Consider the following 115343-nt stretch of genomic DNA (forward strand, 5'->3'; position numbering starts at 1 on the left):
CTGCAGCCAAACCAACGTATTCGTCAAGGTTAATGCTTGTTATTTCTGAAAAATCAAGATTACTATTTGCAATTTCTTTATAGAAACTAAGTGGTGTACTACCTGTTGCAAGCCCTAAAGTTTTAGCACCATTTTCCAAAGCTCCTTTTAACAAAGCAAATGCTGTTTTACCACCTTCAATTTGATTATTAACACGAATTACTTTCATGACACTTCCCCATTCTTGTTTTTTGGTATATACTATTTATCTAAAATTATTATATGGTATATACCAATTATTGTCAAGAAAAATATTTTGAGAAATAAAAAAAGCCTGAGAATTAATCTCAGACCTTTATGTCTATCTTGTTCCTGCAATCTGTCCTAGGAAATTTCCAACATAGTAAGCAAATAGCGCAGCGATTAAACCAATCAAGACGGTTCTAAAAATTTCTTTGAGTTTACTTTTCTTGGTTATCAAAGCTTTGACAAAGCCTAAAAGGCTTAGGGCAAGTGACACCAAAATACAAGCCATCATGAAAGTGTGAACTCTAAAAATACTAAAAACATTAATCAAAAGGTAAGACAAAAGAGGAATCAAGCCAAAAAAGATGAATGAAAGGAAAGTTGCTCCAGCATTCTTAACTGCCTTACCTTTAACTACCGATTTTTCAGTTGTTGAACTCAAATAATCTCCAACCGCCATTGAAAAGCCATCAGCCAGAAGATTTGAAAAGCCAAGAATGACAATCGGCGTAATTCCTAAGTTACCGCCGACTGCTCCTGCAACAACCGCAAATGTCGTCACAATCCCGTCCATGCCACCATAGACGATTGATTTTGCGTAGTCTCCAATTTTTTCTTTCATCTTTTTTCATCACTTTCCATTAATTTTTAAGCATTTCCTTTATTGTTTTTATTATACCATCTCTTTAGAATTGTTACAATTAAAACAAGACCAAATGACGGAAAATGTTTATTGTGTTATAATGATTAGTTGAGAATATAATATTAAGGAAACATGTTAGATTATGCATACCGACGATTTTGATTTTAATTTACCAGAGGAGTTAATTGCCCAAACACCTCTTGAAAAACGAGATAGTTCTAAACTTTTAGTCATTGACCACAAAACACACGAGATGGTTGATGCACACTTCGACCACATTCTTGATGAGCTAAATTCTGGTGACGCTCTTGTCATGAACAATACACGCGTTCTCCCAGCTCGTCTTTACGGTGAAAAACCAGACACACACGGTCACGTTGAATTACTTCTTTTGAAAAATACTGAAGGCGACCAATGGGAAGTTTTGGCAAAACCAGCTAAACGCTTGCACGTGGGAGTAAAAGTATCATTTGGTGATGGTCGCTTGACTGCCACAGTTGTAGAAGAATTGGACAACGGTGGACGTATTGTTGAATTCGACTACGATGGTATCTTCCTTGAAGTTTTGGAAAGCCTTGGTGAAATGCCATTGCCACCATACATTCACGAAAAATTGGATGACCCAAACCGTTACCAAACAGTCTATGCCAAAGAAAATGGTTCTGCTGCCGCTCCAACTGCTGGACTTCACTTCACCAAAGAATTGCTTGAAAAAATCGAAGCCAAAGGCGTGAAACTTGTCTACGTGACACTTCACGTTGGACTTGGAACATTCCGTCCAGTTTCTGTTGACAATGTCGAAGAACACGAAATGCACTCTGAATTCTACCGCTTATCTGAAGAAGCTGCCCAAACCCTTCGCGACGTAAAAGCTACTGGTGGACGTGTTGTTGCAGTTGGAACAACATCAATTCGTACCCTTGAAACCATCGGTTCAAAATTCAACGGCGAAATCAAAGCTGACAGTGGTTGGACAAACATCTTCATCAAACCAGGTTACGACTTTAAAGTGGTTGATGCCTTTTCAACAAACTTCCACTTGCCAAAATCAACGCTTGTGATGTTGGTTTCAGCTTTTGCCGGACGTGAATTCGTCCTAGAAGCTTATCAACACGCCATCGATGAACGTTACCGCTTCTTTAGCTTTGGCGATGCCATGTTTGTTAAATAACAAAATTACTTAAAAAGAACTTCGAAAAAATTCGAAGTTTCTTTTTTCATTATTAATCAGCCATGTTGGTGTAAACATCTTGAACGTCATCGTCGTCTTCGAGTTTATCAACCAATGTTTCCAAAATGTCTGCTTGTTCTGCATCAAGGCTAATGTAGTTTTGTGGAATCATGCTAAGTTGAGCTTGCGCGAATTCAATATTTTGTGCTTGCAAAGCTTCTTTAACAGCTGGAAATTCTTTTGATTCAGTTAAGATTTCAAAGGCATCATCTGATGTTTTCAAATCTTCTGCCTCAGCATCCAAAATCAACTCAAGTATGCTGTCTTCGTCCAAGTCCAAATTTTCACGATCAATGACAATGTAACCTTTACGTTCAAACATGTAGGCAACAGAACCTGTTGAGCCCATATTACCACCATTACGAGTGAAAATGGTATGCATGTTAGCATCTGTACGCTTTTTGTTGTCAGTTAGCGTGTGAACTAGGATGGCTACCCCACCAGGTCCATAACCTTCATAAGTAATTTCATCGTAGTTAGTTGTATCACCAACATCTGTCGCTTTCTTAATGGCGCGATTGATATTATCTTTTGGCATATTAGCCGCACGCGCTTTATCCAAAACCATACGAAGACTGGCGTTCATTGATGGATCACCACCACCAGCTTTAGCAGCTACAAAAATTTCACGTGACAATTTATTAAAAATCGCACCGCGTTTAGCGTCTGCTTCACCTTTTTTATTTTTAATTTTGCTCCATTTATTATGTCCTGACATGCAAAATTCCTCCCTATTCCCTGATATTATATCATATTTAAACATAAAAAGAGGATAGACATCCGCCTATCCTCTTAGATTAGAGAGTGCTATGATAATAAAAATTAATCAGCAAGTGCTGCTTGGTATAATTCAGCAACTTTCGCCCAATTGATAATATCAAAGAATGCTTTGATGTAATTTGGACGAACGTTACGATATTTGAGATAGTAAGCATGTTCCCAAACATCAAGAGCAAGAATTGGTTTCTTACCTTCTGAAAGTGGAGTATCTTGGTTAGCAGTTGAGGTTACTTCAAGTTTGCCATCTTTGTTAACGACAAGCCAAGCCCAACCTGAACCAAAGCGAGTTGTCGCTGCTTGCGTGAAAGCTGTTTTGAAATCTTCAAATGAGCCAAATGCTTCTTCAATTGCCGCAAGTACATCTGCTGTTGGTTCTTGTTTTTCAGGAGATAGCAATTCCCAGAAAAGTGAGTGGTTAAGAGCACCACCACCGTTGTTAATCACCGCTTGACGAATATCTGCTGGAATCTTGTCAAGCTCTGCCAAGATAACTTCTAAATCATCTCCAAGTTCAGGGTGTTTTTCAAGAGCAGCATTTGCATTTGCTACGTAAGTAGCGTGATGTTTGTCATGATGCAATGTCATTGTTTCTGCATCGATGTATGGTTCAAGTGCATCATATGCGTATGGTAGTTCCGGTAAAATAATAGCCATGCTAGTTACCTTCTTCCTTTTCGTTATTTGTTATCATCATTATATAAGAATTTAATCTAGCTAGCAAATTATTTGACCGCTTTTTTTAAGTCCGCTTAATGATGCTCATGAGCAATTTTTAAAATAGCCACATCAAACAAATAATCCTTATCATAAGTCCCAGTTTTAATAGCATAATCTGTCTCGATTAAAACAGCTAAGGCTTTCTTCAAGAAAGTCATTGATAATGTACGTGAATCACGCACAGCAAATTTGACTTGATAAGGATTAACACGTCGTCCAAGATATTCTGACAATGTTGCTACCATCTGCTGTTCATTTTTACCTTGGCTGGCTAAGATGCTGACTTGCAAAAACATACGGAGCTGTCCTAACATAATCGCAATCAACTTAATCTCATCTTCACCCTGCAAACGCAAATCACGAATCAGCTCGTGCGCCTCATCGATTTTACCATTCAAAACAAACTGCGTCAAATCGAAAATATTGTCCTGAAGCGTTTTAGGAATGGCTTGATTAATATCATCTTCCGTGATATGACCATCTTTTTTATAAGATTTCAAAAAAGCAATGTTTTTCAAAATCTCACTAAAATCATAATTGGATTTTAAAAGCAAAGCCTCAAAAACACCAGAATCAAAAACTAAGTTCTCTTTGTGAGCTAATTTTTGGAAATACGTTTTTAGCTCTGCTTCTTTTAATTCACTTGCTTCAAAAATCTGTGCATCACGTTTTAAAATTTTGACCAAACGACGTTTACCATCTAATTTACCTGGTGCAAAAATAATCAAGCGCGTCGTATCCAAGGGATTTTCCAAATATGCCTCAAAACGCTTGAGTTCCTTATCATCCAAATAAGATTTTTTAGCCGTCGTGATGTCAAGCAGATTATCAAAAATAACCACTTTTTGATCTGCAAAAAACGGTAAGCTTTCAAGATCCATCTCAGCATCTTGGTAATTAACCTCAGTCATATCAAAATAAGAATAAGTCAAATCATCCTTATCATATCCCACGCGCTCCATCATACGCTCTTTTAGCTGAGAAAATTGTCCCAAATCCTCACCCGTCACCACCATAATCAAGCTAAGATTTTCTTTTCGTAATTTATCAATTTCTTCGATTGCAATCATAAAGATATTATAACAAAAAACCATGAGAAAAACTCATGGTTCATGCGAAAGTTAACGATGGAATTTTTTATAAGCAAACTGCCTTAATGTTTCATCAAAAAGACAAATTCTACTTCTATCGCTATCCAATCCCTGCTTTTTCAAGCTATCTTGAATAATCTTACCGTAGTTCTTGCTAATGCGACAATGTTCAGGTAAAGCCATTAATTCCTTTAAAGCTATAAGTTTCTCCTCACTAAAAGCTTCTAGCTCAATAAAAGCCCCAACATGACTAGGAAAAAGATCAAAACAAACAGCCGTATTTTCTTTTTTGTACTCATGACGTTTCTTCTAAGAAAACATGCGACAACGTGTGAACCCCAAATCGTACAATTGATTTATCAAATAAATACAATTTTCAGACACATTTTTTCCTTCTAAAATAATCCGAGGAAGTACTACATCCAATTCCTTTTGTAATAAACATTGAATATCAGAAAAAGCAAGACTATCATCAGAATCACTAGAATACTCTAATTCTACATATTCTTTGCAATGATTATTTTGACGTTTGAGTTTAATCGTCAACAAGTATCTCCCAACACTTATTATGCGATAGCGAATGACTATTCCTTTAGATTTCCTTTCAAAATTAGGTAGATCAACCGTAATATCTGTTTCAAGACATTCACCCACAGAGACAAAGCACGCCTTTTTCTCTTTATAAATACTCAAAACTTCTTCAGATAGCTGATATTTCAATTCCAATTCATTTTTGGCGTTACTCAAACTCTTCACCTTCAGTCATATAGTCCTTTTTCAACACTTCTTTCAATTAATTCCTTTGCTAATTACCACAAAATTTCTGAATCTTCTTTAATGAAAGCTTTCTTAGCCAAAACTCTATCAGCCGTTAATTTATCGGGATTATAACCTTCTTCTGAAACAACCAAATGATTAATCAGCGGTACCAAAGCATCAATAATTCTAGCATATCTTGATTCTGGACTATTTCCTTTTTCAAATTCAAGCCACAATTCTGTAAATTTCTCGCCTTGAATGATTGGTAAGACTGCTAAACTTTTCTGTAACGATAAGTATTCCTTATCATGAGATACGGCTTTGCCTGTGGTATCATACACCCAAGTATCACCTGCGTAAATTTCTCCCAAATCATGGAGTAAAAGCATTAAAGTCACTTTTCCTATGTCCAATTTTTCGGGAAAATAATCTTGAAAAAAGTTTGCTACTAATGCAACCTGCCAAGAATGTTCCGCACTATTTTCAAATCGCCCATTCAATGTCCTATTAAAACGCGTCACAGTTTTTAATTTCTCGATTTCTTTAACAAAATCAACTTCTCGCTCAACTCCTGTCATCACTAAATCTCCTTTGTATAGAACATAGTATATACTTATACCGATTTAATTGCAAAGCAAAACAGTAGTCAATCGACTACTGTTTTTAGTATGCTTTCAATTTTAACTCTAATACTTCAATTAAAACTGGTAAGAAATTAATATGTATTTCTTTGGATAATTTTCACTCTTTTACCTCACTGTTTCAATGTGCCAAGTTTTCAGCCCTCTAAAGCGGATAGCACCTTGTTCATCAGTACGGTAAATAGTCATGTTTTGTGCTTGAAAGCGTTCAAGCGTTTCTTGATGAGGATGCTTGTAGCGGTTATTTTGTCCTGCGGAAATCAGAACAACTTGCGGTGAAATATGCTCTAGAAATTCTGGGCTTGATGAACCTTTTGAACCATGGTGTCCTGCTTTTAAAACATCAACTGGCAGATTGGGATAAGTTGCTATCATCTGTTGCTCGCCCTCTTCTTCCAAATCTCCTGTAAACAAAAAATTTTTACCTAAAAGCTTGCCATATAACACCACCGAATCATTATTAGAACCATCACCAACTTCAATTGGATAGAGCACCTGCAAGTGACTTCCCATAATTGGCAAGTTATCTCCTGCAAAAACTGCGCGAACTGGCGTCTTCATTTGTCGAAGTTTAACCACAAAATCTGGCTTTGTGAGACTTCCTGGACTCACCAGGACTTGACCAATTTTCAGCTCTTTTGCAACTTCCAGCATATCACCCATATGGTCAGTATCCGTGTGCGTCAAAACCAACTGGTCAATTTTACCAATTCCTCGACTTTTCAGATAAGGAATCAGTGTCCGCTCAGCATTGCTATCAGCTAAGCGCTTTTGCCACGATTTTTTCTCACTAAAACTCACTTTTCCTCCGACATCAATTAACAGCGTATGCCCTTTAACATCACGCACAAAAATACTATCTCCCTGCCCAATGTCAACCACCGTCACTTCGTTTTCCAGCGGATGCTTGATTTGGAAAAATAGCAGAGCTATTAAGCTAAGAAGGAAAATGGCCACTTTTTTACGTTGATAACAGTCATAGAGAAGCCCTATTGTCAAAAGTAATAACAACAAAATTCCTAGACTTGGTCTGCCAAAAACGAGTGGGGTACCAACCAGCGACTTGCTAAATTTGATGATAGTTTCTAGAAAAACAAAAAATGGATTTAACGCGGTAATTTTAACCAGAGGTGATAAAAGAAAAACAAAGGTCAAAACAGGTAAGATAAGCGTATCAAAAGCCAGTGAAAAAATAGCTGTTAAAAGCAGCGACAAGGGTTGAAATACTGAGAAGAAATATAGCAAAACCGGTAAACTTCCCAGCGAAATCGCCAAACATTCTGTAAGGATTTTTCGATAATGACTAAGCTCATCGAAATCAATAAAACTCAGGATAAAAGCGTAAGTAAACGAAAGAATGCCTCCCGTCGTCAGTAGAAAATTTGGCATCAAAATAAAAAGGGTCATTAAAGTATAGGCAAGATTATCTAATTTTTTTATGCCAAGATTTGCAAAAGCAGACTGAACAAGGCTCCGAACAACTGATACCGAAAAGCCTGTCAAGCCAGCATATACAAGTGAAAACGGGATTTGCAGTATATCCACATAATCTCGCCGTAACCCAAGACGTAAAATAATAAAACGAAAAAGTGCCACAAAAAAGCCTACCTGCATACCAGACAGAGCAAAAAGATGAATAATCCCTAAACTCGTGTATACATCACTCATCTCATCAAAAGACTTATCCAAATATCCAAACAAAAGGCCAGTCATGTAATGTTGGATGGGAGCAGGAAAATTCCTTTGAATACTGACAATCGCCTGTCTTCTAAGTTCATGTAGTCGTTCAAAAAAACTTAAAGAGCTCTGCTGTCTCATTTCAGTAATCGAAGAAAGATTAGCAATCCGATAAATGCCTTCATGTTTAAGGTAAGTGCGGTAATCAAAACCACCAAAATTCCGCTGTGGCGTTGCCTCTTCTAAATCCACCTGCCCTGATAAAAACATTGTTTGATTAAGATTTTTAAAAAATTCCTGCTTTTTTTCTGACTTCAAGGTATAAAAAACTTGGTAAATCTGCCCAGCTTCCTTACCTCGAAAGGATAATAAATCACCATTAACCGAAATCGTATCAGGAATCATCTGGATTTTTGTTAAATGAGCTGGCGCCGCTTGATAAACCTGTTCTGTCTGATTAGCCTTAGTCAGGAAAAATATCGCAAAGAAAGCCAAGCACAGTGAAACCTGACACCAAGCCTTCCAACCATACTGTTGCCATAAAAACAGCAAGGCTAACAGGAGTAAAATCAGACATAACACCACTTTTTCAAAACAAAAATAATAAAGTAAAGTGAGCAAAAAAGCCAATTGAATTGGCTTAATGGGAAGATACTTAATCAACAGTCACCTCAGATTTTAATTTTTCCAAAGTCTTCTCACCAATGCCAGAAATATTTTTCAAATCATCAACGGATGAGAAACCACCATTAGCATCACGATAATCAATGATATCTTGCGCACGTTTAGCCCCAATGCCAGAAATGGTTTGGAGTTCTTCCGTAGTTGCGGTGTTAAGATTGATTTGCGCTGAATCATCACCTTGTACCCCGCTAGCTGTCGTTGCTTTAGCCTGAGAAGGTGTGCTTGCTGGTGTGACTTCTTCACCAATTTTTGCCACATAGACAACCGCTTCGTCAGCTAATTTTTCAGCTAAATTGACTGACTTCTTATCAGCATCATCTGTAAATCCGCCAGCTTTTTTGACCAAATCCATAACACGGCTGCCTGATGATAATTCATAAACACCTTCATTTTTAACCGCACCCTTGATATCGATAAAAATCTTGCCAGAGTCATCTTGAGAATGAGACGTCATAGTCTTTGTCTTTTTTGGTTCAAAATTTGAACTTGCTTGGATACTACTAGAAAGTGCAGGTAAATCACTCTGTAGCTGTGTTTTCGGTCTAGTCATACTAGACCAAGCAAAGAATGCCACAAGCATAACAAGCACTGTTCCTAAAACCGCTGCTACCGTCTTATGTTCCAAAAGTCTTTCTTTCATCTCTTCAATCATCCTATTACCTCACCTTTTAAGCATTAAAAAAAAGGCTCCTGGGGAGCCCTTACTTAATTATTCGAAAAAAAACTCGGAAGATCCGAGCTTTTTTTATTTATTTCATTTTACGGTGCTTATCTGGGTCCCAAACAAAGCTTGCAATGTAGCTAAAGAGCAATGTCAACAGAACAACGATAATCGCCACAAGTCCAAGAGGAATACGGTAAATGTAAGTTAATGGATTTGGTTTCTTGTTGGTATGATAAGTCGCATTTTCAGCATCCAAACGGTCAAATTCTGTTTGAATACGATTTGCCACTTCTTCAATCCCCTCGTCATTCATGCGTTTGATGTCAGAAATGTCAATTGGATTACCAAAGTTCATATCCACACGTTCTCCAGTCAAAAGCCCTTTTAATTCCATTGGTCCTGCATAAACGACTGGCATAATCTTAACCTTCGCCATTTTAGCAATAACAGCAACCCCACCTTTAACATCGGTTGAATGACGGCTACCACTTGGGAACATCACAAGTGAACGATTGCTTTTCTTCAACATGTTAATAGGGTATTTAAGAGTTTTTTGCCCTGGATTTTCACGGTCAATTGGAAAGGCACCACACATACGAATCCACCAACCAAAGATACGATTCGTAAACAATTCTTTCTTCGCCATGAAAATAAATTCTTTCGGACGAGCAGCAAATGCCATATAAACTGGATCCCACCAAGTACGGTGCGGAGCAACCAAGATATAGTTCTCATCCTTACTTAAAATTTTGTCCTCATTATGATAGTGAGCATTTCCATTGATAATCCAAAGTAGGAAAACCACTAATCCTCGTAAATAAGTATAAAACACAGATTTACTCCTTTTTCTTCAATCATTCTTTAACATTGTACCATGCTTGAGCCGAAAAATCATTACCTAACTAGTGAGAAAAGCTAAAATTTGCTATAATAGGTGTCATGGTTAAATCAATTTTAAAAGCTGGCGAACGTATTGACCAGCTCTTTTCGACAGATGTCAAAATTATTCAAAATAAAGATGTGTTCAGCTATTCTATCGATAGTGTCTTACTGTCACGTTTTCCAAAAATCCCTTCACGTGGCTTGATTGTTGACCTTTGTTCTGGAAATGGCGCCATAGGACTTTTTGCTAGCACGCGCACCAAAGCACCAATTATCGAGGTAGAATTGCAAGAGCGTTTGGCAAATATGGCAGAGCGTTCAATCCAGCTAAATCAATTAGAAAACCAAGTTCAGATGATTAATGACGATTTGAAAAATCTGCTCAATCACGTGCCACGTTCTGGTGTTGATTTGATTCTGTGTAACCCACCCTATTTCAAGGTTTCAGAAACGTCAAAGAAAAATCTTTCTGAACACTACCTTCTTGCTAGACATGAAATTGCTACCAATTTAGAAGAAATTTGTGAAGTAGCCAGACACGCTCTAAAATCAAATGGAAGACTTGCTATGGTGCACAGGCCTGATCGTTTTCTAGACATCATCGATACCATGAGACACTACAATCTAGCACCAAAACGCATCCAATTCGTTTACCCAAAAATGGGCAAAGATACTAATATGCTTTTGATTGAAGCGATTAAAGACGGCTCTACTGACGGTCTAAAAATTCTCCCACCACTCTTTGTTCACAAAGAAAATGGCGAGTATACCGACGATATTTTTGAAATCTATTATGGAAAAAACGGAAAGAAAGACTAAAAGAGCTTATATGTACGTAGTTGAGTGCGCAGACGGTACGCTCTACACTGGCTACACTACTGATGTAGAACGCCGCATCAAAACGCATAATGCAGGTAAAGGCGCTAAATACACAAAAAGCCGCTTACCTGTCAAACTCATTTACCAAGAAAGCTTTGACAGCAAAGAAGCCGCCATGTCCGCAGAAAGCTATTTTAAACAAAAAACACGACAACAAAAACTCGATTATATTAACGAACACAAAGCTTAACCAAAAACGCACCCTGCTCAAGCAGAGTGCGTTTTACTATTATCTTTCCCCTTTGTTACGGATAACAAAGCCGTTTTTCTTTTCACTTGATGTGCGGTGTGGACGTTTATTATCTTTATTTTCGAAGTCTTTACGTTTTTTGTTAGACTTACGTTTAAAGTCACGACGTCCGCCATCACGATCGTCACGATCACGGTTGCGATCTCCACGATAGCCACCACGACGACGGTCATTATCACGTCCGCCACGGTTACGATCGTTACGACCACGTCCGCCTTTACCACCAAAGCCTGAACCTGATGGTTTAAATGGTAATGGTTTTTCACGCGCAATTTCAACTTTTGGAAGAGTATCTGGATCTTGAACAGTCAAAGTCAAGATGTAAAGTGCTAATTCTTCTGGTGTGAATTCTTGAGCTAATTTAACAGCATCGCCTTTGAACTTTTCAATGTTTGCACGAATTGTTTCATCAGCAAAATCACGTTCAATTTTCTTGAGGGCAACTTTTTTCTTAGCTTGGAAGGCTTCTTCTGCTGTTGCAGGTTTAAGACCTTTCATGCGCTTCTTAGTCAAGTTTTCAATGATTGCAAGGTATCCCATTTCGTTTGGAGAAACGAAAGTGATAGACTGACCTGATTTTCCAGCACGACCAGTACGACCGATACGGTGAACATAGCTCTCTGGATCTTGTGGAATATCGTAGTTATAGACATGTGTAACACCTGAAATATCAAGTCCACGTGCCGCAACGTCAGTTGCAACAAGGATATCAAGGTTATCATTTTTAAAATCACGAAGAACACGAAGACGTTTTCCTTGGTCAAGGTCACCATGGATACCTTCTGCACGGAAACCACGCAATTTCAAACCACGTGTCAACTCATCAACACGACGTTTAGTACGACCGAAAACAATTGACAATTCGGGTTGATCAACGTCCATAAGACGAGTCATTGTGTCAAATTTTTCATTTTCTTTGACACGAAGATAGTATTGGTCAATCAATTCAGTTGTCAATTCCTTAGCAGCAATCTTAACATGCTCAGGATTTTTCATAAAGTTTACACCAATACGTTTGATTGGCTCTGGCATTGTTGCTGAGAAGAGAAGAGTTTGACGGCTTTCTGGCACACGGCTGATGATTGCTTCAATATCTTCCAAGAATCCCATGTTAAGCATTTCATCTGCTTCATCAAGAATCAAGGTTTCTACGTGTTCAAGTTTTAAAGCTTTACGTTTAATCAAATCAAGCAAACGACCTGGTGTCCCAACAACAATATGAGCACCTGAACGAAGAGCTTTGATTTGTTTTTCAATGCTTGAACCGCCGTAAACTGAACGGACTTTAACACCTTTTTCACGACCAAAACGGAACAATTCTTCTTGACCTTGAACTGCTAATTCACGTGTTGGAGCAATAACCAAGGCTTGGACAAGATTACGACTTGTATCAATTTTATCCAAGGTTGGTAAACCAAAGGCAGCTGTTTTCCCTGTACCAGTTTGCGCTTGTCCGATAACATCCTTACCTTCCAATGCCAAAGGAATTGTCAATTCTTGGATTGGAGAAGGCTCAACAAAGCCTGCTTTTTCAACAGCAGCAAGGATTGCTTCCGATAAGTTAAGTTCTGTAAATTTCAAATTTTTCTCTTTTCTAAAAGGCAGTGCGAAGCTGCCTTATTAAACTTTAGTTTCGTTGTTTAACAACTTAACTAGTGTAACACATTCTAGGTCAAAAAGATAGGAAACAGTTTCATTTATTATGATTAACACGTTTTCATAGTGTCAATTATTTAAATATTCTATAAAAAAGTAATTGATGCTTTTTTGGATGATTTTTAAGTTTTCTTTAATGTAAAGAAACTAAAATATAAACATCCTAAAACTTTTCTTTTCATAATCTCAAAAAAAAACAGCTCTGATTCGTCAGGGCTGTTTTTTTATGCTAATAAGCAAAAAAAACCTGAGCAGTGCTCAGACCTTTTACCATTACATTTTTTCTTCTAAGTCAACATCTGGGTATTTATCCGCAAACCAACGAAGTGCAAAGTCGTTTTCGAAAAGGAAAACAGGTTGATCGAAACGGTCTTTAGCTAAGATATTTCGGCTTGAAGACATGCGTTCGTCAAGATCTTCTGGCTTAATCCAACGAACAGTCTTTTTACCCATTGGCGTCATAACAACTTCAGCGTTGTATTCATTTTCCATACGGTGTTTGAAGACTTCAAACTGCAATTGACCAACAGCACCAAGCATGTATTCGCCTGTTTGGTAGTTCTTGTACAATTGGATAGCCCCTTCTTGTACCAATTGTTCAATCCCCTTGTGGAATGATTTTTGTTTCATGACGTTTTTAGCAGCAACTTTCATGAACAATTCTGGCGTGAAGGTTGGTAGTGGTTCAAATTCGAATTTATTTTTACCGACAGTCAAAGTATCACCAACTTGGTAAGTTCCTGTATCGTAAACCCCGATAATATCACCAGCAACGGCATTTTCAACATTTTCACGTGATTCAGCCATAAATTGAGTCACGTTTGATAATTTCACTGATTTTTTCGTACGTGCTAAGTTAACGCTCATGCCACGTTCAAATTCACCTGATACGATACGAACAAAGGCAATACGGTCACGGTGACGTGGGTCCATATTGGCTTGGATTTTGAAGACAAATCCTGAGAAATCTTTATCGTAAGGGTCGATTTCATTACCTTCAGTTGTTTTGTGACCATGTGGTTCTGGTGCAAATTTCAAGAAAGTATCTAGGAAAGTTTGCACACCAAAGTTTGTAAGGGCAGAACCGAAGAATACTGGTGTCAAATCACCAGATAAGATAGCTTCCTCTGAGAATTCATTTCCTGCTTCTTCAAGCAATTCAACATCTTCCAAAACTTGTTGGTAAAATGGGTTGTTAGCAAAGAGTTTATCCCCTTCTTCCAAGTCCGCAAAACGTTCATCACCTTTGTAAAGTTCCAAACGTTTGTTGTACAAGTCGTAAAGCCCTTCAAATGATTTACCCATACCGATTGGCCAGTTCATTGGATAACTTGCAATACCAAGCACTTCTTCCAATTCTTCCAAAAGATCAAGTGGTTCACGACCATCACGGTCAAGTTTGTTAATAAAAGTGAAAACTGGAATGTTACGGTGTTTTACAACTTCAAATAGTTTTTTAGTTTGTGCTTCGATACCTTTGGCTGAATCGACAACCATGACTGCAGCGTCAACGGCCATAAGGGTACGGTAAGTATCTTCAGAGAAGTCCTCGTGCCCTGGCGTATCAAGGATATTCACACGTTTACCAGCGTAGTCAAATTGCATCACTGAAGATGTGACAGAGATACCACGTTGTTTTTCGATATCCATCCAGTCAGATTTAGCAAAGTTACCTGTTTTTTTACCTTTTACGGTACCTGCTTCACGGATTTCTCCACCAAAATAAAGTAATTGCTCTGTAATTGTCGTTTTACCAGCATCCGGGTGACTGATGATGGCAAATGTACGACGTTTTTTAATGTCATCTTGAATTGTCATTTTATTTCCTTATTAATCTTAATTATCTCTTTAAAAACGTATCACTCATTAACGATTATAGTGGCTACATTGGTCCACTCCTTTTTCACTGCAATACAAAAATAGAGCCATGGACTCCCATAACTCTATTATTATAACGAAAATTAAACGCTATTTCAATATTTCTCATCTAGCTTATCACCAGAAACCGCAAAATAATTCAGCAATAAGATAGTGCAGATTTCAACACTTGCTCCATAATGTTCCATAGTACCAATAAAGAATGTCAACAAGAAAAGCAAGGTATGGAAAAGCGTGAACTTTTTACCTTTTAATTGAACCAATAAAAAGATTGGGTACATACAGAAAAGAATAATCCCCTGACGCAAAAGCGCATCAACATAGAAACTATCATCATACATTGGAACACCGTTAATCTCTGTAAATGTTGGAATATTTCTTGGCATCCAATTGAGACCAAATTGCTCCAGATACGCATGACCGATGCCAGTTCTTCCAGTAAATAGATGATTCAATGTTACAAAGATAGGATTATCTGGTGTAAAATATCTCGGTAAAGCAAGGCCAAGCGCAAACATTCCTATAACAAATGGTATGATAACATATCCTGAAACTTTAATTTTCAATAAAATTGGTTTCAAGAAATAACACAAGATAATACCAAGTGCAATGAAAAATGATGTTCTTGAATCCGTCACTGAAAAGACAAGCAAAGCTGTTAACAACATGATTATTCCACCATCAAAGCGATAAGGCTTTCTAAGCAGTGAAAAATCATAAATTAAAGTAATGAAAAACAGTCCAAGTGAGTTTGGATGCATAAAGCCATACCATAAGAGTGCCTTACAATTTCTGTATGCGGTCTTATTCCAGAGACATCATAAATAAGATGTCCATTGTAAGCTAATAAAACCATAATAGCCACGACTAGCTTGAAATAAAAGAGTGCAGTGATTAAATTATCATCATCTTTATCAACACTTACCGACAATAAAAAGAAGACAATCATGCTTAAATCATCTATTGCTGTATCAAGATAGCCTGATGGGGGCAAAAGAATCATAAATGCGAGAGCAAAAATTCCAGCTAAAATTTTGCAATTGAAAAGCCTGTTCGACGGAAGTTCCATAAATAAATAGCAAATCCACCAATAATTGACAGGCTAGACATAAACAGGAAGACCTGTTGTGGAAACGGGTAACGTTTTAAAACCACGCTAAAAATAAAATACAACATTCAAGGAAATAAAGACTCGGTAGATAACAACCGAGTCTTTATTTCCCTCCTTAACACTTTTCTCTACCATCTCCACCTCACTAGTTTTCCAATGCTTCTACAACTTTAGCGAGATGCATTGAATTACTTCCCTTCAGTAAGATTTGGTCAGCTGGTTGTAAAACAGTTTGAACTGTTTTTAGCATGTCATCAAATTGATCTTCATCAGCTGTTTTCTTAAAGTAATAAACTTTACCTAGTGGGAACATTTGACTAGCAAGTTGCGCCAGTTCAGCAATGTCCTCACCGTAGAAAATAAGAGTGTCTAATGTTTCAGGTGACAAACTCATAATCATGCGCTTGTGAAGTTCGACAGATTGCTCACCTAATTCTTTCATATCAGCAAGCACAGCGATTTTTTTACCACCTTCATTAGCAGGAATTTTAGAGAATGTTTCTAAAATCAAACGCATTGCTGTTGGGTTAGCATTGTAGACATCTGACAGGATATCTGCACCATTAGCCGCTTTTTTCCATTCTGTGCGGTTACGTGTTAATTCGATGTTTTCTAAGGCTTCAACAATATCATCATCTGAAATCGCTAATAACTTACCAACATAAGCTGCTACCATGGCATTTGTAGCATTGTATTTTCCTGGAACAGGAAGTGTAATTGGACGGTCAATCACATTGGTTGTAAAAGTAAGCGAATCTTTGCTTTCTTGCAAATCTTTGACAAAAATCTCAGCACCGTCTCCGAAACGAATCACCATTTGACTTTCTGGTAAGTAAGGATCAACAATTGAGTCAACTGGTGCAATCAAAATACCATCTGAGTCCATACCATCAACGATTTGAAGTTTACCTTTGGCAATTTTCTCACGGCTGCCAAAGAATTCCAAGTGAGCCTCACCAATCAAAGTCACAACACCGATATGTGGCTTAGCCAGTTCTGACAAGAGATGAATATCACCCATGTGATCTTGTCCCATTTCAAGGACAATTTTTTCTGTATCATCTGGCATGTGAAGTGCTGTATAAGGTAAACCAATTTCATTATTGTAATTACCTTGTGTTTTGTATGTTTTATATTCTGTTGAAAGTACAGCAGCAATCATGTCTTTGGTTGTTGTTTTACCATTTGACCCTGTTACTGCAATCACATCAACGCGTTGTTTTTCAAGATAATAACTTGCTAGAGCTTGGAAAGCTTCTAAACAATCGTCAACTAAAATATAAGGATGCCCTTCTACTTCGCGCTCTGAAAAAGTTGCAACTGCTCCATTTTCAAAAGCTGTTTCAATAAAGTCATGTCCATCACGCGCACCCTTTAGAGGTAAGAACAAATCGCCTTTTTCAATCTTGCGACTATCAAATTCAATTTGTCTCAGAGGAACGTCATCAAAATCCGAAATAGTGTTCTTTGCGCCAACCACCTTGGCGATTTCATGTAAATTAAGTTTCATTTTTTATTATCTCCATTATAAAAAGAGCCTTTTGGCTCCTCTTATTATATCACAAAATAAAGTGCTCTCAAGCATTTTCCTTATGGACCTTAGAATGATTCTTCCACCATGAAGATAAAATCGATCCAGAAATATTATGCCAAATTGAAAAAATTGTTGAAGGAATAGCTGCTTGCGGAACAAAATACTTCATTGCTAAAGTTGCACCTAAACTTGAGTCTTGCATTCCCACCTCAAATGTAATAGCCTTTTGTTGAGTCTCTTTCAAATGAAGAAGTTTTGAAAAGACAAAACCAAGCCCATAACCACAAAGATTGTGTAACATAACAACAGGAATAACTAAAGCTGTTGCTGTTGTAAAAATATTAGCATGGTTAGCAGAAACAACAGCTCCAATAATCAAAAGAATCGCTACTTGTGAGATTAGAGGCATCAACTGAATAATGGCATTGATTTTTTTACCTAAAAGTGTATGAACTAACACCCCTAAAATGATTGGTACAACAACAATTCTTAAAGTTGAAAGAAAAAGACTAACTGCTGGTACAGCAATAAATTGCCCTGCTAAAATCGATAACAATAAAGGAAGCATAATTGGCGCAAGAAGTGTTGAAAGAATTTCAATAGAAACATCCAAAGCAACATCTCCTCCTGACAAAAAAGCCATTACACTAGAAGAGGTTCCACTAGGACAAGAACCAACTAAAATGACACCAGCTGCTGTTGCTCCTGTTAAATGAAAAAGTTGACATAAAAGCCAAGCTAAACTTGGCATAATAATATAATGTGCCACTGTACCTAGAATGACAGGAATTGGACGTTTAGAAATACGAACAAAATCTTCAGTCTGAAGTGTCAGCCCCATCCCAAAAAGAATAATTCCCAACAAATACGATGTATTAGGGATAACCCAGGTACTAGTCTGAGGGAAGAGATAATTAAAGAAAGCCCAAATAATAACAACCAAGGTAAACCATTTACTAAGTTGTTTTGAAAAATCAGTTAGTTTTTTCATCATTTTCTCCTTAACTAAAAAGCTTTTTATCAGCAAAGCCTTTGATTTTTACAGCTTCATTATACACTTAATTTCAGAATTTTAAATCTTTTTACGTAATTATTTTCATTTATTTTCCAAGTCATATTCAAAAGAATCTTTTTTGTGATACAATAAACCTGTAAGGAGATAAAACCTTACACAGAGTAGATGATTCGCGTCAAGTGTGTGTGAATGGGATGTCGTCACACAACGAAGCAATTTGCGCGGTGAATCGTTGCATCCGCTGTTATTTTTTAACAGCTCCAGTTTCCAAATGTAAAAAGGAGCAAAAAATGAAAAACATTTTTCAAACACCAAAACTCACATCAAAGCGACTCGTGACCCTAGCTATGCTAATTGCACTGGCATTCATTGTTGGAAAGTTTTCTATTCCAGTCATTCCAGAACAGTTGGTCGTAAGCTTTACTTTTATTGTTAATGCCATTATCGGAATGGTTGCTGGTCCTATTTGGGGATTTATTAGTTTTGCCATTCTTGATGTCGTTGATAATCTCTTAAGCGGTCAAGGAAACTTTATTATCTGGTGGACTTTGATGGAAGCTGTTCAAGGATTTCTTTATGGACTTTTCTTCTATGGAAAAGAGCTCAAATGGTTAAATAAAAAAGATTGGCTTCACGTCACTCTGGCAGTACTTGTTACCATGCTGATTAGTACTTTTATCTTCACACCACTGCTTGTTCAGATTTATTTTCACGTTCCATTTTGGGCACAATATCTAGCAGGTCGCTGGTTAAAAATCTTTGAAATTCCAATTCGTATTATCGTCATCATGTTTGTTGTTCCAAGGTTGCAGCGCATCCCTGAACTACGCAAGCTTGCTAATTTATAAATCAAAAACCTCAGAGAGTTATCCCATCTCTGAGGTATTTTTTTTGCAGCAAAAAAGCACCTAACGGTGCTTTTCATTTTTAAATCAAATGGCTTTCGCGTTTTTCAAACATCTCTTTAGCCAGCTCAACCAATTTTTCAATCAAATCTGAGTAAGCAAGTCCCATGTTTTCCCAAAGAAGTGGATACATTGACCATTGTGTGAAACCAGGCATTGTGTTCAATTCATTAAGGTAAACATGACCATCTTCTGTCAAGAAGAAATCACAACGTGACAAACCACAGCCACCGATAGCACGAAAAGCTGTTGTTGCATAGCCACGCATTTCTTCCATAATGTCGCTATCAATATGAGCTGGAATATCCATGGTAATTTTGTTATCGATGTATTTAGCATCGTAATCGTAGAAAGCAACGTCTTTAACAACTTCACCAGGAAGTGTTGTTTTCACATCAGCATTTCCCAAAATTCCAACTTCGATTTCTCGAGCGTTAACACCAGTTTCGATAAGAATACGGCTATCATATTTAAGAGCAAAATCAATAGCTGAGCGAAGTGCTGCTTCATCCTCAGCTTTTGAGATACCTACTGAAGAACCCATGTTAGCTGGTTTAACAAAGACAGGGTATGTCAATTTGTCATTTACTTCTGCTACGGCTGCATCAAGATCAGAACCTTCAACATAAGTCACGTAAGGAACAAGTGGAACTCCTGCAGATTCAAGGACATGTTTTGTTGAAATTTTGTCCATTGCAACACTTGATGACAAAATGTTAGTTCCAACATAAGGCATTTTAAGAACTTCAAGGAAACCTTGGACAGAACCGTCTTCACCCATTGGTCCGTGAAGAACTGGGAATACTACTGCGCCAGGTTCATAAATATCACTTGGTTTAATTTTTTGACTTTCAACAACTGTGTCGTTAGTCATCAATTTTTCATCATCAGCAGGTTTGCTAAAGAATTCTTGTGTTTTAATAAAATCACCAGATTTTGTGATGAAGTAAGTTTTCACAAAGAATTTATCATAATTAATCGCACGCATGACGCTTTCAGCTGATAAAACAGATACTTCACGTTCCGCAGAACGTCCACCATAAAGTAAAACAAGCGTTTCTTTTGCCATAAACTTTAATTACCTGAACAGAAAAAAGGTACCAAGTTTTAATACACTTAATAACATTTTTCATCGAACCAAGAAGCCTCACAAAATAAGCCAAATCTCAGTTCAAGTTCAATTCCTTTTCTATTACAATTTCCTAATTATCATACCACAAAAGAAGCCGCCTTTCAAACTCCTACAGCCATAAGATGGAAGATAATATAACAAGGAAAGTTTAAAGATTATAAGGATGATAATGAGGTGGTTTTTATTACTTAACACCACTATATAACGAAAAGCCGATAAATTCAATGAAAAGCAAAAAGATTAATAACCAGTAATACTTTTCTTATCAAAATAAACCGACATCCATTGGTTAAACCAATCGTTCGAATCAATTTTCACATTAGATGTTAGGAGATAAGCATTATAGTCTGTTTTGGGAGTACTTAATAGTGGTATTCTAACATCACTATTTTTAGGAGAATTGTAGAGTCTACTATATTGATTTGAAACCTCTTTAAATGAATTTGTTAAATCTTCATTTATTATCCAATAGCTATGGAGAAATAGAAAACTCAAAAGAGCTACAAAAACAGCCAATCCTTTTTGATTAAATTCCCGATACAATACATTAATTAAACTGAACAAAATTATTCCTAAAAATAATACCGAACCAAACAATGTTCGTTTAGGAGTTTCAGGAGAGGCTATAAGAGCAAATGCTGATGAAAAGTGTCCTACAAAAAGAATAGTCCATAAAGCAATCGTATTTTTGGAAAGTTTTACCTTTTTAACAACTAAAAGGATAATGAATAAAATAATTAAAGTGTAGATAAACCAATAATTATGAATTAAATTATCAAAAATCATTTTAAAATTATCTTTAACAATATCAATTGTTAATGTCATTGCACCTCGTTTTTGTGATCCCGGAGATTTTAACATTAACAAGAAGCCTAGACCACCGGTAAATAAACTTGCTATACCATACTTTGTTCCTTTACTCCTATAAGGGTAATGAATTGCTAGATATATAAATGCCATTAATAAAGTCGCTGGCGATGAATTTTCATTACTTGCTCCAGCTAAAAAACCTAATAGAACTATTTCAAAGCCTTTAAAGAGTGGAACCTCTTTATTTGTTATTGATATAATACATAAAAAATAAGTAAGATAAATAACACTTGTCCACAAATAATTACATGAACCTGAAATCCATAAAACAGATTTTCCAATTTCTGGAAGATAAAACCAAAAATATATAAATGATAATATGTAAACTGCTGGCCTAATTTTACCTACTTCTTTGGTCTTCCCTATGAGAATAATGAGCCATATTAAAATTAAATAAATCAGTGTATTAATAATATCAAAATAGATTTTTTTGAATTGTAAAATAAATTGGACCATTGTATGAGCAACAAATCTTCCATTCCACATTTTCCAATGATTAATTTGAGATTCTATAATTGATAATATACCATGAATACGTTTAGGATGACTAGTTGGCAAATACCCTTGATAAACATAATGATATGTAAAGTCATCCGAAGTAAATAATGTTAAACGATTTAAGTGAAATATTAATATTGCAAATATTAAACTAAATAAACAGAACAAAAAATATCGTATTTTTTGTTCTGTTTATTTAGCACTTCTTTTCAAAACCATAGTCCTTTTATTCTAATCAATAATCTAAAAGCAGCCTTCCGCTGCTTTTCTCGTATTCTACAATTCTGTTCGGTTTTCAATAGCACGAAGTAGGGTAACTTCATCGGCATATTCGATATCTGAACCTACCGCTAATCCACGCGCCAAGCGTGTTACTTTGATTCCTGCAGGTTTTAGGACACGTGAGATATACATAGATGTTGCTTCACCATCTGCGGTGGCGTTGGTTGCAATAATAACCTCACTAACCTCACTATCCATTAAACGTGTAATCAATGACTTCAAATTAATATCATCAGGACCGACACCATTCATCGGTGAAATAAGTCCGTGTAAGACATGATAAAGTCCGTGATATTCTTGGATTTTTTCCATAGCTGAGACATCTTTTGAATCCTCAACCACCAAAAGCACTGAACGATCACGTGTCTGATCATTACAAATTTGGCAAGGATCTTCATCAGTCAAATTCCCGCACACTGAACAATAAGTTAATTCTCGTTTTGCAGCCAACAAGTTTTTAGCAAATTCATTCACGTCTTCATCAGACATACCAATCGTGTAAAAGGCCAAACGTGTCGCCGTTTTAATCCCTATTCCTGGTAACTTTGTAAAACTATCAATTAGCTTTGCAATCGGTGTTGGATAAAGCATTTTTTCTCCTTTCTTCTGATAAAGTCACGAGCCGACCTTCGCCGACTCGAACTTCTTTTTTATTTATTAGCGTATGTTGACATGTACAAGTTAATAATGTCACGCGCAATTAGTTGGTTAGGGTGATTCTCATCACTTGTTAAGTGAGGGATGATAACCGCAACCGCAATTTTAGAATCATCATTTTTTGAGTAATCGTAAGCAAGAACACTCAAGTTAACTGTTGTCACTGCATTACCATTGGCGTCAATAGCATAAGTTTCGGCAGTACCTGTTTTACCAGCGATAGTAACATTTCCACGCATGTGAGTACCAGTAGCATAACCACTTGTACTATTTACCACTTGATAGAAACCTTGTTGAAGAAGAGCCATTTCATCGCTTGAAATATTAACTTTGTTTAAAACATTAGTATCAATCGTTTTAGACAAGTTGCCAAGTCCTGTTGTGCCATCATTATCATAAACACTATCGACAATGTGTGGCGCAACACGGTTACCACCATTTGCGACTGTTGCAGCGTACTGAGCAAGTTGCATTGGTGTGTAAGAATCGTACTGACCGAAGGCTTCTGTTAAGACATTACCAGGGCTGTAATCTTCTGAGAGGTAACCAGTCGTTATTTCTGGCAAATCCATTCCAGTGCTTGTTCCTAAACCATATTCGGCATAGGTAGCACGAAGTTCTTCCATAGCTTTTTTTGTTCCAGTTGTGGCAAGTGTCATTCCAGAATAATATTCTTGCCCCATCATTTTAAGAGCTACTTGAACCATGTAAGTATTTGAAGAGTACTCAAGGGCTTGAACAGCTGTGATATTCGTTGCCCCACTACCTGTGAACCATGATTTAATGGATGGAGAGCCAGCAAGATTGATTGACTGGTCGGCAATAACTTGGTTACCAGAAATCGCATTATTTTCCCAACCTGAACTGATAGTTGCAGCTTTGACAACTGACCCTGGAACAAAGAGGTCATTAATTGTTCCAAGAGCGTCTAGAGTTGTTGTTGACGAACCAGTTTCATGTGACAAACCTGCCATAGCTAAAATAGCACCTGTCTTTGGATTCAAAGCCACCGCATAAGCCCCTTCAGAATAAGTGGCAAAACCAGCAGCGATTGAGGCTCCGTAATATTGATTCAAAATATTTTCAACACCTAATTGGAAATCAGAGTTGACAGTCAATTTCAAGTTTTTACCTGATTTACCTTCTCTAGTAACATCATCTGAGACAACGTTACCATTTTTATCGGTAGTGATTTCACGAACTGTGTGTGTTCCTTGCAAATCATCTTCATAAGCTTTTTCAAGATAAGATGTTCCGACACGGTCATTCATCGAATAACCTTTAGCTAGATATTCTTCTGCTTCTTCAGCTGGCAAACCTGATTGTTTTGAAGAAACTGTACCAATAAGGGTTGATAGAGAACCTGTTGATGTTTGACGATCCCAGTCAGTCGCAATAGAAATTCCTGATAATTTTGAACGATTAGCTGTGATATAAGCAATTTGATCGTCTGTCAAATCACCAGTCGTCAAATTAACGGTGCTAAATATTGAAGCAGCATTCATCTGACTGAAAATGTACACCAACTTCAATTCGTCTTCTGTATAATTAATCTCATCATCCGTTACAGCCTTAACAGCATTGGCATAGACCTTAGATTCTGTTAAGTTATTACCGTAATTATCATATTTTTGATTATTCGGAAGACTCTTGACGACCTTAGCATAAGTGTCTGAATCAGCTAAATAATAATCTTTTTTCTGACGTGTTGTAACATTTGTTTCTGTAAAATCAACCAAGGTCGATAGCGTTTTTGCCAAGTTTTTTATTTCCTCAGCAGTGATGGTATTACTACGTGTGAAAGCAACGACTTGTTTAACATTATTTGATACTAATAGATTGCCTGCGGCATCAAAAATTTGACCACGAGGACTTGAGGACGTTACCTTGTAGGTAGTTGATGAATTTAACTTATCATCGTAAAAAGATTTATTTAAAATTTGCATCTGTGCCAATCTTAAAATAATAATTGAAAATAAGACGACGATAACTGCAAAAATCAAATAAATACGTTTTGTAATACTGGTTGTTTTTTTGGCAATTTTGATTTTGCTCAATCTCTTCTTAACTGACATTCTTTCCTCACAATTAAAAGCTTCGTTTTATATTTTATCACAATTTACTTAAAAGAGTGTGACACAAAATGTAAAACTTTTCACTTTTTTACATCCCCACTTTTCAAGAAAAAAAGCACACCAAAAAAGGAGTGTTAAATCACTCCTTTCACTCTATTTAGCATCAACTGAAAAATCAACGCCAACTTTATCACGTAAGAATTTCCAAAGGAAATACGCAATGTAAAAATCAATTGTTCCATGAACGAGAGAACCTAACCCAATCAAGCCTACCAAAGACCAAATATAAGCTGCTCCTGTATGTGCACCAGCTGTTAAAGCAAGAACAACGATGAATTCTGCTAAACCATGTAAAATATTTAAGAAAATAGCAAATCCAAATGTCAAAACTGGCTTTTCAAGCAAGGTTGGGCGTTTTTTAATCATGACAGCACCAACTACTGCAAACAACAAATGCGATACAGCTCGCAAAACGATGACAATTGGAAAACCTGCTAACAAGAATCCAAGACTTGTTCCCAAAGCGACTAAAACAGCCACTTGTGGTGAAATGAACATAGCCATAAAGACTGGCACATGACTAGCTAGTGTAAATGAAGCTGGACCGATGACAACCTTAACCGGCATAACCAAAGGAATTAAAATCCCAAAGGCAACTAAAATAGCTGTAAAAGCAAGAGACTTAGTTTGATGACGTCTCATATGACAACTCCTTTTATATATGATAATACCTGAATGATCCCCAATTATCACTCAGGTATGACGATAGCTTTAATCAATTAACTAACAAGCAATACACTACGTTTTTTGAAAGTAGCTAACTGACCTAGCCTATTATAAAGAAAAAAATAACAGGTGTCAAGACACCTGTAGCTGTTTTAGTTTGATTTCAAAAGCAAGCCCTTATCAGACAAGTCAGATTTGATTTCTTCAAATTCATCTTTTGAATGACATGACAAGGTATGTGTATGAATACCATCCGTTAAAGATGAAAGGAGTGTAGCATTTGAATGTTCAACCTTCTCCATAAAGTTATCAATATCTTCCTGACTTTTGATATTAAGAGGTGCTGTCAGCATCCCATAAATTGGATGTTCAACTTCCACATCAACCATAATGCCACCTTTTGAGATGACACTCTCCAATTCTTCTTTAGTATACTCTGGACCATGTTGACACGCAATTTTCCCGATAAACTGGTGTGAGTAAAGTGCCTGAGATAAGACATAACCTCGTGGCGTAGAAATGACATCATGATTAGCTGCTCTCAACAAAGCCACATCTCCTACAATAATTTGGCGACTCACACCAAGTTGACCTGCTAAAACACTTGCTGAAATGGGAACTTGCGTCTGACTCAAAATATCAATAATTTTTTGACGGCGTTCTGCTGCCTTCATAAAAGTCCCCTTTACAAAATATAATACTTACTACTAATCATACCACAAATTGAACGAAAACAGAATTTCTCCGAACTGATAACAAAAAGGGTAACAAATTCAAAAAAAGCACCCTAGGGACTAGCCTAGAATGCTTTCATATCAAGGACTTTACGCCTTATAATCTCTTATCAGATTATTTACCCAAGAAGTATTCGTCAGTAACGTTCAATTTTTCGTCAAATTCGAATACAAGTGGTGGGAAGTTAGGGATTTCAACATCCATAATTTCGTCATCTGACAATTGTTTGATGTGTTTTACAAGAGCGCGGATTGAGTTACCGTGAGCACCTACAAAGACGTTCTTACCATCTTTAAGAGCTGGAGCGATTTTATCTTCCCAGAATGGAAGGGCACGTTCCAAAGTAACTTTCAAGTTTTCTGCATCTGGAACAACTTTGTCATCAAGGTTAGCGTAACGACGATCAGTGTGTGCTGAGTATTGATCGTCTTTAGCCATAGCTGGTGGCAATACATCGTATGAACGACGCCAGATGTGAACTTGTTCGTCACCCCATTTTTCAGCAGCTTCAGCTTTGTTTTGACCAGTCAAACCACCGTAGTGACGTTCGTTCAAGCGCCATGATTTTTCAACTGGAACCCAAAGTTGGTCAGAAGCTTCAAGAGCAAGGTTAGTTGTTTTGATAGCACGTTTAAGAACTGAAGTGAAAGCAACATCGAATTCGATTCCTGCTTCTTTGATCAATTTACCTGCTTCAGTAGCTTGTTTAGTACCTTCTTCTGTAAGGTCAACATCAGCCCAACCAGTGAAAAGGTTAGCTTTGTTCCATTCAGATTCCCCGTGACGTGCAAACACTAATTTTACCATTAGATAAAGTCTCCTTTAAAATAGTCCAAAGGCTATAAATACACAGCGAAAAATAGATCTTAACCCTTACCAGAATAGCAAATCATTAAACTATTTTTAGCTCAGCATTTTAACCAATTATTATTACGACAAAAGTCGTTTACTCTTACTATTCTACCCAAAAAGCTCTAAAAAAGCTAGTATAATTGCTAATTTTCTATAAAAGAGTCTGCCTTTACCAACCGTTTACTCTCATTTTTTCAAAATAAAAAAATGGAATGACCAGCAATTGATTCTTAAAAAGAGTGATTCAATTGCGGTCACACCACCCCCACTTTCTAACGAAAATGGTAGCTTTCTATATGATTAAGGCTATTATAGTTCAAAAAATTTTCTATGTCAATTTCATTGTTCGCATGGCATTTAAGGTCGCAAGTACTGTCACACCAACGTCGGCAAAGATAGCTAGCCACATATTAGCTAAGCCTAGACTAGCGAGTATCAAGACTAAAACTTTGATACCGATTGAGAAAATAATGTTTTCTCTAGCGATAGTGATTGTCTGGCGTGCAATCTTGATAGCCTGCGCAATTTTTGACAAATGGTCATTCATAACCACGATATCTGCTGCTTCAATGGCTACGTCACTACCAAGTCCGCCCATGGCGATACCGACATCAGCTCTAGCTAGTACAGGAGCATCATTAATGCCATCACCAACAAATCCGACTATGGCACGAGGAGATTTTTTCGCCAAATAGCCTTCCAGTTCACTGACCTTATCGGCTGGCAATAGCTCCGCTTTGTAATCTGTCATAGACAAGTCACCAGCAATTTTTTCAGCAACTTCGTGGCGGTCTCCCGTTAACATGACAAGATTTTTCACACCAGCTTTTCTAAGTTGCTCTAGAGCTTCTTTAGTGTCAGATTTAACACAATCTGAAATAACGATATGTCCAGCATAAGTACCATCAATAGCCACATGAACAATCGTTCCGGCTTCATAGCAAGGTTTCCATTTAGCTCCTAAGCTATCCATAAATTTAGTATTTCCGACAGCCACATCATGACCGTTTACCTTAGCACTAATACCGTAACCAGATTTTTCAGTCACATCTGTAATCGAACAATCATCTGCTTCTTTTTCATAAGCTTCACGAAGTGATTGAGCAAGCGGGTGACTTGAAAAACGTTCCGCGTGACTAGCCAAGTGTAGTAAATGCTCTTTCTTAATATCATCTGAATGAAGAGCTGTTACCTCAAAAACACCTTCTGTCAAAGTCCCTGTTTTATCAAAAAGCAACGTTTCAAGTGAAGCTAAACTTTCAAGATAGTTTGAGCCTTTAATGAGAACTCCAGCTTTTGAGCTTGCTCCCAAACCGCCAAAAAAGCTAAGCGGAATAGAAATGACCAAAGCACATGGACAAGAAATAACAAGGAAAGTAAGCGCACGGCTCAGCCACTCTGGAAAATTCCCTACAAAATCACCTGAAAATACTGGCGGTAAGAAAGCTAAAATCAAAGCAGAAATAACTACCGTTGGCGTGTAAACTTCTGCAAACTTAGTCATAAAACGTTCGCTCTTTGATTTTTTAGCTGTTGAATTTTCAAGCAAATCTAAAATCTTACTCAAAGTAGAATCTTCAACACGATGCAAAACTTTAACACGAATCACACCAGTCATGTTAATCATCCCTGAGAGAACTTGGTCACCAACCTGAACACTTTGCGGTAAACTTTCTCCTGTCAAAGCTGCTGTATCAACCGAAGACTCGCCAGAAACCAAGATACCATCAATCGCAACCTTCTCCCCAGGTTGAATCACAATCACCTGACCCTCTTGTAAGGTTTTTGGATCAACATCAACTGTTTGACCACCTTCTTCCAAATGAACAAGATTTGGTCGCAAATCTAGTAGTTCTGAAATTGATTTTTCACTGCTACCTTCAGCAATATGCTCAAAGAATTCACCAACTTGGTAGAAAATCATTACAAATACTGCTTCGGCAAATTCAGCCTCACCAGTCATAAAACTAAGAGCAAATGCTCCAAGTGTCGCTAGTGACATCAAAAAATGTTCACTAAAGACTTTCCCTTGACTTATTTTTACCAAAGCTTTTTTCAAAACATCATAACCAGCCATTAAAAATGGAATGGCATATAAAAAAGCTTGAGCTACTAAGCCCAGATGGTTCAAGCGAACCACAAGGAAAACGACAAGAAAAACTAGCGCTGCTAGCAAGATGCGAGCGAGCTTCTTTTTATGTTTATGTGACATGATTAATCCTCCTGATAATGCTCTACAACAGACTCCAAAACTTGGCTAATATGCTTATCAGCAAGGGCATAAATCTGATTTTTCCCTTCGCGTCGAACAGAAACAATCTTGAGATTTTTTAGCATAGTCAACTGATGTGAAATCGCTGATGGCGTCATCTCTAAAATTTCTGCTAATTCACTAGATTTTAACTCTCCCTTGCTTAAACAAGAAATAATTTGCAAACGAGTCGTGTTTCCTAACGCCTTAAAAAAGCTGGAAACATCCGTTAGCAAATCACCTTTTAGCAATTTTTGTGATTCATTAGTCTCAATCATCTTAATTATCTCCAATATCTTTTATAAAACACTTGAACAATTACTCAAATGTTCTACTGTAATCAATTTATCATTTTCACAAAAACTATGCAAGCATGAACTAACTTTGTTTAATTCGAAAGGTATTTTTCATTTTTTCAGTCTATTAACAAGAGAAAAAAACATAAAAAGTATCCAAATTAAGCAAAATCTTTCTGTTTTTTATAATATTTTTAAGATTGTTCGGAAAAACACTTGCTTTCAGGTTACTGAAATAGTAAAATGTTTCTTGTAATATCAGAAAATTAACTATTGTGTGATAATAGATTTTTGGAGGACTTTATGGTTTCAACTGCAACAAAAATTGGAGCTTTCGATTTTGACAACTGCTTGATGAACGCTGCTGGCGTTTATTGTATGACTCGAGAAGAATTAGCTGAAATTGAGGCTTCTACTGCAGGCTCTTTCGTCACAAAAACTGGAACATTGGCTGCACGTCCAGGAAATCCCGAACCGCGTTACGCTGATACAGCTCTTGGTTCAATCAATTCTATGGGACTACCAAACAATGGTTTCCAATATTATCTTGACTACGTTACTGAACTCCAAAACACACCAAATAGTAAAAATCACTTCTTGTCACTTGTTGGTATGTCTGAAGAAGAAACACACACTATCTTAAAAACAGTTCAAGAATCTGACTACCAAGGACTTGTAGAACTAAACCTTTCTTGTCCAAATGTCCCAGGTAAGCCACAAATCGCTTATGATTTTGAAACAACTGAACGAATTTTAAAAGATATCTTCACATACTTTACAAAACCTCTTGGAGTTAAACTGCCTCCATATTTTGACATCGCACACTTTGACCGTGCGGCAGCTATCTTCAATCAATTTCCACTAACTTTCGTTAACTGCATCAACTCAGTCGGAAATGGCTTGGTGGTTGACGATGAAACTGTTGTTATCAAACCTAAAAATGGTTTTGGTGGCATCGGTGGTGATTATGTAAAACCAACTGCCCTTGCTAATGTCCATGCCTTTTACAACCGCCTAAATCCTTCTATCCAAATCATTGGAACTGGTGGTGTCAAATCAGGTCGTGACGCGTTTGAACACATCTTGTGTGGTGCAAGTATGGTTCAACTAGGAACAATTCTTCACCAAGAAGGTCCTGCTGCCTTTGCCCGCATCACAGAAGAACTTAAAGCTATCATGGAAGAAAAAGGTTATGAAACCCTAGAAGACTTCCGTGGCAAATTGAAATATATCGGCTAATAAAAAAACAAAAAGAGCAAGGACATATTGTCCTCACTCTTTTTAGGATTTGCCACCTCCTACAGTTGACATAGAAGCTCTTCTCATAAGAGAAAGAGTTCCTAAAAGATTAATTATTACGCATTAAGTTCAAAATTGGTTTTTTGATAAGTAGCAACAAAGCACCAATACCAAGACATACAAGTCCTAAGATACCGAAGAATGCTACTTCTGTGTCTTTAGTAAAGTATGGTGTAATCAAAGCATTCACTGCTTGTGATGTTGAGTCTGCCAAGAACCAAAGTGCAACCATTTGTGATTGGAATGCAAGTGGTGCAAGTCTAGTTGAAACAGATAGACCAACTGGAGAAACTAACAACTCACCTGCCATTTGAACGGCAAACATTACTACCAACCAGATAAAGCTTACACGGTTGTTTGTTCCATACAACATACCTGGCAAAGCCATGATCATGTATGACACACCAGTTAACAACAATCCTAATCCAAATTTTGTAACCGCTGATGGTTGACGTTCACCCATTTTGTTCCAAATCCAAACAAATAATGGTGTCAAAATAACGATGAACAATGGATTAAGCAATTGATACCATGAAGGGTCAATGTAAAAGTTAATACCAAAGATTGTTGGATGCAAGTTTGTACGAGTTTCACCCCAGACAGCAATAACTGTCGCACTTTGTTCTTCAACTAACCAGAAAACGATAGAAGACAAGAACAATGGAAGGTAAGCCAACAATTGCTTACGTTCTGTACTTGAAACTTTTTTAGATGCGAACATCAAGATAAAGTAGATAAATGGGATGAAGATACCAGCCATTGATAGAATATTGATGACGTTATCAACGAATTTAGCTGGGCTTGTCTGGTAAAGTAATGTTCCAGCAACAGCTAAGATAACAAAACCAATAACTGATTTGATTGCTAACCCTTTTTTCTCTGCTGTCGTTAATGGATTGGAAGGTTTGTTTCCAATTTCTGGGAATTGCTTCATTCGTCCATACCAATAAACAAATAGAGCAAATACCATACCAATAGCGGCAAGAGAGAAACCTAAGTGATAGTTGATACTTTGTCCAACTGTTCCTACTACGATAGGAGCAAGCAATGAACCGATATTGATACCGATGACAAAGATATTGAAACCTGTGTCACGACGAGGATCGTCTGGTTCATATAAGTGACCAACCATATTTGAAATGTTTGGTTTCAACATCCCTGTTCCCAAGATAATCAAGAATAGTGAGATGAAAAGAGACGTTAAGCCAAACGGAAGAGCTAAAACAACGTGCCCTAGGGTAATAAGGATACCACCGATAAAGATTGTTTGAGATGCGCCGAGGACGCGGTCTGCAAACCATCCACCAATAATACCAGAAAGGTATACAAGAGCTCCATAGATACTTACAATAGCCATTGCTTGTGGCTTAGGAAGTCCTAACCCTGCGTTAGCTGAAGTAACAGATGCGTACAAATAGTAAATTAAGATTGCACGCATTCCATAATACGAGAATCGCTCCCAAAGTTCTGTTTGGAATAAAGTAAACAAAGCCTTAGGCTGTCCAAAAAATGTTTTTTCTTTTATTTTTTTCCATACAATTCATTATATAGATTTTTTTAAATTTGGGCAATAGAAATTTTATTTAAAATATTAAGTAAATTCTTGAAAATGGATATAATCACAGCAAATTCCTCTCAAAATCAATATCTTTTTCAAATGACTTACTCAAAAAAGTAGCGCCATAAAGGCGCTATTTTTTGGCTTTTAAAGAGATTTAGTCAAAATGACACAGCCTCGCTATTTATAAAATTATAATAAATATACGCATTTCAATAATCTGGAAATAAATTTTTGAAAATGACTGCCAAAAATATGCCAACTTTAAGTGACTTAGTTTCCTTTGCAAGTTAGATTTCCTACTTTAGACATTTTTTAATTATTAATGCAGGTACTCACTGCTGACTTAGCCATAATCGGCTAAGAAATCAACTCTCACCCCAACTTTCTTATTCTTTACCAATTATCCCAAAAATCACTGTCGTCTTCGTCTGGGCTTGTTTTATCGTCTTTTTCTGCTTGATCTTGAGTGATGATATTTCCGTTTTCATCAACTTTTGGTTTCATGGCAAGTCCCACCATAATCAACATCACTGCCTTAAAAAGTGAAAAAGCACCTAAAAAAATAACAACTAACAAAAGTGTTTTATCCATGATTCAACTCTTTCTTTACATTTATCACACGTAAATTTACGATACTTCTATGTTCGATTATAACATAAAAGCACGGATTACTTTGATTTATTACTGTAAAACTTTTCCTCTTTATAAGAAAAAAAGAGCCTTACCAGGCTCAACAACAGTTGATATGACAAGGTTCTTTTCTATGTAATTATTTTACAGCGTCTTTAAGTGCTTTACCAGCTTTAAATGCAGGTACTTTTGAAGCTGCAATTTCAATTTCTTCACCAGTTTGTGGGTTACGACCTTTACGAGCTGCGCGTTCGCGAACTTCAAAGTTACCAAAACCGATTAATTGAACTTTTTCGCCTTCAGAAAGGAAGCTTTCGATTGCTGAGAATACTGCATCTACAGCTACCGCTGAATCTTTTTTAGTAAGCTCAGTTGCTTCTGCAACTTTAGCGATTAAATCTTGTTTGTTAGCCATTTAACAAATCCTCCAATTAATTTCTAAGCGTTAACACTTTAACAAAGTCTATGATACCCAAAAAAAGGCTTAAGGTCAAGTATTAAACGTTTAATTAGCCGTTTTTCTTGTAAATATCAAAGTTAAATCGATCGCCTACAAGATCGATTGTTGTCGCTTTCAAAAAGATGCCAGCATCGTTTTTTATGTTCTGAATATTGATATTAATAACAGACTCTTTTGGCAAAACTTCCACAAAATTTGGAAGGTCAACACTTGATTTTAAGTACTTCAAAACTTCTGATTCTGGCAATGTTAGTGTTCCAACTGAAAATGAGGTGATTTTTAGCTGAATAGCTCCCGATTCTAAGCGACTTGGTTGGAAATAAATGTAAAGTGGTACTTCATAACCTAAAAAAGTATAAGTTCCTTCAAACAAAATTGCTGATGAAGTTGCGTAAACATTATAAGACGAATTTTTTGTTTGATAATCTTTCAAATAAGCAGCAACCGTATCATTCAATTGCTCACGTGTCGTTGAAACTGTTCCAACTTTGATACTTTTAACCTTTTTTGAAGTAATCGTTTGTGCTGCTGGTTCTCTAACTTGAATTAAGCGGCTAGCAATCACTCCCACAAAAGCCACATTAATAGCTAAAATGAGGAGACACGCCCACTTCCACCAGTTAGTCTTTGTTCCATTCGTTTTTAGTTTCATTGATTTTCTCCATTGTTACGTCTGACATAATTTGATAGCCAATATTATTCGGGTGGAAATGGTCACCACTAAACAAAGCATCGTTGATAACCGTTGTTTGGTCACCAGATGTTGACACGATTCCTTCTTGACCATCAATTCCTTTATAAAGTTGATCATTGATTGGAACGAAGTAAACATGACGGTACTCTTTTGTCACACTCTCAGTAGCGTCATTCCAATCATTGATGATTTCTTGCATCTCCGTCATTTCAGGGAAATTCAAGTAAAACGGATTATAAATTCCCAAAATATAAATTGGCAAATCTTCATTTTCTGAGCGAGCTAGCTCAATAATCTGACGTAAACGTTCTTGATATGATTTGGCAGGCTTTTTAAAGGTCCCCACAGATAATTTCGTCAAATGCTTGCGAATGACGGCCATAACATCATTTCCCCCAACGGTTAGGGTCATCATATCCGCTTTGGCTAAGGAATTTTGGATGTCTTGCTTATCTTTCATTCGTGTCAAAATCTGGTTACTGGTGTTTCCTGAAACCCCGTAATTATCATGTGTGACTTGATAATGATAAGTATCTGTTAAACTTTGGGATAGAATTGGGACAAAACCACCTTGATTAGTTGTATCGCCAACCCCTTCGGTCAAGGAATCACCGATAGCCACATAACGAAATGACTTTGTTTTCTGAGCTAAGAAATCCTTTTTGGTTAATTCTTGATCTGATTTTGGAATCAAAATATTAAAAACGGCGATAAACAGAAGAAGGCTTGCTAAAAAGAAAGCAAACCCAGTTAAAATATTCTTTTTCTTATTCATAGCGTACCATAACCGCAAAAGCGTCTTCACCAGTGTGCGTTTGGATGATTGAACCAGTTTCTAAAACAGCAATTGGAGCACCCAAAACTTGCAGCTTTTCTTTAAAGCCATTTGCCATATCAGCCGTTCCACAGTATGAAATACCGATTTCAGCGACTTTTTTGCCAGATGTTTGTGCATGCTCAATAAAGCTATCAAGCCATTTGTTAAATGTTTTAACACCACGACCTTTGATAACTGTGTTCAATTCGCAATCAATCATTTCCATAACCACTCGAATGTTAAGTAGTGAGCTGAGAAGACCTGTAACACGTCCAATACGTCCACCCTTAACCAAATTTTCAAGGGTTGAAACACCAATGTAAAGTTCTGATTTTTGACGAACTTCTTCAACTTTTGCAAGAACTTCTTCTAAGCTTGCACCTTCTTGGGCTAATTTGGCAGCTTGCACCACTTGGAATTTTTGACATTGGTCTGTAAATGTTGAATCGATAACCGTTACGTCCGCTCCAGCAAGGTTAGCCCCTTGACGAGCTGCTTCAACAGTTCCTGAAAGTGTATGCGTGATGTGAATTGAAACAATGTGCTCAGCACCATTTTTCATCAAGTTTTCGTAAACTTCTGCAAAAACACCAACAGGGGGTTGACTTGTCTTAGGTAATTCTTTGCTATTGCGCATCAAGTTGAGGAATTTTCCTTCCTCTTTCATGTCGTTATCAGAATAAACAACACCATCAATTATAACTGACAATGGCACAACTGTAATATCATATTTTTCTACTAATTCTGGTTCAATCGTTAAAGATGAATCTGTAACAATTTTAATTTTACTCATTTTTTATCCTATCATACTTTCAAAACTTTATATCAAAATTTATCCTAACAACCATTATACCAAATTTTTAGCAGTTGGGGGACATTTTATCAACCAGTTTTAGAAGACAAAAAAAGAAGCCCTGGGGCTCCTATTTTATTTCTTTAGCAATTCACGCGCTTGTTCACGCGCCATTTCCGTAATATCACTACCAGCAAGCATTTTTGCAATTTCTTCCACACGCTCTTCTTCACTTAACAAACGCACTGTTGAAACCGTTGTATTTTCATCACTACGTTTTTCAATAAAGAATTGATAATCCGCAATCGCAATCACTTGTGGCAAGTGTGAAATCGCCAAAACTTGCCCGTGACTACCGATTTTATAGATTTTTTGGGCAATAGCTTGCGCTACACGTCCAGAAACTCCTGTATCAACCTCATCAAAGACAATACTTGTCTTGTCTTCTTTACGTGAAAAGGCAGATTTTATAGCTAACATTAAACGTGAAATTTCACCACCAGATACCACCTTAACCAAAGGTTTGAACCCTTCTCCAGGATTGGTTGAAATGTAAAATTCAATAGCTTCATTCCCATCACGATTGAATTTTCCCTTGCTAAATTGCACTTGAAAATCAGCCTTTTCCATGTACAAATCAGCCAGTTCTTGCTTGATTTCAGCTTCCAAATTTTTAGCTAATTGATGACGTTCTTGACTGAGACTCTCAGCAGCAACAATCAATTCTTTTTCCAAGCGTTTGAGATCTTTTTCCATATCATCAGATGACTCATCATTGCCAGTCAAAAGATTGTATTCTTTGGTTATATTTTCGTAATAATCTAAAACATCATCAACACTGCCACCGTATTTACGGGTAATGCTGTAAATCACTTCTAAACGAGCTTCAATTTGTTGAAGACTACCAGCATCAAAATCAAGCTCATCAATAACATCACCTAATTGCTTAGTCACTTCTTCTAGAATGTAATAAGCTTCAGAAACATTTGATGACATGTCTTTATATTCTGCATCAAATTCTTCCAAAGTCATCAAGTCGTTCATAGCTGAGCGGATATTTGACAAACTTGAAAACTCTTCATCATCGAGCATGACATAAGCATTAGTTAATGTGTCTGCGATATGTTTGTGATTTAACAACTTATCACGTTTTTGGTTTAGAGCTTGGTCTTCACCTGATTTTAGGGCAGCTGCTTCAATCTCTGCAATTTGAAATTCCAGCATTTCGATACGTGCTTTGTGTTCTTGCTCATTTTTTTGTTTGGTTAAAACACGTTTACGCAAGCGGCGATAATGTTCAAAAAGGTCTTGGTAGTGTTTCTTGACCGAAGCAAATTGGCTATCCCCAAATTCATCCAGCATACGAATGTGCATGTTTGGTTTCATCAATTCTTCTTGGTCATGTTGCCCATGGATATCAACCAAATATTGACCAACAGCACGAAGCGTTGTCAGGTTAACCATTTGTCCATTAATCCTACCAATCGAACGACCATTTTGCAAAATTTCACGACGGATAATTAATTCTTCCGTAACCTCAATGCCATTTTCCTCCAAAATTTGCGTGAGCGCAGCATTTTCACCAACTGAAAAGAGGCCTTCAATTTCAGCTTTATTTGCCCCGTGACGGATAACATCAAGACTCGCACGCGCACCAAGCATGAGATTCATGGCATCGATAATAATAGACTTCCCTGCACCGGTTTCACCCGTCAAAACGGTCATGCCATTTTCAAAAGTCAATGAGATTTCCTCAATGATGGCAAAATTTTTAATGGAAATTTCTAAAAGCATAGAACGACCTTTCTTATTTGTGGTCAGTCATCCATTTACGAACTTCTTGGCGAATGGCTGCAGCATCTTCTGCTGTTTTTGCGACCACTAACAAACTATCATCATCAGCAATAACACTAAAAAGACTATCCTTGAAATCTTCCAACAAGAAACGTTTGATTAAGCGGCTGTTTCCTGGAATGACATCAAGATTAATCATGTTTTCAAGACCTTCAGTTTCTTCTGAAACAGCAAGGATAGTGCTTTTAATTGGAACAGATACTTGTCCAACTTTTTTAGTTTTATCTTTTGAAAGACCGTAAATGTATGGCCCATCAACTGACGGCACTTTGATGATACCAATCTCATTCATGTCGCGAGAAATGGTAGCCTGTGTTAAAGTAAGTCCTTCAGCCTCAAGTAATTTAAGTAAATCATGCTGCGTTTCAACAGCATTTTCAGCAACAATCTTTTTAATTAATTCTAAACGTTCACTCTTTTTCATCTTTAAATTCCTTATGCGCTTTTTCAACAACTTCTGGAATCATAGCAACTACTAAATTTTTCGCGTCATCTGATTTTTGCAAATGTGCCAAAAATTCAATATTACCATGTCCACCTTGGATAGGTGAGAAATCAATCCCTTTAACTGTAAATCCGAAATTGACAGCAAAACTTGTCACAGTTTCCAAAACTTTTTGGTGCACAGCGTTATCACGAATGATTCCATTTTTTCCAATTTGGTCACGTCCAGCTTCAAATTGCGGTTTAATAAGAGCTACCACTTGACCATCATCAGCCAAAATATTATGAAGTGCTGGCAAAATCAAATTCAGCGAAATAAAGCTGACATCGATACTAGCAAAAGTTGGTTGCCCTTTGGTAAAATCAGCTAATTCAGCATAGCGGAAATTATATTGTTCCATACTACGCACACGTTCGTCTTGACGTAGTTTCCAAACCAATTGATTGGTTCCCACATCAACAGCATAAACCAATTTTGCACCATTTTGTAGCATCACGTCTGTGAAACCACCTGTTGAAGCACCAATATCAATCGTTGTTTGACCATTAACAGAAATCTCAAAAACTTGCAAAGCTTTTTCAAGTTTTAGTCCACCTCGGCTGACGTATTTTAATTTTTCACCCTTTAGTTTTAATTCTGTTGCATCATCAATTTTTTCACCTGGTTTGTCGTAGCGCTCGCCGTTAATAACATTGACCACTAGACCAGCCATTACTCCACGTTTTGCCTGCTCACGTGTCTCAAAAAGCCCTTGTTTATAGGCTAGTACATCAACTCTTTCCTTAGGCATTTAGTCGTAACCTTTCTATCATTTCTGTGATTTTTTCTGCATGTAAGCCATGAGTGACTGAGAGGTTTTTGAAAATCGCTAGCGCTTGGTCAAGCGACTGATTTAAAATCTCATAAGACTTATCTAAACCAAGTAAGCTTGGGTAAGTCGCTTTGTCAGCTAGTAAATCTTTTTTCGGTGTTTTTCCAATTTCTTCAAAACTTGCTGTCACATCTAAAATATCATCGCGAACTTGGAAAGCAAGCCCAATCAAGCTACCAGTTTTACGCAAATTAGCAAGTTCTTCATCTTCAACACCAGCAACAATTCCTGCTGCCACAACAGGGAAAGTCAACAATTTTCCTGTTTTATTAGAATGAATCAATTGTAATTCTGAAAGGCTGAGCTTACGCTCTTCACCTTTCATATCAAGCATTTGACCACCGACCATACCATAAGTTCCTGAAGCATGTGATAATTCTGCAATCAAACGAATTTTGATGTCAGCTGTTAGCGCAGCATTTGCCAACAAATCAAATGGGTCTAAAAAGAGACTATCTCCAGCCAAAATCGCTGTTGCTTCATCAAATTTTTTGTGGTTTGTTAAGCGTCCGCGACGGTAATCATCATCATCCATGGCAGGTAAATCATCGTGAATCAAACTACCTGTGTGAATCATTTCAAGAGCGGCAGCCACATCATAATGAGCATCTGTCAAAGAAATTCCAAAACCTTCTAGCAATTCTAGAAAAATCAATGGACGGATACGTTTGCCCCCAGCATCAACAGAATACAAGATTGACTCAATCAAATCTGGTGATACTAAATCTTTTTGTTCGTAATATTGATGAATGGCTTGACCAATTTTACTTACTTTATCCATTAGGCATCCATTTCTGTTTCAGTTCCGTCAGCTTGCATCACTTTAACAAGTGTTTTTTCAGCTGAATCTAGTGTTTTTTGCAATTCTTTTGAGAGAAGCATTCCTTTTTGGAATTCAGCAATGGCATCTTCAAGAGCCACATCGCCGTTTTCAAGTTTTGTTACAATCGCTTCTAAATCTTGTAAATTTTCTTCAAATGTTTTTTTACTTGGCATCTTTTACCTCCACTTCGAGTTGACCGTCTTTTAATTGAACCGTCAATTTGTCTCCTAGATTGACATCGGTCACACTTGAGATGACTTTATCATCTTTTTGCACCATCGCATAGCCCCTAGCAATAATACGGCTAGTATCAAGGGACAATAAGGCATCTTGTGCCTTTTCAAATCGAGCTAACTTACTATCGTATTGACTAGTCATATTTGATAACAATAAACGTCTTAAACTTTGCAAATTGTCTTTGTAATGCTTAATCTGACTATCAAAATCCAAAGCAAGTAAACGCTGGTGTAATAACTCTTGACGTTGTTTAGCTTGGCTAAATTGATTTTGCATGGTATTTATCAAGGACATGACCAAGCGATCCAGTTTTTGAACATAACCATCATATAAACGCTCTGGCTGTCTAAAAATCACTGAATTAGCTAATTTATCAAGACGTTCTTGACTTTGCTTAATGCGACGTAGAGCAGCTTGATAGATACGATTATCACGTTCAGCAATCCAAGAAATAATATCAGCCTTAGTCACAGGTGTCGCAAGTTCAGCAGCCGCTGTCGGAGTCGCTGCACGACGGTCGGCAACATAATCTGCCAATGTCGTGTCCGTCTCGTGTCCCACACTCGAAATGACTGGCAAACGAGATTCAAAAATCGCTTGAACAACAATTTCTTCGTTAAAAGCCCATAAGTCCTCGATAGAACCTCCACCACGACCAATAATCAAAAGATCTAAGTCATCACGTTCGTTTGCTTTGGCGATATTAGCAGCCACTTCCTGACTAGCACCTTCTCCTTGAACCTTTGTCGGGAAAAGTAAAATCTCAACCCCAGGAAAACGACGAGAGACAGTCGTGATAATATCTCGAATAACCGCTCCACTTGGACTGGTTACCACACCGATTTTCTTCACAAATCGAGGCAGTTGACGCTTATGACGCTCATCAAAGTAGCCAGCTTCTGCTAATTTCTTCTTCAACTGTTCAAATTGCAGCGCTAAAGCACCAATACCGTCTGGTTCTGCCTTTTCAATAATAATAGAATATGACCCACTCGGTTCATAAAGTTGGACACGTCCCACAACATTGATTTTCATACCTTCTTCAAGCTCAAAACCAAGTTTTTTAAAAGTCCCTGCCCACATCGTCGCTTGAATCACTGCATTTTCATCTTTCAAAGAAAAGTATTGATGCGTTGGACGACGTCGAAAATTGGAAACCTGACCTGTCAAATAAACCCGCTCCAAATAAGGATCACGATCAAACTTTAATTTAAGATATTTAGTTAAGGTCGAAACACTTAAATAATCTGACATGACAGGCTCCTTTCCATAGTATTTTTGACTTCATACAAATTTTGCATATCATTTACTATTATAACAGAAAAAAACTGTCCAGTGGACAGTTTTTTCTCGAGCCTAGAAATTCAAAAGCGAGTTATGTCCAGTGGACAGTTTTTTCTCGAGCCTAGAAATTCAAAAGCGGCTCTATTGAAAATCGAAAATTTTTTCTAATTCTAGGACCTCTAACTAATGCACACTAACGATAACTCCTTCTGGCATATTCTCAAAAAGCCACTTGGCATCTTCTTTTGATAACCTTACATTCCCATCAGTACATGCCTTTCCGAGTTTTTTCGTCTCTCCTTTCAAGACCTTTCCTTTCCAATCAGTCGGAAGACTTTGAAACTGACACGCTCCATGGTCTTTAAAGGATACCCAGTAACAAACACCTCGGTTCAAACTATCATCATAAGAAAAGTCACCACGTTCTGCCTCAATAGCAAATTTCCCCGTTGGTGTTGGCGTATCTTTAGCGCCAGTCGATACTTTGGTTTTAAAAATGACATCATTTTTAGAATAAACAATCATTTTCTGCTGTGAAATTGACACTAAAATACTTAAATGATCATACTTTGACAAGTCAGGATAAATTTTCTTCTGAGTTTTCTTCATGCTTTTTTCAAAAGCATACTCATCAAGTTTAACCTCAGATTCTTGATGAGTAACCATCAGTTGTCGACACAGACCATAACCAACCACTAGGTTAGTAAAAGTCAAAAGTAAGATAAGAACCTTTTTTGAAAACTTCTTTCCCATTTTCCCTTTTCCTAAACTCTACCTCTACCAGTTTAAGCACTGGTAGAAGCCCCTTCTCCTTTTAATCTATTAAAACGTAACGTCTTAAACTACCATAGCTAAGATAAGAAATCCATTGATGACCATCCGCATACAAAGCCTTGTCATAGCGGACTTGGTAACCTGCATCAAGCGTGAATTCTGTTGGTGCTGATAAACGCGGTTGACTCTTGACCTCTTTTAAACTTGTAAAAGTATAAGTCCCACTTTGTGGCATTGCTGGTGTCTTAGGTGCTTCAAGGGTTGTTTTAACACCACCGACCCCCTTCAGAGAACCATCTGCTTGCTCATAATAAAGGTGGATATTGTACTCACCATAATTATTTTTATGGTCACTAACATTAACCCTTGTCTTATAACTACCATCAGCTTGTTTAGTTGCAGTGTACCAAATAATGTCATCTTGTCCTCCCTGCGTTGACCAGACAGGTACCTTAACTGCTTTCAGTGAACCAGGATGAGACACATTAGTTACCAAAATATCAAAACCTGCTGCAGACTGATTGCTAATGTGTAAATCGTCCGACAATCTTGCTTCAGGAATCGTCACTTGAGTTCCCGCAATACCTTGCAGCTGACCATTTGATTCTACATAATAAAGGTGAATATTATAGGCTCCTCGTTCATTACGATGGTCTGAAAGTTTGACAGTTACCTTATAAGTCCCATCATTTTGTTTGGCACCATCGTACCAAATGATATCGTCTTGGTTATTCTTAACGGCCCAGATAGGAACCTTGACGGCTGATACATCGTTGGCATCTGAAATATTCGAAATAACCACATCAAAATCACCGTTAGCATGATTATTAACCGAAATATCTCCTGTTGGTTTTTGATTTGTCAAAGTTGCAATTGGAATATAGCGACGAACACCACCATAGCTGACGTAAGAAATCCATTGATGATTATCAGCCTCTAAAACTTGGTCGTAATAATCTAATTTATAACCCTTTTCAAAGGTAAATTCTGTCGGTGCTAACATACGGGCTTCATTTTTTACTTCTATTGTATTTTGAAATACGTAAGAACCTTGAGCTGGAATCGTCTTGGCACCAGCTGTTTTTTCTGGTAAAGTTACTTGCTTAGCCGCTACCCCTTGAAGATGTCCATCGCTTTCTTGATAATACAAGTGAACATTGTAGGTTCCTGTTTCACCTTTATGATCCACTATATTCACACGGACTTTGTAATCACCATTACCTTGTCTAGTGGCGTCGTACCAAATAATATCATCTTGATCGTCCTTAACAGTCCAAACAGGAACTTTAACACTTGTAATCTCCTTAGGATCTGAGATATTTGTTACTAGGACGTCAAAGCCTTGGCTTGTCACATTTTGAAAATTAAGTGAGCCAGATAATTTTTGAACCACTTCAGCTGTTAATTTAGAAATAGCAGCATAACGGCGTTGACCTAAATAAGAATTATAAGAAATCCATTGATAACCGTCTCGTGTTAAGACTTGGTCATAAAAGACACGGTCACCAGCGTCAGCATAAAAAGCAACTGGAGCTGAGGCACTCGGTTCATTTTTTACTTCTGTCTTTTGAGAATAAGTGTAATAACCTTGGCTTGCCAAATTACTTTGAGCAGTAACAGACACTTTTGATTCTCTAACAAATGACTCTTGATTGGCTTTTGCTTCACCTACTAAATCAGCCGCATCAACAGTGACAGTTTCAGGAAAGTCCGCTGACTGATTAATTTCTTCGCTAACAACTGTCTCTTGTTCTGGCTGATTTTCTTCTGTAGATACTTGATCATCCTTTAAAGCTAGGTCTTGTTCAGCATTCACATTTTCTTCTTTGTCACCGATATCAGGCACTTCACTAGGCTGATTGATTTTAGAAACAAGTTCTCCCTCACTTGTTTCCTACTTAGTGTTTCCGTTAGTTACTACCTGATTATCACCTGATTGAGTGACTTGTTCTTGTAACATGGCATCTGCTGACACCATATCCTCAGCTACTACAACCTCTCCTCCCATAAACAGCACACTTGCAATCAAAACGGATGCAACTCCAATGCTATATTTACGAATTGAAAAGCGTTATGCTCTTTGATTAAAGTTACCTTTTTTCATAATATCTTTCCCCTTTGATAAAATAAACATTTCCCAAAAACTTGCTTATAACCAGTTTTTTGTTACAAAAAGATTACACTGTTTTTTCTAAAAAAATCTTTTGGATAATTTTAGAAAAAAGCTAATACAGCGTGATAAATAACCTTTTTAATAACTATTGTCATCTTAGAATCGGCCAATTCTGCCAATATTATAGAGTAGTTTTTTACATAAGTCAATACAAAGTTGTAATATTTGTAACATTTTTGAAATATTTTGTTTTGTAAGTATTTTCGAGAGCAAAAAAGTACACTTTTTATTATAAAAAATGTACTTTGCTATTTTATTCTGATAATTTTTTCATTGCTTTTGGAAGAGCTGCGCTGATTGTCGTTGGCAAAACAACATAAGCTTCCTGACCAAGTTGATCAGCGATTGCTGAGTGCAAATACGTTGCTACTGCAACACTCTCAAAGAGATTATCCTTAAACTGAGCCACAAAACCAGCAATCATTCCACAAAGGGTATCACCCATGCCACCAGTTGCCTGATAAGGACCACCAACGGTTAATTCTCCAACTTGCCTACCTTGTAAGATTTTGGTGTGATGACTTTTAGCCACTAAAATCGTCTCTTTTGGAAAATTAGCTAGAGCTTTTTGGGTCATTTCAAGACTTTGGTCAGCAATCACCAATCCAGACAAACGTTCCCATTCTTTTTGGTGCGGTGTTAAAATAATGTGACCTGCCTGACAAAAAACTGGCATGGCTTTGGCAAGAAGATTTAAAGCAGAGCCATCAACAAGCAAAATCTGATTTTCAGAAACTTTAGAAAGCACTTCTTCAAACACACGTTTAGCTTTGCTATTTTCTCCTAAACCAGGACCAATCAAAACCACATCTGCCTTAGTAAGATTTTCTGCTAAAAATTCTTCGTCCTCACAATCAAAAGCCATAGCTTCTGGTAACTGAGTGTGAAGTGCTACAATGTTCTCACGTTCAGTTGCTACTGTCACTAGCCCAGCACCGCTTTTAACAGCAGCTAAAGCACTCATGATAATAGCCCCGCCATAAGGATAAAAGCCACCAATCAAGAGTACGCGCCCATAAGTCCCTTTATGGGAATCCGCTTGACGTTTGACAATAACCTTGCGTGCTAAGCGTTCGTCAATGATCATGCTTTCACACTTCTAAGAGCTGATTGATAAGTTTGCTCCATCAGCATGGTAATTGTCATTGGACCAACGCCTCCAGGAACTGGTGTGATGAGACTAGCTACTGGTTCAACTTCATCAAACTTAACATCCCCGATTAATTTGCCATTTTCATCACGGTTCATACCAACATCAATGACTACAGCGCCTTCTTTGACGAATTCCTTAGTCACAAAATGTCCTTGACCGATTGCCACAATCAAGACATCAGCTTGTTTTGTTACACGCGCCAAGTCACGAGTACGTGAGTGCGCTAGTGTCACTGTTGCATTTTTATCAAGCAAGAGCTGTGCCATTGGTTTTCCGACAATATTTGAACGACCGATAATAACTGCCGTTTTTCCTTCTAAATCAACTTCGTAAGCACGCAATAATTCCATGATTCCAGCTGGCGTACATGGCACCATGACAGGACGTCCATTCCAAAGGTGTCCTGTATTGATAGGGTGAAAACCATCTACATCTTTTTTAGGATCAATTGCCAAAATCACACGTTTGTCGGTAATGTGGGCAGGAAGTGGTAACTGTACCAAAATCCCGTGGAAGCGATCATCGTTATTATATTGCTCAATGACTTGAATCAATTCTTCCTCACTAGTTGATTCTGATAAACGAACCGTTTCACTCAAGAATCCAGCTTTCTTAGCAGAGCGTTCTTTATTACGCACATAAACCTGACTAGCGGGATCATCACCAACCAAAATCACCACCAAACCAGGTACAATACCAGCTTCAGCTTTTAATTTTTCAACCTTCTCAACTAATTCATTTTGCATTTTAGCAGCTAAAGCTTTACCATCTATAAGTTTCGCCATGAAATTCTCCTGAAAATATATTTCTTTTATTATACCAGAAAGCGACTTCATAATAAAATATTTTTTGATAAATTATCAGAATATTCTATAAAAATACAACAAAAAAATACCTGCCCAAATGAGCAAGTATCTCTTTTCTTATTTTACTTTTACATTTTTATGCTGGCTATCTTTTATGGGACACGAACAATTGCAATCACCACAAGAGCCTTTACCCTTGATGAAACTTCGTAAGCCCATAAAAACAGCAAATGCAATTAGCAATGCAATAATAATAGTCGCCATAAACATTATTCTCCAACTTTTTCTAGATTATCTAATGTAATCACTTCTTCTTTTTCTTGAGCTGGTTTTCTCACGATAAAGTAGATAATCACAATTAATAGAACAACAGCTACAATTGTCCAGAAGTTAATACCTTTACCGTAGAAAGCAACAAGTCCAAGTTGATAAATAATCAGACTAACAACGTAAGCGAGACCTGTTTGGAAACCAATAGCTCCAAGTGTCCACTTAGCATCACCCATTTCACGTTTGATAGCTCCCATTGCGGCAAAACATGGTGCACAAAGAAGGTTGAAAATCAAGAACGAGTAAGCTGCAAGAGCTGAGTAATCCAATTGCAATGCATGGTACAAACTATGAGTTGTACTATCGTTATACAAAATACCAAAAGTACCGACAACAGCTTCTTTAGCAGCAAGACCTGTTGCTGCAGCAACTGTAGCCTTCCAGTTACCAAATCCAAGTGGTTCAAAGAGCCAAGAAATCAATTTACCAAGTGAAGCCAAGATAGAATGATCAGTATCAACCGCTTGGAAAGTGAAATTATATGTAGACATGAACCAAATAATAACTGTCAAACTAAAGATAACTGTACCTGCGCGTTTAACAAAGCTGAGAGCTTTTCCAAAAGCATAACGAAGAACACTCATCATTTTTGGCATGTGATAAGCTGGTAATTCCATGATAAATGGACTCACATAACTACCAAGTAATTTCGTTTTCTTAAGCGCAATCCCTGAAAGGATAATTGTAATAACACCAATAAAGTAAGCAGATGGTGCAACGATTGGATTATCAGGGAAGAAAGCACCTGCAATCAAAGCGATAATCGCTAATTTAGCAGAACATGGCATGAATGTTGCTGTCATAATAGTGATGCGGCGGTCACGTTCATTTTCAATGGTACGACTTGCCATAACAGCTGGTACACCACAACCTGTTGCAATCAACATTGGAATAAATGATTTACCTGACAAACCAAAACGTCTGATGACACGGTCCATAACAAATGCAATACGACTCATGTATCCAATATCTTCCAAAATGCCTAGACAGATAAAGAGAACAAAGATTTGAGGCAAGAAACCAAGAACTGTTCCGACACCAGCTACAATACCATCGATGATAAGTGATTCAAGCCATCCTGAAACATAAAGAGCATCAAGACCAGATTGAACCCACCCAGGAACTAACTCTCCAAAGAGAGCGTCGTTAACCCAGTCAGTTCCCATTGTACCAACAGTTTGAATTGATAGGTAGTAAACCAAGAACATTACAACAGCAAAAATTGGTAAGGCCAAGATACGATTGGTAACAATTCGGTCAATTTTATCTGAGACTGTCATTTTGAAATTGCTATCTTGGTTTTGAGCCATTTTAGCCACACGTTCGATAAATTCGTAACGTTCATTGATAACGATTGATTCAGAATCCTCTGTAAAGATTTCTTCTGTAATCTTAATCACTTGGTTAATTTCACCTTTTTGGAAATCAGACAAAGTAATTTCTTCTTGTACCAAAGTGTCACGTTCAAATAATTTAATGGCATAAAAACGTGCTGAGCGTTCTGGAACGACATCTCCAAGAATATCAATAATTTGTTTGATAGCAGCTTCAAACTGATCGCTGTACGTTGGGTATTGAATAAGATCAGTACTAGCTTTTGTCGTATTAGCTGCTTTTTTGATAGCTTTATCAACACCAGTATTTTTAATCGCACTTGTTGAAATAACTGGCACACCCAATTGATAAGAAAGTTTATCAATGTTAATTGTTTTTCCTTGAGCTTTCAAAGCATCACTCATATTAAGAGCAACAGTTACTGGAATTCCTGTTTCAATCAATTGAGTAGTCAAGTAAAGATTACGTTCCAAGTTTGTCGCATCAACAACGTTAAGAATGCTGTCAGCATCATTACTCAATAAATAATCACGCGCAACTTTTTCTTCAGGCGTGTAAGGTGACATTGAATAAATCCCTGGTAAATCTTGGACTTTCCAGTCAGCGTGTTTTTTGACTGTTCCGCTTTTACGCTCAACAGTAACACCAGGCCAGTTACCAACACGTTGACTTGTTCCTGTCAATAAGTTAAATAGACTTGTTTTACCACTATTCGGATTACCGATTAAGGCTATCTCTGTCATTTTTCCTCCTCGCTATCTACTTTAACGACACTAATCATTTGTGCTTCAGACTTACGAAGTGTCAATTCGTAACCGCGTAAACTAATTTCAATAGGGTCTCCTAAAGGAGCAACTTTACGTAAGTAAACTTTTGTGTGGCGAGTCAATCCCATATCCATAAGACGACGTTTTGCTTCATTCATTGCATAAATACCGTCAACGTAAGCATACTCACCTACTTTTAATTCTGAAAGAGGAAGAGATAAAAGAGCACCTTCTTCTTCTGTGACATCAATTTGACTTAAAATCGATTGATCAAAAGCCAAACGGCTTGATTTAAGCATAACAATCGCACTAGTTGGCGTTTTAGAAATCACTTTAAGTGAGGCACCAACCTTTAGCCCTAAATCTGACAAGTGTCTAACACTCTCATCAGGTAAATTAATACTGACAATAGTGTAAGGAATACCAACTTTAGCATTCTGCAAAATCAAATTTCTTGACCTCCCCAAATTTTTTTGATAAAATATTTAACCTTCCGTCCGAATCATTATATCATAAAGATGAAAGAAAAAAACCATAAAAATTAATTTTTTCTTTATTTATGCACTAATTAGAATAATTCCAAATAAAACTAACCTTTATTTAGAATCGTTATAATATAGCTGTTTTCACGACTCTTTCATAGACTAAAGCACTCTTAAAATAACTAAAATATAAAAATTAAGTGTACTTAATGCATAAAAATCACTCATTTACAGTTAATGTTTTGCTCATTTTTAAGTACCTTTAACTTTCTTTTTTTATAACAAAAAACCTCAGCCGAGTTTGTAACTCAACTGGGGCTATTTTTTATCTTACAAAACTTTACTCAAGAAATCTTTTGTACGTGCTTCTTTAGTATTTTCAAAAACATCTTCTGGTGAACCTTGTTCAACAATCACGCCACCGTCCATGAAAATGACACGGTCAGCAACTTCACGCGCAAATCCCATTTCATGCGTTACAATTGCCATTGTCATACCAGATTTCGCCAAATCTTGCATAACACCAAGAACTTCACCAACCATTTCTGGGTCAAGCGCTGATGTTGGTTCATCAAAAAGAAGAACATCTGGGTCCATGGCAAGACCACGCGCAATAGCAATACGTTGTTGTTGACCACCTGATAGACTTGTTGGATAGGCATCAGCTTTATCACGAAGCCCAACTTTATCTAGCAAATCATAAGCTTTAGCTTGCGCTTCTTCTTTAGAAACACCTTTTGTCTTAATTGGTGACAAAGTGATATTATCAAGCACTGTCATATTTGGGAAGAGATTAAATTGTTGGAAAACCATTCCCATTTTTTCACGCATTTTGAAAATGTCATTTTTCTTATCAGTAATATCGACACCTTCAAAGGTAATCACACCCTTAGTAGGTGTTTCAAGCAAGTTCATTGTACGAAGGAAAGTTGATTTCCCAGATCCTGAAGGGCCAATGATAACAACAACTTCGCCTGCTTTAATATCAAGATCAATGCCTTTAAGCACTTCATTTTTTCCGAAGTATTTGTGAAGGCCTTTAATTGAAATAAGAGTCTCTGACATTAGTTGCTACCTCCATTTTCCATACGATTTTCAAGTTTTTTAAGTAAGAATGACAAGACTGTAGTCACCATGAGGTAATAGAATGCAGCAAACAACAATGGCGTAATTGGTAGATATGTAGCTGTTACGACTGATTGTGCACCGTTCCACAATTCCATAACACCGATTGTTTGAAGAAGTGAACTATCTTTGATAATCGTAATAAATTCATTACCAAGAGCTGGTAAAATATTTTTAAGGGCTTGTGGCAAAATAACATAACGCATTGCATTCACAGGGCGAATTCCTAATGAATAAGCCGCTTCAAGTTGCCCTTTTGGCACTGCTTCGATACCAGCACGAACAATTTCAGAAATATAAGCTCCGCTATTTAGCGAAATAATAATAATACCTGGAAGCAAACGTGAAAAGTCAAGGTCCAAAACGCCAAAACCTATGGTAGGTGCATTACTAAAATGCATCCAAGCAAAGGCAATCATGATTTGCACGACCATCGGAGTTCCACGAAAGACCCAAACATAAAAACTAGCAATCCAATTTAAAATTTTAATATTTGTACGTTTAACTAAAGCAACCAAGATACCAATGATTGTCCCAAAAAAGACAACACAAGCTGAAATCATGATGGTTACAAGGACACCGTAGTTAAAATAAGCCCAATACTTTGGTAAAAATGAAAAATCCATTTGTGTCTCCTATAAGCAATAATCAATTAATTATAACATATATTGAATAAAAATACCAATCAACACTAAAGGATGGTTTGGCTTAAAAAGCTTGATATATAGGGATTTTAGACACTTCTAGTCAAAACGATTAAAAAGAATTTTTACCTAAGTATCAAGCATTTATAAAAAACAAAAAAGTCTAGAAACTCCTAGACTTTTATCAATTCAAAATAGCAATATAAGAAAGTACAGAAACCACACTTAAAAATAGGATGGAAAGGACTAAAAATCCTTTGCCCTTATACTGTGTCTGAATTTTTTCTTTATCTTAGTAAAGAAGATCGTAAATTTCCATTGCGATCAAATCAATGCTGTCAAATGAGTAAGACTCACGTGCTTCAACATCACGCAAAGTGAAAACTGGACCATTTTCAGGGTCATTGCTAAAAGACACTTCTGCCACAATGACACCATCACGTTCAAAATTACGTTTAAGATTGCTACCATCAGTCGTCATTAATTCAAGACGATTGATAATTCTCACCAAATGTGATTCCATGACTATTCTCCTCTTCGTTTATTGTCCATACTATTTTAACATAATTTCTCCTAAACAAACAACAAGAGAGTGCATTTTCTCACATTTATCACAATTTCTCGTCAAAAAAGAACGTTTTAAATCTCTTTTAGGGAATTATACATAATCGCTTTGATGGAATGCATGCGGTTCTCAGCTTCTTGGAAAATGACTGAGCTGTATTTTTGGAAGACTTCATCTGTAATTTCAAGTTCTGCTAAACCATATTTATCATAGATAGTTTGACCAATTTCTGTGTTTAAATCATGGAAAGCAGGCAAGCAATGCATGACAATCACATCTGGATTTCCTGTCTTTTCAACCAAATCAGCATTAATTTGATAAGGCAACAAAAGGTCGATACGTTCTTTAAAATCAACTTTTTCGCCCATTGACACCCAAACGTCTGTGTAAAGCATATCAACGCCACAAACGGCATCAAGCTCATCAGTAATAGTTAACTCAGCTCCGTTATTGTGTGCTTGTGCAATCTCGATGATTTCTTTTTCTGGCTGTAAGCTAGCTGGTGCAATGATTTTTACATTCACGCCAAGAATAGCTGAAGTAACTAACAAAGAATTTGCCATATTGTTGCGTCCATCGCCAACATAAGCGATTGTCAAACCTTCTAGTTTTCCAAAAACTTCTTTTAATGTCATAAAATCAGCAATCATTTGCGTTGGATGCCAAGTATCTGTCAAACCATTCCAGACAGGCACACCAGAGAATTCCGCTAAAGCTTCAACATCAGATTGCTTGAAGCCACGATATTCAATCCCGTCAAACATTGAACCTAGAACTTTTGCCGTATCAATTACGGATTCTTTTTTGCCAAGTTGAATTTCACTGCTTCCAAGATAAGTCACATTCATCCCTAAATCTTGTCCAGCTACTGTAAAAGCAGAACGTGTTCTGGTACTTGTCTTCTCGAAAATAAGAGTAATATTTAAGCCTTCTAAATATTTATGAGCAATTTTCTTCTTTTTCAACTCTTTAAATTTCAATCCCAAATCAATGAGATTAGTTAGCTCTTCCTTAGTAAAATCAATCTCTTTCAAAAACGAATTATTAAAAACCATAGGCCAACCCATCCTTTTCTTCTTGAATAATATACCTAATTTTAGCATAATTATACACCTTGTCAAGCCTATTTTGAATAAAAATAAATTTTAATTCAGAAAAACATGTCATTTATAATTGACATGTCACATATATTCTACTATACTTGGTACAAGAAAGATTAGGATGGAATAATGAACCGAGTTAAAGAATTTCGAACTAATTTAGGTATCTCTCAGCTGACCCTTGCTAAGCAAATAGGAATCGCAAGGCAAACTGTTAATTTAATTGAAAATAACAAGTACAATCCTTCACTTGACCTTTGCATCAAGTTAGCCGAGGCATTAGGAACTGATCTAAATACACTATTTTGGGAGACTCGCCATCTTTAAAAAGGAATTTGGAATTAGGAGATTTAGTCATGAAAAAAAGTAAAGGGCCGCTATGGCTACGATTCATCAAACGATTTTATGGTATTAATGGAGCATTGAACGAATACCGTGAACAAGAAGTAACCGTATTGGAAATAAATTATTTATCTTGCTCTTACTTTTTGAATTTATTTCAACAGCTCTTACCTTTCTCTTGAGCACTGTCTGGAAAGTATCTGCTGAAATTTTTCTCTACTGCAACGCTTTTGTCATTATTTTTGTCATGCCAATGGTTATGATGACAATGCTGACCAATAGAGACTTACAGGGACCTCTTGAAGTCCCTAGAGATAAGCTTGAGAAAGAGCGTCAAAAAGCTAAGAAAAAAGGCTGGCTTAATGGAGTTGTTTTTGCCATTTTTATGCTTGTTTTTAACATGTTTTTCAAATGGCAAGAAGGTGAAAATCCTTTTGAAATCTTGTTCAATCCTCTCTTCTTAAGTATCTTCATTTTTTCTGGTTTTATCTTTGGAGCTATTATGGGGTCTATGGCTGCTAGTCAAATTGATCCTGAAAAAAATTAGCACTCTTTTTATTAAGAGTGCTAATTTTTAATGCTTTTTACTTGATTTCCTAGTGGCTAGTGCTATAATGTAAGTATGAAATCTGACTATCTTTGACCTTTATTGTTTTAGTCAGACATTACGAAAGGAGGGTATTTTATATGCTCTGTCAAAATTGTTATTTAAATGAATCTACTATTCACCTGTATACAAATGTCAATGGTCAGCAAAAGCAAATTGATTTGTGTCAAAATTGCTATCAAATTATGAAAACTGACCCAAATAACGCTATTTTAGGAGGATTAGGAGGTAATCCTCAATCATCTTCTAACCAAACAAACCAATCATCGAATCCTTTCGACGATTTCTTTAGTCATCTCAGCGACTTCCCAGCATTTGAAAGCCAAGGATTCCAAAATACTCCTCTAACTCAATCTGGTGGAGGCAATAATAACGGACGCGGTGGCAATGGCAACAACAATTTCCGCCCAAACGGACCAGCACAGCAAGAACCTAAGGGCTTGCTAGAAGAATTTGGTATCAATGTTACTGATATCGCACGTCGTGGTGATATCGACCCTGTCATCGGACGTGATGCTGAAATTGTTCGTGTTATCGAAATTCTTAACCGCCGTACAAAAAACAATCCTGTTCTTATCGGAGAACCTGGTGTTGGTAAAACTGCCGTTGTTGAAGGATTAGCCCAAAAAATTGTAGACGGTAACGTTCCACAAAAACTCCAAAATAAACAAGTTATCCGCCTAGACGTGGTAAGCCTTGTTCAAGGAACTGGTATTCGTGGTCAATTTGAAGAACGTATGCAAAAACTCATGGAAGAAATCCGTGAACGTAAAGATGTTATCCTCTTCATCGATGAAATCCACGAAATTGTCGGCGCTGGTAATGCTGGTGACGGTAACATGGATGCTGGTAACATCTTGAAACCCGCTCTTGCTCGTGGCGAGCTACAATTAGTTGGTGCAACTACTTTGAACGAATATCGTATCATCGAAAAAGATGCTGCGCTTGAACGTCGTATGCAACCTGTAAAAGTTGACGAACCAAGCGTCGAAGAAACTATCACTATTCTTCGTGGTATTCAAAAGAAATACGAAGATTATCACCATGTCAAATACAGTGATGATGCTATCGAAGCTGCTGCTACCCTCTCAAATCGCTACATTCAAGACCGTTTCCTTCCAGATAAAGCTATCGACCTTCTCGACGAAGCTGGTTCTAAGATGAACTTGACACTCAACTTTGTTGATCCAAAAGAAATTGAAAAACGTTTGGTTCAAGCCGAAAACCTAAAAACTCAAGCTACTCGTGAAGAAGATTATGAACGCGCAGCATATTTCCGTGATCAAATCGCTAAATACAAGGAAATGCAAAAACAAACCATCAACGAAGATGATATTCCAGTGATTACTGAGAAAACTATCGAAGCAATCGTTGAAGAAAAAACAAACATCCCTGTTGGTGACTTAAAAGAAAAAGAACAATCACAATTAATTCACCTTGCTGATGACTTGAAAGAACACGTTATTGGGCAAGATGAAGCCGTTGATAAGATTGCCAAAGCTATCCGTCGTAACCGTGTTGGTCTTGGTACACCAAACCGTCCAATTGGTTCATTCCTCTTTGTCGGTCCTACTGGTGTTGGTAAAACTGAACTTTCAAAACAACTCGCTATTGAACTCTTCGGTTCAGCTGATAGCATGATTCGCTTTGACATGTCTGAATACATGGAAAAACACGCCGTCGCTAAACTCGTCGGAGCCCCTCCAGGATATGTTGGTTACGAAGAAGCTGGTCAGTTGACTGAAAAAGTTCGTCGAAATCCATACTCACTCATCTTGCTTGATGAAGTTGAAAAAGCACACCCTGATGTCATGCACATGTTCTTGCAAGTTCTTGACGATGGGCGTTTAACTGACGGTCAAGGACGCACTGTAAGCTTTAAAGATACAATTATCATCATGACATCTAACGCTGGTACTGGCAAATCTGAAGCTTCTGTTGGTTTCGGTGCTGCTCGTGAAGGACGTACAAATTCTGTTCTTGGTCAACTTGGAGACTTCTTCAGCCCTGAATTCATGAACCGTTTTGACGGCATTATCGAATTCAAAGCTCTAAGTAAAGATAATCTCCTTCATATCGTTAACCTCATGCTTGACGATGTTAACAACCGTTTGGCAACTAACGATATTCACCTTGAAGTAACAGATAGAGTTAAAGAAAAACTAGTTGACCTTGGATATGATCCTAAGATGGGGGCTCGTCCACTTCGTCGAACTATCCAAGATCACATTGAAGATGCTATTACAGACTTCTACCTTGAACACCCAACTGAAAAAGATTTGAAAGCTGTGATGACAAGCAATGGTAAAATCATCATCAAATCAGCTAAAAAAGTTGAAAAAGAAGAAACTGTTTCAGTAGAATAATAAAAGCAAAGTCTAGGAAGTTTTTAGCTTTCTAGGCTTTTTTAACAATCCAGAAATCAAAATATTCCGACAATTTTCTAGCAAAAAACAGCTTTTTTTAGTATAATAACAGCAATAGCCTCTCTTGCAAATCTATCTTAGAGATTGATAATTTTATCTCCACTCTTTCTGGCACAACATGTTTATAGGAGAATTTTATGTCTAACCCAACTTTTGGTGAAAAACTTGATAACGTTGATTACAAAACTCGCTACGGAGTGTATGCCATTATTCCAAATGCGACTAAAGACCAAATCATTTTAGTTCAAGCCCCTAACGGCTCTTGGTTCCTTCCAGGCGGAGAAATCGAAGCGGGCGAAGATCATTTTTCAGCTTTAAAACGCGAACTTATTGAAGAACTCGGATTTTCAGCTGAACTTGGTTATTATTACGGACAAGCTGACGAGTACTTCTACTCACGTCATCGTGATACTTATTTTTATAACCCTGCTTACCTCTATGAAGTCACACATTATGAAAAAATTGGGGCACCGCTTGAAGATTTTAATCACCTTGCTTGGTTCCCAGTCGATGAAGCTATTGTAAAATTAAAACGTGCCAGCCATAAATGGGGTGTTGATGCTTGGAAAACAAATCATCATTAAAATCTCATAATCTAAGTTTTTCACCTAAAATAGTGTTATAATAATTGTAGAAAGTTCATAGGAGGAAATTTATGAGGTTAATCAACACAACAAGTAGTCATTCCGAGCTAGTTCGTAACCAGCTTCGAAACACGGACGCTAAGCTCGTTGAGACTTACTCTGCAGGAAATACCGATGTTATTTTCACTAAAGCACCAAGTCATTACGAACTGTTGATTTCAAACAAGTATCGTGCTATCAAAGAAAGTGAAATCGAAGCCATCCGGGAATTCTTCCTCAAACGCAAAATTGACAAATCTACCGTTCAATTAGATCAGTTGAAAACCTTACATACAGCGAATCTAATTGAAATTTCCTTCCCAATAGTTCACTAATCAGGTTTTTAAAACCTGATTTTTTTAGTTTACATACAAAAAAACGAACTCAAGTGAGTTCGTTTTTAGTTATTATAGGTTATCGCATTATTTTGCTTTAACTTCAAAGCCTTCTGCTACTGCTTCTGGGAAGTTAGCTTCAACGATTTCAGCACAGTGGTCACAAATTGTGACACCGTAGGAACGTTCTTTAGCTGTTGGATCTACGCGACGGCAACGATCACAAACTTCACCTTCAGCATGCGCTACTGTAAAGGCAACACCATCAAAGGCAACTGCATCTGCTGGAGCAGCTTCGTCAGTAACAGTCAATTGTGATACGATCAACAATTGAGCAATGTCGCTATCAAGGGCAGCAAGAAGAGTTTTCACTTCTTCACCAGCATAAATTGTCAAGTGTGCTTCCAATGATTTACCAATAACTTTAGCGTTACGAGCTTCTTCCAAAGCTTTTTGAGCTTGGTTACGAAGTGTCATGAAGGCATCCCATTCTTCAAGAATATTTTCTTGACCTTCGAAGACTTCAGCATCTGGTAATTCAGACAATTGAACGAATTCTTCTGGTTCGAATTCAAGGTATGACCAGATTTCTTCAGCTGTGTGTGGAAGAATTGGAGTCAACAATTTAGTGATTTTAACCAAGATATCGTAGAAGACTGTTTGCATTTGACGGCGAGCAATATTGTCTGCTGCTTCGATGTAAACAACGTCTTTAGCGAAATCAAGGTAGAAGGCTGACAAATCAACTGTGATGAAGTTAACAACAGCTTTGTAGATAGCCATGAAGTCATAGTCTTCATAAGCTTTACGGATTGTTGCTACCAATTGGTTGAATTTAACAGTTATGTATTTATCAACTGAACGCAAGTCTTCGCAAGCGACGGCATCTTCGTTTGGATTGAAGTCTGTTGTGTTAGCAATCAAGAAACGAAGTGTGTTACGGATTTTACGGTAAGTTTCTGAAACTTGACCAAGGATTTCCATAGAAACACGTACGTCAGCGTCAGTATCTACTGAAGCAACCCACAAACGAAGGATTTCAGCACCGTATTGTTTTGCAACGTCGTTTGGTGAAATGATGTTACCTTTTGATTTAGACATTTTTTCACCTTTACCATCAAGAACGAAACCTTGTGAAAGCACAGCTTTGTAAGGTGCATGTCCGTTAACAGCAACTGAAGTGATCAATGATGAGTTGAACCAACCACGGTATTGGTCAGAACCTTCAAGATAAAGATCAGCTGGATATTCCAAACCTTCACGAGCATTCATAACACCATTCCATGAAGAACCTGAATCGAACCATACATCCATGATATCATTTTCTTTAGTAAATTCACCATTTGGTGAACCTGGGTGAGTGAATCCTTCAGGAAGAAGGTCTTTAGCATCACGTTCCCACCATACGATTGAACCGAATTCTTCGAACAAGTCAGCTACGTGATCAGTCACTTCTTTAGTCATGATAGCTGTACCATCCTCAGCATAGAAGATTGGAAGTGGAACACCCCATGCACGTTGACGTGAAATTACCCAGTCACCACGGTCACGAATCATGTTGTAAAGACGAGTGCGACCCCATTCTGGATAGAATGTTGTGCGGTCAATTTCATCAAGAATATCTTGTCGGAATTTAGAAACTGATGCAAACCATTGTGGTACTGCACGCCAGATGATAGGTTTTTTAGTACGCCAGTCAAATGGGTATGAGTGAGTGATAACTTCGCTAGCAAGCAAAAGATCACCAAGTTTTTCTTTAACAGTTGGAACAACTTTATCGTAGAATTGACCTTGGAATTCAGGGCCAGCATTTTCCATCATGATACCACGTTCGTCAACTGTAACAGCAACTTCAAGGTTGTATTTAACACCAACATTGTAGTCATCTTCACCAAAACCTGGGGCAGTGTGGACAACACCAGTACCAGAATCAAGTGTAACATGATCACCCAAGATAACAAGTTCGTCTACTTCTGTATCCCATGGGTGTTCAGTAACGATGTATTCAAGTTCAGTACCTTTGTGTTTTGCAAGAACTTCAAATGATTCCCAACCGAATTTTTCAACAAGGCTATCAAGAAGTGCTTCCGCAACAACAAATTTACGATCATCGTTAGCAGGTTTAACAACAACATAATCCATATCAGGACCAACAGTCAAACCACGTGAAGCAGTTACTGTAAATGGAGTCGTTGTCCAAACAACAATGTATGTATCTGTATCAAGAACACCTTTACCATCTTTAACTTTGTTAGCATAGTAAAGTGAAGTTGAATCAATATCATGATATTCAATTTCAGCTTCGGCAAGAGCTGATTCTGATGACCATGACCAGTAAACTGGTTTAGCACCACGGTAGATATAACCTTTATCAGCCATTGCACCAAAGACACGGATTTGTGCAGCTTCATATGCAGGGATAAGTGTTACATAAGGATTTTCCCAATCTGCAGACACACCAAGACGTTTGAAGTCTTCACGTTGTTTGTCTACTTGGCTAAGAGCGTATTCACGACACATTTCAAGGTATTCAGTCAAAGGAATTTCTTTGCGTTTTACACCTTTTTTAGCCAATACTTGTTCAATTGGAAGTCCATGTGTATCCCAACCAGGAACATAAGGAGCACAGAAACCAGACATTGACTTTGAACGCACAATAATGTCTTTAGAAATTTTGTTCATGGCGTGACCAACGTGGATATTACCATTGGCATATGGAGGTCCATCGTGGAGGTTGAATGAAGGTTTGCCTTCGTTTAATTGTTGACGTTTAGCATAGATGTCTGCTTCTTCCCATTCTTTTTGCCATTTAGGCTCTTTGTTTGGGAGTCCAGCACGCATTGGAAAAGCAGTTTTTCCAAGATTAAGCGTTTCTTTTAATTTCATGACTACTCCTTATAATAAATAATATTCAACTGTCCATGATTAACTCATTGACAGAAAAATGACATTTTTTAGTGGTAAAACAAAACGAGCCTTCGTCTCAGTAAGGACGAAAGCTCGTGGTACCACCTTAGTTTAGAAATTTAGCTACACTAAAAATAGGGTAGAAAACTAAATTTCCCTCTTTAACCCGTAAGGTGAGTTTCTCCCTTTTATCTTACTTCATTCAGATAAAATCTTAGAAAAGGATAACTGATATCCCAGTGATTGCAGACCTCGCACCATCGTCCACTCGCTGTTAATATAGCATATCAATCGCATTTTTCTTATTCTTCAATATTTAATTTAAATGTTTGTGTTTCGTTAAGATTGATGTCATCAGCATCATCAATAACAGGAAGTTTTTGTGTTTCTTCAAGGTGTTTGTTTCCTTCTTCTACACGACGTTGCAATTCTTCCATTTCTTCTGGAGTAAACTGACGTGTAGCATCCATTGACAATTCATCATCAGCTTCAGGCATTTCTTCTTCCAAAACTTTCTCAACAACTTCGCGGAAAGCTGCATCAGAATTTTGAAGGTAAACAGCAGTTGGTTGCAACAATTCTGTCCATTCTGGTGAATTTGTCAAACCAAGTTGACCTTCGATAGCGGCAACCAAACGTTGGTGGAAGACACGAGTTTGACGTTTCAAATCTTCTGTTTCAACCGCAACACGTTTAGCTTCATCAGTTGCATCGCGCAAGATTTGGTTTGCTTTTGATTTTGCTTCATCAATCAAATGTTGTGCATCGTAGTTAGCTTTGCTAACAAGGTTAGCAGCTTCATCATTAGCTGATGTTTTAACTTTTTCAGCAGTTTCTTGAGCAAGAATAACAGATTGGCTCAAAGATTCTTTCATCTCATCGAAGTAAGCAAGTTTGTCTTCCAAATCTTTGATTCTGTTTTCTTGTTCATGATTGCGACGAACCAAGTCTTCGTAGTCATCTACAACGATATCAAGAAATTCATTAACTTCTTCTTCGTCGTATCCACGAAATTTTACTTTAAATGTTTTATCTTTAATATCAAGTGCTGTAAGTGCCATCGATTTCTCCTTATTTATGTATCATCTTATCTACGGTCAATTTGTATTTTCCATTCTTCGTAAGCCCATTTTCACTTAAGATAGAAAACCGACCAAATCCTCTAACACTAATCAAATCTCCAAATTGAAGCATTTCTGAAGGTCTATCAAGCGTCTGATAATTAACCTTTACCTTTTCAGCACTGATCAACTGAATAGCTTGACTTCTAGAAAGCTTCAAAACTGTTGCCAGAACTTTATCCAAACGCATACTTGAAACCATGATATCTAGTTGATGAGATTCTTTTTCTCCCTTAATTAACTGGTCAAGCGAAATCTCTTTTAGGCTTACACTTGCTTTTGCAATCTTAGTAACATTAACTCGAAAATAATCAACCATACTTTTCGTAACTAATAACTGTGCGTAGCCTTGCTCAACTAAAATATCTCCAATAATCGTTCGCTTAACTCCAAGCTTGTGAAGCAAAGTTCCCATTATTTGAGCGTGAGTTAATTGATTAAACTTCGAATTATAATTCACTTCTAGCAGTGCTAACTCGAAATCTTCCAAATTTAGCTCATAGTAATCAGGTGCAACTAGTATACGTGCGTACTCTGCAGGATAATAATCACTCGAAATAAAGTAGCGCAAGCCTCGATTCCCAAGAATACTTTTAGCAATATCAACTTGGCGAGGATTTAGAAAATCTGTTAATGAATAAGCGTATGTCTCTTCTACCCTCTGAGCGATGTCATCCATTTTTTCAATGAAATCATACTCTTCAGGTCGAAAATGTTGGTAAATTTCTTTTTTCATCGAACTAATAACATAATAAGAAAGCGACTCAAGAGATTTAAGGCAATAACCGCGGCCCAGATCGTAAAGTCCAATCCCATAAATTGAAGATTTAAGCGTTGAAAAGGTTTAATTACTGGCTCAACAATTTGAACCAGTAAACGACCAAATCCAGTGTTATACGCACCTGGAAACCAAGATAGGAGCGCATACGCAATTAGCAGATAAGAGTAAAATTGAATGGTTTTTAATAGTACAATTAATACAAAAATCATATATTAACGTCTCTTCATGTCAAAGTCGAAGCCAACATCTTGTCCCGCATTTGGAATTGGAAGTTCTTCGAGATTGACGATAACATTTGATGGTGTCAACAAATACATTGAACTGCCAACTTTTTGAAGACTACCATAAAGAACTTTACTTGCACCATCAATAAAATCAAGACAACGACGTGCTTGAGCATCAAGCATATATTGAAAATCAATCAAAACACATTCGTTAACAATCAACAAATCAACAATTTCTTGAGCATCCTCATATTTACGAGGGTATTTCAAGGCAATTGTTGTAGTCGTTTGATTGTTTCGAACTTGCAATTGTTCTTCACGACGTTGATTCAATGAATGAACGTGCGGATTTTCATCAACTGCACGTTTTTGTTGAAGTTGCACACGTTGACGAACAGCCCCTCCAACAGCTTGAGCTTGTTGAGCACGTGCTGATGAGAATTGCTGTTCTGCGCGTCGAGGTGCTTGCTGTGGCTTAGCCTCAACTTGTTGTTGAACACGAGGTTGTCTAACCTCATCTTCAACAGTTTCTTCAACATCACTTACCTCATCAGTATCGAAATAAGAGATTAGTTTGTCAAATTTATCTTTAAAAGCCATGTTTTTCTCCCGTTATTTAAAGAATGATGAACCAATTCTGACAAAAGTTGCCCCATTGCGAATAGCAATTGGGAAATCACCACTCATCCCCATACTTAATTCGGTAAACGGCATATGAGCTAATTGTCGTGCCTGCAACTCTTGTCTAAGTTTGTCGGCTTTTCCAAAAATGTCGTCAATTTCACTTTCAGAAGCATTCTTAGGCGCCATCGTCATCAATCCTACAATTTCCACTTTATCAAAGTCAGAGATTTCAGCTAAAGCTTCATCAATTTCTGAAACTTTAAAGCCGTGTTTACTCTCTTCCTCGGAAATATTAACCTGTAGGAAGCATTTAATGGGATGCTCTGCTCTTTTCTGGATTTCAGCAGCTAATTTAACAGAATCTAAAGCGTGAAAATAATCAACGTAATTAATGACATTTTTTACTTTACGACGCTGTAGAGTACCGATTAGGTGCCATGTTAAATTTTTATCTTTTAACGCTTCATACTTATCCAGAAACATATCGACCCTATTTTCACCAATATGTTCAATACCTGTGTCAATAAGACGAGCAGCAACACCACTATCAACATACTTCGTCACAGCAATAATCTTGACACTTTCTTGTGAACGATTGGCTGCTTTTGTTGCTTGCGCAACCTGTTCAAAAACAAGGTCTTTATTTTTTTGAAAATCGGTCATTAACGATTTTTGAAGAATGGTGGTGTTTCAAGTTCATCATCAGCATCGTCATTAGCTGTAAACGTTGACATGGTCAATTTGCTATCAAGTTCACCTTCTGTTGGACGAGCGATGTTATCGCGACGAAGGTCCCAATTTCCAAATGAATTATCTTTTTGTTGTGATTGATTTGCTGTTGGTTGTTGTGGAGCTGGCATTGCATGGTTTTCGCTCATATCATAGTCAAAGTTTGAACGACGTTCAAAAGCGGCTTGACCAGGTTGTTGAGCACGTTCTGAAGCGTATTGCGCACCAGCTGCTTGTTGTGCGTTGTTTTGAGCAAATGAACGAGTTGCTTGTGGACGGAATCCAGCGACTTGTTCTGCACGGTCTTGGTGAACACCTGTAGCTACAACAGTTACACGGATTTCATCTTTCATAGTATCATCAATAGATGTACCAAGCCAGATGTTAACACCTTTACCAGCTGCTTGACTGATGATTTCAGAAGCTTCTTCTGCTTCAGTAAGAGTCATGTCAAGACCACCAGTTACGTTAACGATAACATCTTCAGCACCATCGATTGTTGTTTCAAGAAGTGGAGAGAAGATAGCTTTACGAGCTGCTTCAGTGATACGTTCTTCACCAGAACCGATACCGATACCCATAAGAGCGTTACCTTTGTTAGCCATAACTGTTTTAACATCGGCAAAGTCAAGGTTGATAAGACCTGGATTTGTAATCAAATCAGTAATACCTTGAACACCTTGACGAAGCACGTTATCTGCTTCTTTAAGAGCTTCAAGAAGTGGAGTTTTCTTATCAACGATTTCAAGAAGGTTGTTATTTGAAATGATAAGCAATGTATCAACTTGTTCACGAAGTTCTTGGATACCTTCTGCAGCGAAGTTACCACGTTTGTTACCTTCAAAACCAAATGGTCGTGTTACAACTGCAACTGTAAGAGCTCCAAGGCTTTTAGCGATACGTGCGATAACTGGTGCAGCACCTGTACCAGATCCACCACCCATACCGGCAGTGATGAAGACCATATCAGCACCTGTAAGAGCTTCAGTCAATACTTCTTCGCTTTCTTCAGCGGCTTTACGACCAACCTCAGGTTGTCCTCCAGCACCGAGTCCACGAGTCAACTTAGGGCCTAACTGAATAACAGTTTCAGCTTTTGAAGAGCTCAATGCTTGGATATCAGTGTTTGCTGCGATAAATTCAACACCAGCAACACCTTCATCAATCATACGGTTGATAGCGTTACCTCCGCCACCACCGACACCAATAACTTTAATAACTGCACCTTGTACTGATGCTGTGTCAAATGAAAATGCCATTTTTATTCCTCACTTATTATTAGTCAAACATACTTCCGAAAATACCACGAACACGTTCACTAAATTTTGATTTTGGTTCTTCATGTCTTTGTACAGGCTGAACTGGAGCTGGCTGTGGTACCATGTTTTCATTAACTGGTACAACAGGTTCGTTATTATAAACCACTCGTTGTTGTGCTTGTGCTTGTGGCTGTGGTTCGAAATCAACTGGTTTACGACGAAGTAATTCTTCACCAGATACCGCACGTTGAGCAATAACATCAACTTCGCTCATTGTCCCAACGTATTCAACTAAGCTAATAACATTGGCAAACATTGGGTTGCGGATACCAACTTGAGTTGGAACGTGTAGTTTGACAGTTGTTCCAAAAATTTCTTGAGCAACTTCTACCACACCTGGCATAATTGCCCCACCACCAACAAGAATAATTCCTCCAGGTAGGTCAAGTAGACGTCCACGTTCTAGATCTTGTTTAACACGATCTAAAATGTGGCGAACTCGTGCAGAAATGATTTCTGATAAGTATCGTTCACTTACTGAAATTGGAGATTCACTACCAACAACATCTACTTGAACAGTTTCTGAAGAGCTTGCTTCTTCTAAGTTTGCTTGCCCAAAGTTAAATTTAAGGGCTTCAGCAATCTCCATAGAAGTTTTCAAGACTTTAGAAATGTCTTTAGTGACATACTCGCCACCTTCTGCATAGATGTTTGTATATTGCAATTCTTGTGCTCGCATAGAAGCAACGGTTGTTTGACCGCCACCCATATCAATCACAGTAGCACCAAATTCACGTTCACCTTCGTTAAGAACTGATTTTGCCAAAGCAAGTGGTGAAATAATAACATTTTCAACACTGATACCAGCTCGTTCTACTGTTTTACGAAGGTTATGAAGGATTGTTGTTGGTCCAGTATAAATTAAACCACGCATTTCTAAACGAATTCCCATCATGCCACGTGGGTCACGAATACCTTGGAAACCATCAACGATAAATTCTTCTGGAATCAAAGAGATAACTTCACGTTCTGGAGTGATGCTCTTAGTCAATGCTGATTTAACAACGCTATCAACATCTTCATCTTTTATTTCTTTTGATTCACTTGGAACTGGAATCATACCTTGAGTTGGTTCGATTTGAAGAAGATTAGCTGGAAGACCAACATTAATCTTATCGATTGTCATTCCAGCTTTTTCTTCTGCTTGTTCAATCGCTGTTTTGATTGCTTCTGCAGCTGCTTCAATATCTATAATAATACCATCTTTTACTCCCGTGCTGGGAACGTTACTCACACCAATCACGTTCATTTCGCCAGAAACAAATTCTGCTACTAGAACTTTAATCGAGCTTGTCCCTATATCTAATCCTGTAAAAAAGCCATTTCTAGCCATTCACTCGACCTCACTATCTTTCCAATCATTTACTATTCTAAAATCTGCATAAAATCAGAATTATTCAGAAAATATTATATCATAAAAAAACGTAAAATGTTATCATTTTACGTTTTTTGTTATAGAAATTTATCTACATATTAACATTGTAAAAAACGTTACAGTATAAAACACATACTAATATTTATAGGCAGAATATATTAATTACGATAAAATACACGTAACAAAAAACGTAACAAATTTATGAGTTCAGCAGGCAGGAAAAAAGCACCTTAACGGGTGCTTTTATGATATAGTGAAAATGTTCGTGCTGTTTTTTGAGGTTTTTGAGGTTCTTTTTTTGTTACCATTCTGTTAGCTCTTCCAAAACGTCTGCTACTCGTTCAGTAGTAACTACCTCATAGGGGTTTACTGGCTCATTAGGTAAAACATAATCAAATACTATCCCATTCTTTCTCGCAATTTGAACAGTATCACCTTTTATAAAGCCTCTATCGATTGCCTTTTTTAGTTCATCATAATATAACATAACGATAACTCCTTTACTTATTTATTCGTAAAAGAAACAGAAAAAGTACTAATTTTTACTACATTCAGCGCCTTATATTAATCATTTCAATAACCGCACGTGTATGACTAACATAAGCCATTATGTTATAATATTAGTATACTTAGATAGATATATTGTGATTTTCTTCCGTGGTTTATTCCACGGTTTTTATTTAGATAAAAAACACCCTTAATCTTGGCGGATTGATATGCCCCCTGTCAAGTAGATAGGTTAAATATCTAAAAAAGTGTCTGTTTTTGATGGTCAGTCGTACAAAATAAATGTACGGCTGTTTTTTTATGCAGACCACTTAGACTTGTACTTTTCAATTTTGTTATTCTTAGCGATTGGGTATGACAAAGGATGTTCTGATGATAAGGCAACGTTTCTTACTTCTAGAGGCGTTTTACAGTCATACCTACTTTGTGGACGCTCTTGACAGTAAAATCGGATATAGTCTTTGATGGCATATCGGAGGGAGGCCTCATCTGAAATCTCATACATCTGATACATTTCCGATTTTATAATTCCCCAAAAACCTTCTATTGGTCCGTTATCAATACAATGGCCTACTCTTGACATGGATTGAATCATATCAGTATCTTTCAGCTTTTTTTGAAAGTTCTTATTGGTATATTGGAACCCTCTATCGCTGTGAAATATAGGCTTCGCTGCGGGATTCTTTTCAATGGCTTTGTCAAATGTTTTGAAGACTAGCCGATTGTCATTTCGGCCACTTATGACAAAAGCAATAGGATAGCGGTCATATAAATCAAGTATGGCACTAAGATAGAGTTTCTTATGGGAGTTAGGAATCTTAAACTCTGTAACATCTGTTACCCATTTTTTGTTCGGAGCAGTTGTATAGAAGTTTCTTGCCAACTTATTTTCTGCAGTTTCTTCAGGTTTAACAGTCTTGTATTTTTTCTTTTTCTTACGGATAACGGCGTGAATATCGAGCTTTTTCATAATTCGGTGAATTCTCTTTTTTGAATAGTTCGTATGATTGAAATGATTGATCCAATCGGTCATTCTTCGGTATCCCAAGATATGTGAAAAACGTTCGTCATATTCTTTAATTAACTCCGCAATTTCGCTGTTTAATTGTTCTTGTTCTGGAACTATTCTATGTTTCCATTTATAAAATGCAGACCTCGTAATGCCGAGCTGATGACACATCCAGCTAATGCCCCAACCTTTATTGGTGTTGAAGTCTTCAATCGCTAAGTATTTTGATTCGTGGCGCTGTTTGCCTAGCCTCACATCCTTCCGAATTCTTTCACTTTTTTTAAGAGTTCAACAGCCATATCCTTTTCTTCTAACTGACGTTTTAAGCGCACATTTTCTCTTCGTAAACGTTCTAATTCATCAACCTCATCATCTAGTTTGTGATGACCCCTTTTGTCAACTAAACCTTCTTCACCATCACTGTCATACTTTTTCACCCACGAATACACTTGGCTATAAGAAACATCATAAAGTGACGCCGTTTCCTTATAATTGCGATTGTGTTCAATACAATAGTTGACAATCTCTTTGCGTTCATCAATAGTGGTTTTACGTCTTGCTTTTGCCATATAGACCTCCCGTTTTGGATTGTAATCCTTAAGTTCTATATTGGCATTATACATCCTAATCCACTTTCTTAAAAGTCCTGAAGAAATATCATACTGATGACCTAAATCAATAGATGAAGCCTCACCACTAATACATTTTTCTACAAGTTCCATTTTAAATTCTTTTGAATAGGAACGGTTTTTTGTTTTCTTTGTAAATCCTAAAATCCCATATTTTTTATAGATGGCAGCCCAATCTTGAATCGTTCTTGTGGAAATATGGAGACAATTACATATCTCAGATCTGGAACTATTACCATTAATATAATCGAGACAAGCTTGTTCTTTCTCGTATGGGGTGAATCTTTCTCTTCTAGACATAAAAATACCTCTTAAGTAGATTTTAGGTATTTACCTTGTCTACTTAAGAGGTATCATATCAGATAGGGTGCTTTTCTTATGCCTAGAATGCTATTCTAAACATTCTCCTTGTTGTTGACTACATTGTAGCATGAACTAACTTTTATTGCCAAAGAAACACGCTTAAACCATAGGGGGTAACTGTTAAAGGGTTTTTTTATGTACTTTGTATAAATACACTCTAGAATATCCCAAATTATCGGCTACCTTATCCCAATTATAGCCATTGTAGCAGCGTTCTATAAGCACTTTACGCTGTAACTCATTATCTAGGCTATTAATTAAAGCCATAGTGTTTTTTTGGTCTTGCTTAAGCTCTGCTATTTGTTGTAATACCTCATTATGTCCTAACTCTTCTAACAGTCTAGGAAAGTTTTTGAACGTTTCTCTATCACGTTTTATCATGTTTTCTAAGCTTTTAATCAATAAAATAGTCACCCTTAGGTTTTTAAGTTTATCTTTGATATTCATATTTCTATTATACTATTGTGAACAATTTTGATATAATAAAAGTAAGTTTTCTATGTGAATGTTCCTGCTTATACGGGCAGGCTTTTTTATTTAAAATGATTTAATAAAGTCATAACGAATTCATACCACAAAAACTTGCGTGAGTGCTTACAGGTTCGCCCTGTGGGCTTTTTTAATGCAATAAAAAAAGACGGCTATCAATAGATAACCGCCTATGGGTGTTTGATTACTTTAATAATTGGAAAATGGAGAAACACCCACGTCTCAAGTATACCAAAAAGCAATATCAGTAGCAATTTAAAAGCTGAACAGATAGAAAGTTAACTGGTAAACAAAATACAATCAAAATAAGGCTTTTCAAGGTTACATGACACCCTTTAAAAATCTCAAAAAATGGTCTGCGGTGTAAGAAAACACCTTGTGGTGGCTCTTCTTGGTACGAGATAGAGGGACGGGTCATTTTAAAACGTCTCGAATATAATTATATTCCCGAGTATTAAAACGCCATACACACGCTTTTAGGAGGGTTCTCGGACGTGCTGAATATTTTAAAAAGGGAAAAGCACGCGCAAAAGACGGTGGCGTTGTTATACCCGAATGTTACAGTCCCCTGATAAAAATTTAAGGGTATTTCCAAATAAAAAGAAGCTATCAAAATAGCTCCCCTTAAACGTTAAGAAATTTTAATAATATTGACTGCTTGAAGTCCGCGTTCTCCTTGTTCAACGTCAAACTGAACTTTCTGACCGTCCTCTAAAGATTTAAAACCATTAGATTTAATTTGAGAAAAGTGTGCGAACACATCAGCCCCATTTTCTTGAGAGATAAAGCCAAAACCTTTATCCGTATTAAACCATTTTACTGTACCTTGTACCATTGAGTTACCTCTTTTTTATATAAATTTGTAAAAATATTCAAGAGGAAAAACAAAAGATACCACTTATTACTTAAACTCTCAATCTTATTTACACTTATTACTCTAACATTAAAGTCACTATAAGTCAAGACTAAACTCTCATTTACCAAATTATAGAGAACTATTGAGTGATATATTTTAAATTTGCTTAGCTAATTCTTGGAGTGCTTTTCGTTTTAAAAGGGTTTTAAGGTTTTTGTTAGCCAAATAGCGAAAAAACGCAAAAGAAATTTAAGTTAATTCTTATACCCCTATATACCCTATTACTATATATATTTATTTTTTTATTAAAAATATTACTATTTTACTACCATGAGCATGTAACCCCTTGATAAATAAGGAATTAGGGCGGTAGTATACTTGGTAGTAAAGGTAGTAAAAGCGCTATTTTTGGTAGTAAAAATTATTGTTTAAGATATCCGTCTGTTCTCCGCTCGCTACCAAGGGGTATTTTTTTACCCCCGACCGCATTCTTTACCCCGAGATAAATCCAATATTATCAAGGGTTTAGTTAGTCTTAGCGGTAAAAACGAAATAAATCGGAAAAGAAAAATAAGTAATTTCTATAACCCTATATACCCTATTACTATATATATTATTATTTATTATTAAAAATATTACCCTTTTACCTCTGACTGCTTATAAAACCTTACATATCAAGAGTTTTCACGGGGGTACTTTTAGGGGTAAAGCGGTAAAAAGTGCTATTTCGGGGTATTTTTTTGCTTAAGATAACCACTGGTGTCTCGGGGGCTACCGAACATACAAACTTAACCGACTTACTTCTATACCATTGGTCTGAATTATCAAGATAAAGCTTGATTTTATTCCTAATTGTCTTCGTTTGTTCGATATCATCATCTTTAAATATTTCTTTCATAACGTCCTTGATGGTTAGGCGGTCACGTTCAACAGTTCCGACCCATTCAGCACCATTCTCACGGTCTACCTCATTTCTATATCCTACGCCATAGTTTTCCATATCTGTGTAATACTGTTTTCTTATATAGTCTTGATATTTTGGACTATAAAAATCTTCGGCGATTTTAGTAGCCAAATACCACTCAAAGCGCTCAATAACGTCATCTCGGTATTTGTGTTTCTCACGGTTTTGGGTGATAAGTTTGCCCTCTTCGCTATTTTCATGGAAAGTTCTAAAATGAAGTTAGCCACCTAAGGGTATCAAAAAACATCTCAGAGAGATATAAGGGAAGCAAAAATGCGACTCAACAACAAGTCGCATTTATTGAAAACTGGATTAACAACTATCCAAAGAAACTATTCAATTATAAATCTCCCAAAGAGTTTTTACAGGCTGGCTAATTTGAACTTGAAATTTGGCTTTTATTGTTGAGCTACTTGTTCAACTACTGCGGTTTCGTTCGGATGCTCTTCATTTGTAGCTTCTGGAGCTTGATTTTCTGCGCCTTCAGCTTCGCTTGATTCCGTTGCTGTAGCTTCCTCACTCGACTCGGTTTGAGAGTTTTCTTCGTCAGATTTAGAATCAGATTCTGATTCTTCTTTGTTTTCGTTTTTAGCCTTTTCTTTATCCACTGCAACAGATGCTTCAATGGATTCAGAAGTTGCATAAATTCCCACTTCCATATCAACAATGCTGTTTTCTGGTAAGCTATCTTTTATTTTTAAATAATATGGTAATTTCTTAGCTACTTCAGATAATGGTACACGAACAACATTTCCGTCATGCATCTCTAGTTTTAGCAAATCTGATGTAGTCGCAGAATCTGCTGAGCTGACAATTTGAATTTGATTAACCAAATCTTTGTCTAATTTTGAAAAAGCCTTAACGAGTTTTTGAATATCTTTTTCCGATGATAAATTAATCGTCAAGAAACTATCTGGCAATTCAGAAGCTCCTACAAGACCAATACGTGTCCCATTTTCAAGGATTGGCTGATAACCATCATCAGTTTGAGCATAAGCAATAATGCTGTACTCTTTAACATTAATGTTCAATTTATTTGGGAAACGGTAAGTAAACTTAGCGCTTTTAACCATTTTATTCTTACTAATAATATTTTTTTCATAAATTGAATGGCGGAAAATTAATGAAAAGAGGTAGTTTGACGTTTTAATTCCTGAATCTCTAATCACTTCTTCTTGATTAACCGTTGATGTCCCCGTAACTGTAATGATTTTCTTTTTACTAAATGGGGTTACTAAAAAGATTGAAATCAACAGAATAACTGTAGCAGTGATGATAACTGGTAGCGCATGATGAATCGCTTTTTGAAGAGGTGTTTTCTCTTTTTTGGCTTCCAGTTTTTGTAATTTTTTAGCCTCTTTGGCTTTTCTAGCTTCTTCTTTTTTAGCTTCTTTAGCCTTTTTCTTCTCTTCTGCAGTCAAAGCTTTTTCTTCGACTTTTTCAGCTTTGGTATCAGTATCTGTTGCTTTCGGCCTACGCTCTAAGCGTAATTTTTCTTGGCGTTTTTTCTTTTCCGCTTTTTCAGCTTCTTTTTTCTTTAGAAACTCAATATTACGTTTTTGCCATTCCGTCAAAGCTGATTTTTTTTCTGATTTAGCTTTTTGACTTTTTTTAGGCTCTTTCTTTTTTGTCATTTAAATTCCTTTTGCAGTCTTAGAAATATCTTGTTTAAGCAGATCATAAAATTCTTCTTGTGACTTGATTTCAGTGGAATTTTTCATTTGTGTGTGATAGCTATTTTCTTGTTCAAAAAGCTGTATTAATTCTTCTTCTAAATTTGAGAATGTTAACTTGTCTTCAGAAAGTTGGCGGGCATAACCTTTTTTCTCAAAGTATGCTGCATTTTCTAATTGATCTCCTCGACTAGCTTCTTTTCCAAGAGGCACAATCAAGTGTAATTTATTCATAGCAACCAACTCAAAAATAGTATTTGAACCACCGCGTGTCACGACTGCATCTGCCATATCCATCAAAGGCTGATAAAGATCTGTGACATAATCAACTCGATAGAGATTTTGACTCAATCCGTTTAAACTTTTATCTCCTGAAATATTGATAACATTGTAGTGCTCAACCAATTCAGGGGTATTTGTAATAAAGTCATTAAAAACACGTGCACCTGCAGAACCACCGATGAAAAGAAGTGTTTTCAATTCAGGGTTAAAGTGTGCTTTAATTTCTTCAATTTTGCTGCTATCATAAGCAACTTTGCTACCAACTTTTGTAATCGCACCAACGTGTTTTGCTTTCACCAAGCCTTTGGCTTGTTCAAAGGTTGTGTACATCGTTGTCGCAAATTTATAGGCAATTTTATTGGCTAAGCCCATTGATAAGTCAGATTCGTGCACAAAAACAGGAACTCCAAGTGTTTTTGCCGCAATGACTGGTGGGACAGATACAAAGCCACCTTTTGAGAATAAAGTTTGTGGACGAATTTTAGCAATAATTGCAATTGATTGAAGAATTCCAAATGAAACTTTGAACACATCAAGCATGTTTTGCCATGAAAAATAACGTCTTAATTTTCCTGTTGCAATAGAATGAAAGGTTACATCTAGACCTGATTTTTCAATTTGTTTGTGTTCAATTCCATGTTTGTCACCAATATAGTGAACTTCCCAACCATCTTTGATAAATTTTGGGATAAGAATCAAGTTCAAGGTAACATGGCCAACTGTACCACCACCGGTAAATACGATTTTTTTAGCCATGCTTATTCTCCTTTAATAGCTTCAAAGGTTGCGATAAATTCATCACCACGAACTTCAAAGCTCTTATACATATCCCAGCTTGCATTAGCAGGGCTCAAGAGAACAACATCACCAGCTTCAGCTTTACTGTAAGCAATACGAGCAGCATCTGCGACATCTTTAGCATCAACGTACGGAACTTGTGCTTTATCAGCTGCGCGTTTCACACGAGGAGCTGATTCTCCAAGAATAACCATCAATTTAACACCTGTAATATCTGGAACAAGTTCGTCAAATTCATTACCACGGTCAAGACCACCAGCAATCAAGATAACTTTTGAATTATCAAATCCTGAAAGAGCTTTTTGAGTTGCTAGAATATTTGTTGATTTAGAATCGTTATAGAATTTAATGCCGTTAACTTCACCAAGAGCTTGAAGACGGTGTTTAACCCCACCAAAATGTGACAAAGTTTCTTTAATAGCTTCATTTGCAATACCTGAGAGTTTTGCAATTGCGATTGTTGCCAAAGCATTTTCAACGTTGTGGTTACCAGGAACACCGATTTCAGATGCTTTCATGATAGCTTCATCTTTGAAATACAAAGTATCACCATCTAGGTAAGCACCGTCAACTTTCTCAGTTGTAGAGAATGGGATAACTTGTGCTGCTGTTTTTTGTGCTAATTCTTTTGCCAAATCTTGGTTAAAGTTAAGTACCAAATAATCTTCTGCTGTCATATTCTTTTGAATATTCCATTTTGCAGCAACATATTCTTCAAAGCCACCATGGTAGTCAATATGTGTTGGCATAAGGTTTGTAATAACAGCCATGTGTGGGTGGAAAGTATCTGTTCCCATCAATTGGAAAGAAGATAATTCCATAACCAAAGTGTCTTTATCTGTAGCAGTCTGTGCCACTTCAGAAGCAGGAAAACCAATATTTCCTGAAAGAAGACCTGATTTACCACCATTGTTCAATGTTTCAGCAATCATAGTTGTTGTTGTTGTTTTACCATTTGAACCAGTGATACCAATAATTGGGGCATCTGAAATCATGTAAGCCAACTCAACTTCTGTGATAACTGGAATATTTTTTTCGATAGCGCGAGCCACCATTGGATTATCGTAACGAATTCCTGGGTTTTTAACCATCAATTCAAAGTTTTCATCCAAAAGTTCTAGTGGATGACTACCACAGATAACTTTGATGCCTTCTTCAAGAAGAGATTGTGCAGCTGGATTTTCATCAAATGGTTTACCGTCGTTAACTGTGACGATAGCACCTAATTTTTCAAGGAGACGCGCTGCAGCTTCTCCAGATTTTGCTAAACCAAGAACTAAGACTTTTTTATTTTCAAATGTTTCAATTTTTTTCATAATATATCCATTCTAACATTGCAAATATAATAATATTCTACCTTTATTTAAGGCGTTTTTCAATCATTCTACGGCATTTAAGACAATCTTAGTGTCGCAATGTCTGATAGAGTGTTTATGACAAAAAAAGCTGAGTAAATACTCAGCTTCTTTCGCTATATTGCTCATTTTTATTTTTCTTAACAGGTAAGCGATAGACATCCCTTAGCGAGAAAAATCCCAAGGCAACCATAGCAAGTGCAAGAAAAATTTCTGGTGGTGATTGCATGATTTTAACAAAGCTCATTACTGCTAAAACAAGTAGCATTGCAACTAAGCCAACCAAACCAATCATCCCAAGAGTATTACGAATTGTTTTAGGTGCCATGAAAATATAGTATGAAATAATTAAGATTGCAATAATTAAATAAAACATTTCATGATTCCTTCCTACAATTCAAATTTATGTGTATCGTTTTCTGAGTTTATTTTAAGTTTGGAACTAAAATAGTCTAGCAGACTATTTTACTCTTCAGCTGATTTTTTCTTTTTAGCTGCTTTAGCGCGCAAGTTTTTATCAAGAATTTGTTTACGCAAACGGATTGATTCTGGTGTAACTTCCATGTATTCGTCATCGTTCAAGAATTCAAGTGATTCTTCAAGAGTCAAGATACGTGGAGTTTTGATAACAGCAGTTTGGTCTTTCGTAGCTGAACGAACGTTTGTCATTTGTTTAGCTTTAGTGATGTTAACTGTCAAGTCGTTTTCACGTGAGTTTTCACCAATGATCATACCTTCGTATACTTCAGTACCTGGGTTAACGAAGATTGTTCCGCGTTCTTCAACAGACATGATTGAGTATGTTGTTGCTTTACCAGTATCGATAGATACAAGAGCACCACGACGACGTCCACCGATTTCAGCGTTGATAACTGGCATGTATTGGTCGAATGTGTGGTTCATGATACCGTAACCGTGAGTCATTGAAAGGAACTCAGTTGGGTAACCGATAAGTCCACGAGCTGGTGCCAAGAAAACAAGACGTGTTTGACCGTTACCAGTTGATTGCATGTCAATCATTTCACCTTTACGTTCTGACAATGATTGGATAACTGAACCTTGGTATTCTTCTGGTGTATCGATTTGAACACGTTCGAATGGTTCGCACTTCACGCCATCAATTTCTTTGATGATAACTTCTGGACGTGATACTTGAAGTTCATATCCTTCACGACGCATTGTTTCGATAAGGATTGACAAGTGCAATTCACCACGACCTGATACAGTCCATTTATCTGGAGAATCAGTTGGTTCAACACGAAGTGATACGTCAGTTTGCAATTCAGCAAGCAAACGTTCTTCAACTTTACGAGACGTTACGAATTTACCTTCACGACCTGCAAATGGTGAGTTATTTACCAAAAATGTCATTTGAAGAGTTGGTTCATCAATGTGAAGGATTGGAAGTGGCTCAATGCAATCAGTTGGAGTGATTGTTTCACCAACGAAGATATCTTCCATACCTGAGATAGCAATCAAATCACCAGCTTTAGCTTCTTGGATTTCACGACGTTCAAGTCCGAAGAAACCAAACAATTTCGTAACACGGAAGTTTTTAGTTGAGCCATCAAGTTTAGAAAGAGTAACTTGGTCACCAACCTTAACAGTACCACGGAAGATACGTCCGATACCGATACGTCCAACGAAATCGTTATAATCAAGAAGTGACACTTGAAATTGAAGTGGTTCTTCTGAGTTATCAACAGGAGCTGGAATGTGGTCAATGATTGTATCAAAGACTGGAGCCATTGTGTGTTCTTGATCAGCTGGATCATCAGAAAGTGATGATGTACCGTTGATAGCTGATGCGTAAACAACTGGGAATTCTAATTGATCATCATCGGCACCAAGTTCGATGAAAAGTTCAAGAACTTCGTCAACAACTTCTGCTGGACGAGCTGATGGTTTATCAATTTTGTTAACAACAACGATTGGTGTCAAGTTTTGTTCAAGAGCTTTTTTCAACACGAAACGTGTTTGAGGCATAGTACCTTCGTAAGCATCGACAACAAGAACAACACCATCAACCATTTTCATGATACGTTCAACTTCTCCACCGAAATCCGCGTGTCCTGGTGTGTCCATGATGTTGATACGAACACCGTTGTAAGCAACTGCAGTATTTTTAGCAAGGATTGTAATTCCGCGTTCTTTTTCAAGATCGTTTGAATCCATTGCACGTTCTTGCAATTCTTTACGTTCGTCAAGTGTGTGTGATTGTTTCAACAATTCATCAACAAGGGTTGTTTTCCCATGGTCAACGTGGGCGATAATCGCCACGTTACGAATATCTTCTCTTAATTTAGTCATGATTCCTCGATTTATTTTTAATTTATTCTAACTTTTGAATTATATCATATTTCACCTAAAAAAAACATCGTTAAAAGCTGTGTAAATGTTTTCAGAAACGGATTTAGCTTCTATAGTATGTAAAAAGATGGGAACCATGTCCCATCTTTTGTAATGTTTTAACTATTTCTCATCTTACTCGACATAAGCGGTGCTGACAACGCTCCAATTGGTTGCTTCGAGTGTGCCTTGTTCAAGATAGCCGTCTGCATTAACACGATATAGGGCTAGACGTGTTTTGCTATCGCTATTTTTACGAACGCTAGCATACACTAAATTGTCATCATAAGCTTTAACATTTACGAAACAATCATCTTTTTCTGCGTCAGATAATTGATTTTGTGAAGCATAAATAGAAAGAACCCAAGCTTCCACTTGCTCAGTCGTTAAATTTTTAGTATTAATGGCATCAGCAAGAGCTGCTTGGTCGGTTGGTACTAATTTGAGATTAGTGTTTAACGAATAAGTGAATTTACTAGAGGTTGTTGTCCAGAATTGTGGATAAATATAGCCATTTTTGACATAAATTCCCGAAGCAAATTTTGGTGTTGTTTGGTAACTACCACCGATACCACCAAAAATAAGTGCCCCGATGGCTTCACTATCACTTCCATCAGCAGGATAAAAACGATAAACACCTTGCGCCACTTCTTCATAACCAGAAACACGCTCTGTAACAATATAATTAGACTGATTTTTGGTCATTGTGCCATCTTCACTGATTGTCAGAATGACTCCGTCATAATCAGCTGTTTTCCAATTCCCAACAAGCTCCGCAGGGACACCTTGTTTTATCGTTGAAGAGGTCTTGGTCTCGCTCGTGCTTGATGAACTTGATGTACTTGTTGACGTAGCCGTTGTAGATGGCGACCATTCCGCCTTATTATTGGCGGTTGTTTCGCGATTGAAAGCTGTGACGAGATACAAAATAATTAGAGCCAAGAAAACCAATGGACTGATTAAAAGAATCCTGATTAAACGACGTTTCTTGTTTTCTTGCAGCCTCTCGACATAAACATTGCGTAACGCTTCAAGTTTCTTTTTCTCATCTTCGTCTGTTACTTGGCTTAATTCCAAATCCAATTAAAAAATCTGATTTTTGAGGTATTTTGATTTCAGGGTATCCTTACTCTCATCGTTTTTTCTCTTTAAATTTTCTTTTTCAAATTCCATATTTTGGTAAATGATTAACTTTCTTTAACTTTTCCTGTCCAGTAGTCAAAGCCGTCTTTAAGGACGTAAAGATTTGTGTAACCAGCTTTTTTAAGTGTTTTTATAACACGTGGAAGAGCAGCACTTCTACTGCTGTCGTATAAAAGAACTGGTTTGTCTTTACGAATAGCTGAATATGACATTTGAATTTGACTAGCTGGGAGATTACGTGCTCCCATAATATGTTTTGTTTTAAAAGCAGCCGCTTCACGAACGTCAATTAATTGACTAGTGTGAATCATGCTTTCAAACTCCGCGTTATCAATGAATTTTGCTGCGCGACGTACACTAATGTATGTCCATGCGAACCACCCTACGATAACGACTAGAGCAATTAGAAAAACTATCCAGTTCATTTTTTGCCTCTTGTTAATCTACGAATTGACTTGCAAGACTTGCAGCACCGATGATACCTGCATCGTTACCAAGTTCAGCGATTTTCACTCTAGTTGTTTTACGAACTTGTGGGAATGCGTAAGTAACGAAGTATTTTTCAACACGGCTACGCAAGAATTCACCTGCAGCAGATACACCACCACCGATAACAACTGAATCTGGGTTCAAGATGTTTGCGATGTTTGCAGTTGCTTGTCCAAGGTAGAAACCTACTTTTTCAACAACTGAATCTGCGAAATGATCACCAGCTTCAGCAGCTACAAAGATATCTTTACTTGTTACAACATCACCATTGTCGATAGCTGCTTTAATTTTTGAATCACCTTCATATTCTTCTGCCAAGTGACGAGCCACACGAACAACACCTGTTGCTGAAGCAACTGTTTCAAGACATCCTTTATTACCACATGTACATTCGAAACCATCGACTGGTTCAACATTCATGTGACCAATTTCTCCACCAGCACCAGCAACACCGTGGATAAGGTTACCGTCAGCGATAACACCACCACCAACACCAGTTCCAAGTGTTACGAAAACAACATCAGGGTTGTTAGCACCAGCACCTGTCCAGCGTTCACCAAGTGCGGCAACGTTAGCATCGTTATCGATGGCAAATGGAATACCAAGTTCACGTTCAATAACTGAACCAACTTCTTCAGTGTGTGCCCAGTTCAAGTTGAATGCACCTGTAACAGTTTTATTTTCACGATCAACAGCACCTGGTGACCCCATACCGATACCTGCAAAATCATCTTTTGTCAAACCATAAAGATTCAAACGGTGTTTGATTGACTCAACGATGTCAGGAACGATGTGTTTACCATCTTCAAGTGTATTTGTATCGATTGCCCATTTTTCTTGAACTTCACCTTCAAGAGTTAGGATACCGAATTTAATCGTTGTTCCACCTAGGTCAATCCCTAAAAGTTTTTTAGTCATTATTTTCTTTCTCCATTTCTAAACGGTGCTCGCGACGCAAAATTAATTCTGCATTCAGGTAATCAGCCTTGTCAATCAACCCATTTTCATACAATTTCTCGAGCTCAAGTTTCATGACCTCTATATCATAAAGACGTTTACCGATATAGACAAAAATACCGAACCGTTTTAACAGTTGCTGCACGTCAAATAAAGTTTTCATACAAAGCATTTTATCAAAAATAAGACGTTTTTTCAATAGGACATGCAATCGTTTTCTTTATTTTCACGTTTTTATTTGTTTTCATGAAAAAATAGCGGACCAATCAGCCCGCTATTTGCTATTTTTTAGAAAATTATTTGATTCCAGGAGCTTGTCCACGTTGTGCTTGCAACATCCAGATTGTTTTTTCAGCATCAGCTTTTGCTGCTGTGAAAATGTCATTTGATGGAGCATCGCCTTCTTCATCAGTCACGTCTAGACCAACTTGATAAAGAGCTGAAAGATAAGTGTAAACTTCAACCAAACGAGCCAAATTTTCATCCATTGTCTTGTCAAATGAACCTTTAGTTTCTTCTAACTTGGAATTGTCATCGAATTCTTTAAGAGTTGAGTATGGTGCCCCACCGATTGTAATCAAACGTTCGCTGATTTCATCCAAGTTAGCATTAAGAGCATCCATCAATTCGTCCATTTTTGGATGAAGATATAAGAATCCTGCACCACGCATGTACCAGTGAATTTGGTGAACAATAGAAGCAGCTTTTGAAAGGTCTGCTACTGCTTGATTAAGCACAGCTTTTGTTTTAGCATTTTTTGCATTTTGTGAAATGTTATGTGTTACAGATGCATAAATTGTTTCAGTCATTGTTTGAGTCATAAGCGACCTCCTCTAAAAAATAAAATCAATGGTTTTAGGAAATATTTCCTTTTCTTTATGATTATATTTTAGAATAATTCTAAATAAGTAGCAAATAATATGCTCATAACTTTTAAAATTTTTTTCGAATAATAAGGTATGGACACTTTGTTATTCTTTTTTCTTGGAGCATCGCTTGCTTCATTTATCGGATTAGTTGTTGATCGTTTTCCGAAGGAATCTATTTTATTTCCTGCTAGTCATTGTAATACCTGTGGTAAACAACTGAGACCGCTAGACATGATTCCAGTTCTTTCTCAGGTTTTTAACCATTCTCGCTGCCATTTTTGCAAAAGTAAAATTCCTTTATGGTATAGCATTTTTGAATTTGTCTGTGGGCTCGCAACTGCTCTTTATTACCACGATATCATAGCTCCATCTAGTCTCTTTATTTTCTTCTTTAGCATGACACTTAGTTTATATGATTTAAAAAAACAGTCCTTTCCTCTATTAATCTGGTTACTACCCAGTGCTTCTTTACTCCTTTTTCTTCCTCTTAATACGGTAAGTATTATTCTTCTTTTACTTGGGATCATAGCTGAGCTCTTTGACATAAAAATCGGTAGCGGTGATTTTTTCTACCTAGCCAGTTTGAGTCTTTTTCTTGATTTGGAGAGCATTTTATGGATTGTTGAACTGGGTTCTTTGGTAGGAATTCTGTATTGCCTTTTTGATAAAAACAAACGCATTCCCTTTGTTCCTGTTCTATTTTTAGGCTATCTTTTAATTATGATTTTTAAGTGAACTTAATTTTTTTGTTAAATATAGTTAAAAATACTTTATTTTTAAAATTCTTCTGCTATAATAGACCTTAAATAAGAATTTTAGAAAAGAGGGATGCTTTTGGAAACTATTGTTACTTCTCAAAAATCACTTAGTGAGGTCAATCAAAGTATTGCGGTTCCAAAAAACGCCTCATTTTGGCAAACACTTCTATCTTTTATTGGACCAGGAGCTTTAGTAGCTGTTGGTTACATGGACCCTGGTAACTGGATTACTAGTGTTGTCGGTGGGGCTACTTATAAATATCTCCTTTTATCAGTTATACTGATATCATCTCTGATTGCGATGCAGTTACAGCAGATGGCGGGAAAATTAGGAATCGTTACAAGAAAGGATTTAGCTCAGACGACTGCTGCTCATTTACCTAAGAAACTACGTATTCTTTTATTCATTGTCATTGAATTAGCCTTGATGGCAACAGACTTAGCAGAAGTTATCGGCTCTGGGATTGCGCTCCATTTACTATTTGGATGGCCGTTGCTATTTTCCATTTTAATAACTATCTTAGATGTTTTTATTCTCTTATCCTTGATGAAGCTTGGCTTTCGTAAAATTGAAGCTCTGGTTTCAACCTTGATTGCAACGATTTTGATTATCTTCTTATATCTAGTCTTGTTATCAAAACCAAGTTTCTCAGGTATTTTACATGGCTATATTCCTCAGCCGTCTATCATAGATTTGCATCAAAGTGGTGTTAATATTAAATTGACACTTGCTTTAGGGATTATTGGTGCAACCGTAATGCCACATAATCTCTATCTTCACTCATCCATTTCACAAACACGTAAAGTTGATTATTCCAGTCAATCTTCTATTAAACAAGCGGTTCGTTTTATGACTTGGGATTCTAATATTCAACTAACAGTTGCTTTTGTGGTGAACTCACTTCTTCTTATCTTAGGAGCATCACTCTTTTATGGACACGCTAATGACATTAACGCTTTTTCACAAATGTATGATGCCCTTCAAGATCCAAATATTGCAGGAGCTGTTGCTAGTGCTGCTTTATCAACTCTCTTTGCTATTGCACTTTTAGCTAGCGGACAAAACTCTACCATCACTGGTACACTAACTGGACAAATTGTCATGGAAGGTTTCTTAAAACTGAGATTACCTCAATGGTTAATCCGACTAGTCACACGCCTAGTTGCCTTAGCTCCAGTCTTGATTATCGCACTTCTTTACGGTAGTCAAGAAAGTGTCCTTGATCAATTAATTGTTTACTCGCAAGTCTTCCTATCTCTTGCACTTCCTTTCTCTATTTTCCCTTTGGTGTATTTCACATCAAATCGCAAGATTATGGGAGACTTCGTCAATAGCAAATGGAATTCTATTTTAGGCTACTTAGTAGCAATCATTTTAACTGTCTTAAACTTAAAATTAATTATTGATTTGTTTTAAATATCATAAAAACCACTCAATCGAGTGGTTTTCTTTTATTTTTGATAATTTGAGCCATATGTTACAAATGCTGCGACGTCATCTGCTTTACCTCCGTGTAAATCTCGAACAATTTTAGTTCCGACAATGACGCCATCTGACACCTTATTAAAACGCTCGATATCAGCTTTTGTTGACACTCCAAATCCTGTTAATACTGGAATGTCAGCAACAGCTTCAAGATTTGCCAAATGTTTATCCAAATCATCACGATAATTACCAGTTTTACCTGTAACACCGTTGATAGCAACCGCATAGATAAAGCCTTCAGCGTTTTGACACAAAGTTTTCTGACGTTCAATGCCAGTAGTCAAGCTGACCAGTGGAACAAGGGCAATATCTGTATTATCAAGGTATGGCTTGATAAGATTTTCATGCTCATGTGGCAAGTCAGGAATAATCAAACCTTTAACAGAGGTATTGGCCAAATCTTTAACAAATTTTTCAATGCCATATTGATAAACAGGATTGATGTAAGTCATAATGACCAAAGGCACTTCGACTGTTTTTTCTTGTAATTTTTCAACGATTCCTGTCAAATTAACGCCTTTAGCAAGACTTCTTTGACCAGCTAATTCAATAACTGGGCCATCAGCGACGGGGTCAGACCATGGAATCCCCACTTCAATGGCAGAAGCTCCGCTATTTTCCAATAAATCAATCGTCTCAAATAAACCATCAAGACCTTTATCATGGTCACCTGCCATGATGTAAGGAACAAAAATTCCTTTGCCGCTAGCTTTAATCTTTTGAAGATGTTTTGTAAGTGTCTTAGTCATCGTTTACTTCCCTTCTGCTTCCAAACGTTCTTTTACTTGAACAACATCCTTATCTCCACGTCCTGATAGACAAACAATAATTGATTTGTCTGGGCCAAGTTCTTTAGCCACTTTTTGAGTAAGGGCAACGGCATGACTTGATTCAAGCGCTGGGATAATCCCTTCAAGTCGTGACAAAAGCATAAATGCTTCAAGTGCTTCTTTATCCGTAATTGAATCATAGGTTGCACGGCCGATATCTTGGAAGTGACAGTGTTCAGGACCAACCCCAGGATAATCAAGACCTGCTGAAATTGAGAAAGCTTCCATGATTTGTCCGTGACGGTCTTGGAGAACATTCATCAAAGCTCCATGCAAGATGCCTGGACGACCTTTGACAAAAGTTGCTGCGTGTTCTTCAGTATCAAGACCATGTCCTGCAGCTTCTGCACCATAAAGGGCAACAGATTCATCTTCAACAAATGGATAAAAGAGTCCGATTGCATTTGAGCCACCACCGATACAAGCTAGAACAGCATCTGGTAGTTTACCACCTGAGATTTCTGCGTATTGTTTTTTAGCTTCTTTACCAATAACTGATTGGAAGTCACGTACGATTTCAGGAAATGGTGCAGGTCCAAGTGCTGACCCCATAATATAGTGAGTATCTTCGATATTTGCTACCCACGCGCGAAGAGCTGCATTAACAGCGTCTTTCAAAACACGTGAACCATCTGTGACAGCGTGTACTTTAGCACCGAGCAGCTCCATACGAAAAACATTGAGGGCTTGACGTTTGACATCTTCTTCACCCATGTAAATAGTACATTCCATGTCAAAAAGTGCAGCTGCTGTAGCTGTTGCCACACCGTGTTGACCAGCTCCAGTTTCGGCAATGATTTTCTTTTTACCCATGCGTTTTGCAAGGAGAACTTGACCAAGGGCGTTGTTGATTTTGTGAGCACCAGTGTGGTTAAGGTCTTCACGTTTAAGGTAAATCTTAGCACCACCGATATGCTTAGTTAAGCGCTCTGCGTAATAAAGCGGTGTTTCACGTCCAACATAGTTTTTAAGTAGTTCATCAAGTTCTACTTGAAAACTTGGGTCAGCTTTTGCTTCGCGGTAAGCTTTATCAAGTTCGATAACGGCTGTCATCAGCGTTTCAGGGACAAACTGTCCACCGAATTTTCCATAAAATCCATTAATATCTGGTTGGTTATAGCTCATTTTTTCACACTTTCTATAAATCTCATAATCTTCAATAAATCTTTTTTACCATCCGTCTCAACACCAGAAGAAACATCAACAGCGCAGGGTCGAAAGAAAGTTATAGCTTGTCCGACATTATCGACAGTTAATCCACCGGCTAAAAAATATGGCTTTCTAATTTTAGTATCTTTTAGCAATTCCCAATCAAATGTCTTTCCGGAACCAGCTAGGGGGGCGTCAAATAATAGAAAATCCGCTTTAGTGTGAATTTCTTCCAGTGTTTTTTGGACAGGAATGGCACGAATACTTGGAACTCCAATTTTTTCAAAGTCCTCATCAGCAAACTCACCATGAATTTGCACAAGATCAAGAGGTACTTGGCTAATAGCTTCTTGAAGCTCCAAGAGGGTCGGACTTACAAAAACACCCACTTTTTGGACAGTTTCTGGAATCAGCTGAGCTAAATGGCTAGCTTGTTTTATGCCAACTTGACGTTTACTTTTAGCAAAGACGAAACCAATATAATCAGCTCCGCTTTTAACCGCTTGTTCAACAGCTTCTTTGGTTGAAAGTCCGCAAATTTTAACCTTTGTCAATTTGCAACTCCTTCACTTTCTCGGCTACATTTTCAGCGGTCATTAAAGCCGTACCAACTAAAATACCATTGAAAAACGGAGCAACGAGCTCAGCATCTTCTTTAGTAAAAATCGCTGACTCTGAAACATAAACTGGACCTTCTTTAAAATATGTTGATAGCTCCAAGCTTGTATTGATATCCGTTTCAAAGGTCACCAAGTTACGATTGTTAACTCCGATAATCTTAGCACCAATGCGATGAGCCACTTCCAACTCTGCTAAGTTATGCGTTTCAAGCAGAACTTCTAGTCCTAATCCTGTTGCAAAGTCATAAAGTTCTTTCAAACGCGTCTCAGAAAGAGCTGCCACAATCAGTAAAATAACAGTTGCTCCTGCATTTCGACTACGAATAATCTGTTTTTCATCGATGATAAAATCTTTTGCCAAGGTTGGAATTTTTACTTGATTTGAAATCTGACGAAGATAATCAATGTCCCCCTTGAAAAAGAAAAGGTCTGTCAAAACAGAAATCATCACAGCACCGCTATCTTGGTAAATTTTGGCTTGCTTAACAATATCAACTTCGAGATTAATGTCACCAAGACTGGGACTGGCTTTTTTTACCTCAGCGATAATTTGCAGCTTATTCGCATTATTTTTTAGGTAATCGTAGAGCTTATAAGTCTCACGAAGAGGTTGCAGTGGCTCAAGTTCTAGAGAGGCAACTTCTTTTTCTTTTTGCTTTAAAATGGTTGGTAAAAATTCTTTACTCATACTTGTACCTCTTGCAATTGGTGAAGTTTAGCAAGAGCAGAACCATCCGCGATTAATTGGCGAGCAAGGTCAATCCCTTCTGCTAGACTATCAACTTTACCGTTAGCATAAAAGCCAAGACCAGCATTTAGCACGGTTGTTTCAAGATAAGGGGTAGCCTGATTTTCAAGAACGCTGACTAAAATATCTGTATTTTGCTTAGCATCTCCACCAACAATGTCATCTAACTCAACTCTTGGCATGCCAAGGTCTTTGTAAGTAAAGCTGTGTTGAGTGATTTGACCGTCTTCTAACAATGTATAAGTATTTTTACCGTAAAGAGCTGCTTCATCCATGTTATTTGGACCTGTGACAATAATGGCACGTTTGCGTCCGAGTTTTTGCATGACTTGCGCTGCTGTTTCTTGGAAGTCTGCCCGATACAAGCCCATCAACTGCGTTTCAAGGTCAAGCGGATTTGCCAAAGGACCAACGATATTCATAATAGTTGGAATTCCAAGTGTTTTACGTGCGGGACCAATAAAACGCATGGCTGGGTGCATGGTTTGTGCAAAGATAAAAGCAAGTCCAACTTCATCAAGAGCTTTTGATAATGTTGCTGGTGAAGCAGCAATATTAATGCCTAGCGCTTCAAGAACATCAGCAGAACCTGATTTTGATGACACCGAACGATTACCACCTTTGGCAATACGAATACCACCTGCTGCTAAAATAAAGCAAGCTGTTGTTGAAATGTTAAAGCTATAAGACTGGTCACCACCTGTTCCGCAGTTACACATAGCATCCCCAAAATCCTGTGGTAAATCGACAGCGTGACTTTTAAGAGCTCGTACAATACCAGTAATCTCAGAAGGTGTTTCACCTTTCACTTTGAGTCCCATCAAAAAGGCAGCAATCTCACTTTCTGAAATCGAGTTATTTAAGATACTATCAAATAAACTTTCAACTTGTTCTTCCGATAAATCTTCCTTATTTGCAATTTGGTTAAAGAGTTCTTTCATTGTCCATCCCTCGCTTTACTTTTCAACAACTAATCGTACAAAATTTTCAATCATTTTAAGCCCATCTGGTGACCCAATACTTTCTGGGTGAAATTGAAGGCCATAAATCGGTAACTGTTTATGCTGGATAGCCATGATTTCTTGATCATCGGTCGTTTTGGCGGTTACCTCAAAATCATCTGGCATGTCTGTCACCACAATTGAGTGATAACGCATAATTGGCATATTTCTGGCAAGCCCAGCAAAAATAGGTGATTGACTGAGAACATCAATATCACTTTGCTTGCCGTGCATGACATTTTTAGCTAAACCAAGCTTACCACCAAAACTTTCAGCAATCGCTTGATGCCCCAGACAAATTCCTAGCATTGGCTTTTTCCCAGCAAATTTCTGAATCATTTCTTCTAATTTTCCAGCGTCAGCCGGCCAACCTGGACCCGGTGATAAAACAATAGCAGATGCTTCTTTGGCTGCTTTTTCTAATGCGTCAGCATCATTTCGCAAGACCTTAACTTCGGCAAAAGTCCCAAGGTATTGCGCTAGGTTATAGGTAAAAGAATCGTAATTATCAATTAATAAAATCATTTGCTATCCCCTATCCGTGTCATGGCTTTGGCTTTATTGATGGTTTCGTAAAATTCGTTTTCTGGTACACTGTCGTAAACAATACCTGCTCCTGCTTGAACATAAGCTTTTTGATTTTTGAGAATCATAGTGCGAATGGCAATGGCAAAATCCATATCTCCAGTTGCCGAAAGATAACCAATTGCACCAGCGTAGACGCCGCGTTTTTCACGTTCTAATTCATAGATACGTTTCATCGCACGAATTTTTGGTGCGCCAGAGACTGTACCAGCTGGCAATGTTGTTTTTAAGGCATCAATACTTTGAACACCTGGTAACAGTTGCCCTTTAACCACACTGGTCAAATGCATGACATAGCGGAAATACTCCACTTCCATATATTTGGTTACTTTGACCGTACCATTTTGAGAAATTCTTCCAATATCATTTCGTCCTAAATCAACTAACATGCGATGTTCAGCTGTTTCTTTGATATCAACTTGCAAGTCTTTAACTAGCGCAGCATCCTCAGCATCATCACTACCTCTTGGACGAGTTCCTGCAATTGGATTAGTGGTCACTTCACCATTTTTCACAGAAACCAGACTTTCTGGACTTGCGCCAATAATCTGATAGTCACCAAAATCATAGAAATAAAGATAATTTGATGGATTAGTCACACGCAAATTACGATAATAATCAAGCGGGTCTCCATCAAATGGACTTGAGAAACCTTGGCTCAACACACATTGGAACATATCCCCTTGTCGAATCAATTGCTTGGCTGTATCAACCATGCTTTCAAATTTTTCTTTTTCAATGTGGTGTTTAAACTCAAGAGAATGCAATTCCTGTGGTGAAAATTCGTTTGGCGCTTGCGTCTGCAAATCTTTCACTACCTTACCAAGTGCTTGACGTGTCGCATCGTTGTCACGATGGCTGTAGATGTTATCTTCAACCACGTAAACTTTTTCAGTTTTATGGTCAAAAATCAAATAAGATTCATAAACAAAGAAATGCATATCTGGCGTTCCAATAGTATCTTCTGGAATCTCACCGATATTTTCATAAAGACTAATCATGTCATAACCAACAAAACCAATCGCGCCACCACCAAAAGGCGAATCAGTAGCTTCTCCTTTGACCGTTACGTGATTAAGATAGTCTAGTGGATCACCAGCAATCACTTGACCATTTTCGGTTAACTCGCCATTTTCATATTTGATTTCAAAGACTGGGTTATATGCCACGATTGAAAAACGTGCATTTTCTTTTTCTCGTGGAATTGATTCAAGAATAACTTTGTGCTCACCCTGAACTCGCATATAAGCAAGAATAGGTGTTAAAGTATCAGCAGTTAGAATTTTTCGCATGTTATGTCCTCTCTACATGAATTTTTAATGGTGATTAATTTTTTAATTCTAGCAGCTACTTCGCCAGCCTTTATCTCTTCTTCTCATGATTTCCTCCCAATTAAACAAAAATCCCCACACAGAAAAAACCTTCTGTGTGAGGGCGTCTAATGATAGCGCGGTGCCACCTCAATTTAACGGAAATATATACTCCGTCATCTCTATCTCCTCTAACAAGGAGCTGCACGATAAGGGGTGCCTACCCTGAGACTTACCACTGACAACTAGTGTTTATCTCACCTGTATCTTGAAATCTTTTTCACTTCCACTTAATTCACTAAACAAAAAACCTCACACAGAAAAAACTTCTGTGCGAGGACGTCCAATGTATAGCGCGGTGCCACCTCAACTTAACGGAAATACTCTAATCCGCTATCTCTATCTCCTCTAACAAGGAGCTGCACGATAAGGGGTGCCTACCTGAAAAATATTTCTTATCTTCAATAATATACCATCAGCCCAATTTCACAACCACCTGCTACTCGTTCACAGTAACCACGAGCTCCCTGTAAGCAAATCCTTGCTACTATCTGATTGGTTACCATTATAAACACCTGATTTTGACTTGTCAAGTATTTTTTATGAATTTTCTAAAAATTCAACATTTTTTATTGTTTTGTTGATTTAATTAAAAAATCTCTAAGTTTTTCCTAGCAAGAACGCTAAGTCAAACTCAGAGATTTAGAATTTATTCAAGGGTTAAAGTGATTTCTTTTGTTTCAGGGGATAAGAGTCCTTCTAAATGGGTGATTAATCGAATCAACCAAGCAAAAGCAAGTAAGAAGGCACTCAATTCAAAAGCTGTTAAAGATAAGTAATGAATACCCTGAAAGGCGATTTCTAATCCAACCAACATGCCACAAATAGCATAAGACATAATCAAGAAATCTCGCGTTACTTCTGGCAAAAGCCATTTAACACTGATAATTAAGGCAATGATAATCAAAACCAGATACCCTGCTACTCTGGTATGCAAGAGATGTGAGCTAGCGTCATTCGGGAAAAAGCCAACTGCTCCCAAATCAATCCCTAAGATGGTCAACATGATACGTATAGCTCTTAATTTCCAGTTTTTACCATATTTTTCACCTAAAGCGACAAACAAGTAATCCACCAAAGCAACCAAAACTAAGGCTGACAAAATCAAAGTCAGATTAAATTGCCAACTGTCCTTAGCAGCTTGTGTTCCCAAAAAGCTTAAGTTGAAATGCCACCACTGCAAAGATCGATTCGTCGCCATTGCGACAAAGACACCACTGACCATAATCACTGTAAAAACAGTTGTCAACCAAGTTGCCCTAATCATCTCTGCTATTTGCCCCCAAAAAAGACTGACCGCATAGATTGATGCACCTAAAATCAAACTCGAAGTTAACTTGTCAAAAGAAGCACCCGTGAAAATCTGCTCCAGCAGCCAACCAAAGCCGAGAAGAGCTAACAGTAAAATCACTGCAAACGAGGCAACAATAACAGGAAGCATGCGCCAAAAAACTCGTGCTTTGATGCCACCAAGAAAGACTGTCTGGTTGCGAATGAGCGTTGTTGTAAAAATGGTCATTCCAAGTATCCCACCAAAACCAATCAAGAATGTAATAATAGAATAATCTCCAACCAACAAAATCTGATCCATCTTCTGAATAGAACTCACTGCATAAAATAAGACACATAAAATGACAGTTGATAAAATTAAAACCCAGCTTGATAAACGTCCTTGTTTTGGTTTTCCCTCTTTTTGAAGAACCAATTTATCATTGTATAATTCAGCTTTTAATTGCTGTCCTTTACTCAGATTTAACTGATCGACAACTGCCTGATCTAGCACAATACTTAATTTTTTATTTTCCATACCTTCATTATATTATGCTAATGAAATCTTGTAAAACAGGAACTGTAAACAAAATGTCAAAAATCAGAAATCGTTTTTTAATTAAGGAAAATAAAAAAGAACCCATTTGACCGAGTTCTAATTTACTTTATAACCAACCTTTGTCTTTAGCAATTCTAGCCGCCTCAACACGATTATTGGCTGATAATTTATTAAAAATTGATGATGTGTAATTTCTCACCGTTCCATTTGAAAGATAAAGGGTATCAGCAATATCTTGATTCGATTTTCCAAGTGAAATCAATTGTAAAATACGCTTTTCTTGAGGACTCAACGGATTATCCTGGCTTATCATAGATTCCATCAATTCCGATGAATACTCTTTTTTGCCTGCAAGCACTGTGTGGATTGTTGACATCAACTCAGAAGTTGAACGGTCTTTCAACACATAAGCATCAACACCAGCTTTTACGGCACGTTCAAAGTAACCAACTCGTTTAAAGGTAGTCACAATAATCACTTTCAAATCCTTATGCTCTCGAATCCATTCTAAAACATCAAGTCCTGATTTTTTAGGCATTTCAACATCAAGAATCGCCACATCTGGAGACTCCGTTTTTAATATTCCAATAGCTTGTTCACCATCACTGGCTTGTAAAATCTCATCGACATCATCTTCCATGAGCAACAATTGGCACAAAGCATCTCGCAGCATGGATTGATCTTCAGCAACTAATAATTTCATCCTATTTCTCCTTTAACCCCAATTCAGCTTGGATAAGTGTCGGTTGAGCTTGTGACAGAATCTGAATTTTTCCCTCAACTAAGAGAAGTCTGTCACGAATAGATTGGAGTTCATTCCCTGTTAATTTTTCAAGACCAACACCATTATCTTCTACTCTAACAAATACCTTTCCTTCTTTTTCAAATAAATGAAAACGGCATTGATTAGCCTGACTATGCTTAATGACGTTATTGCTTAGTTCTCGCAAAATCATGCACAAAGTCGATTGCAAGACAGGCACCATAGTTTCTAAATTCAAATCATTTTTCAACTGATAATCAATCTCCGTCATAGCAAAGAAATGCTCCAACTGCTCAATCTCTTCTTCAAGTGTTCTAAACTTGAGATTATTGATGATATTTCTAACATCATGCATCGAAGAGCGGCTAGCTTGGTTTAATTCTTCTAATTGCTTTTTGACAAGGTCGTATTTTCCTTTCTCTAATTGCTTAAGTGCTAACTCTGTTTTTAAAGTCATGGCAGCAAAGACATGACCCAAGGTGTCATGCAAATCACGTCCAATGCGGTTTCGCTCATTTTCAGCTAGTAACAAATTAATGGTGCGATTCTTTTCCATGATAGCTTTTTCTTGTGCTTCATTTTTTCGAGCATTCATCCAGTGAAATAAAATGGCATAATTCACAACAGGAACAAGAAAAATCATCACACGAGTCGCTATGTCCTCTGCCAAAGTCATTCCTACAAACATCATCAAAAGCATGGCTAAATCATAGGAAATAAAACGAAATGAGCGATAATCATCTTGAAATTGAAAAACAAGCAAACTATTAAAATAAAAAGTAAACCACATCATGCCACCATCAACACAAAGTGTCATGTAGATAATATAAGATAGCATGAGTAACCAGCAAGAATTGGTTAAGGGATTTTCTTCAAAATTGACAAGAAAAAGGTAGCCAAGCAAAAAAGCCGCTGTTATCCCCAGAGTCCAAACTGGATAACCAAAAAAGAAAACACCCAAAACAGGAAAAGCTAAAAAAGCTAATGGCATATAAAATAAGGAGTGAACATTCCTAATCCTTTTCAACATCATTTAACCTCAATTTTATTCTTAATCATAAGCGCTAACGCTGCTATTATTATGGCATAGCCAAGCACGATAATCAAGGACTGCCAATTTAATTGAGCATTTTTAGCAAAGTCCGTCACCAAGATATTCACATGATAAATCGGTGTTACTTTGGCTAGCTTTTGCATCCACTCTGGAAAGGTCCCGATTGGCATCCACGAACCACCGATAATAGCCAATCCAAGAAAGGCAATATCACCGACAATTGTCATTAACTGTTGTGATTTCATTTGTGAAATCAACAAACCAAAAGCTAGAAATAGTAAACTTGACAATAACAATAAGGTTGCTGAACCCAACCAGCGGCTAAGCGGCATTGTCACCCCACGAAAAATCGCACCAAATAAAAACGTTGCTAAAATAGACAGTAAAAAGCAAACCAAAACTCGAATCACTTTTGATAGATAATACTGCCAAATTGAAACCGAAGAATGTTCAATATAAGTCAACCAATAGCTAGTCTTATCTTCCACAAGCATAGCTGGAAATGAGAAAAAGCCAAAGCTTGACATTGAAAATGCTGTCATGGTTAACATAGAACTCATCACCAGCACCTTCTGCTCTTTTAAATCTGGAGAGAGCTCCATCCCAGAAAAGAACAAGAAAAAGAAAACCGGCATTCCAATAGATAATACAAAGGTTATCCAAGTACGTTTCGTTTTAATCCATTCAACTTTTAATAAAGCAATCATTTTTCATTCTCCTGTGTTTGGTCAAATAATGTATTTAATAAGGTTTTATTTTGAATTTCAATATCAGAAATCTGGCAACCTTGTTTCTGTAATTTCTGCCAGACACTATCAATCTCTTTTGTCATAAAAGTAACTGAGTCATTCTTTACTTTAATGCGATAACCATTTGCTAGACCGTTAACAAATGATAAAAATGTTTTTGGCAAGGTAACTTGTTTTTCATGTTCAGCTTCTCTCATAGCAAATGGAGTCGTATCACGTAGCAACTTTCCATGATGTAAAACTAAAATGCGCTCAGCCGTATGTTCGACTTCTTCAATGTAATGACTCGAATAAAAAATCGTTACACCTTTTTCTTTCAGGCTTTGGATAATTTTCCAAAAATGTTGTCGTGTTGAAGTATCCATTGCTGCTGTTGGTTCGTCTAAGAAAAGAATTTTGGGTTGGCTAATAAGGCACAAAGTAAAAGCCAACAAGCGCTTTTGACCACCCGATAATTTCTCAGTTAGCTGATTTTTTTGTTCCTTGCTAAATTGCAAAATGTAATCAATCTCTTTATCAGTTAAAGGGGTCTTGCTAATCGCTTTAAAAAATGCAATTAATTCACATACTCTCAATTTTTCTGGCAAGCGATTTTCTTGTGGTAAAACAGCTACTGAATCTTTTAATCGCTGACTATTTGGGGCTAAACCATTGATGACAATCTTTCCTTTACTAATTTTCAAATCTCCTAACAAGCATGACATCAAAGTGGTTTTCCCGGCACCATTTGGACCAATCAGAGCCACACAATCTCCGTCAGCCACTTCAAACGAGATGTCCTGTAAAATGGCTTTTCCTTTAATGGTCTTTGAGATATTTTCAACCGTAATCATTTCATAAGCTCCATTTTTCTCTTTATTTGATGATTTTATTTTAGAAAAAAATAGCTGAGCTTTTTAGCTTATAATGTCATGACATTACATGACTTTTGTCATGTTTTTGGCAACAAAAAACCAATCTGCTCTTTAGCAAATTGGTTATCAGTTTAATTTTCCATCATACCTGCTTGCAGTTGATACATACGATGGTAAGTTCCTTTCAAACTTAGCAATTCATCATGAGTTCCTGACTCAATAATCTTACCTTTGTCTAGGACATAGATACAGTCAGCATCTTGAATGGTTGATAAATGGTGAGCAATGGCAATGGTTGTACGACCTTGACGCATTTTCTTCAAAGACTCTTGAACAGTGTTTTCCGTTTCTGAATCAATGTTTGCTGTCGCTTCATCCAAAATTAAAATCTTCGGCTGACTGGCTACAGTTCTTGCAAATGCCAAAAGTTGACGTTGACCTGCTGAAAAACTTGAACCACGTTCTGTCACTTTTGTCTCATATTTATCAGGTAATTTTTGAATGAACTGATCAGCATCCACAAAGGCTGCGGCAGCTTGAACAGCATCATCAGAAATATCCTGATACATTTTAATATTAGATTTCACAGTACCATGATACAAGAATGGTTCTTGCAGTACCAAACCAACATTTTTATGCAAAGCTTTTTTAGAATAATCACGAATATCTTTACCATCCAGTAAAACTTGACCTGATTGGAACTCGTAAAACCTCATAAAGACATTAATAATTGATGACTTTCCTGATCCAGTCGATCCTACAAAGGCAATCGTCTCACCTTGATTAACCTTAAAGGAAATATTGTCTAAAATCCGGCGTTTTCCATCATAAGAAAAACTCACATTTTTAAACTCAATATTGCCATCTTTCACAAAATCTAACACACCATTTTGTTCAGGTTCATATTGCTGTTCATCAATCAAATCAAACACCCGTCCAGCTGAAACCATTGAGGTTTGCAAAGTTGAAAAATTCTGAGTCACTTCAATCAAAGGATCAAAAAGACGATTAACGTATTGGATAAAGGCATACATCAAACCAGCAGAAATACCAATTTCCATTCCACGAAAACCAAAATAAGCCATTAAAATAGCATATGCTAATAACTTCAGAAGTGACATAGCAGGGCGCAAGAAAAGACTATCTAATGCCATCGAACGATTAGCATAAAGCACATGCTCTTCATTGATAGCTTCAAATTCATCTTTCAAACGCTCTTCTTGACTAAAGGATTGAATAATTCGGATCCCTTCGATGCTCTCAGACAATTTACTGTTAATATCTGACAACAATGCACGTGTTTTTTCAATCACGCTTACCGATTTTTTGCGATAAAGATTAACCAAAACAAAGATAAATGGCAAAAAAATCAAAACCCAAGCTGTCAATGTTGCATTCAATTTCAACATGGTTAACAGAGTTACTGAAAAGATAAAAATAGCCGAAATAAAGCTTGATAAAAGGCCTGAAAACATATCACTGATAGCTTCAGTATCATTTGTAATACGAGAGACAATAGAACCCGCGGGAGTTTTGTCAAAGTAAGCCATACCGAGTTTTTCCATGTTTGCAAAGGCATCTCTTCGAATATCTCTAACAATGCTATAAGACACACGCGCAAAGAAGAAATTTCCAAAATACTGGATAAGCGTCTGCAAGACATACATGAGGTAATAACCAACTAAAATCAGCATGGCAGTCTGATTCATATCCGTCAAAAAATGATCAATAAAGTAAGAAGCAATCAGTGGAATCAGACTCTTAACAACCGTTGTTAGTAGTAAAAGACCTAGAGCTAAGGCGGTTAAGAATTTATAAGGTTTGAGATAGCTCATGAGGCGCTTAAATACGCGCCACTGATTTGCATTATTCTTCATCACTATCTCCTTCCATTTCTAATTGCTGAGCTTCATAAGTATCTGCATACCAGCCACCTTGCTTAATAAGATCCTCATGACACCCTCGTTCAATGATATGCCCATCTTGCAAGACTAAGATTAAATCAGCATGAACCACCGCACTCAAACGATGTGCTGTGATAATTGTTGATTTATGTTGACGAGTTTGCTTAAGGTTCTCAATAATAGCATGTTCTGTCTTAGCATCTACTGCCGACAAAGAATCGTCCAAAATCAAAATTTCAGGATCAAGAATCATGGCACGACTCATAGCAATCCGCTGTTTTTGACCACCAGAAAGACTAACACCTTTCTCACCAATCAAAGTTTCAAAGCCATCCGGTGTTGCTATAATGTCATCATAAACTCGAGATAACTTCGTTGCTGCTTCAACCTTTTCTAAAGAGGCATCGGGATTTCCAAAACGAATATTTTCTAAAATACTAGTGGCAAATAAAAATTGATCCTGTGGGACATAACCAATCAAACGGCGTAAATCAGATAACTTGTAATCCTTGATATTGTTGCCATCAAGCATAATCCGACCATCAGTCAAATCATATTCACGTAACAACAAACGAATCAAGGTAGTCTTACCAGAACCGGTCTGCCCAACTAATCCCAGCGTTTGTCCCTGTTCTAGAGCAAAATGAATATCTGATAACGTCTCCTCATTTTCATAATGAAACGAATCAATATCATAAACCAAAGTACCATTCTGAATAGTCTGCAAAGGCTGTTTACTTTCTTGGACATCAGATGTTTCTTTCAAAAGACGATTAATACGATTATAAGAGACAGAACCGCGTTGAATCATATTAAAAAGAAAACCAATTGCCATTAAGGGCCAAACTAGCATATCTAAGTAAGTGATAAAGGTTACTAAATTACCAACCGTCACTTGACCGGCTGATACCATAAAAGCTCCCATCAACAATGACAAAACATAACTTGCCCCGATAAATAAAAGCACTAAAGGATCAAACATGACATCATATTTCATGGTTTTCATGTTCTTAACAAAAGTCATGTCATTGATTTCTTGAAAAGACTGAAGTTCATCTTCTTGATACCCAAATGACTTGGTTACTTTGATACCTGACACAGACTCCTGAACCTTATTATTTAATTCTGAAAAGGCAGCTTGAGATTTTCCAAACGCTTGGTGAGTCTTTCGTCCTAAACGACTTGTTGCATATGCCATAAATGGCAAAGGAATCACTGCTACCAAGGTCATTTGCCATGAAATACTAAAAGCCATTGTCACCAAGGTCACAAAAGCCGTAATTGTCGCATCTACTGCTGACATAACTCCAGCGCCTGCTAAACGTGTCAGCGCATTAATATCATTAGTAGCATGCGCCATCAAATCACCCGTACGATGTTTTTGATAAAAACTAGGTGACATTTTTGTAAAATGATCAAATAAGCGAAAACGCATAATCTGACCAAGACGATACGACGTTCCCAAGATATACATTCGCCAAATATAACGTAAAAAATACATAGCAAAAGCTGATAAAACCAACAAGAATAAGCTCATCAGCAATTGCCCTTGTGTTAACTCACCAGATGTCACTCGATCAATAACTCCGCCCATAACTTTTGGAGGGACAAGGTTTAAAATTGCCACCAAAATAAGAGCAAGAATTCCAATAATATACCGTTTTTTCTCCAGCCTAAAAAACCACCAGAGATCCTTTATAATTTTCATTAAAACCTGCTTTCTAGCTGATATTATACACCCTTGACTAGACTCTAAGTCAAGTTTCCTGCCCTAAGCTTCTCATATGAAAAAGGTCAGGAGTTTTTCCTGACCTATAATAACTACTTGTGATATTTTTTGTAAATAACTGTGTAAAGCCCCAAAGCTAGTAAGCCACCTAATGAATTAGTCCAAAGATCATCAATTTCAAAGACCCGATTAGCATTATAGAGTAAATCTACAAGCAATTGAGTCGTTTCAATCACTAGACTCACTCCAAAAGCAAATAGCCAAGCTCTCTTCCAATGACGTAGTTTTAGAAACAGCCAAATTAAGCCAAACATCAATGGAAAAACAAGAAACATATTGGTGACATTTTGTGCAAAGACCCAAAATAATTCAAAGGCACTATCCAACTGCCCAATGCCAATCAAGCTGTTAAATGGAACTAGCAAAAGACGCAGACGTCCATAATGAATAATATTGGGTGTCTCAACCCCATCAATCTTAAAAGGTTGCGGACTAAAACACAAGAAGCAAAGGGCAAGGATGTAAATCCCCACCAAAGTTATTGCCACCTTACGCCCTAAGCTTGTCAACTCAAGTTCTTCATCAAATAGCCTTCTCATTTTACCTTCTTATTTTGCTTTAGCAGCTTTTTGGCGGTCACGTTTCATTGTATTTGAACGCAATTGACCACAAGCGGCATCAATATCAGTTCCGTGTTCTTGACGAACGACACAGTTAACACCATTTTTCTTAAGAACATCGTAAAAGGCTGCAACGTGTTCTTTACTTGAACGACGATATTGGTCGTGTTCAGAAACTGGGTTATATGGAATTAAGTTGATGTAAGACAATTTGCGAATTTTTTTCGTCAAATCAGCCAATTCTTGTGCGTTTTCTGGTGAGTCATTAACATCATTTAACATGATATACTCAAATGTCACACGACGATTAGTTGTTTCAATGTAGTATTCAATCGCAGTAAAGAGTTTTTCAAGTGGGAATGAACGGTTAACACGCATGATTTGTGAACGCAATTCATTGTTTGGCGCGTGAAGCGAAACAGCCAAGTTAACTTGCAAGCTTTCGTGAGCAAATTCACGGATTTTGTGTGCCAAACCTGATGTTGAAATTGTGATGTGACGCGCACCGATAGCTAGACCATTGTCATTGTTAATCGTACGAACAAAGCGAAGCACGTTATCGTAGTTATCAAATGGTTCACCAATCCCCATAACAACGACGTGACTCACGCGCTCATCTTGACCACGTTCATCAAAGTATTTTTGTACCATCATGATTTGTGAAGTGATCTCACCACTTGTCAAATCACGTTGTTTTTTAATCAAACCGCTAGCACAGAATGAGCAACCAATGTTACAACCGACTTGTGATGTTACACAGACAGACAAACCATAATGTTGGCGCATCAAAACTGTTTCAATCAGCATGCTATCGGGCAATTCAAACAAGTATTTGACGGTACCATCTGATGCTTCTTGGACGACCCGTTGTTTTAATGGGTTAACGCAGAAATTTTCATTTAAAATAGCGATAAAATCTTTTGAGATGTTTGTCATTTCTTCAAAAGATTGGACACGTTTACGGTAAAGCCAATCCCAAATTTGTGTTGCACGGAATTTCTTTTCACCGTGTTCGATTACCCATTCGATAAGTTCATCGCGTGTTAAACCGTAAATAGAGGGCTTCATGTCCTTAGTTCCTGTTTGCATTCTGTAAATTTATTTCCTTCCTATTTCTCTTTCCGGCGAATGACAAATTGTTTTGCCGACTGAATTTCTTTTTGTTGTTCACGTTTTCGGTGACGCTCACTGCCTCCTTTGCTTTCTTTACGTTTTTGACTGGTAAAATGTTGATGTCCTGAACGGTTAGCTTTTTTCTTACCAGACGAACGTTTTTGTGATTTATGACGTCTTGTTTGTTTTTCTTCTTCAGACTTCACAGCACGTGGCTCTTTATTTTCAAGAACAAAATAAGCACAGCCAAAGTTACAATACTCTTTGAGGTAATCATCTAAACGTGAAATACGATTAGCCTTTTTAACGTCGCGGTCATCTTTGTAAAAACCTTTTAGACGTAGCTGTTCATTTCCCCAATCTCCGACGATGTAGTCATATTTAAGCAAGATATCTGAAAAACGTTGACTAAACACTGTTGCGTTAAAAGCATCTTTTTCATTGGCTAAAATCAACAACTCGATATCATCGCTTTTGACACGATCAGAAAATGCCACGAATTGTGGACCAGGAAATTTATTGTAATTGTACATTTCAGGAGAGATATCTTTTCTCATCGGTCTCCTCTCTTCATCCATCGTAAAACTTATTCTTTATGTCTGAGGTAGTCTTCTACCAGTTCTCGAAGCAATTCAGGAAAAAGCAGCTCAGCTTGATGTGATTTAATACTTTCAAAATAACGGGCAAAATAATATTGATCAACCAAGACTAGACTAACAGTCTCCTTTTCATTCGTAACCTTTTCATTATACACTATTTTTCCGTTTTTGTAAGCAAAGCCACTCGTTAAAACGGCCCCAAATTCCTTACCGCGAAATCCCATGCCACGGATTTGTTGTCTTGCTAACAATTCTGCTTGCGAATAAACATCTTGACAGATTTCGGCTAACTCATCAGTACTTACTTCTAGCCTTGCTAGTCGCATTTGATGCGGAAGCGAATGGTGCAAAGTATCTTTAGTAATGTCCTTAGTAAAAGGCTCTACAACCAAGCCAGAATTTATCATGGCAATATCTGCTTTGGCATAATCTTTCATGGCATCCATAACCAATTGACAAGACTCATCTAAACTCAAGTCCTCATCAAATTGCTTCACCATTTCTTGCCCTAAAAGCTTGCGACCATCTGAAACAATTTTTTCAATCCATTCTTTATCACCTGGTTTACTTGCCATATGACTAGTTTCATGAGCGTGGATTGTGATATCAGTCATTTCATGATTGTCAAAGCTGAGATTAATTTCACCGACAAACTGACCGTATTTTCCTGCAGCTGCCATGTAAGTGCCATTAAGGCATGCCCCATCTTCAAAGACATGATGTGTATGAGCCCCAATAATCAAATCAATTTCTGGACAAGCAGCGGTGATTTTTTCATCCCAAGGAAGACCCAAATGGCTTAATAATATTCTAAAATCTGCTTCTTGCACTTCCTTAATAGCAAGGTCTCTTTTTAAACACTCTAAAGGGTCAAGTACCTTCCAACCACCTGGTTTATAAGTCAGATAATAAGGAAAAGTATAAGCTAAAAAAGCAATCTTAGTGCCTGCTTTCGTTTCATAAATCTTATAAGGCTCAGCCCAAGCTGGGCGACCATTGTCATCTTCAAGATTACCTAAAATAACATCAAAGTCAGCCTCTTGATAAACCTCATTTAACCAATGTTTTGCAAGACCAATTCCTTCATTATTACCAATGGTCGCAAAGTCAATCTTAAACTCGTTTAAAAATTGAACATTACATTTTCCCTTACTGATATCTGTCATCGGATGCCAGCGGTCGATATTATCCCCAATATCAAGTCGAATAACTTCATTTGTCTCAGGATATTCTTGAAAAAAACGTTTGATTTTTGGATAATTTTCAAAATGAGAATGCCAATCATTCAGATGCAAAATCGTTAGCTTTTCTGTCATAGCAATATTATAGCATTTTCCACCCCAATAGTAATATTTCAGTGCCTTTACAAATCTATTATCAACCAAAAAAGCTAGATAAAAAATCTAGCTTTTCAATACTCAGCGACTATTTCGCTGTTCTTTTGCCAAGGAGAGACGTTTAACAAACATATAAGCAATTCCTTGGAACATCCATAAGGAAGCATAACAAAGTACCCAAGCTGAGAAAGTCAGCCACTTCATGCCTAAGGTCTGATAAATACCATGACCATTTACAGATCTAATAAAAATTAACAAACTAACATCTAAAAAGATAAACAGGGCTGCAATATTAAAGCCAATCACCAAACGTTTCTGCCAGTTTGTCATACACTCCTCCAATCTATTAGTATTCCACCTCTTCATTTTAAATCATTGTAAACAATAAAGCTTAAGAAAAAGTTAACTGATGCATCAAAAAACACCTCTTTTAGCTAGTCTAAAAGAGATGCTTCTTGTATTAATTTGTACTTCTTAGGTAATCAATCGCTTCTTGGACATTCTTGACAGGGACAATTTTCATGTCTGTATCAAGGTCTTTAGCAGCTTCTTTGGCTTCTTCGTAATTTGTCTTAGCATCAGGATCTTTTTTCAATGTTTCTTTATCGACTGGATTATTTGGAACAAAGAAAATATCTGCACCAGATTTGGCAGCTGAGACAACTTTTAAGCCTGCTCCGCCGATATCACCAACAGAACCATCTGATTGAATGGTACCAGTACCAGCAATTTTACGACCTTTACGAAGGTCTTCGTTATTAACTTGATCATAAATATCAAGGGTGAACATCAAGCCTGCACTAGGTCCACCAACACCACTGGTATCAAAAGTCACATCGACATCAGATGACACCTTGGTATGATCGACTAAACCAATACCGATACCATTTTTACCATTTGGCAATTCAATGATTTTACCAGAAACCTCTTTTGTTTTACCGTTTGAAATTTCTTGAACAGTGACTTTAGAGCCAAGATCCAAGTCTGCTACATAAGCCATCAATTCTTGTGAACTCTTGAACGTTTTACCATTTACACCAGTAACCGTATCAGCTAGATGTAAAAGTCCTTTAAAGGTTGAATTTTTGGTTACATTTAGGACATAGACACCTTGATAATCAAGCTTAACGTCTTTTCCTGCTAGGGTTAAAGCTTGGTAAGTCGCTGTATTTTGTGAAGTTTCCATATAGTATTGATTAATACGCATGTAATCTTCATTACTGTAGCCACCTGTAGTTGCAGCTGCAGTTGAAATTTCTGTATGCGGTGTTAACCAAGCATAAATTAGTTGAGCTAAGGTTGCCTGACTCACACTCACGGCTACAAAGTTGTAAGAGCCTTTGTCCTTATCAGCCTTTTTATTAACCGTTAAAACACTACGAACATCGTAGGCACCACCTGGCATTTCAATGTAATAATCAAGTGGATAAAATAAACTAAAGATGAGAAAAACTAGTTCCCACAGCCCCTAAAATCCACCATTTTAAGCGGTATAAAATACGACCTAACTTTTTCAAAATCCCTTTAAATGCGTTTAAGATTGTCATATTTTTCCTCCACTTTTTTCACAACACTGTCTGGGACAAATGCTGAAATATCAGCTTGAAAATGTATCAATTCACGCACACGACTGGATGACACATATTGCCATTCTGGAGAGGTGAGTAAATAAACACTCTCAATATCACTAGCTAGATGATGATTGAAGAAATCCATACCCCCTTCATATTCCAAATCTTTAGCATCTCGAATTCCTCTGACCAAATAAGCAGCCTTTAATTCTCTTGCCACATCAACAGCCAAAGAATCATGTGCTGTCACTACGCTAACATTTGAATAAGGTTCTACTGCCTCTTCTAGCATCTGTTTTCTCTCAGCAATCGTGAACAGACAAGATTTATTCCTATTATATAAAATCCCCACGTAAAGCGTGTCAAAGAGCTTACTAGCGCGTGCAATGATATCAAGATGCCCATTTGTCACAGGATCAAAAGACCCAGTCACCAAACCAATTTTAGCCATGTTGCCTCCATTAGTGAAAAATCATTTCTGTTTATCTAATATAAACTGTTACTTTACTAATTCCATAAGTTTTTTGCTTCCAGATACCAAAGTTTGAAATCTTTTCTGGCAAATCAACTGATTTATCTGTTTCACAGACGATCATGACATCTTCAGATAACAAGCCTGCCTCTTCCAAGTCAGTAATATTTTTGACAATTTCTTCTTTAGCGTATGGTGGATCTAAAAATACCAAATCAAACGGTCCTTTGACCACTCCAATCGCTTTATTGGCATCCATTTTCATCAAATGAAATTGCTTTTCAGCTTTCGTCATTTTGATATTTTCTGTGATAATCGCTTGCGCTTGATGATTACGTTCCACAAGAACAGCCTCGTCCATTCCGCGTGAGATAGCTTCAATTGCTAAACTACCACTACCAGAAAACAAATCCAAAACACGTCCACCCTCAAAGAATGGACCAATCATATTAAAAATAGCGCCCTTAACCTTATCAGTTGTCGGACGAGTAGTTTTTCCATCGAGCGTCTTCAAAGGACGCCCACCAAAATTTCCTGCTACAACTCTCATAAGAACCATTATAGCAAAAATCAACTAAAATGCCTTAAAAAATCTTCAATCATATTTACAGTCAAAATAAGATTTGATATGATGAGTGGGATATTTTTAATTATCAAAGTTTTTTTAGGATAAAGAAGTATGAATTTTAAAACATTCTTTAAAGACAAGAAAAATCTTGCCATTACCATTTTATCGGTATTATTGATTGCTAGTTTTTCTAGTCAAGGTAACCAAAGTCAAGAATTATCCCAAGCAGAGGATAAGATTGAACAGCTTAGCCAAGATGTCAAACAAGCCAAATCAGACTTAAAAGATAGCCAAGATGAACTGGCTGATTTTAAAGAAGAAAACGCTGATTACATTGAAGTCGGCAAAAAAGAAGTTCAAAAGACTAAAGAGATTGAAAACAGTGCAGAAACTGCCGTAAAAAATCTCGAGAAAGACCAAACGCAGGCTAATCTTGATTTAGCAACAAGTAAAGTTGACGCTGTTACAGGCGCTGACAAAAAAGAGAAATTTCAAAAGCGTATCGTAACTGTCAAAACAGCCATTGAAGCTAAAAAAGAAAAAGAACTAGAAGATAAAGCAGAAATTGCGGTTAAAAACCTTGAAAATAACCAATCGCGTGATAACATTGATGACGCTAAAAATAAAGTTAATGCGGTAAATAATTCAACTAAAAAGGAAGCCTTCAACAACCGTATCAACGCTGTCGTTTCAGCTATCGAAGCCAAAGAAGCCGAAGCTGCTAAACAAGCTCAAGAACAAGCCGCTGCTGAAGCTGCTGCTCAACAGGCACAGCAACAACAAAACCAAGCAGCTGCCCAACCAGGAGATACCACAACAGTTTACATTACAAGAACTGGTAGCCACTACCACCTCAATCCAAATTGCCGTGGCTTAAATCGCTCAAAAAACACTACACCAGTTAGCTTATCAGAAGCACAGGCCTTAGGCTTAACACTCTGTGGTTTTGAATAATAGATTATTTTAAGTCGTTAGAGATTACTCTAGCGGCTTTTTTATAGTATTTTTTACGAAAACATTTTTTGCTTAATTTTTCCTTAAAAAGAGATTTACAGAATTATTCCAAAATGGTATTCTTTTAGTGTAAAAATTTTATCATTCAAAGTTTTTTCAGGAGGAATCAAACATGAAGAAGAAAATGAAACTCGCCATATTATTAATGGCAACTGCCATCATCGGAGTCTCTCAAGACCAAGGATTTTTAACAACATCAGTCGAAAACAATCATGTTGTTTTAGCGGATACTAAGTCTAAAAGTAAAACCACCAAAAAAGACGATAAAGCTACTAAAGCAGCAAAAAAAGCTGTTAAACAACTTGAAAAGGATCAGACCCAAGAAAATCTTGATTTAGCTACCAAAAAAGTTAAAGCCGTAAAAAATAAGAAAGTCAAAAAACAGCTTAAAAAACGTATCGCAACTGTCAAGACTGCAATAGAAACACAAAAACAAGAAGAGACAGCTCAGGCAGCGGCTGAAACTGCTGTTGCAAACTTAGAAGCTAATCAAACTCGTGAAAACGTTGATGACGCTAAAAATATGGTTAATGCTGTAGCAGATTCAGCTAAAAAAGAAGCCTTCAATAACCGTATCAACGCTGTCGTTTCAGCAATTGATGCCAAAGAAGCCGAAGCTGCTCGTCAAGCTGAGGAAGCAAGAAAAGCTGAAGAAGCTAGACAAGCACAAGAACAAGCTGCCGCTGAAGCTGCTCGTCAAGCACAGGAACAAGCCGCTGCTGCCGCTCAACAAGCGCAACAACAAGAACAAGCTGCTGGTGGATATAAAAGAGATTATCGCGGTAGATGGCACCGCCCAAATGGACAATACGCTTCAAAAGCTGAAATTGCTGCAGCAGGTCTTCCTTGGTAAGCAATTTAAATAATTTTACAAAAGTTGTTAGAAAATCGCTCTAACAACTTTTTCTATTTCCAAAATCAAAAAGCCGACTAGTTATCCTAGCCGACTTTTCTTAGTCCTTAAAATAAGATTTCTTCTACTTAAAGAATATTTTCGTAAGTGTCACGAACTTCTTTTGGCCAAACACTTGATTGAACTTCACCAATGTGTTTCTTACGAAGTAAGAACATTGCCATACGTGATTGACCGATACCACCACCAATTGTAAGTGGGAAGAGACCATTGAGAAGAGCTTTATGCCATTCTAATTGCAAACGGTCTTCGTCACCAGTGATTTTAACTTGACGTTTAAGAGCTTCTTCGTCAACACGAATACCCATTGATGACAATTCAAAAGCTGAGCCAAGCACTTCGTTCCAAACAATAATATCACCGTTAAGACCATGGTATCCATTTTCAGATTCAGAAGTCCAGTCATCGTAGTCAGGTGCACGACCATCGTGGCGTTGACCATCTGGCAAAATACCACCAATACCAATAAGGAAAATCGCACCGAATTCTTTAGCAGCAGCATTTTCACGTTCTTTTGGTGTCAAATCTGGGTAACGTTCTACCAATTCTTCTGTGTGAATAAAAGTGATTTTCTTAGGCAAAACAGCTTCAATATCAAAACGAGCTTCTACTGCCAATTCTGTCAAACGAATAGCTTTATAAACTTGTTCAACTGTTTCTTTCAAGTATTCGATGTTGCGACGACCATTTGGAATAACTTTTTCCCAATCCCATTGGTCGACATAAATAGAGTGGATTGGGTCTAATTCTTCTTCATCTGGACGGAGAGCTTTCATATGTACGAAAAGCCCTTCTCCTTCATTGAAGCCGAAACGTGCTAAGGTATGACGTTTCCACTTAGCAAGTGAATGAACAACTTCATATTCAGCATTAGGAATACGTTTAACGTGCACAGATACAGGATGTTCAACGCCGTTCAAATTATCTTGCATACCATCCCCGACCTGGCTAAGAATAGGTCCTTGCACTTCAACGATGCCAAGTTTATCAATCAAATATTGAGTAAAAGTATTCTTGACAAAAGAAATCTCCTGCTGTTGATGAATAAAGCTTTTCTTCATATGCTCCTCCTTAAAAAATTTTTTTAAATTTGAAATACCAAAATGATAGTGAGTAATAGTGAGGTTTATTTTGTATTTCGTGATCGCTTTACAACGATAGAGCTATTATACACCTATGTTTTTAAAAAATAAACACTTTTTTCAAATTTTCGCAATATTTTTATTTTTATGTTAGATAATCTAACAAAGAATGGAAATTTGGCCATTTATAGGCATTTTTTAACCTCAAAATTTACTTGAAAGATTAAAAATATTGAACCATCAAAACAAAAAAACAGCTTTAATTTTTTCTAATAATTAAACTGTTGTCGAAATAGTATTTAAATATAGAAAGTTATCCATTACTTTGTAATAACCTCAAGAAAATAAGGCTCAGTATCATAACAGAAATGCCAAGATAGAGAAGATTTCCAGGATTGCTTGGACTAAAAATGATTGTAAAAAGAGCTGTTCCAAGGGGCATAAATAAAATAGCAACCGTAAAAACAATTCCTAACACTCGTCCCAGATATTCACTAGCGACTTCTCTTTGAACTAAAGAAAAAGAATGAATGTTAAATAAGGTCATAAAAATCCCAGAACCAACAGGCGATAAAACCATTAAGAAAAGCTCTGCTTTCACAAAATAAAGTACAGGAGCAAGTGCGACAAAACCACCAAAGACAAATAATATAGCCATTAATTGACCAGTTGATAATTTTCGTCTCATTTTTCCACTAACCACCGCTCCAATCACTCCGCCAATAGCTTCTGCGGTCAAAAAAGTAGCATAAATATCTCCAGTGATTTTTGGAAACATTTGATTCCCATAAGGAAGTAGGAGGCTGTAACCTGCCATGAAAAAATTGACTCCAGCTGATAGAGCAATCAAGAGATAAATCTGACGATTACAGATAACATACTTAAAGCCACTAACTAAATCGTCGAAGATGACCTTGACTGAAAAATCATCGTTCTTACTCGTCTCTTCTAAAATGGGTTGAACAAAAACAACAATCAAAGCCGATAATAAAAACGACATGCCATCTAAAATCAAAGCACCATTGATACCAATCACATGATAAATCCCTAAAGCAAGCATTGGAACAATGATTTTAACCAGCGTAGCAACCGTTTGTAGATAAGAATTAACTAATGTAATCTGCTCTTTTTCAACGATTTCTTTGGTAAAAGCATTATAAGCTGGTGTCGAAAATGCTGACAAAAGTGCTAGTAAAGCATTGGTTAAAATGACCGCATAGATGAGCCAAGTTTGCTTGGAAATAAGAGACAAGCACAGACAAATTAAGCCACTCAAAAAATCACTTAAAATGATAATTTTCTTTCGTCTGAAACGGTCCGCAATCACTCCACCAAATAAATTAAACAGGGCTCCAATGACATTTTCAAGTGCTTGATAAACTCCTACCAAAACCATTGATTTCACGTTCATACTCGCTAAAAACGAATTATTCACATAATCAAATAAAGTATCACCTATCTTTGAAATCGTACTGCTCGTTACTAAAAGACCTGTATTTTTTCGTTCGATTTTCCTCATAAACACCTCTCGATTGTTAGATAGTATACTCTTCAAAAGTTATTTTTGCAATATTCTTTCAATTTTATTTTCAAAAAAAGACCGCACCTAACGGTACGGCTTATCTATTTATTTCTGAGTGAATCGATTTTTTCAATTAATTCTTTTGTCATACGACGTGGACCACGAACGGCTTTGACGCCACAAAATTTTAAGGTATCAAACGTCACTTGCTCATCAGAAAAAGTGTGGAGTAGCTGAATCTTCATTAATTTTTTAATGGAGGGTTCATCTCGATAAGCATCATTTGGCAAATCAGCTTCTAAGACTTGGCAAAAATACCGCACTGCCTTAGTCGGTGCTGTCATGTAAATTGCCACGAAATCACCTTTTTTAATGCTTGCTTTTTGTGTCCATAAAATAACCTTGTTTGCTGCAAATTCAGCATCAATATCATAATACTTGGGGTTGGCTGGAATAATCCAATAATCTGGACCACTACTGCTCCCCAGAGCCTTTCCAGCTACCAAAGCTCTGCTATTATCCACTAAAGAAAAAAGGAGCTCATCAGGAACTGTCTCATCTAAAACCACACTCACCCAAGACTTCTTATTCATGTGGTAAGACGGATAAACGCCCGTGATTTCAATCAATTCAGGCAACTTAGCTTGTTCAACCTTAATATTGATTATTTCAACTTTGTCATCCAGCGCTTCTTGCGACCACTGCTCCTCACCAAGATTTAATTTACCACGCGCAATCGTCATCACAAGCCCGTACCACTTCTGATTATCAGGATAGCGAAATGAAGAAAAATCAGGATATTTCTCAAAAGGATGATCAAAATCATCGCCATAAGTTGCCTTTAGATGATTTGCAAGACGATTCATTTGGTCACTAGCAAATGGCAGAGCTTCAAAGCAAGCTTCAGACACTCTTTCAAGAACCTCTTGATAAGCTTCTCTGACTTGTCCGACAAAATTCCCACTCGCTGCTGGCACATGAAGAGCAAGATACTCTTCATTTAAATCAGTATCAATCACCTTTGCTGACACCTGACCATCCAGTGAAACATGAACTCGCACTTCAAAATCGCCATTCAAAATCAGCTCCGCGTAGTCATATCCAGCCTCAGATTTCTCAAATCCAAACGCCACCAAGCGCTCCAAGACCACCCGCTTCTTAGCAAAAAAATTTGACTCAACTGACATAGAAGCTCCTTTCAAGTATATATACAAATTCATTATAGCAAAAATCTTAACATCATTCATTTTCTATTTGCCAAGTTTTATTGGCAATTTTATAATTATTATGACAATAAAACTTAGTAGGAGGACTCACTTATGAATAAGGAAGTTATTTTAAAAATAGCTCAAAGCGAAAAAAGAGATGAAATGGAGTTACATATCAAAGATAAATCAATGATGTGCCCATATCTTGTTATGGTCATTGTAGCAGCTCTTTTCAACTTTATTAAAGCTCTTCATGGAGTCCCTATAACTGATTTAACTGCTACGGTTTGTGCTTCCGTTGGTACAACATCAGCTTATCGTTATGCTAAACTTAAAGATAAACAAGATTTATTTATTGCAATTATTATGTTTATTATTGCACTGATTTCTACAATTTATTTCGTTATAGGATATTAAAAAATAACTGATAAACTTGAATTAAAAAACAATCTTAAACAGGCTCGATTAGAACATCGTTTATCACAATCAGCACTTGCAAAACTAGTTGGAGTTTCTAGAAATACCATTAGTTCAATTGAAACAGGACAATTTAGTCCGACGGCCAAATTAGCTCTACTTTTATGCATAGCTCTTGATAAAAAGTTTGAAGACTAATTTTACTTTTAGTAGTTAACATACCACCCCCCCACCTCAATTTCTTGAGATGGGGGTATTTTTTGATAACTATTTGGATTTACGTTGTTTGTAGTTATCTGTGAAAAAGAAAGTTAACTAGGATTGTTTATAGTATAGATTTCCTTAATTAAGGCAATCTTAACGAATCCTTGTAGAAAGCTTAACTTATTTCACCAATTTTTTCATATCTTCGATACGAGCGACTGTTGCATCGTATTTGGCTTGATAATCGACTTGTTTGTCGCGTTCTTTTTGGACAACTTCTGGTTTAGCGTTAGCGACGAATTTTTCGTTGCCGAGTTTACGTGCGACCATGTCCAATTCTTTTTGCCATTTAGCAAGTTCTTTGTTAAGACGTGCCAATTCTTCTTCAACGTTAAGAAGGTCAGCAAGTGGCAAGAAGATTTCAGCGCCTGTGATCACACTAGACATTGCCAATTCTGGTGCTTCAATGGTAGAAGAAATTTCTAGTTTTTCAGGATTTGTGAAGCGCTTGATATAGTTCACATTGCTGTTAAAGAAGTTTTCCAATTCTTTATCGCTTGTTTTCACAAGAAGTGTAATTGGTTTACTTGGAGCAACATTTACTTCGCTACGTGCGTTACGGACAGCACGGATAAGGTCTTTAAGACTTTCAACACCTTTATGCGCAGCTTCATTTTCAAACGTTGGGTTAACTGTTGGGTATTCAGCTGTTACGATTGAACCTTCAGAAATTTGTTCAAAGATTTCTTCAGTAACAAATGGCATAATTGGGTGAAGCAAACGAAGAATCTTATCAAGGGTGTAAAGAAGAACTGAACGAGTGATAACTTTTTCATCTTCATTGTCACTGTAAAGCACTTCTTTTGTCAATTCAACGTACCAGTCAGCAAATTCATCCCAAATGAAGTTGTAAAGGATATAACCAGCCACACCAAATTCAAATTTATCAAAGTTTTCAGTAACTTTGGCAATTGTTTCATTCAAGTTGTGAAGAATCCAGCGGTCAGTTACGTTACCACCCGTACCAGCAACAACTTTGTCAACATTTGCGCTAGCTTGGTCAAGCGTAAGGTCTTCATTGTTCATCAAAATGTAACGAGAAATATTCCAGATTTTGTTGATGAAGTTCCAAGCAGCGTCCATTTTTTCGTAAGAGAAACGAACGTCTTGACCTGGTGCAGAACCGTTTGATAAGAACCAACGAAGAGCGTCAGCACCGTATTTCTCGATAACATCCATTGGGTCAATACCGTTACCAAGTGATTTAGACATTTTACGTCCTTGCTCGTCACGAATAAGACCGTGGATAAGCACGTTTTCAAATGGACGGCGTCCTGTGAATTCCAATGATTGGAAAATCATACGTGACACCCAGAAGAAGATGATATCATAACCAGTTACCAATGTAGATGTTGGGAAGTAACGCTTGAAGTCTTCTGCTTCTGTGTCAGGCCAGCCCATTGTTGAGAATGGCCATAAGGCTGAACTAAACCAAGTATCAAGAACATCTTCGTCTTGAGTCCATCCGTCACCTTCTGGAGCTTCTTCACCAACGTACATTTTACCTTCAGCATTGTACCATGCAGGAATTTGGTGACCCCACCATAATTGACGAGAGATAACCCAGTCATGAACGTTTTCCATCCATTGTAGGAAAGTATCGTTGAAACGTGGTGGGTAGAATTTTACTTCGTCATCAGTGTCTTGGTTAGTAATAGCATTTTTAGCCAATTGGTCCATTTTAACGAACCATTGTGTTGACAAACGTGGCTCAACTGGCACACCAGTACGTTCTGAGTGACCAACGCTGTGAACCATTTTTTCAATTTCAACAAGTGCACCGATTTCTTCCAATTTTTTAACGACAGCTTTACGAGCTTCAAAGCGGTCCATACCAGCAAATTCACCAGCAAGTTCGTTCATTGTACCGTCATCATTCATGACGTTGATTTGTGGCAAGTTATGACGCTGACCAACTAAGAAGTCATTAGGGTCGTGTGCTGGAGTGATTTTAACTACACCAGTACCAAATTCTGGGTCAGCGTGTTCATCACCGACGATTGGAATAGCTTTGTTAACGATTGGAAGGATAACATTTTGGCCAATCAAATCTTTGTAACGGTCATCATTTGGGTTAACCGCAACGGCTACGTCACCAAACATTGTTTCAGGACGAGTTGTGGCAACTTCAAGGCTACGTGAACCATCTTCCAACATATAGTTCATGTGGTAGAAAGCACCTTCGACATCTTTATGGATAACTTCGATATCAGAAAGGGCTGTACGAGCTTTTGGATCCCAGTTGATGATAAATTCACCACGATAAATCCAACCTTTTTTATAAAGTTCAACAAAGACTTTACGAACCGCTTTTGACAATCCTTCATCAAGTGTAAAACGTTCACGTGAGTAGTCAACAGAGATACCCATTTTACCCCATTGTTGTTTGATTGTTGATGCGTATTCATCTTTCCATTCCCAGACTTTATCAAGGAATTTTTCACGACCAAGGTCGTAACGTGAGATACCATCTTCAGCAAGACGTGCCTCAACTTTTGCTTGTGTTGCAATCCCCGCATGGTCCATACCAGGAAGCCATAAAGTATCAAAACCTTGCATACGTTTTTGACGGATAATAATATCTTGCAAAGTAGTATCCCAAGCGTGACCAAGATGAAGTTTACCAGTTACGTTTGGTGGTGGAATAACGATAGAATACGGATGAGCTTTCTTATCGCCAGAAGGCTTGAAAACATCCTCATCTAACCATTTTTGATAACGCCCAGCCTCAACCTCAGCCGGGTTATATTTTGGTGAAAGTTCTTTTGACATAATGTGTCCTTTCTACATTTTTTCAATATCATTTAATTTTTGTAAAATAAGTTGTGCTGATTCACGAGCGGATAGATCAGTATTATTGATTTTATAATAATACTTAAGAAATTCTGGTGACTTCTCTGGATTAAATTGGGCAAATGTCATCGTTGACAGAATATCATTTTCAGACCATTCTAAATCACGTTTTAATGGTTTGCACTGCAAGCGATGCTCAGTACGATTACGCCGAAGCCGTTCAGTTAAATCCGTTTCAAGTTCTACAAACAAGACCTCTCTATTAAATGAGTGAAAAACATCTTGAATCTGTCTCAAAAAATCAATATCATTTGAATCATTAAAATCAATTACAACAGTAAAAATAAGAGGTTTATTGCTCTGAGCAAAAGCTTCAAAAAAATTCATTCTAATTTTTCGAATGAGTTCAGTTGAGATAGGTCCATATTCCATAAAACGCATAACAAAATCAATGCTATCGTGATTATGAAACAAAGTCATACCAGTCATCTTTTCAATTTCTTGACCAATCGTCATCTTACCTGAAGCTTGTGCACCAATAATGACAAGATTCATCATCTCCCCTCCCACTCACTTTTCAACAATCCATAGCGCAACAGGTCACAACGTTTCCCTTGTGCGTCTTTGCGGTCGCGGATTCGAGCTTCGAGGGTGAAACCTAGTTTTTCAGCAATACGTTGGCTTGCTTTATTGTAACCATAACATTCAATTTCAATTTTGTGGAGATTGAGTAGGGTAAATCCAACTTCCAACAGCGCATGCGCAGCTTCTGGCACGAATCCTTTCCCCCAATAATCTAGATGAAGCAGATAGCCCATTTCAAGAACATCATCAGCATGGCGCTTATTAAAATCAACCGAACCAATGACTTTATTTGTCCCTTTTAAGCAAATACCATAACCAGACGGTACCTTTTGCTCAACCCAGCGCTTTGGCATAATGTTTTCAAGATAATGTGCCTCTGCTTCTACGCTTTCTGCAGGTGGAAAACCAGCTGGCCAAGTCACTTCTGGCAAGCTCGCATAAGCAAAAATATCCTCAGCATCTGAGACCAGACGTGGGCGTAAATATAGCCGTTCTGTCTCAATATCAGGAAGTTTACTGTCCTTAATCTGACCTAAAATTTTAATCATAAGCTCTCTCCTATTTTGGTGGTAAAAAATCGCCCCTGTCTTTCGACAGGGACGAACTTTTTATAAATCCGCGGTACCACCCACATTCGAGTGACTAGCACTCGCAACTTGATTATTCAGTTACAACGTTCAGCAACCAGTCTTAATATTTGTACGGATTTCTCAACCACACCGCTCTCTGTAACAAATGGTTTTTAAGACACCTCTGAATGTTTTTATTTTAACAGATTTAGTCAGCTAACGCAAATAGATTAAGCTTTGAAAGCTACACCATTTTCTTTCAATTTATTAACAGTTGCTGGACCAACTCCTTTAAAGGCCAAAACGTCTTTTTCAGTAAAGTTTTTGAAATCGGAAACTGATTTAATCCCTTCATTATAAAGTGTTTCAATAAGTTTTGGTCGAATGCCCTCTACGGCAGAAATCGCTGAAAATTCTTCCAAACTAAGAGTCGCTTTTGAAACAACATTAGTAGCTACTTTAGCAGTTGCTGTTGCAGCAGTTTTGATAATGCCTGCGCGTTTCA

General features: G+C 37.2%; 116 protein-coding genes, 4 pseudogenes and 1 riboswitch (1 of these 121 running past the window's edge). Of the genes and pseudogenes, 18 read left to right on the plus strand and 102 right to left on the minus strand.

Annotated features, from left to right (window positions below; translation table 11 throughout):
• Both STRINF_RS02715 and STRINF_RS02720 read right to left on the minus strand, forming a co-directional pair.
• Positions 1–208 (minus strand): annotated as a pseudogene (locus STRINF_RS02715) (glucosamine-6-phosphate deaminase); the annotation flags it as partial.
• A 132-nt stretch (positions 209–340) separates the two neighbouring features.
• Positions 341–847, minus strand: coding sequence for a VIT1/CCC1 transporter family protein (locus STRINF_RS02720; RefSeq protein WP_006531486.1), 507 nt, complete (start codon positions 845–847; stop codon positions 341–343).
• A 163-nt stretch (positions 848–1010) separates the two neighbouring features.
• Between STRINF_RS02720 and queA the strand changes: the two genes are divergently transcribed.
• Complete coding sequence (gene queA, locus STRINF_RS02725; RefSeq protein WP_006531487.1) at positions 1011–2039, plus strand: tRNA preQ1(34) S-adenosylmethionine ribosyltransferase-isomerase QueA; 1029 nt, start codon at positions 1011–1013, stop codon at positions 2037–2039.
• Positions 2040–2091: 52 nt separating this feature from the next.
• Here queA and STRINF_RS02730 read toward each other — a convergent pair whose 3' ends face one another.
• From STRINF_RS02730 to holA, 3 genes are all read right to left on the minus strand, one after another.
• A complete protein-coding gene (locus STRINF_RS02730; protein WP_043878303.1) occupies positions 2092–2817 on the minus strand; it encodes a YebC/PmpR family DNA-binding transcriptional regulator in 726 nt (241 codons plus the stop codon).
• Positions 2818–2921: 104 nt separating this feature from the next.
• Positions 2922–3533 (minus strand): superoxide dismutase SodA, encoded by a 612-nt coding sequence (gene sodA, locus STRINF_RS02735; RefSeq protein WP_006531489.1) that lies wholly within the window; start codon positions 3531–3533, stop codon positions 2922–2924.
• Positions 3534–3628: 95 nt separating this feature from the next.
• Positions 3629–4666 (minus strand): DNA polymerase III subunit delta, encoded by a 1038-nt coding sequence (gene holA, locus STRINF_RS02740; protein ID WP_006531490.1) that lies wholly within the window; start codon positions 4664–4666, stop codon positions 3629–3631.
• 35 nt (positions 4667–4701) lie between these two features.
• On the opposite strand from holA, the gene STRINF_RS10730 reads away from it, so the two are divergent.
• Entirely contained in the window at positions 4702–4824 is a 123-nt protein-coding gene (locus STRINF_RS10730; protein ID WP_014334455.1) for a hypothetical protein, read from the plus strand.
• A 172-nt stretch (positions 4825–4996) separates the two neighbouring features.
• Here STRINF_RS10730 and STRINF_RS02745 read toward each other — a convergent pair whose 3' ends face one another.
• The 5 genes from STRINF_RS02745 to STRINF_RS02765 all read right to left on the minus strand — a co-directional run bounded on the left by STRINF_RS02745 (position 4997) and on the right by STRINF_RS02765 (position 9944).
• Positions 4997–5434 carry a hypothetical protein gene (locus tag STRINF_RS02745; protein ID WP_223903590.1) on the minus strand — a complete coding sequence of 146 codons (438 nt, stop codon included), beginning with the start codon at positions 5432–5434 and terminating at the stop codon, positions 4997–4999.
• Positions 5435–5496: 62 nt separating this feature from the next.
• The gene (locus STRINF_RS02750) at positions 5497–6024 is read right to left on the minus strand and encodes an HD domain-containing protein (RefSeq protein WP_006531493.1); all 528 of its coding nucleotides are present in this window, start codon (positions 6022–6024) and stop codon (positions 5497–5499) included.
• A 171-nt stretch (positions 6025–6195) separates the two neighbouring features.
• Positions 6196–8430 carry a DNA internalization-related competence protein ComEC/Rec2 gene (locus STRINF_RS02755; RefSeq protein WP_174221233.1) on the minus strand — a complete coding sequence of 745 codons (2235 nt, stop codon included), beginning with the start codon at positions 8428–8430 and terminating at the stop codon, positions 6196–6198.
• Positions 8420–9100 carry a helix-hairpin-helix domain-containing protein gene (locus STRINF_RS02760; protein ID WP_006531495.1) on the minus strand — a complete coding sequence of 227 codons (681 nt, stop codon included), beginning with the start codon at positions 9098–9100 and terminating at the stop codon, positions 8420–8422. The genes STRINF_RS02755 and STRINF_RS02760 overlap by 11 nt, the downstream gene beginning before the upstream one ends.
• 97 nt (positions 9101–9197) lie before the next feature.
• Positions 9198–9944, minus strand: a complete 747-nt coding sequence (locus STRINF_RS02765) for a lysophospholipid acyltransferase family protein (protein WP_014334451.1) — start codon at positions 9942–9944, stop codon at positions 9198–9200.
• 107 nt (positions 9945–10051) lie between these two features.
• Here STRINF_RS02765 and STRINF_RS02770 point away from each other — a divergent pair, with 107 nt between their 5' ends.
• Together STRINF_RS02770 and STRINF_RS02775 are read left to right on the plus strand one after the other, a co-directional pair.
• Positions 10052–10813: a tRNA1(Val) (adenine(37)-N6)-methyltransferase gene (locus STRINF_RS02770; protein ID WP_006531497.1), complete on the plus strand. Its 762-nt coding sequence runs from the start codon at positions 10052–10054 to the stop codon at positions 10811–10813.
• Positions 10788–11063, plus strand: a complete 276-nt coding sequence (locus STRINF_RS02775) for a GIY-YIG nuclease family protein (protein ID WP_006531499.1) — start codon at positions 10788–10790, stop codon at positions 11061–11063. The genes STRINF_RS02770 and STRINF_RS02775 overlap by 26 nt, the downstream gene beginning before the upstream one ends.
• 39 nt (positions 11064–11102) lie before the next feature.
• On the opposite strand, the gene STRINF_RS02780 is transcribed toward STRINF_RS02775, so the two are convergent.
• From STRINF_RS02780 to STRINF_RS02800, 6 genes are all read right to left on the minus strand, one after another.
• Positions 11103–12704, minus strand: a complete 1602-nt coding sequence (locus tag STRINF_RS02780) for a DEAD/DEAH box helicase (protein WP_006531501.1) — start codon at positions 12702–12704, stop codon at positions 11103–11105.
• A 348-nt stretch (positions 12705–13052) separates the two neighbouring features.
• Positions 13053–14597 (minus strand): peptide chain release factor 3, encoded by a 1545-nt coding sequence (locus tag STRINF_RS02785; RefSeq protein ID WP_006531502.1) that lies wholly within the window; start codon positions 14595–14597, stop codon positions 13053–13055.
• Positions 14598–14752: 155 nt separating this feature from the next.
• A complete protein-coding gene (locus STRINF_RS09800; protein WP_006531503.1) occupies positions 14753–15325 on the minus strand; it encodes a hypothetical protein in 573 nt (190 codons plus the stop codon).
• Between the two features lie 53 nt (positions 15326–15378).
• Complete coding sequence (locus STRINF_RS09805) at positions 15379–15726, minus strand: hypothetical protein (RefSeq protein ID WP_006531504.1); 348 nt, start codon at positions 15724–15726, stop codon at positions 15379–15381.
• Between the two features lie 187 nt (positions 15727–15913).
• Positions 15914–17278: a UDP-N-acetylmuramoyl-tripeptide--D-alanyl-D-alanine ligase gene (locus STRINF_RS02795; RefSeq protein WP_006531505.1), complete on the minus strand. Its 1365-nt coding sequence runs from the start codon at positions 17276–17278 to the stop codon at positions 15914–15916.
• A 67-nt stretch (positions 17279–17345) separates the two neighbouring features.
• The gene (locus STRINF_RS02800; RefSeq protein WP_014334446.1) at positions 17346–18293 is read right to left on the minus strand and encodes a bile acid:sodium symporter family protein; all 948 of its coding nucleotides are present in this window, start codon (positions 18291–18293) and stop codon (positions 17346–17348) included.
• Between the two features lie 179 nt (positions 18294–18472).
• Positions 18473–18563: riboswitch (THF riboswitch) on the plus strand.
• 44 nt (positions 18564–18607) lie between these two features.
• Here STRINF_RS02800 and STRINF_RS02805 point away from each other — a divergent pair.
• Positions 18608–19165: a folate family ECF transporter S component gene (locus tag STRINF_RS02805; protein ID WP_006531507.1), complete on the plus strand. Its 558-nt coding sequence runs from the start codon at positions 18608–18610 to the stop codon at positions 19163–19165.
• 79 nt (positions 19166–19244) lie between these two features.
• Here the strand turns inward: STRINF_RS02805 and STRINF_RS02810 are convergent, their stop codons facing one another.
• From STRINF_RS02810 to STRINF_RS02850, 9 genes are all read right to left on the minus strand, one after another.
• Positions 19245–20291: a D-alanine--D-alanine ligase gene (locus tag STRINF_RS02810; RefSeq protein ID WP_006531508.1), complete on the minus strand. Its 1047-nt coding sequence runs from the start codon at positions 20289–20291 to the stop codon at positions 19245–19247.
• Positions 20292–20594: 303 nt separating this feature from the next.
• Positions 20595–21902, minus strand: a complete 1308-nt coding sequence (locus STRINF_RS02815; protein WP_263421632.1) for a DUF3329 domain-containing protein — start codon at positions 21900–21902, stop codon at positions 20595–20597.
• 96 nt (positions 21903–21998) lie between these two features.
• Positions 21999–22595 carry a recombination mediator RecR gene (recR, locus tag STRINF_RS02820; RefSeq protein ID WP_006531510.1) on the minus strand — a complete coding sequence of 199 codons (597 nt, stop codon included), beginning with the start codon at positions 22593–22595 and terminating at the stop codon, positions 21999–22001.
• Positions 22596–22654: 59 nt separating this feature from the next.
• Positions 22655–24736 carry a penicillin-binding protein PBP2B gene (gene pbp2b / locus STRINF_RS02825; RefSeq protein WP_006531511.1) on the minus strand — a complete coding sequence of 694 codons (2082 nt, stop codon included), beginning with the start codon at positions 24734–24736 and terminating at the stop codon, positions 22655–22657.
• 153 nt (positions 24737–24889) lie between these two features.
• The gene (locus tag STRINF_RS02830) at positions 24890–25438 is read right to left on the minus strand and encodes a hypothetical protein (RefSeq protein ID WP_006531512.1); all 549 of its coding nucleotides are present in this window, start codon (positions 25436–25438) and stop codon (positions 24890–24892) included.
• A gap of 176 nt (positions 25439–25614) precedes the next feature.
• The gene (locus STRINF_RS02835; protein WP_006531513.1) at positions 25615–26136 is read right to left on the minus strand and encodes a transcription repressor NadR; all 522 of its coding nucleotides are present in this window, start codon (positions 26134–26136) and stop codon (positions 25615–25617) included.
• Positions 26137–26311: 175 nt separating this feature from the next.
• Positions 26312–27004, minus strand: coding sequence for a phosphoglycerate mutase (locus STRINF_RS02840; RefSeq protein ID WP_006531514.1), 693 nt, complete (start codon positions 27002–27004; stop codon positions 26312–26314).
• A 373-nt stretch (positions 27005–27377) separates the two neighbouring features.
• Positions 27378–29261 carry a heavy metal translocating P-type ATPase gene (locus tag STRINF_RS02845; RefSeq protein ID WP_006531515.1) on the minus strand — a complete coding sequence of 628 codons (1884 nt, stop codon included), beginning with the start codon at positions 29259–29261 and terminating at the stop codon, positions 27378–27380.
• Positions 29262–29263: 2 nt separating this feature from the next.
• Positions 29264–29578: an ArsR/SmtB family transcription factor gene (locus STRINF_RS02850; RefSeq protein ID WP_006531516.1), complete on the minus strand. Its 315-nt coding sequence runs from the start codon at positions 29576–29578 to the stop codon at positions 29264–29266.
• A 321-nt stretch (positions 29579–29899) separates the two neighbouring features.
• Here STRINF_RS02850 and STRINF_RS02855 point away from each other — a divergent pair, with 321 nt between their 5' ends.
• Positions 29900–30835: a dihydroorotate oxidase gene (locus tag STRINF_RS02855; protein WP_006531517.1), complete on the plus strand. Its 936-nt coding sequence runs from the start codon at positions 29900–29902 to the stop codon at positions 30833–30835.
• A 109-nt stretch (positions 30836–30944) separates the two neighbouring features.
• Here the strand turns inward: STRINF_RS02855 and STRINF_RS02860 are convergent, their stop codons facing one another.
• The 24 genes and pseudogenes from STRINF_RS02860 to argF form a co-directional block, all read right to left on the minus strand.
• Complete coding sequence (locus STRINF_RS02860) at positions 30945–32435, minus strand: peptide MFS transporter (protein ID WP_043878304.1); 1491 nt, start codon at positions 32433–32435, stop codon at positions 30945–30947.
• 414 nt (positions 32436–32849) lie between these two features.
• Positions 32850–33047, minus strand: a complete 198-nt coding sequence (locus tag STRINF_RS02865; RefSeq protein ID WP_006531519.1) for a hypothetical protein — start codon at positions 33045–33047, stop codon at positions 32850–32852.
• A 178-nt stretch (positions 33048–33225) separates the two neighbouring features.
• Positions 33226–33501 carry an HU family DNA-binding protein gene (locus STRINF_RS02870; RefSeq protein ID WP_003063767.1) on the minus strand — a complete coding sequence of 92 codons (276 nt, stop codon included), beginning with the start codon at positions 33499–33501 and terminating at the stop codon, positions 33226–33228.
• Between the two features lie 94 nt (positions 33502–33595).
• Positions 33596–34198, minus strand: a complete 603-nt coding sequence (locus STRINF_RS02875) for a YpmS family protein (protein WP_006531520.1) — start codon at positions 34196–34198, stop codon at positions 33596–33598.
• Positions 34167–35015, minus strand: a complete 849-nt coding sequence (locus STRINF_RS02880; RefSeq protein WP_006531521.1) for an SGNH/GDSL hydrolase family protein — start codon at positions 35013–35015, stop codon at positions 34167–34169. The genes STRINF_RS02875 and STRINF_RS02880 overlap by 32 nt, the downstream gene beginning before the upstream one ends.
• A complete protein-coding gene (locus STRINF_RS02885; protein ID WP_006531522.1) occupies positions 35008–35850 on the minus strand; it encodes a DegV family protein in 843 nt (280 codons plus the stop codon). The genes STRINF_RS02880 and STRINF_RS02885 overlap by 8 nt, the downstream gene beginning before the upstream one ends.
• 135 nt (positions 35851–35985) lie before the next feature.
• Positions 35986–37644 carry a DNA repair protein RecN gene (gene recN, locus STRINF_RS02890; protein WP_006531523.1) on the minus strand — a complete coding sequence of 553 codons (1659 nt, stop codon included), beginning with the start codon at positions 37642–37644 and terminating at the stop codon, positions 35986–35988.
• A 13-nt stretch (positions 37645–37657) separates the two neighbouring features.
• Entirely contained in the window at positions 37658–38128 is a 471-nt protein-coding gene (locus STRINF_RS02895) for an arginine repressor (RefSeq protein WP_006531524.1), read from the minus strand.
• Positions 38115–38939: a TlyA family RNA methyltransferase gene (locus STRINF_RS02900; RefSeq protein WP_006531525.1), complete on the minus strand. Its 825-nt coding sequence runs from the start codon at positions 38937–38939 to the stop codon at positions 38115–38117. Before STRINF_RS02900 ends, STRINF_RS02895 begins: the two co-directional genes overlap by 14 nt.
• Positions 38932–39801: a polyprenyl synthetase family protein gene (locus tag STRINF_RS02905; RefSeq protein ID WP_006531526.1), complete on the minus strand. Its 870-nt coding sequence runs from the start codon at positions 39799–39801 to the stop codon at positions 38932–38934. The genes STRINF_RS02900 and STRINF_RS02905 overlap by 8 nt, the downstream gene beginning before the upstream one ends.
• Positions 39801–40016: an exodeoxyribonuclease VII small subunit gene (locus STRINF_RS02910; protein ID WP_006531527.1), complete on the minus strand. Its 216-nt coding sequence runs from the start codon at positions 40014–40016 to the stop codon at positions 39801–39803. The genes STRINF_RS02905 and STRINF_RS02910 overlap by 1 nt, the downstream gene beginning before the upstream one ends.
• A complete protein-coding gene (gene xseA, locus STRINF_RS02915; RefSeq protein ID WP_006531528.1) occupies positions 40006–41334 on the minus strand; it encodes an exodeoxyribonuclease VII large subunit in 1329 nt (442 codons plus the stop codon). The genes STRINF_RS02910 and xseA overlap by 11 nt, the downstream gene beginning before the upstream one ends.
• 213 nt (positions 41335–41547) lie before the next feature.
• Positions 41548–42117 carry a L,D-transpeptidase gene (locus STRINF_RS02920; RefSeq protein ID WP_006531529.1) on the minus strand — a complete coding sequence of 190 codons (570 nt, stop codon included), beginning with the start codon at positions 42115–42117 and terminating at the stop codon, positions 41548–41550.
• A gap of 61 nt (positions 42118–42178) precedes the next feature.
• Positions 42179–43984 (minus strand): GBS Bsp-like repeat-containing protein, encoded by a 1806-nt coding sequence (locus STRINF_RS02925; RefSeq protein WP_006531530.1) that lies wholly within the window; start codon positions 43982–43984, stop codon positions 42179–42181.
• A 48-nt stretch (positions 43985–44032) separates the two neighbouring features.
• Positions 44033–44203: pseudogene (locus tag STRINF_RS10445) on the minus strand (YSIRK-type signal peptide-containing protein); the annotation flags it as partial.
• Positions 44204–44564: 361 nt separating this feature from the next.
• Complete coding sequence (locus STRINF_RS02930; protein WP_006531531.1) at positions 44565–45398, minus strand: NAD(P)H-hydrate dehydratase; 834 nt, start codon at positions 45396–45398, stop codon at positions 44565–44567.
• Positions 45395–46249 carry a bifunctional methylenetetrahydrofolate dehydrogenase/methenyltetrahydrofolate cyclohydrolase gene (locus STRINF_RS02935; protein ID WP_014334429.1) on the minus strand — a complete coding sequence of 285 codons (855 nt, stop codon included), beginning with the start codon at positions 46247–46249 and terminating at the stop codon, positions 45395–45397. The genes STRINF_RS02930 and STRINF_RS02935 overlap by 4 nt, the downstream gene beginning before the upstream one ends.
• 138 nt (positions 46250–46387) lie before the next feature.
• Positions 46388–46534 (minus strand): FeoB-associated Cys-rich membrane protein, encoded by a 147-nt coding sequence (locus tag STRINF_RS09810; RefSeq protein ID WP_043878309.1) that lies wholly within the window; start codon positions 46532–46534, stop codon positions 46388–46390.
• A gap of 5 nt (positions 46535–46539) precedes the next feature.
• Positions 46540–48678: a ferrous iron transport protein B gene (gene feoB / locus STRINF_RS02945; RefSeq protein ID WP_006531534.1), complete on the minus strand. Its 2139-nt coding sequence runs from the start codon at positions 48676–48678 to the stop codon at positions 46540–46542.
• Positions 48675–49151 (minus strand): FeoA family protein, encoded by a 477-nt coding sequence (locus STRINF_RS02950; protein ID WP_014334426.1) that lies wholly within the window; start codon positions 49149–49151, stop codon positions 48675–48677. Before STRINF_RS02950 ends, feoB begins: the two co-directional genes overlap by 4 nt.
• 363 nt (positions 49152–49514) lie before the next feature.
• Positions 49515–50249 (minus strand): amino acid ABC transporter ATP-binding protein, encoded by a 735-nt coding sequence (locus STRINF_RS02955; RefSeq protein WP_006531536.1) that lies wholly within the window; start codon positions 50247–50249, stop codon positions 49515–49517.
• The gene (locus tag STRINF_RS02960; RefSeq protein WP_006531537.1) at positions 50249–50935 is read right to left on the minus strand and encodes an amino acid ABC transporter permease; all 687 of its coding nucleotides are present in this window, start codon (positions 50933–50935) and stop codon (positions 50249–50251) included. The genes STRINF_RS02955 and STRINF_RS02960 overlap by 1 nt, the downstream gene beginning before the upstream one ends.
• Positions 50936–51245: 310 nt before the next feature.
• Complete coding sequence (locus tag STRINF_RS02965; RefSeq protein WP_006531538.1) at positions 51246–51476, minus strand: DUF1797 family protein; 231 nt, start codon at positions 51474–51476, stop codon at positions 51246–51248.
• 116 nt (positions 51477–51592) lie between these two features.
• A complete protein-coding gene (argF, locus tag STRINF_RS02970) occupies positions 51593–52573 on the minus strand; it encodes an ornithine carbamoyltransferase (RefSeq protein WP_043878310.1) in 981 nt (326 codons plus the stop codon).
• A 174-nt stretch (positions 52574–52747) separates the two neighbouring features.
• On the opposite strand from argF, the gene STRINF_RS02975 reads away from it, so the two are divergent.
• From STRINF_RS02975 to STRINF_RS02995, 5 genes are all read left to right on the plus strand, one after another.
• Positions 52748–52945 carry a helix-turn-helix transcriptional regulator gene (locus STRINF_RS02975; protein WP_006531540.1) on the plus strand — a complete coding sequence of 66 codons (198 nt, stop codon included), beginning with the start codon at positions 52748–52750 and terminating at the stop codon, positions 52943–52945.
• Positions 52946–53093: 148 nt separating this feature from the next.
• Positions 53094–53507 (plus strand): hypothetical protein, encoded by a 414-nt coding sequence (locus STRINF_RS02980; RefSeq protein WP_006531542.1) that lies wholly within the window; start codon positions 53094–53096, stop codon positions 53505–53507.
• Positions 53508–53647: 140 nt separating this feature from the next.
• Positions 53648–55933 carry an ATP-dependent Clp protease ATP-binding subunit gene (locus tag STRINF_RS02985; protein ID WP_006531543.1) on the plus strand — a complete coding sequence of 762 codons (2286 nt, stop codon included), beginning with the start codon at positions 53648–53650 and terminating at the stop codon, positions 55931–55933.
• Between the two features lie 197 nt (positions 55934–56130).
• The gene (locus tag STRINF_RS02990) at positions 56131–56577 is read left to right on the plus strand and encodes an NUDIX hydrolase (protein WP_006531544.1); all 447 of its coding nucleotides are present in this window, start codon (positions 56131–56133) and stop codon (positions 56575–56577) included.
• 71 nt (positions 56578–56648) lie between these two features.
• Positions 56649–56951, plus strand: a complete 303-nt coding sequence (locus tag STRINF_RS02995; RefSeq protein ID WP_006531545.1) for a DUF1827 family protein — start codon at positions 56649–56651, stop codon at positions 56949–56951.
• A gap of 87 nt (positions 56952–57038) precedes the next feature.
• On the opposite strand, the gene ileS is transcribed toward STRINF_RS02995, so the two are convergent.
• The 14 genes from ileS to STRINF_RS03065 form a co-directional block, all read right to left on the minus strand.
• Complete coding sequence (ileS, locus tag STRINF_RS03000) at positions 57039–59837, minus strand: isoleucine--tRNA ligase (RefSeq protein ID WP_006531546.1); 2799 nt, start codon at positions 59835–59837, stop codon at positions 57039–57041.
• A 323-nt stretch (positions 59838–60160) separates the two neighbouring features.
• A complete protein-coding gene (locus STRINF_RS03005) occupies positions 60161–60919 on the minus strand; it encodes a DivIVA domain-containing protein (RefSeq protein ID WP_006531547.1) in 759 nt (252 codons plus the stop codon).
• A 10-nt stretch (positions 60920–60929) separates the two neighbouring features.
• Positions 60930–61715 carry a YlmH family RNA-binding protein gene (locus STRINF_RS03010; RefSeq protein ID WP_006531548.1) on the minus strand — a complete coding sequence of 262 codons (786 nt, stop codon included), beginning with the start codon at positions 61713–61715 and terminating at the stop codon, positions 60930–60932.
• On the minus strand, positions 61712–61969 hold the full coding sequence (locus tag STRINF_RS03015; protein ID WP_006531549.1) for a YggT family protein: 258 nt from the start codon (positions 61967–61969) through the stop codon (positions 61712–61714). The genes STRINF_RS03010 and STRINF_RS03015 overlap by 4 nt, the downstream gene beginning before the upstream one ends.
• Positions 61970–61972: 3 nt before the next feature.
• Positions 61973–62584: a cell division protein SepF gene (locus STRINF_RS03020; RefSeq protein ID WP_006531550.1), complete on the minus strand. Its 612-nt coding sequence runs from the start codon at positions 62582–62584 to the stop codon at positions 61973–61975.
• A gap of 12 nt (positions 62585–62596) precedes the next feature.
• A complete protein-coding gene (locus STRINF_RS03025; protein ID WP_006531551.1) occupies positions 62597–63271 on the minus strand; it encodes a YggS family pyridoxal phosphate-dependent enzyme in 675 nt (224 codons plus the stop codon).
• The gene (gene ftsZ / locus STRINF_RS03030; RefSeq protein ID WP_006531552.1) at positions 63271–64596 is read right to left on the minus strand and encodes a cell division protein FtsZ; all 1326 of its coding nucleotides are present in this window, start codon (positions 64594–64596) and stop codon (positions 63271–63273) included. The genes STRINF_RS03025 and ftsZ overlap by 1 nt, the downstream gene beginning before the upstream one ends.
• 19 nt (positions 64597–64615) lie before the next feature.
• Complete coding sequence (ftsA, locus tag STRINF_RS03035; protein ID WP_006531553.1) at positions 64616–65989, minus strand: cell division protein FtsA; 1374 nt, start codon at positions 65987–65989, stop codon at positions 64616–64618.
• Positions 65990–66332: 343 nt separating this feature from the next.
• Complete coding sequence (locus STRINF_RS03040; protein WP_006531554.1) at positions 66333–66518, minus strand: competence regulator inhibitor paratox; 186 nt, start codon at positions 66516–66518, stop codon at positions 66333–66335.
• A gap of 318 nt (positions 66519–66836) precedes the next feature.
• Positions 66837–67802 carry an IS3 family transposase gene (locus tag STRINF_RS03045; protein ID WP_006531555.1) on the minus strand — a complete coding sequence of 322 codons (966 nt, stop codon included), beginning with the start codon at positions 67800–67802 and terminating at the stop codon, positions 66837–66839.
• Positions 67799–68476, minus strand: a complete 678-nt coding sequence (locus tag STRINF_RS03050) for a helix-turn-helix domain-containing protein (RefSeq protein WP_006531556.1) — start codon at positions 68474–68476, stop codon at positions 67799–67801. Before STRINF_RS03050 ends, STRINF_RS03045 begins: the two co-directional genes overlap by 4 nt.
• Before the next feature lie 183 nt (positions 68477–68659).
• Positions 68660–68986, minus strand: coding sequence for a hypothetical protein (locus tag STRINF_RS03055; protein ID WP_006531557.1), 327 nt, complete (start codon positions 68984–68986; stop codon positions 68660–68662).
• Positions 68987–69659: 673 nt separating this feature from the next.
• Positions 69660–69863 (minus strand): cold-shock protein, encoded by a 204-nt coding sequence (locus STRINF_RS03060; RefSeq protein ID WP_006531558.1) that lies wholly within the window; start codon positions 69861–69863, stop codon positions 69660–69662.
• A 688-nt stretch (positions 69864–70551) separates the two neighbouring features.
• A complete protein-coding gene (locus STRINF_RS03065; protein WP_006531559.1) occupies positions 70552–70959 on the minus strand; it encodes a hypothetical protein in 408 nt (135 codons plus the stop codon).
• A 149-nt stretch (positions 70960–71108) separates the two neighbouring features.
• Between STRINF_RS03065 and STRINF_RS10450 the strand changes: the two are divergent.
• Positions 71109–71225 (plus strand): annotated as a pseudogene (locus tag STRINF_RS10450) (IS30 family transposase); the annotation flags it as partial.
• Positions 71226–71246: 21 nt separating this feature from the next.
• Here STRINF_RS10450 and STRINF_RS03070 read toward each other — a convergent pair.
• The 10 genes from STRINF_RS03070 to STRINF_RS03115 form a co-directional block, all read right to left on the minus strand.
• Positions 71247–72482 (minus strand): cell division protein FtsQ/DivIB, encoded by a 1236-nt coding sequence (locus tag STRINF_RS03070; protein WP_006531560.1) that lies wholly within the window; start codon positions 72480–72482, stop codon positions 71247–71249.
• Entirely contained in the window at positions 72483–73559 is a 1077-nt protein-coding gene (locus STRINF_RS03075; protein ID WP_006531561.1) for a UDP-N-acetylglucosamine--N-acetylmuramyl-(pentapeptide) pyrophosphoryl-undecaprenol N-acetylglucosamine transferase, read from the minus strand.
• A gap of 2 nt (positions 73560–73561) precedes the next feature.
• Positions 73562–74917, minus strand: coding sequence for a UDP-N-acetylmuramoyl-L-alanine--D-glutamate ligase (gene murD, locus STRINF_RS03080; protein ID WP_006531562.1), 1356 nt, complete (start codon positions 74915–74917; stop codon positions 73562–73564).
• A gap of 142 nt (positions 74918–75059) precedes the next feature.
• Positions 75060–75332, minus strand: a complete 273-nt coding sequence (locus tag STRINF_RS03085) for a DUF3165 family protein (protein ID WP_014334409.1) — start codon at positions 75330–75332, stop codon at positions 75060–75062.
• A gap of 89 nt (positions 75333–75421) precedes the next feature.
• Positions 75422–77266: a translational GTPase TypA gene (gene typA, locus STRINF_RS03090; protein WP_006531564.1), complete on the minus strand. Its 1845-nt coding sequence runs from the start codon at positions 77264–77266 to the stop codon at positions 75422–75424.
• A 174-nt stretch (positions 77267–77440) separates the two neighbouring features.
• Positions 77441–78388: a hypothetical protein gene (locus STRINF_RS03095; RefSeq protein WP_006531565.1), complete on the minus strand. Its 948-nt coding sequence runs from the start codon at positions 78386–78388 to the stop codon at positions 77441–77443.
• Between the two features lie 104 nt (positions 78389–78492).
• Positions 78493–78873 carry a rhodanese-like domain-containing protein gene (locus tag STRINF_RS03100; RefSeq protein WP_006531566.1) on the minus strand — a complete coding sequence of 127 codons (381 nt, stop codon included), beginning with the start codon at positions 78871–78873 and terminating at the stop codon, positions 78493–78495.
• 13 nt (positions 78874–78886) lie between these two features.
• Positions 78887–79855 (minus strand): ROK family glucokinase, encoded by a 969-nt coding sequence (locus tag STRINF_RS03105; protein ID WP_006531567.1) that lies wholly within the window; start codon positions 79853–79855, stop codon positions 78887–78889.
• A complete protein-coding gene (locus tag STRINF_RS03110; RefSeq protein ID WP_006531568.1) occupies positions 79848–80057 on the minus strand; it encodes a YqgQ family protein in 210 nt (69 codons plus the stop codon). The genes STRINF_RS03105 and STRINF_RS03110 overlap by 8 nt, the downstream gene beginning before the upstream one ends.
• 133 nt (positions 80058–80190) lie before the next feature.
• Complete coding sequence (locus STRINF_RS03115) at positions 80191–80715, minus strand: Dps family protein (RefSeq protein ID WP_006531569.1); 525 nt, start codon at positions 80713–80715, stop codon at positions 80191–80193.
• Between the two features lie 138 nt (positions 80716–80853).
• Here STRINF_RS03115 and STRINF_RS03120 point away from each other — a divergent pair, with 138 nt between their 5' ends.
• Positions 80854–81498, plus strand: coding sequence for a prepilin peptidase (locus STRINF_RS03120; protein WP_006531570.1), 645 nt, complete (start codon positions 80854–80856; stop codon positions 81496–81498).
• Between the two features lie 93 nt (positions 81499–81591).
• Positions 81592–82938 carry an Nramp family divalent metal transporter gene (locus STRINF_RS03125; RefSeq protein ID WP_006531571.1) on the plus strand — a complete coding sequence of 449 codons (1347 nt, stop codon included), beginning with the start codon at positions 81592–81594 and terminating at the stop codon, positions 82936–82938.
• A 35-nt stretch (positions 82939–82973) separates the two neighbouring features.
• Here the strand turns inward: STRINF_RS03125 and trpA are convergent, their stop codons facing one another.
• The 22 genes and pseudogenes from trpA to rsmD form a co-directional block, all read right to left on the minus strand.
• Positions 82974–83756 carry a tryptophan synthase subunit alpha gene (trpA, locus tag STRINF_RS03130; protein ID WP_006531572.1) on the minus strand — a complete coding sequence of 261 codons (783 nt, stop codon included), beginning with the start codon at positions 83754–83756 and terminating at the stop codon, positions 82974–82976.
• 3 nt (positions 83757–83759) lie between these two features.
• Entirely contained in the window at positions 83760–84962 is a 1203-nt protein-coding gene (gene trpB / locus STRINF_RS03135; RefSeq protein ID WP_006531573.1) for a tryptophan synthase subunit beta, read from the minus strand.
• On the minus strand, positions 84959–85540 hold the full coding sequence (locus STRINF_RS03140; RefSeq protein WP_006531574.1) for a phosphoribosylanthranilate isomerase: 582 nt from the start codon (positions 85538–85540) through the stop codon (positions 84959–84961). Before STRINF_RS03140 ends, trpB begins: the two co-directional genes overlap by 4 nt.
• Positions 85527–86294, minus strand: a complete 768-nt coding sequence (trpC, locus tag STRINF_RS03145; RefSeq protein WP_006531575.1) for an indole-3-glycerol phosphate synthase TrpC — start codon at positions 86292–86294, stop codon at positions 85527–85529. The genes STRINF_RS03140 and trpC overlap by 14 nt, the downstream gene beginning before the upstream one ends.
• Positions 86291–87295, minus strand: a complete 1005-nt coding sequence (gene trpD / locus STRINF_RS03150; protein ID WP_006531576.1) for an anthranilate phosphoribosyltransferase — start codon at positions 87293–87295, stop codon at positions 86291–86293. The genes trpC and trpD overlap by 4 nt, the downstream gene beginning before the upstream one ends.
• Before the next feature lie 15 nt (positions 87296–87310).
• Positions 87311–87880 carry an aminodeoxychorismate/anthranilate synthase component II gene (locus tag STRINF_RS03155; RefSeq protein ID WP_006531577.1) on the minus strand — a complete coding sequence of 190 codons (570 nt, stop codon included), beginning with the start codon at positions 87878–87880 and terminating at the stop codon, positions 87311–87313.
• Entirely contained in the window at positions 87877–89232 is a 1356-nt protein-coding gene (trpE, locus tag STRINF_RS03160) for an anthranilate synthase component I (RefSeq protein ID WP_006531578.1), read from the minus strand. The genes STRINF_RS03155 and trpE overlap by 4 nt, the downstream gene beginning before the upstream one ends.
• A gap of 727 nt (positions 89233–89959) precedes the next feature.
• Positions 89960–91117 carry a hypothetical protein gene (locus tag STRINF_RS03165; RefSeq protein WP_006531579.1) on the minus strand — a complete coding sequence of 386 codons (1158 nt, stop codon included), beginning with the start codon at positions 91115–91117 and terminating at the stop codon, positions 89960–89962.
• A 127-nt stretch (positions 91118–91244) separates the two neighbouring features.
• Positions 91245–91841 (minus strand): response regulator transcription factor, encoded by a 597-nt coding sequence (locus tag STRINF_RS03170; RefSeq protein ID WP_006531580.1) that lies wholly within the window; start codon positions 91839–91841, stop codon positions 91245–91247.
• A gap of 1 nt (position 91842) precedes the next feature.
• The gene (locus STRINF_RS03175) at positions 91843–92934 is read right to left on the minus strand and encodes a sensor histidine kinase (RefSeq protein ID WP_006531581.1); all 1092 of its coding nucleotides are present in this window, start codon (positions 92932–92934) and stop codon (positions 91843–91845) included.
• Complete coding sequence (locus STRINF_RS03180) at positions 92931–93662, minus strand: ABC transporter permease (protein ID WP_006531582.1); 732 nt, start codon at positions 93660–93662, stop codon at positions 92931–92933. Before STRINF_RS03180 ends, STRINF_RS03175 begins: the two co-directional genes overlap by 4 nt.
• Positions 93659–94537, minus strand: a complete 879-nt coding sequence (locus tag STRINF_RS03185; protein ID WP_006531583.1) for an ABC transporter ATP-binding protein — start codon at positions 94535–94537, stop codon at positions 93659–93661. The genes STRINF_RS03180 and STRINF_RS03185 overlap by 4 nt, the downstream gene beginning before the upstream one ends.
• Before the next feature lie 152 nt (positions 94538–94689).
• Complete coding sequence (locus STRINF_RS03190; RefSeq protein WP_006531584.1) at positions 94690–96435, minus strand: ABC transporter ATP-binding protein; 1746 nt, start codon at positions 96433–96435, stop codon at positions 94690–94692.
• A complete protein-coding gene (locus STRINF_RS03195; protein ID WP_006531585.1) occupies positions 96425–98170 on the minus strand; it encodes an ABC transporter ATP-binding protein in 1746 nt (581 codons plus the stop codon). The genes STRINF_RS03190 and STRINF_RS03195 overlap by 11 nt, the downstream gene beginning before the upstream one ends.
• A gap of 113 nt (positions 98171–98283) precedes the next feature.
• The gene (locus STRINF_RS03200) at positions 98284–98790 is read right to left on the minus strand and encodes a VanZ family protein (RefSeq protein ID WP_006531586.1); all 507 of its coding nucleotides are present in this window, start codon (positions 98788–98790) and stop codon (positions 98284–98286) included.
• Positions 98791–98799: 9 nt separating this feature from the next.
• Entirely contained in the window at positions 98800–99900 is a 1101-nt protein-coding gene (gene rlmN, locus STRINF_RS03205) for a dual-specificity RNA methyltransferase RlmN (RefSeq protein WP_006531587.1), read from the minus strand.
• Positions 99901–99920: 20 nt separating this feature from the next.
• Complete coding sequence (locus tag STRINF_RS03210) at positions 99921–100481, minus strand: YutD family protein (RefSeq protein WP_043878306.1); 561 nt, start codon at positions 100479–100481, stop codon at positions 99921–99923.
• A gap of 29 nt (positions 100482–100510) precedes the next feature.
• Positions 100511–101839 (minus strand): bifunctional metallophosphatase/5'-nucleotidase, encoded by a 1329-nt coding sequence (locus tag STRINF_RS03215; protein WP_043878307.1) that lies wholly within the window; start codon positions 101837–101839, stop codon positions 100511–100513.
• A 102-nt stretch (positions 101840–101941) separates the two neighbouring features.
• Positions 101942–102190, minus strand: coding sequence for a DUF3923 family protein (locus tag STRINF_RS03220; protein WP_014334393.1), 249 nt, complete (start codon positions 102188–102190; stop codon positions 101942–101944).
• A 130-nt stretch (positions 102191–102320) separates the two neighbouring features.
• Positions 102321–103407 (minus strand): annotated as a pseudogene (locus tag STRINF_RS03225) (SepM family pheromone-processing serine protease).
• Positions 103385–103882, minus strand: coding sequence for a pantetheine-phosphate adenylyltransferase (gene coaD / locus STRINF_RS03230; RefSeq protein WP_006531592.1), 498 nt, complete (start codon positions 103880–103882; stop codon positions 103385–103387). The pseudogene STRINF_RS03225 and the gene coaD overlap by 23 nt, the downstream one beginning before the upstream one ends.
• Positions 103883–103913: 31 nt before the next feature.
• The gene (gene rsmD, locus STRINF_RS03235) at positions 103914–104453 is read right to left on the minus strand and encodes a 16S rRNA (guanine(966)-N(2))-methyltransferase RsmD (protein ID WP_043878312.1); all 540 of its coding nucleotides are present in this window, start codon (positions 104451–104453) and stop codon (positions 103914–103916) included.
• Positions 104454–104582: 129 nt separating this feature from the next.
• Between rsmD and STRINF_RS03240 the strand changes: the two genes are divergently transcribed.
• Together STRINF_RS03240 and STRINF_RS03245 are read left to right on the plus strand one after the other, a co-directional pair.
• Positions 104583–105425 (plus strand): coiled-coil domain-containing protein, encoded by an 843-nt coding sequence (locus STRINF_RS03240; RefSeq protein WP_006531594.1) that lies wholly within the window; start codon positions 104583–104585, stop codon positions 105423–105425.
• 172 nt (positions 105426–105597) lie between these two features.
• Positions 105598–106338, plus strand: coding sequence for a hypothetical protein (locus tag STRINF_RS03245; protein ID WP_006531595.1), 741 nt, complete (start codon positions 105598–105600; stop codon positions 106336–106338).
• A 128-nt stretch (positions 106339–106466) separates the two neighbouring features.
• Here STRINF_RS03245 and asnA read toward each other — a convergent pair whose 3' ends face one another.
• From asnA to STRINF_RS03260, 3 genes are all read right to left on the minus strand, one after another.
• The gene (gene asnA / locus STRINF_RS03250) at positions 106467–107459 is read right to left on the minus strand and encodes an aspartate--ammonia ligase (RefSeq protein WP_006531596.1); all 993 of its coding nucleotides are present in this window, start codon (positions 107457–107459) and stop codon (positions 106467–106469) included.
• A gap of 334 nt (positions 107460–107793) precedes the next feature.
• Complete coding sequence (locus STRINF_RS03255) at positions 107794–108999, minus strand: MFS transporter (protein ID WP_006531597.1); 1206 nt, start codon at positions 108997–108999, stop codon at positions 107794–107796.
• Between the two features lie 104 nt (positions 109000–109103).
• Positions 109104–110189, minus strand: a complete 1086-nt coding sequence (locus tag STRINF_RS03260; protein ID WP_043878308.1) for an MmcQ/YjbR family DNA-binding protein — start codon at positions 110187–110189, stop codon at positions 109104–109106.
• Positions 110190–110321: 132 nt separating this feature from the next.
• Between STRINF_RS03260 and STRINF_RS03265 the strand changes: the two genes are divergently transcribed.
• On the plus strand, positions 110322–110627 hold the full coding sequence (locus STRINF_RS03265; protein ID WP_006531599.1) for a DUF6442 family protein: 306 nt from the start codon (positions 110322–110324) through the stop codon (positions 110625–110627).
• Positions 110628–110630: 3 nt separating this feature from the next.
• A complete protein-coding gene (locus tag STRINF_RS09815; RefSeq protein ID WP_043878313.1) occupies positions 110631–110825 on the plus strand; it encodes a helix-turn-helix transcriptional regulator in 195 nt (64 codons plus the stop codon).
• 186 nt (positions 110826–111011) lie between these two features.
• Here the strand turns inward: STRINF_RS09815 and STRINF_RS03275 are convergent, their stop codons facing one another.
• The 4 genes from STRINF_RS03275 to STRINF_RS03290 all read right to left on the minus strand — a co-directional run.
• The gene (locus tag STRINF_RS03275) at positions 111012–113663 is read right to left on the minus strand and encodes a valine--tRNA ligase (protein ID WP_006531600.1); all 2652 of its coding nucleotides are present in this window, start codon (positions 113661–113663) and stop codon (positions 111012–111014) included.
• A gap of 12 nt (positions 113664–113675) precedes the next feature.
• Positions 113676–114239: a hypothetical protein gene (locus STRINF_RS03280; protein WP_014294103.1), complete on the minus strand. Its 564-nt coding sequence runs from the start codon at positions 114237–114239 to the stop codon at positions 113676–113678.
• Positions 114239–114817, minus strand: a complete 579-nt coding sequence (locus STRINF_RS03285) for a GNAT family N-acetyltransferase (RefSeq protein ID WP_006531602.1) — start codon at positions 114815–114817, stop codon at positions 114239–114241. The genes STRINF_RS03280 and STRINF_RS03285 overlap by 1 nt, the downstream gene beginning before the upstream one ends.
• Positions 114818–115068: 251 nt before the next feature.
• On the minus strand, positions 115069–115343 hold the 3' portion of the coding sequence (locus STRINF_RS03290) for a helix-hairpin-helix domain-containing protein (RefSeq protein WP_006531603.1). The gene runs 43 nt beyond the window's last position; only the last 275 of its 318 coding nucleotides appear in the window; the start codon falls outside the window, past its right edge; the stop codon is at positions 115069–115071.

Origin of the sequence: Streptococcus infantarius subsp. infantarius ATCC BAA-102 (genome assembly GCF_000154985.1) — a bacterium.
Taxonomy (GTDB): Bacteria; Bacillota; Bacilli; order Lactobacillales; family Streptococcaceae; genus Streptococcus; species Streptococcus infantarius.

Coding starts and splice junctions, on each gene's coding strand:
- STRINF_RS03125 (WP_006531571.1), top strand. CDS start 81,592: ATGCTTTTGGAAACTATTGTTACTTCTCAAAAATCACTTAGTGAGGTC.
- xseA (WP_006531528.1), bottom strand. CDS start 41,334: ATGTCAGATTATTTAAGTGTTTCGACCTTAACTAAATATCTTAAATTA.
- feoB (WP_006531534.1), bottom strand. CDS start 48,678: ATGACAGAGATAGCCTTAATCGGTAATCCGAATAGTGGTAAAACAAGT.
- argF (WP_043878310.1), bottom strand. CDS start 52,573: ATGGTTTTTAATAATTCGTTTTTGAAAGAGATTGATTTTACTAAGGAA.
- STRINF_RS03025 (WP_006531551.1), bottom strand. CDS start 63,271: ATGACCGATTTTCAAAAAAATAAAGACCTTGTTTTTGAACAGGTTGCG.
- STRINF_RS02865 (WP_006531519.1), bottom strand. CDS start 33,047: ATGGATAAAACACTTTTGTTAGTTGTTATTTTTTTAGGTGCTTTTTCA.
- holA (WP_006531490.1), bottom strand. CDS start 4,666: ATGATTGCAATCGAAGAAATTGATAAATTACGAAAAGAAAATCTTAGC.
- recN (WP_006531523.1), bottom strand. CDS start 37,644: ATGCTTTTAGAAATTTCCATTAAAAATTTTGCCATCATTGAGGAAATC.
- STRINF_RS02795 (WP_006531505.1), bottom strand. CDS start 17,278: ATGAAACTTAATTTACATGAAATCGCCAAGGTGGTTGGCGCAAAGAAC.
- trpA (WP_006531572.1), bottom strand. CDS start 83,756: ATGACTAAGACACTTACAAAACATCTTCAAAAGATTAAAGCTAGCGGC.
- STRINF_RS02935 (WP_014334429.1), bottom strand. CDS start 46,249: ATGGCGAAACTTATAGATGGTAAAGCTTTAGCTGCTAAAATGCAAAAT.
- STRINF_RS03195 (WP_006531585.1), bottom strand. CDS start 98,170: ATGAAAATTATAAAGGATCTCTGGTGGTTTTTTAGGCTGGAGAAAAAA.
- STRINF_RS02895 (WP_006531524.1), bottom strand. CDS start 38,128: ATGAAAAAGAGTGAACGTTTAGAATTAATTAAAAAGATTGTTGCTGAA.
- STRINF_RS09800 (WP_006531503.1), bottom strand. CDS start 15,325: ATGTTGTTAACAGCTTTGCTTGTCTTTTCAGTGACGGATTCAAGAACA.
- ftsA (WP_006531553.1), bottom strand. CDS start 65,989: ATGGCTAGAAATGGCTTTTTTACAGGATTAGATATAGGGACAAGCTCG.
- STRINF_RS03190 (WP_006531584.1), bottom strand. CDS start 96,435: ATGAAGAATAATGCAAATCAGTGGCGCGTATTTAAGCGCCTCATGAGC.
- STRINF_RS03110 (WP_006531568.1), bottom strand. CDS start 80,057: ATGAAAACTTTATTTGACGTGCAGCAACTGTTAAAACGGTTCGGTATT.
- STRINF_RS03185 (WP_006531583.1), bottom strand. CDS start 94,537: ATGATTACGGTTGAAAATATCTCAAAGACCATTAAAGGAAAAGCCATT.
- typA (WP_006531564.1), bottom strand. CDS start 77,266: ATGACTAAATTAAGAGAAGATATTCGTAACGTGGCGATTATCGCCCAC.
- rlmN (WP_006531587.1), bottom strand. CDS start 99,900: ATGCAAACAGGAACTAAGGACATGAAGCCCTCTATTTACGGTTTAACA.
- STRINF_RS03165 (WP_006531579.1), bottom strand. CDS start 91,117: ATGGAAAATAAAAAATTAAGTATTGTGCTAGATCAGGCAGTTGTCGAT.
- STRINF_RS09810 (WP_043878309.1), bottom strand. CDS start 46,534: ATGGCGACTATTATTATTGCATTGCTAATTGCATTTGCTGTTTTTATG.
- queA (WP_006531487.1), top strand. CDS start 1,011: ATGCATACCGACGATTTTGATTTTAATTTACCAGAGGAGTTAATTGCC.
- STRINF_RS02840 (WP_006531514.1), bottom strand. CDS start 27,004: ATGGTAAAATTAGTGTTTGCACGTCACGGGGAATCTGAATGGAACAAA.
- STRINF_RS03275 (WP_006531600.1), bottom strand. CDS start 113,663: ATGTCAAAAGAACTTTCACCAAAATATAACCCGGCTGAGGTTGAGGCT.
- STRINF_RS10730 (WP_014334455.1), top strand. CDS start 4,702: ATGGTTCATGCGAAAGTTAACGATGGAATTTTTTATAAGCAAACTGCC.
- STRINF_RS02975 (WP_006531540.1), top strand. CDS start 52,748: ATGAACCGAGTTAAAGAATTTCGAACTAATTTAGGTATCTCTCAGCTG.
- STRINF_RS02800 (WP_014334446.1), bottom strand. CDS start 18,293: ATGAAAAAACTAACTGATTTTTCAAAACAACTTAGTAAATGGTTTACC.
- STRINF_RS02775 (WP_006531499.1), top strand. CDS start 10,788: ATGGAAAAAACGGAAAGAAAGACTAAAAGAGCTTATATGTACGTAGTT.
- STRINF_RS02770 (WP_006531497.1), top strand. CDS start 10,052: ATGGTTAAATCAATTTTAAAAGCTGGCGAACGTATTGACCAGCTCTTT.
- STRINF_RS02785 (WP_006531502.1), bottom strand. CDS start 14,597: ATGACAATTCAAGATGACATTAAAAAACGTCGTACATTTGCCATCATC.
- STRINF_RS03105 (WP_006531567.1), bottom strand. CDS start 79,855: ATGACTAAAAAACTTTTAGGGATTGACCTAGGTGGAACAACGATTAAA.
- STRINF_RS03005 (WP_006531547.1), bottom strand. CDS start 60,919: ATGGCACTTACAGCACTTGATATTAAAGATAAAACATTTAAAGTAAAA.
- sodA (WP_006531489.1), bottom strand. CDS start 3,533: ATGGCTATTATTTTACCGGAACTACCATACGCATATGATGCACTTGAA.
- STRINF_RS03240 (WP_006531594.1), top strand. CDS start 104,583: ATGAATTTTAAAACATTCTTTAAAGACAAGAAAAATCTTGCCATTACC.
- STRINF_RS03265 (WP_006531599.1), top strand. CDS start 110,322: ATGAATAAGGAAGTTATTTTAAAAATAGCTCAAAGCGAAAAAAGAGAT.
- STRINF_RS03100 (WP_006531566.1), bottom strand. CDS start 78,873: ATGAACTGGATAGTTTTTCTAATTGCTCTAGTCGTTATCGTAGGGTGG.
- STRINF_RS03040 (WP_006531554.1), bottom strand. CDS start 66,518: ATGTTATATTATGATGAACTAAAAAAGGCAATCGATAGAGGCTTTATA.
- STRINF_RS03175 (WP_006531581.1), bottom strand. CDS start 92,934: ATGATGTTGAAAAGGATTAGGAATGTTCACTCCTTATTTTATATGCCA.
- trpB (WP_006531573.1), bottom strand. CDS start 84,962: ATGAGCTATAACCAACCAGATATTAATGGATTTTATGGAAAATTCGGT.
- trpC (WP_006531575.1), bottom strand. CDS start 86,294: ATGAGTAAAGAATTTTTACCAACCATTTTAAAGCAAAAAGAAAAAGAA.
- STRINF_RS02905 (WP_006531526.1), bottom strand. CDS start 39,801: ATGGATAAAGTAAGTAAAATTGGTCAAGCCATTCATCAATATTACGAA.
- STRINF_RS02880 (WP_006531521.1), bottom strand. CDS start 35,015: ATGAATAAGAAAAAGAATATTTTAACTGGGTTTGCTTTCTTTTTAGCA.
- STRINF_RS03280 (WP_014294103.1), bottom strand. CDS start 114,239: ATGAATCTTGTCATTATTGGTGCACAAGCTTCAGGTAAGATGACGATT.
- STRINF_RS03210 (WP_043878306.1), bottom strand. CDS start 100,481: ATGAGAAAAGATATCTCTCCTGAAATGTACAATTACAATAAATTTCCT.
- ileS (WP_006531546.1), bottom strand. CDS start 59,837: ATGAAATTAAAAGAAACGCTTAATCTTGGAAAAACTGCTTTTCCAATG.
- STRINF_RS03060 (WP_006531558.1), bottom strand. CDS start 69,863: ATGGTACAAGGTACAGTAAAATGGTTTAATACGGATAAAGGTTTTGGC.
- STRINF_RS02805 (WP_006531507.1), top strand. CDS start 18,608: ATGAAAAACATTTTTCAAACACCAAAACTCACATCAAAGCGACTCGTG.
- STRINF_RS03215 (WP_043878307.1), bottom strand. CDS start 101,839: ATGACAGAAAAGCTAACGATTTTGCATCTGAATGATTGGCATTCTCAT.
- STRINF_RS02760 (WP_006531495.1), bottom strand. CDS start 9,100: ATGATTGAAGAGATGAAAGAAAGACTTTTGGAACATAAGACGGTAGCA.
- STRINF_RS02910 (WP_006531527.1), bottom strand. CDS start 40,016: ATGCCAAGTAAAAAAACATTTGAAGAAAATTTACAAGATTTAGAAGCG.
- STRINF_RS02930 (WP_006531531.1), bottom strand. CDS start 45,398: ATGATCATTGACGAACGCTTAGCACGCAAGGTTATTGTCAAACGTCAA.
- STRINF_RS03220 (WP_014334393.1), bottom strand. CDS start 102,190: ATGACAAACTGGCAGAAACGTTTGGTGATTGGCTTTAATATTGCAGCC.
- STRINF_RS02835 (WP_006531513.1), bottom strand. CDS start 26,136: ATGAAGGCAGCAGAACGCCGTCAAAAAATTATTGATATTTTGAGTCAG.
- ftsZ (WP_006531552.1), bottom strand. CDS start 64,596: ATGGCATTTTCATTTGACACAGCATCAGTACAAGGTGCAGTTATTAAA.
- trpE (WP_006531578.1), bottom strand. CDS start 89,232: ATGCGAAAAATTCTAACTGCTGATACTTTAACACCTATTCTTGCTTAT.
- STRINF_RS03245 (WP_006531595.1), top strand. CDS start 105,598: ATGAAGAAGAAAATGAAACTCGCCATATTATTAATGGCAACTGCCATC.
- STRINF_RS09805 (WP_006531504.1), bottom strand. CDS start 15,726: ATGGAACTTCCGTCGAACAGGCTTTTCAATTGCAAAATTTTAGCTGGA.
- STRINF_RS03015 (WP_006531549.1), bottom strand. CDS start 61,969: ATGATTTTTGTATTAATTGTACTATTAAAAACCATTCAATTTTACTCT.
- STRINF_RS03200 (WP_006531586.1), bottom strand. CDS start 98,790: ATGAGAAGGCTATTTGATGAAGAACTTGAGTTGACAAGCTTAGGGCGT.
- STRINF_RS02900 (WP_006531525.1), bottom strand. CDS start 38,939: ATGCCTAAGGAAAGAGTTGATGTACTAGCCTATAAACAAGGGCTTTTT.
- STRINF_RS02995 (WP_006531545.1), top strand. CDS start 56,649: ATGAGGTTAATCAACACAACAAGTAGTCATTCCGAGCTAGTTCGTAAC.
- STRINF_RS02750 (WP_006531493.1), bottom strand. CDS start 6,024: ATGACAGGAGTTGAGCGAGAAGTTGATTTTGTTAAAGAAATCGAGAAA.
- coaD (WP_006531592.1), bottom strand. CDS start 103,882: ATGGCTAAAATTGGTTTGGTGACTGGGTCTTTTGATCCTGTGACAAAT.
- STRINF_RS02985 (WP_006531543.1), top strand. CDS start 53,648: ATGCTCTGTCAAAATTGTTATTTAAATGAATCTACTATTCACCTGTAT.
- STRINF_RS03010 (WP_006531548.1), bottom strand. CDS start 61,715: ATGAAAAAAGAAATTTACCAACATTTTCGACCTGAAGAGTATGATTTC.
- STRINF_RS03085 (WP_014334409.1), bottom strand. CDS start 75,332: ATGTTTTATTTAATTATTGCAATCTTAATTATTTCATACTATATTTTC.
- recR (WP_006531510.1), bottom strand. CDS start 22,595: ATGCTTTATCCAACACCGATTGCAAAGCTAATTGATAGTTTTACAAAG.
- STRINF_RS03070 (WP_006531560.1), bottom strand. CDS start 72,482: ATGACAAAAAAGAAAGAGCCTAAAAAAAGTCAAAAAGCTAAATCAGAA.
- STRINF_RS03115 (WP_006531569.1), bottom strand. CDS start 80,715: ATGACTCAAACAATGACTGAAACAATTTATGCATCTGTAACACATAAC.
- rsmD (WP_043878312.1), bottom strand. CDS start 104,453: ATGAGAGTTGTAGCAGGAAATTTTGGTGGGCGTCCTTTGAAGACGCTC.
- STRINF_RS03170 (WP_006531580.1), bottom strand. CDS start 91,841: ATGAAATTATTAGTTGCTGAAGATCAATCCATGCTGCGAGATGCTTTG.
- STRINF_RS02955 (WP_006531536.1), bottom strand. CDS start 50,249: ATGTCAGAGACTCTTATTTCAATTAAAGGCCTTCACAAATACTTCGGA.
- STRINF_RS02845 (WP_006531515.1), bottom strand. CDS start 29,261: ATGTCACATAAACATAAAAAGAAGCTCGCTCGCATCTTGCTAGCAGCG.
- STRINF_RS03255 (WP_006531597.1), bottom strand. CDS start 108,999: ATGAGGAAAATCGAACGAAAAAATACAGGTCTTTTAGTAACGAGCAGT.
- pbp2b (WP_006531511.1), bottom strand. CDS start 24,736: ATGTCAGTTAAGAAGAGATTGAGCAAAATCAAAATTGCCAAAAAAACA.
- STRINF_RS02990 (WP_006531544.1), top strand. CDS start 56,131: ATGTCTAACCCAACTTTTGGTGAAAAACTTGATAACGTTGATTACAAA.
- STRINF_RS02720 (WP_006531486.1), bottom strand. CDS start 847: ATGAAAGAAAAAATTGGAGACTACGCAAAATCAATCGTCTATGGTGGC.
- STRINF_RS02870 (WP_003063767.1), bottom strand. CDS start 33,501: ATGGCTAACAAACAAGATTTAATCGCTAAAGTTGCAGAAGCAACTGAG.
- STRINF_RS03020 (WP_006531550.1), bottom strand. CDS start 62,584: ATGGCTTTTAAAGATAAATTTGACAAACTAATCTCTTATTTCGATACT.
- STRINF_RS03055 (WP_006531557.1), bottom strand. CDS start 68,986: ATGAATATCAAAGATAAACTTAAAAACCTAAGGGTGACTATTTTATTG.
- STRINF_RS02810 (WP_006531508.1), bottom strand. CDS start 20,291: ATGGCAAAAGAAACGCTTGTTTTACTTTATGGTGGACGTTCTGCGGAA.
- STRINF_RS02885 (WP_006531522.1), bottom strand. CDS start 35,850: ATGAGTAAAATTAAAATTGTTACAGATTCATCTTTAACGATTGAACCA.
- trpD (WP_006531576.1), bottom strand. CDS start 87,295: ATGAAAGAACTCTTTAACCAAATTGCAAATAAGGAAGATTTATCGGAA.
- STRINF_RS03050 (WP_006531556.1), bottom strand. CDS start 68,476: ATGTCTAGAAGAGAAAGATTCACCCCATACGAGAAAGAACAAGCTTGT.
- STRINF_RS03075 (WP_006531561.1), bottom strand. CDS start 73,559: ATGGCTAAAAAAATCGTATTTACCGGTGGTGGTACAGTTGGCCATGTT.
- STRINF_RS03260 (WP_043878308.1), bottom strand. CDS start 110,189: ATGTCAGTTGAGTCAAATTTTTTTGCTAAGAAGCGGGTGGTCTTGGAG.
- STRINF_RS02960 (WP_006531537.1), bottom strand. CDS start 50,935: ATGGATTTTTCATTTTTACCAAAGTATTGGGCTTATTTTAACTACGGT.
- STRINF_RS02965 (WP_006531538.1), bottom strand. CDS start 51,476: ATGGAATCACATTTGGTGAGAATTATCAATCGTCTTGAATTAATGACG.
- STRINF_RS03120 (WP_006531570.1), top strand. CDS start 80,854: ATGGACACTTTGTTATTCTTTTTTCTTGGAGCATCGCTTGCTTCATTT.
- STRINF_RS03155 (WP_006531577.1), bottom strand. CDS start 87,880: ATGATTTTATTAATTGATAATTACGATTCTTTTACCTATAACCTAGCG.
- STRINF_RS03285 (WP_006531602.1), bottom strand. CDS start 114,817: ATGATTAAAATTTTAGGTCAGATTAAGGACAGTAAACTTCCTGATATT.
- STRINF_RS02855 (WP_006531517.1), top strand. CDS start 29,900: ATGGTTTCAACTGCAACAAAAATTGGAGCTTTCGATTTTGACAACTGC.
- STRINF_RS02830 (WP_006531512.1), bottom strand. CDS start 25,438: ATGAGACGTCATCAAACTAAGTCTCTTGCTTTTACAGCTATTTTAGTT.
- STRINF_RS02730 (WP_043878303.1), bottom strand. CDS start 2,817: ATGTCAGGACATAATAAATGGAGCAAAATTAAAAATAAAAAAGGTGAA.
- STRINF_RS02850 (WP_006531516.1), bottom strand. CDS start 29,578: ATGATTGAGACTAATGAATCACAAAAATTGCTAAAAGGTGATTTGCTA.
- asnA (WP_006531596.1), bottom strand. CDS start 107,459: ATGAAGAAAAGCTTTATTCATCAACAGCAGGAGATTTCTTTTGTCAAG.
- murD (WP_006531562.1), bottom strand. CDS start 74,917: ATGAAAAAAATTGAAACATTTGAAAATAAAAAAGTCTTAGTTCTTGGT.
- STRINF_RS02875 (WP_006531520.1), bottom strand. CDS start 34,198: ATGAAACTAAAAACGAATGGAACAAAGACTAACTGGTGGAAGTGGGCG.
- STRINF_RS03180 (WP_006531582.1), bottom strand. CDS start 93,662: ATGATTGCTTTATTAAAAGTTGAATGGATTAAAACGAAACGTACTTGG.
- STRINF_RS02920 (WP_006531529.1), bottom strand. CDS start 42,117: ATGGGAAAGAAGTTTTCAAAAAAGGTTCTTATCTTACTTTTGACTTTT.